106 protein-coding genes, 2 tRNA genes and 5 pseudogenes (1 of these 113 only partly in view) are annotated in these 114,134 nt (G+C 61.7%); 54 read left to right on the plus strand and 59 right to left on the minus strand.

Features of this window, described 5'->3' with window-relative positions:
* The 8 genes from PW947_RS13165 to PW947_RS13200 form a co-directional block, all read left to right on the plus strand.
* Positions 1-1,171: the end of a PAS domain-containing sensor histidine kinase gene (locus PW947_RS13165; RefSeq protein WP_299632570.1), read on the plus strand. 1,256 nt of this gene lie to the left of the window's left edge; the window shows 1,171 of its 2,427 coding nt (coding positions 1,257-2,427); its start codon lies off the left edge, out of view; its stop codon occupies positions 1,169-1,171.
* Positions 1,172-1,864, plus strand: coding sequence for a response regulator transcription factor EsaR (esaR, locus tag PW947_RS13170; protein WP_299632571.1), 693 nt, complete (start codon positions 1,172-1,174; stop codon positions 1,862-1,864).
* 94 nt (positions 1,865-1,958) lie between these two features.
* Positions 1,959-2,034: transfer RNA gene (locus PW947_RS13175), tRNA-Phe, on the plus strand.
* Between the two features lie 414 nt (positions 2,035-2,448).
* Complete coding sequence (gene queC / locus PW947_RS13180; protein WP_299632573.1) at positions 2,449-3,180, plus strand: 7-cyano-7-deazaguanine synthase QueC; 732 nt, start codon at positions 2,449-2,451, stop codon at positions 3,178-3,180.
* A gap of 177 nt (positions 3,181-3,357) precedes the next feature.
* Entirely contained in the window at positions 3,358-3,990 is a 633-nt protein-coding gene (queE, locus tag PW947_RS13185; RefSeq protein WP_299632574.1) for a 7-carboxy-7-deazaguanine synthase, read from the plus strand.
* Between the two features lie 9 nt (positions 3,991-3,999).
* Positions 4,000-4,449, plus strand: a complete 450-nt coding sequence (queD, locus tag PW947_RS13190; RefSeq protein WP_299632941.1) for a 6-carboxytetrahydropterin synthase QueD — start codon at positions 4,000-4,002, stop codon at positions 4,447-4,449.
* 230 nt (positions 4,450-4,679) lie between these two features.
* The gene (locus tag PW947_RS13195) at positions 4,680-5,462 is read left to right on the plus strand and encodes an HpcH/HpaI aldolase/citrate lyase family protein (RefSeq protein ID WP_299632575.1); all 783 of its coding nucleotides are present in this window, start codon (positions 4,680-4,682) and stop codon (positions 5,460-5,462) included.
* Entirely contained in the window at positions 5,459-6,166 is a 708-nt protein-coding gene (locus PW947_RS13200; protein ID WP_299632577.1) for a tetratricopeptide repeat protein, read from the plus strand. Before PW947_RS13195 ends, PW947_RS13200 begins: the two co-directional genes overlap by 4 nt.
* A 75-nt stretch (positions 6,167-6,241) precedes the next feature.
* Here the strand turns inward: PW947_RS13200 and rodA are convergent, their stop codons facing one another.
* From rodA to PW947_RS13225, 5 genes are all read right to left on the minus strand, one after another.
* On the minus strand, positions 6,242-7,390 hold the full coding sequence (gene rodA, locus PW947_RS13205; protein ID WP_299632578.1) for a rod shape-determining protein RodA: 1,149 nt from the start codon (positions 7,388-7,390) through the stop codon (positions 6,242-6,244).
* Positions 7,391-7,400: 10 nt separating this feature from the next.
* Entirely contained in the window at positions 7,401-9,692 is a 2,292-nt protein-coding gene (gene mrdA, locus PW947_RS13210; protein ID WP_299632579.1) for a penicillin-binding protein 2, read from the minus strand.
* Positions 9,693-9,842: 150 nt separating this feature from the next.
* The gene (gene mreD, locus PW947_RS13215; protein WP_299632580.1) at positions 9,843-10,355 is read right to left on the minus strand and encodes a rod shape-determining protein MreD; all 513 of its coding nucleotides are present in this window, start codon (positions 10,353-10,355) and stop codon (positions 9,843-9,845) included.
* On the minus strand, positions 10,352-11,467 hold the full coding sequence (mreC, locus tag PW947_RS13220; protein ID WP_299632581.1) for a rod shape-determining protein MreC: 1,116 nt from the start codon (positions 11,465-11,467) through the stop codon (positions 10,352-10,354). Before mreC ends, mreD begins: the two co-directional genes overlap by 4 nt.
* A gap of 230 nt (positions 11,468-11,697) precedes the next feature.
* Positions 11,698-12,741 carry a rod shape-determining protein gene (locus tag PW947_RS13225; protein WP_004189550.1) on the minus strand — a complete coding sequence of 348 codons (1,044 nt, stop codon included), beginning with the start codon at positions 12,739-12,741 and terminating at the stop codon, positions 11,698-11,700.
* 389 nt (positions 12,742-13,130) lie between these two features.
* Between PW947_RS13225 and gatC the strand changes: the two genes are divergently transcribed.
* From gatC to PW947_RS13250, 5 genes are all read left to right on the plus strand, one after another.
* Complete coding sequence (gene gatC, locus PW947_RS13230; RefSeq protein ID WP_299632778.1) at positions 13,131-13,430, plus strand: Asp-tRNA(Asn)/Glu-tRNA(Gln) amidotransferase subunit GatC; 300 nt, start codon at positions 13,131-13,133, stop codon at positions 13,428-13,430.
* Positions 13,431-13,684: 254 nt separating this feature from the next.
* Complete coding sequence (gatA, locus tag PW947_RS13235) at positions 13,685-15,184, plus strand: Asp-tRNA(Asn)/Glu-tRNA(Gln) amidotransferase subunit GatA (protein WP_299632779.1); 1,500 nt, start codon at positions 13,685-13,687, stop codon at positions 15,182-15,184.
* Positions 15,185-15,186: 2 nt separating this feature from the next.
* Positions 15,187-16,662 (plus strand): Asp-tRNA(Asn)/Glu-tRNA(Gln) amidotransferase subunit GatB, encoded by a 1,476-nt coding sequence (gene gatB, locus PW947_RS13240; protein ID WP_299632780.1) that lies wholly within the window; start codon positions 15,187-15,189, stop codon positions 16,660-16,662.
* Positions 16,663-16,824: 162 nt separating this feature from the next.
* Entirely contained in the window at positions 16,825-17,664 is an 840-nt protein-coding gene (locus PW947_RS13245; RefSeq protein WP_299632781.1) for a PPK2 family polyphosphate kinase, read from the plus strand.
* A gap of 43 nt (positions 17,665-17,707) precedes the next feature.
* On the plus strand, positions 17,708-18,487 hold the full coding sequence (locus PW947_RS13250; RefSeq protein WP_299632782.1) for an exodeoxyribonuclease III: 780 nt from the start codon (positions 17,708-17,710) through the stop codon (positions 18,485-18,487).
* Between the two features lie 94 nt (positions 18,488-18,581).
* Here the strand turns inward: PW947_RS13250 and PW947_RS13255 are convergent, their stop codons facing one another.
* The 7 genes from PW947_RS13255 to argB form a co-directional block, all read right to left on the minus strand.
* Positions 18,582-19,724 carry a M48 family metallopeptidase gene (locus PW947_RS13255; protein ID WP_299632942.1) on the minus strand — a complete coding sequence of 381 codons (1,143 nt, stop codon included), beginning with the start codon at positions 19,722-19,724 and terminating at the stop codon, positions 18,582-18,584.
* Entirely contained in the window at positions 19,655-21,049 is a 1,395-nt protein-coding gene (locus PW947_RS13260; RefSeq protein ID WP_299632783.1) for an AmpG family muropeptide MFS transporter, read from the minus strand. Before PW947_RS13260 ends, PW947_RS13255 begins: the two co-directional genes overlap by 70 nt.
* Before the next feature lie 24 nt (positions 21,050-21,073).
* A complete protein-coding gene (gene metW / locus PW947_RS13265; protein WP_299632784.1) occupies positions 21,074-21,682 on the minus strand; it encodes a methionine biosynthesis protein MetW in 609 nt (202 codons plus the stop codon).
* Positions 21,679-22,824 (minus strand): homoserine O-acetyltransferase, encoded by a 1,146-nt coding sequence (locus PW947_RS13270; RefSeq protein WP_299632785.1) that lies wholly within the window; start codon positions 22,822-22,824, stop codon positions 21,679-21,681. The genes metW and PW947_RS13270 overlap by 4 nt, the downstream gene beginning before the upstream one ends.
* Positions 22,825-23,177: 353 nt before the next feature.
* Positions 23,178-23,861: a nucleoid occlusion factor SlmA gene (gene slmA / locus PW947_RS13275; RefSeq protein ID WP_299632786.1), complete on the minus strand. Its 684-nt coding sequence runs from the start codon at positions 23,859-23,861 to the stop codon at positions 23,178-23,180.
* The gene (locus PW947_RS13280; RefSeq protein WP_299632787.1) at positions 23,825-24,619 is read right to left on the minus strand and encodes a pyrimidine 5'-nucleotidase; all 795 of its coding nucleotides are present in this window, start codon (positions 24,617-24,619) and stop codon (positions 23,825-23,827) included. The genes slmA and PW947_RS13280 overlap by 37 nt, the downstream gene beginning before the upstream one ends.
* Positions 24,620-24,725: 106 nt before the next feature.
* Entirely contained in the window at positions 24,726-25,625 is a 900-nt protein-coding gene (gene argB, locus PW947_RS13285) for an acetylglutamate kinase (RefSeq protein WP_299632788.1), read from the minus strand.
* Between the two features lie 215 nt (positions 25,626-25,840).
* Between argB and PW947_RS13290 the strand changes: the two genes are divergently transcribed.
* Positions 25,841-26,128 carry a cysteine-rich CWC family protein gene (locus PW947_RS13290; RefSeq protein WP_299632789.1) on the plus strand — a complete coding sequence of 96 codons (288 nt, stop codon included), beginning with the start codon at positions 25,841-25,843 and terminating at the stop codon, positions 26,126-26,128.
* Between the two features lie 48 nt (positions 26,129-26,176).
* Here PW947_RS13290 and PW947_RS13295 read toward each other — a convergent pair whose 3' ends face one another.
* A complete protein-coding gene (locus PW947_RS13295) occupies positions 26,177-27,799 on the minus strand; it encodes a tetratricopeptide repeat-containing glycosyltransferase family protein (protein WP_299632790.1) in 1,623 nt (540 codons plus the stop codon).
* Between the two features lie 99 nt (positions 27,800-27,898).
* Between PW947_RS13295 and PW947_RS13300 the strand changes: the two genes are divergently transcribed.
* A complete protein-coding gene (locus PW947_RS13300; RefSeq protein WP_299632791.1) occupies positions 27,899-29,209 on the plus strand; it encodes an ATP-binding protein in 1,311 nt (436 codons plus the stop codon).
* The gene (locus tag PW947_RS13305) at positions 29,206-29,748 is read left to right on the plus strand and encodes a response regulator transcription factor (protein WP_299632792.1); all 543 of its coding nucleotides are present in this window, start codon (positions 29,206-29,208) and stop codon (positions 29,746-29,748) included. The genes PW947_RS13300 and PW947_RS13305 overlap by 4 nt, the downstream gene beginning before the upstream one ends.
* A gap of 98 nt (positions 29,749-29,846) precedes the next feature.
* On the opposite strand, the gene hslU is transcribed toward PW947_RS13305, so the two are convergent.
* The 9 genes and pseudogenes from hslU to PW947_RS13350 all read right to left on the minus strand — a co-directional run bounded on the left by hslU (position 29,847) and on the right by PW947_RS13350 (position 39,374).
* The gene (hslU, locus tag PW947_RS13310; protein WP_299632793.1) at positions 29,847-31,193 is read right to left on the minus strand and encodes an ATP-dependent protease ATPase subunit HslU; all 1,347 of its coding nucleotides are present in this window, start codon (positions 31,191-31,193) and stop codon (positions 29,847-29,849) included.
* A gap of 15 nt (positions 31,194-31,208) precedes the next feature.
* Positions 31,209-31,745, minus strand: a complete 537-nt coding sequence (gene hslV, locus PW947_RS13315; RefSeq protein ID WP_299632794.1) for an ATP-dependent protease subunit HslV — start codon at positions 31,743-31,745, stop codon at positions 31,209-31,211.
* A gap of 325 nt (positions 31,746-32,070) precedes the next feature.
* Positions 32,071-32,490, minus strand: coding sequence for an RNA polymerase-binding protein DksA (gene dksA / locus PW947_RS13320; RefSeq protein ID WP_299632795.1), 420 nt, complete (start codon positions 32,488-32,490; stop codon positions 32,071-32,073).
* Between the two features lie 643 nt (positions 32,491-33,133).
* Positions 33,134-34,234: a GTP-binding protein gene (locus PW947_RS13325; RefSeq protein ID WP_299632796.1), complete on the minus strand. Its 1,101-nt coding sequence runs from the start codon at positions 34,232-34,234 to the stop codon at positions 33,134-33,136.
* A gap of 222 nt (positions 34,235-34,456) precedes the next feature.
* Positions 34,457-35,660, minus strand: a pseudogene (locus PW947_RS13330) (class I SAM-dependent rRNA methyltransferase).
* Positions 35,661-35,841: 181 nt separating this feature from the next.
* Complete coding sequence (xerC, locus tag PW947_RS13335; RefSeq protein ID WP_299632797.1) at positions 35,842-36,768, minus strand: tyrosine recombinase XerC; 927 nt, start codon at positions 36,766-36,768, stop codon at positions 35,842-35,844.
* 27 nt (positions 36,769-36,795) lie between these two features.
* Complete coding sequence (locus tag PW947_RS13340; RefSeq protein WP_299632798.1) at positions 36,796-37,512, minus strand: DUF484 family protein; 717 nt, start codon at positions 37,510-37,512, stop codon at positions 36,796-36,798.
* A gap of 61 nt (positions 37,513-37,573) precedes the next feature.
* The gene (gene dapF / locus PW947_RS13345) at positions 37,574-38,434 is read right to left on the minus strand and encodes a diaminopimelate epimerase (protein WP_299632799.1); all 861 of its coding nucleotides are present in this window, start codon (positions 38,432-38,434) and stop codon (positions 37,574-37,576) included.
* 55 nt (positions 38,435-38,489) lie between these two features.
* On the minus strand, positions 38,490-39,374 hold the full coding sequence (locus PW947_RS13350; RefSeq protein ID WP_299632800.1) for a lipid A biosynthesis lauroyl acyltransferase: 885 nt from the start codon (positions 39,372-39,374) through the stop codon (positions 38,490-38,492).
* Between the two features lie 266 nt (positions 39,375-39,640).
* Between PW947_RS13350 and metK the strand changes: the two genes are divergently transcribed.
* A complete protein-coding gene (gene metK, locus PW947_RS13355; RefSeq protein ID WP_299632801.1) occupies positions 39,641-40,828 on the plus strand; it encodes a methionine adenosyltransferase in 1,188 nt (395 codons plus the stop codon).
* A 144-nt stretch (positions 40,829-40,972) separates the two neighbouring features.
* On the opposite strand, the gene PW947_RS13360 is transcribed toward metK, so the two are convergent.
* Complete coding sequence (locus tag PW947_RS13360; RefSeq protein ID WP_299632802.1) at positions 40,973-41,326, minus strand: hypothetical protein; 354 nt, start codon at positions 41,324-41,326, stop codon at positions 40,973-40,975.
* A gap of 440 nt (positions 41,327-41,766) precedes the next feature.
* On the opposite strand from PW947_RS13360, the gene PW947_RS13365 reads away from it, so the two are divergent.
* Positions 41,767-42,528, plus strand: coding sequence for a phytanoyl-CoA dioxygenase family protein (locus PW947_RS13365; protein WP_299632803.1), 762 nt, complete (start codon positions 41,767-41,769; stop codon positions 42,526-42,528).
* Positions 42,529-42,589: 61 nt separating this feature from the next.
* Here PW947_RS13365 and PW947_RS13370 read toward each other — a convergent pair whose 3' ends face one another.
* Positions 42,590-42,793: a DUF3185 family protein gene (locus PW947_RS13370; protein WP_299632804.1), complete on the minus strand. Its 204-nt coding sequence runs from the start codon at positions 42,791-42,793 to the stop codon at positions 42,590-42,592.
* Positions 42,794-43,090: 297 nt separating this feature from the next.
* On the opposite strand from PW947_RS13370, the gene mgrA reads away from it, so the two are divergent.
* The gene (mgrA, locus tag PW947_RS13375) at positions 43,091-44,137 is read left to right on the plus strand and encodes an L-glyceraldehyde 3-phosphate reductase (protein WP_299632805.1); all 1,047 of its coding nucleotides are present in this window, start codon (positions 43,091-43,093) and stop codon (positions 44,135-44,137) included.
* Between the two features lie 81 nt (positions 44,138-44,218).
* Here mgrA and PW947_RS13380 read toward each other — a convergent pair whose 3' ends face one another.
* Both PW947_RS13380 and PW947_RS13385 read right to left on the minus strand, forming a co-directional pair.
* The gene (locus tag PW947_RS13380; protein WP_299632806.1) at positions 44,219-44,404 is read right to left on the minus strand and encodes a hypothetical protein; all 186 of its coding nucleotides are present in this window, start codon (positions 44,402-44,404) and stop codon (positions 44,219-44,221) included.
* A 299-nt stretch (positions 44,405-44,703) separates the two neighbouring features.
* Positions 44,704-45,972 carry an MFS transporter gene (locus tag PW947_RS13385; protein ID WP_299632807.1) on the minus strand — a complete coding sequence of 423 codons (1,269 nt, stop codon included), beginning with the start codon at positions 45,970-45,972 and terminating at the stop codon, positions 44,704-44,706.
* A gap of 398 nt (positions 45,973-46,370) precedes the next feature.
* Here PW947_RS13385 and PW947_RS13390 point away from each other — a divergent pair, with 398 nt between their 5' ends.
* Together PW947_RS13390 and PW947_RS13395 are read left to right on the plus strand one after the other, a co-directional pair.
* Positions 46,371-46,583 carry a hypothetical protein gene (locus PW947_RS13390; RefSeq protein ID WP_299632808.1) on the plus strand — a complete coding sequence of 71 codons (213 nt, stop codon included), beginning with the start codon at positions 46,371-46,373 and terminating at the stop codon, positions 46,581-46,583.
* A 107-nt stretch (positions 46,584-46,690) separates the two neighbouring features.
* Positions 46,691-47,716: a serine/threonine protein kinase gene (locus PW947_RS13395; RefSeq protein ID WP_299632809.1), complete on the plus strand. Its 1,026-nt coding sequence runs from the start codon at positions 46,691-46,693 to the stop codon at positions 47,714-47,716.
* Positions 47,717-47,758: 42 nt separating this feature from the next.
* On the opposite strand, the gene PW947_RS13400 is transcribed toward PW947_RS13395, so the two are convergent.
* Complete coding sequence (locus PW947_RS13400; RefSeq protein WP_299632810.1) at positions 47,759-49,654, minus strand: DUF3857 and transglutaminase domain-containing protein; 1,896 nt, start codon at positions 49,652-49,654, stop codon at positions 47,759-47,761.
* A gap of 480 nt (positions 49,655-50,134) precedes the next feature.
* Between PW947_RS13400 and PW947_RS13405 the strand changes: the two genes are divergently transcribed.
* Positions 50,135-50,884: a PepSY-associated TM helix domain-containing protein gene (locus PW947_RS13405; protein WP_299632811.1), complete on the plus strand. Its 750-nt coding sequence runs from the start codon at positions 50,135-50,137 to the stop codon at positions 50,882-50,884.
* Between the two features lie 37 nt (positions 50,885-50,921).
* On the opposite strand, the gene PW947_RS13410 is transcribed toward PW947_RS13405, so the two are convergent.
* From PW947_RS13410 to PW947_RS13475, 14 genes and pseudogenes are all read right to left on the minus strand, one after another.
* On the minus strand, positions 50,922-51,944 hold the full coding sequence (locus tag PW947_RS13410; RefSeq protein ID WP_299632812.1) for an XdhC family protein: 1,023 nt from the start codon (positions 51,942-51,944) through the stop codon (positions 50,922-50,924).
* A 68-nt stretch (positions 51,945-52,012) separates the two neighbouring features.
* A pseudogene (locus PW947_RS13415) lies at positions 52,013-52,435 on the minus strand (carbon monoxide dehydrogenase subunit G); the annotation flags it as partial.
* Positions 52,426-53,715 carry a VWA domain-containing protein gene (locus PW947_RS13420; RefSeq protein WP_299632943.1) on the minus strand — a complete coding sequence of 430 codons (1,290 nt, stop codon included), beginning with the start codon at positions 53,713-53,715 and terminating at the stop codon, positions 52,426-52,428. The gene PW947_RS13420 and the pseudogene PW947_RS13415, both read right to left, overlap by 10 nt.
* Before the next feature lie 5 nt (positions 53,716-53,720).
* Positions 53,721-54,608 carry a MoxR family ATPase gene (locus PW947_RS13425; protein ID WP_299632813.1) on the minus strand — a complete coding sequence of 296 codons (888 nt, stop codon included), beginning with the start codon at positions 54,606-54,608 and terminating at the stop codon, positions 53,721-53,723.
* A 48-nt stretch (positions 54,609-54,656) separates the two neighbouring features.
* A pseudogene (locus PW947_RS13430) lies at positions 54,657-55,452 on the minus strand (xanthine dehydrogenase family protein subunit M).
* A gap of 15 nt (positions 55,453-55,467) precedes the next feature.
* The gene (locus PW947_RS13435; protein ID WP_299632814.1) at positions 55,468-57,858 is read right to left on the minus strand and encodes a xanthine dehydrogenase family protein molybdopterin-binding subunit; all 2,391 of its coding nucleotides are present in this window, start codon (positions 57,856-57,858) and stop codon (positions 55,468-55,470) included.
* A 10-nt stretch (positions 57,859-57,868) separates the two neighbouring features.
* Entirely contained in the window at positions 57,869-58,390 is a 522-nt protein-coding gene (locus PW947_RS13440) for a (2Fe-2S)-binding protein (protein ID WP_299632815.1), read from the minus strand.
* A gap of 268 nt (positions 58,391-58,658) precedes the next feature.
* A complete protein-coding gene (locus PW947_RS13445; RefSeq protein WP_299632816.1) occupies positions 58,659-60,050 on the minus strand; it encodes an amino acid permease in 1,392 nt (463 codons plus the stop codon).
* Positions 60,051-60,399: 349 nt separating this feature from the next.
* On the minus strand, positions 60,400-61,056 hold the full coding sequence (gene rqpR, locus PW947_RS13450; protein WP_299632817.1) for a response regulator transcription factor RqpR: 657 nt from the start codon (positions 61,054-61,056) through the stop codon (positions 60,400-60,402).
* Between the two features lie 10 nt (positions 61,057-61,066).
* Entirely contained in the window at positions 61,067-62,050 is a 984-nt protein-coding gene (locus PW947_RS13455) for an ATP-binding protein (protein WP_299632818.1), read from the minus strand.
* Positions 62,051-62,532: 482 nt separating this feature from the next.
* The gene (locus PW947_RS13460; protein ID WP_299632819.1) at positions 62,533-63,303 is read right to left on the minus strand and encodes a ferredoxin--NADP reductase; all 771 of its coding nucleotides are present in this window, start codon (positions 63,301-63,303) and stop codon (positions 62,533-62,535) included.
* Between the two features lie 509 nt (positions 63,304-63,812).
* On the minus strand, positions 63,813-64,451 hold the full coding sequence (locus PW947_RS13465) for a LysE family translocator (RefSeq protein WP_299632820.1): 639 nt from the start codon (positions 64,449-64,451) through the stop codon (positions 63,813-63,815).
* 76 nt (positions 64,452-64,527) lie between these two features.
* Positions 64,528-65,337 carry an endonuclease/exonuclease/phosphatase family protein gene (locus tag PW947_RS13470; protein WP_299632821.1) on the minus strand — a complete coding sequence of 270 codons (810 nt, stop codon included), beginning with the start codon at positions 65,335-65,337 and terminating at the stop codon, positions 64,528-64,530.
* Positions 65,338-65,365: 28 nt separating this feature from the next.
* On the minus strand, positions 65,366-65,878 hold the full coding sequence (locus PW947_RS13475; protein WP_299632822.1) for a hypothetical protein: 513 nt from the start codon (positions 65,876-65,878) through the stop codon (positions 65,366-65,368).
* A gap of 314 nt (positions 65,879-66,192) precedes the next feature.
* Here PW947_RS13475 and PW947_RS13480 point away from each other — a divergent pair, with 314 nt between their 5' ends.
* From PW947_RS13480 to PW947_RS13500, 5 genes and pseudogenes are all read left to right on the plus strand, one after another.
* Positions 66,193-67,170: an AAA family ATPase gene (locus PW947_RS13480; RefSeq protein WP_299632823.1), complete on the plus strand. Its 978-nt coding sequence runs from the start codon at positions 66,193-66,195 to the stop codon at positions 67,168-67,170.
* 247 nt (positions 67,171-67,417) lie between these two features.
* Positions 67,418-67,771, plus strand: a complete 354-nt coding sequence (locus PW947_RS13485) for a DUF4148 domain-containing protein (RefSeq protein WP_299632824.1) — start codon at positions 67,418-67,420, stop codon at positions 67,769-67,771.
* A 350-nt stretch (positions 67,772-68,121) separates the two neighbouring features.
* Positions 68,122-69,228, plus strand: a complete 1,107-nt coding sequence (locus PW947_RS13490; RefSeq protein WP_299632825.1) for an NAD(P)/FAD-dependent oxidoreductase — start codon at positions 68,122-68,124, stop codon at positions 69,226-69,228.
* Between the two features lie 175 nt (positions 69,229-69,403).
* Entirely contained in the window at positions 69,404-69,715 is a 312-nt protein-coding gene (locus tag PW947_RS13495; protein WP_299632826.1) for a high-potential iron-sulfur protein, read from the plus strand.
* A gap of 290 nt (positions 69,716-70,005) precedes the next feature.
* Positions 70,006-71,299, plus strand: a pseudogene (locus tag PW947_RS13500) (MFS transporter).
* 38 nt (positions 71,300-71,337) lie between these two features.
* Here the strand turns inward: PW947_RS13500 and PW947_RS13505 are convergent.
* Both PW947_RS13505 and PW947_RS13510 read right to left on the minus strand, forming a co-directional pair.
* The gene (locus tag PW947_RS13505; protein ID WP_299632827.1) at positions 71,338-72,813 is read right to left on the minus strand and encodes an amidase; all 1,476 of its coding nucleotides are present in this window, start codon (positions 72,811-72,813) and stop codon (positions 71,338-71,340) included.
* Between the two features lie 217 nt (positions 72,814-73,030).
* Positions 73,031-73,729: a dienelactone hydrolase family protein gene (locus PW947_RS13510; protein WP_299632828.1), complete on the minus strand. Its 699-nt coding sequence runs from the start codon at positions 73,727-73,729 to the stop codon at positions 73,031-73,033.
* Positions 73,730-74,010: 281 nt separating this feature from the next.
* Between PW947_RS13510 and PW947_RS13515 the strand changes: the two genes are divergently transcribed.
* The 3 genes from PW947_RS13515 to PW947_RS13525 all read left to right on the plus strand — a co-directional run bounded on the left by PW947_RS13515 (position 74,011) and on the right by PW947_RS13525 (position 77,935).
* Positions 74,011-75,153, plus strand: coding sequence for a nitronate monooxygenase (locus PW947_RS13515; protein WP_299632829.1), 1,143 nt, complete (start codon positions 74,011-74,013; stop codon positions 75,151-75,153).
* Between the two features lie 413 nt (positions 75,154-75,566).
* Positions 75,567-76,712 (plus strand): branched-chain amino acid ABC transporter substrate-binding protein, encoded by a 1,146-nt coding sequence (locus PW947_RS13520; protein ID WP_299632830.1) that lies wholly within the window; start codon positions 75,567-75,569, stop codon positions 76,710-76,712.
* A gap of 149 nt (positions 76,713-76,861) precedes the next feature.
* Positions 76,862-77,935, plus strand: coding sequence for a cupin-like domain-containing protein (locus PW947_RS13525; RefSeq protein ID WP_299632831.1), 1,074 nt, complete (start codon positions 76,862-76,864; stop codon positions 77,933-77,935).
* Between the two features lie 291 nt (positions 77,936-78,226).
* Here the strand turns inward: PW947_RS13525 and PW947_RS13530 are convergent.
* Positions 78,227-79,819, minus strand: a pseudogene (locus PW947_RS13530) (collagen-like triple helix repeat-containing protein); the annotation flags it as partial.
* Between the two features lie 244 nt (positions 79,820-80,063).
* A complete protein-coding gene (locus PW947_RS13535; RefSeq protein WP_299632832.1) occupies positions 80,064-81,275 on the minus strand; it encodes an MFS transporter in 1,212 nt (403 codons plus the stop codon).
* A gap of 339 nt (positions 81,276-81,614) precedes the next feature.
* Here PW947_RS13535 and PW947_RS13540 point away from each other — a divergent pair, with 339 nt between their 5' ends.
* The 3 genes from PW947_RS13540 (at position 81,615) to PW947_RS13550 (ending at position 84,488) form a co-directional block, all read left to right on the plus strand.
* Positions 81,615-82,274 (plus strand): pyridoxamine 5'-phosphate oxidase family protein, encoded by a 660-nt coding sequence (locus PW947_RS13540; RefSeq protein ID WP_299632833.1) that lies wholly within the window; start codon positions 81,615-81,617, stop codon positions 82,272-82,274.
* A 388-nt stretch (positions 82,275-82,662) separates the two neighbouring features.
* Complete coding sequence (locus PW947_RS13545; RefSeq protein WP_299632834.1) at positions 82,663-82,962, plus strand: H-NS histone family protein; 300 nt, start codon at positions 82,663-82,665, stop codon at positions 82,960-82,962.
* A gap of 263 nt (positions 82,963-83,225) precedes the next feature.
* On the plus strand, positions 83,226-84,488 hold the full coding sequence (locus tag PW947_RS13550; RefSeq protein WP_299632835.1) for a cation diffusion facilitator family transporter: 1,263 nt from the start codon (positions 83,226-83,228) through the stop codon (positions 84,486-84,488).
* Here the strand turns inward: PW947_RS13550 and PW947_RS13555 are convergent.
* The 3 genes from PW947_RS13555 to PW947_RS13565 all read right to left on the minus strand — a co-directional run bounded on the left by PW947_RS13555 (position 84,460) and on the right by PW947_RS13565 (position 86,303).
* Complete coding sequence (locus PW947_RS13555) at positions 84,460-84,918, minus strand: Lrp/AsnC family transcriptional regulator (protein ID WP_008352298.1); 459 nt, start codon at positions 84,916-84,918, stop codon at positions 84,460-84,462. The genes PW947_RS13550 and PW947_RS13555 overlap by 29 nt on opposite strands.
* 102 nt (positions 84,919-85,020) lie before the next feature.
* Positions 85,021-85,662: an exonuclease gene (locus PW947_RS13560; RefSeq protein ID WP_299632836.1), complete on the minus strand. Its 642-nt coding sequence runs from the start codon at positions 85,660-85,662 to the stop codon at positions 85,021-85,023.
* Complete coding sequence (locus PW947_RS13565) at positions 85,659-86,303, minus strand: MBL fold metallo-hydrolase (protein WP_299632837.1); 645 nt, start codon at positions 86,301-86,303, stop codon at positions 85,659-85,661. The genes PW947_RS13560 and PW947_RS13565 overlap by 4 nt, the downstream gene beginning before the upstream one ends.
* 655 nt (positions 86,304-86,958) lie before the next feature.
* On the opposite strand from PW947_RS13565, the gene PW947_RS13570 reads away from it, so the two are divergent.
* Positions 86,959-87,543: a septal ring lytic transglycosylase RlpA family protein gene (locus PW947_RS13570; RefSeq protein ID WP_299632838.1), complete on the plus strand. Its 585-nt coding sequence runs from the start codon at positions 86,959-86,961 to the stop codon at positions 87,541-87,543.
* Positions 87,544-87,673: 130 nt separating this feature from the next.
* Here the strand turns inward: PW947_RS13570 and rsmI are convergent, their stop codons facing one another.
* Positions 87,674-88,546 (minus strand): 16S rRNA (cytidine(1402)-2'-O)-methyltransferase, encoded by an 873-nt coding sequence (gene rsmI / locus PW947_RS13575; RefSeq protein WP_299632839.1) that lies wholly within the window; start codon positions 88,544-88,546, stop codon positions 87,674-87,676.
* Between rsmI and PW947_RS13580 the strand changes: the two genes are divergently transcribed.
* The 6 genes from PW947_RS13580 to trfA all read left to right on the plus strand — a co-directional run bounded on the left by PW947_RS13580 (position 88,545) and on the right by trfA (position 92,730).
* A complete protein-coding gene (locus PW947_RS13580) occupies positions 88,545-89,075 on the plus strand; it encodes a YraN family protein (RefSeq protein WP_299632840.1) in 531 nt (176 codons plus the stop codon). The two genes, rsmI and PW947_RS13580, sit on opposite strands and share 2 nt — an antisense overlap.
* Before the next feature lie 202 nt (positions 89,076-89,277).
* Positions 89,278-89,865 (plus strand): phosphoheptose isomerase, encoded by a 588-nt coding sequence (locus PW947_RS13585; protein ID WP_299632841.1) that lies wholly within the window; start codon positions 89,278-89,280, stop codon positions 89,863-89,865.
* A 20-nt stretch (positions 89,866-89,885) separates the two neighbouring features.
* Positions 89,886-90,674, plus strand: a complete 789-nt coding sequence (locus PW947_RS13590; RefSeq protein WP_299632842.1) for a BON domain-containing protein — start codon at positions 89,886-89,888, stop codon at positions 90,672-90,674.
* Between the two features lie 17 nt (positions 90,675-90,691).
* Positions 90,692-91,036 (plus strand): c-type cytochrome, encoded by a 345-nt coding sequence (locus PW947_RS13595; RefSeq protein ID WP_299632944.1) that lies wholly within the window; start codon positions 90,692-90,694, stop codon positions 91,034-91,036.
* Between the two features lie 66 nt (positions 91,037-91,102).
* Positions 91,103-91,178, plus strand: a tRNA-Ala gene (locus PW947_RS13600).
* Positions 91,179-91,731: 553 nt separating this feature from the next.
* On the plus strand, positions 91,732-92,730 hold the full coding sequence (gene trfA / locus PW947_RS13605) for a plasmid replication initiator TrfA (RefSeq protein ID WP_299632843.1): 999 nt from the start codon (positions 91,732-91,734) through the stop codon (positions 92,728-92,730).
* A gap of 914 nt (positions 92,731-93,644) precedes the next feature.
* Here the strand turns inward: trfA and PW947_RS13610 are convergent.
* Positions 93,645-95,189 (minus strand): hypothetical protein, encoded by a 1,545-nt coding sequence (locus PW947_RS13610; RefSeq protein ID WP_299632844.1) that lies wholly within the window; start codon positions 95,187-95,189, stop codon positions 93,645-93,647.
* 569 nt (positions 95,190-95,758) lie between these two features.
* Between PW947_RS13610 and PW947_RS13615 the strand changes: the two genes are divergently transcribed.
* Both PW947_RS13615 and PW947_RS13620 read left to right on the plus strand, forming a co-directional pair.
* Positions 95,759-96,985, plus strand: coding sequence for a hypothetical protein (locus tag PW947_RS13615; protein ID WP_299632845.1), 1,227 nt, complete (start codon positions 95,759-95,761; stop codon positions 96,983-96,985).
* Positions 96,982-97,461 carry a hypothetical protein gene (locus PW947_RS13620; RefSeq protein WP_299632846.1) on the plus strand — a complete coding sequence of 160 codons (480 nt, stop codon included), beginning with the start codon at positions 96,982-96,984 and terminating at the stop codon, positions 97,459-97,461. Before PW947_RS13615 ends, PW947_RS13620 begins: the two co-directional genes overlap by 4 nt.
* A gap of 118 nt (positions 97,462-97,579) precedes the next feature.
* Here PW947_RS13620 and PW947_RS13625 read toward each other — a convergent pair whose 3' ends face one another.
* The 3 genes from PW947_RS13625 to PW947_RS13635 form a co-directional block, all read right to left on the minus strand.
* Positions 97,580-98,410 carry a hypothetical protein gene (locus PW947_RS13625; protein WP_299632847.1) on the minus strand — a complete coding sequence of 277 codons (831 nt, stop codon included), beginning with the start codon at positions 98,408-98,410 and terminating at the stop codon, positions 97,580-97,582.
* Positions 98,411-100,073: 1,663 nt separating this feature from the next.
* Positions 100,074-100,961, minus strand: coding sequence for a hypothetical protein (locus tag PW947_RS13630; RefSeq protein WP_299632848.1), 888 nt, complete (start codon positions 100,959-100,961; stop codon positions 100,074-100,076).
* Positions 100,958-101,368, minus strand: coding sequence for a hypothetical protein (locus PW947_RS13635; RefSeq protein ID WP_299632849.1), 411 nt, complete (start codon positions 101,366-101,368; stop codon positions 100,958-100,960). Before PW947_RS13635 ends, PW947_RS13630 begins: the two co-directional genes overlap by 4 nt.
* Before the next feature lie 250 nt (positions 101,369-101,618).
* Here PW947_RS13635 and PW947_RS13640 point away from each other — a divergent pair, with 250 nt between their 5' ends.
* The 5 genes from PW947_RS13640 to PW947_RS13660 are packed head-to-tail and all read left to right on the plus strand — an operon-like array spanning position 101,619 to position 103,302.
* A complete protein-coding gene (locus PW947_RS13640; protein ID WP_299632850.1) occupies positions 101,619-102,074 on the plus strand; it encodes a hypothetical protein in 456 nt (151 codons plus the stop codon).
* A 59-nt stretch (positions 102,075-102,133) separates the two neighbouring features.
* Positions 102,134-102,511: a HigA family addiction module antitoxin gene (locus PW947_RS13645; RefSeq protein ID WP_299632851.1), complete on the plus strand. Its 378-nt coding sequence runs from the start codon at positions 102,134-102,136 to the stop codon at positions 102,509-102,511.
* A gap of 55 nt (positions 102,512-102,566) precedes the next feature.
* Positions 102,567-102,770 carry a hypothetical protein gene (locus PW947_RS13650; RefSeq protein WP_299632852.1) on the plus strand — a complete coding sequence of 68 codons (204 nt, stop codon included), beginning with the start codon at positions 102,567-102,569 and terminating at the stop codon, positions 102,768-102,770.
* A 24-nt stretch (positions 102,771-102,794) separates the two neighbouring features.
* On the plus strand, positions 102,795-102,986 hold the full coding sequence (locus tag PW947_RS13655; RefSeq protein WP_299632853.1) for a hypothetical protein: 192 nt from the start codon (positions 102,795-102,797) through the stop codon (positions 102,984-102,986).
* 4 nt (positions 102,987-102,990) lie between these two features.
* Positions 102,991-103,302: a hypothetical protein gene (locus PW947_RS13660; RefSeq protein ID WP_299632854.1), complete on the plus strand. Its 312-nt coding sequence runs from the start codon at positions 102,991-102,993 to the stop codon at positions 103,300-103,302.
* Positions 103,303-103,715: 413 nt separating this feature from the next.
* Here the strand turns inward: PW947_RS13660 and PW947_RS13665 are convergent, their stop codons facing one another.
* The gene (locus PW947_RS13665; protein WP_299632855.1) at positions 103,716-104,063 is read right to left on the minus strand and encodes a hypothetical protein; all 348 of its coding nucleotides are present in this window, start codon (positions 104,061-104,063) and stop codon (positions 103,716-103,718) included.
* Positions 104,064-104,160: 97 nt separating this feature from the next.
* Here PW947_RS13665 and PW947_RS13670 point away from each other — a divergent pair, with 97 nt between their 5' ends.
* From PW947_RS13670 to PW947_RS13685, 4 genes are all read left to right on the plus strand, one after another.
* On the plus strand, positions 104,161-105,729 hold the full coding sequence (locus tag PW947_RS13670; protein ID WP_299632856.1) for a recombinase family protein: 1,569 nt from the start codon (positions 104,161-104,163) through the stop codon (positions 105,727-105,729).
* Positions 105,722-106,639: a plasmid partitioning protein RepB C-terminal domain-containing protein gene (locus PW947_RS13675; RefSeq protein ID WP_299632857.1), complete on the plus strand. Its 918-nt coding sequence runs from the start codon at positions 105,722-105,724 to the stop codon at positions 106,637-106,639. The genes PW947_RS13670 and PW947_RS13675 overlap by 8 nt, the downstream gene beginning before the upstream one ends.
* Entirely contained in the window at positions 106,636-107,535 is a 900-nt protein-coding gene (locus tag PW947_RS13680) for a plasmid partitioning protein RepB C-terminal domain-containing protein (RefSeq protein ID WP_299632858.1), read from the plus strand. The genes PW947_RS13675 and PW947_RS13680 overlap by 4 nt, the downstream gene beginning before the upstream one ends.
* Before the next feature lie 392 nt (positions 107,536-107,927).
* Positions 107,928-108,290: a helix-turn-helix domain-containing protein gene (locus tag PW947_RS13685; RefSeq protein ID WP_299632859.1), complete on the plus strand. Its 363-nt coding sequence runs from the start codon at positions 107,928-107,930 to the stop codon at positions 108,288-108,290.
* A 230-nt stretch (positions 108,291-108,520) separates the two neighbouring features.
* Here the strand turns inward: PW947_RS13685 and PW947_RS13690 are convergent, their stop codons facing one another.
* Positions 108,521-109,129, minus strand: a complete 609-nt coding sequence (locus PW947_RS13690) for a hypothetical protein (RefSeq protein ID WP_299632860.1) — start codon at positions 109,127-109,129, stop codon at positions 108,521-108,523.
* A gap of 187 nt (positions 109,130-109,316) precedes the next feature.
* Between PW947_RS13690 and PW947_RS13695 the strand changes: the two genes are divergently transcribed.
* The 3 genes from PW947_RS13695 to PW947_RS13705 are packed head-to-tail and all read left to right on the plus strand — an operon-like array spanning position 109,317 to position 111,607.
* The gene (locus PW947_RS13695) at positions 109,317-109,718 is read left to right on the plus strand and encodes a hypothetical protein (protein ID WP_299632861.1); all 402 of its coding nucleotides are present in this window, start codon (positions 109,317-109,319) and stop codon (positions 109,716-109,718) included.
* Entirely contained in the window at positions 109,715-110,707 is a 993-nt protein-coding gene (locus PW947_RS13700) for a tyrosine-type recombinase/integrase (protein WP_299632862.1), read from the plus strand. Before PW947_RS13695 ends, PW947_RS13700 begins: the two co-directional genes overlap by 4 nt.
* A gap of 45 nt (positions 110,708-110,752) precedes the next feature.
* Positions 110,753-111,607, plus strand: a complete 855-nt coding sequence (locus tag PW947_RS13705) for a nucleotide-binding protein (protein WP_299632863.1) — start codon at positions 110,753-110,755, stop codon at positions 111,605-111,607.
* A 305-nt stretch (positions 111,608-111,912) separates the two neighbouring features.
* Here PW947_RS13705 and PW947_RS13710 read toward each other — a convergent pair whose 3' ends face one another.
* The 4 genes from PW947_RS13710 to PW947_RS13725 form a co-directional block, all read right to left on the minus strand.
* Positions 111,913-112,143: a hypothetical protein gene (locus tag PW947_RS13710; protein WP_299632864.1), complete on the minus strand. Its 231-nt coding sequence runs from the start codon at positions 112,141-112,143 to the stop codon at positions 111,913-111,915.
* Positions 112,144-112,251: 108 nt separating this feature from the next.
* Positions 112,252-112,608: a hypothetical protein gene (locus PW947_RS13715; RefSeq protein WP_299632865.1), complete on the minus strand. Its 357-nt coding sequence runs from the start codon at positions 112,606-112,608 to the stop codon at positions 112,252-112,254.
* Positions 112,598-112,864 carry a hypothetical protein gene (locus PW947_RS13720; RefSeq protein ID WP_299632866.1) on the minus strand — a complete coding sequence of 89 codons (267 nt, stop codon included), beginning with the start codon at positions 112,862-112,864 and terminating at the stop codon, positions 112,598-112,600. Before PW947_RS13720 ends, PW947_RS13715 begins: the two co-directional genes overlap by 11 nt.
* A gap of 411 nt (positions 112,865-113,275) precedes the next feature.
* Entirely contained in the window at positions 113,276-114,001 is a 726-nt protein-coding gene (locus PW947_RS13725) for a hypothetical protein (protein WP_299632867.1), read from the minus strand.
* Positions 114,002-114,134 lie beyond the last annotated feature (133 nt).

The following is a 114,134-nucleotide window of genomic DNA, read 5'->3' on the forward strand; positions in this document are numbered from 1 at the left end:
ATTCGACCGGCAATTCCGTCTGACCACGGCCAATCGCGGCGCGGAACGGATTTTCCGTCAGCAGTTTCAGGCGGCGCTCGGTTCGGCGCTCGACCGGATCGGCGTGCTGAGCGAGTTCGGCGGCATGGTGCGCAAGGCGTTCGCCGATCGTGAGGCGGCGAGCGGCGATGGCCACGACGATCGCGGTCACTGGCAGCAGCAGTTCTCGGTGCAGGTCGCGGGCGAAACCGAGCCGCTGACGTTGCTCGTGCGTGGCGCGCGCCTCGTGTCCGCGACGGATCGCGACGCGCAGGATATGCAGACGTCCGGCTACGTCGTCGTGTTCGACGATATTTCCGACGTGATTTCCGCGCAGCGCTCGGTGGCGTGGGGTGAAGTCGCGCGGCGTCTCGCGCACGAAATCAAGAATCCGCTGACGCCGATTCAATTGTCGGCGGAACGTCTGCAAATGAAGCTCGCAGACAAGCTCGCGCCGTCGGACGCCGACGTGCTGAAGCGCGGCGCGACGACCATCGTCAATCAGGTCGCGGCGATGAAGCAGATGGTCGATAATTTCCGCGATTACGCGCGTACGCCGCCGGCGGTGCTCGCGAAATTGCAACTGAACGAGCTGGTCAGCGAAGTGCTGACGCTGTACGGCATCGAAGAAGGCAAGAGCACGATTGCGGTGGAACTCGGCGAACGCTTGCCGGTGATCCTCGGCGATGCGACGCAATTGCGTCAGGTTATCCACAATCTGCTGCAAAACGCGCAGGATGCGGTGTCCGAGGCCACACAACCCCGTGTGCTGCTGGAGACGAGAACAGTAGAATATGGCGATCCCGACGCGGAGGGCAAAGCACGCATCGCGGTGCGGCTGACCGTGTCCGATAACGGACCGGGCTTTCCCGCGCGTATCCTGACGCGTGCGTTCGAACCTTACGTGACGACCAAGGCCAAAGGGACGGGTCTCGGTCTTGCGATGGTCAAGAAGATCGTCGACGAACACGGCGCGCGGATCGACATTCGTAATCGCATGAAAGCGGGCGATGTCATCGAAGGCGCACAGATTTCGATCCTCTTTCTACAACTGGCAGACGATGCCGCGGCATCCGGTTCCGGGCCGCAGGCGGCGCACGGTAGCGCGCCGCAGGGAACGACAAAAGCAACAGTGCAGACAAGGGCAGCTTAAATGGCAACCATCCTGGTGGTAGACGACGAAATGGGTATCCGGGAATTGCTCTCGGAGATCCTCAGCGACGAGGGGCATGTCGTGGAAGCGGCGGAAAACGCGCAGGAGGCGCGCGATTTCCGGCTGCGTCAGGCGCCTGATCTGGTGCTGCTCGACATCTGGATGCCCGACACCGACGGCGTGACCCTGTTGAAAGAATGGGCCGCGCAAGGGCAACTGACGATGCCGGTGATCATGATGTCGGGTCACGCAACTATCGACACGGCAGTCGAAGCGACCAAGATCGGCGCGCTGAACTTCCTCGAAAAGCCGATCGCGCTGCAGAAACTGCTGAAGGCGGTCGAGCAAGGTCTTGCGCGCGGCAATGCGGCGCCGGCGCCTGGCGGCGCGGCGGCGGTGAAGCCGGTCGCGACGGCGAGTTCGTCGACGGTGGCATCGGCGGCGGCGTTGCCGATGCTGTCCAGCGACGGCTTGTCGAGCGGCGCGCTGGCGGCGCAAACGGCGTCGATTTCGTTCGACATCCCGCTGCGCGACGCACGCGACGCGTTCGAGCGCGCTTACTTCGAATATCACCTCGCGCGCGAAAACGGCAGCATGACGCGCGTCGCGGAGAAGACCGGACTGGAGCGCACGCACTTGTATCGCAAGCTCAAACAACTCGGCGTCGATCTCGGTAAAAACAAGAGCGAGTGAAACTCGCTCGTGCGAGCCCAATTCGAAACTGCAATATTTTTTCGAGAAGGGCTTGAACGGCAGCGTTACCTTTGCTATATTCTTCTTCTTCGTTGGCCCGGTAGCTCAGTTGGTAGAGCAGCGGATTGAAAATCCGCGTGTCGTTGGTTCGATTCCGACCCAGGCCACCAGGATTTAAGCCCTAGGAAATCGCAAGTTTCCTGGGGCTTTTCCTTTTCTGGATGCCTGGCGCATCGTCGTCGCGCGGTGGTTTTTGCCGCGCCCAGTGTCCGGCGGTGTCGCGCGGTGCATGATAAAATCGCGCCAAGTCAAATACTTAGCGTGAATCGGCGGCGCGATAGCAGCGGCTGCCAGCGGTCGGATCGATACGCGGCAATCGGGCCATGCGGCCAGGTCATCAGCCTATATCCGGCGATCGGCGGTATAAGTGCGGCGCGCCTGGCGCGTTTCAGGCGCCGCCTATACTGCCTGAGCGCCATTGGGCGCGGCGGCGAGTCCGTCATCCATCGCGTCGCCCTGTTTGCAGCGCGCCACTGGCGCCGTGCACGGCACGCTGAAGCCCTCTTCATTCACGGAGTTTCACGGTGATCCGCAAAGACGCTAAGCGTAGCGCTCTGGTGCTGTTTTCCGGCGGCCAGGATTCCGCCACGTGCCTTGCCTGGGCACTCGAACGTTACGAAACGGTCGAGACGCTCGGCTTCGATTACGGTCAGCGGCACCGTGTCGAACTCGAATGCCGCGAAGGATTTCGCAGCGCCGTCGCGCGCGACTTCCCGCAGTGGGCCGGCCGGCTCGGCGAAGACCACATGATCGACCTATCGGTGCTCGGCTCGATCAGCGATACCGCGATGACCCGCGAAATCGAAATCGTCGCCACCGCCAACGGTCTGCCGAATACCTTCGTGCCCGGCCGCAATCTGATGTTCATGACGGTCGCGGCGGCGATTGCATACCGGCGAGGCCTGCAGGTGCTGGTCGGCGGCATGTGCGAGACGGATTTCTCCGGCTATCCGGATTGCCGCGACGACACGATGAAAGCGCTGCAAGTCGCGCTGAACCTCGGCATGGACAGCCGCTTCCTGCTCGAAACGCCGCTGATGTGGCTCGACAAGGCCGACACGTGGCGCCTCGCGCATGAATTGGGCGGCGATCCGCTGGTCGAACTGGTGCGCGTCGAAACGCACACGTGTTACGTCGGCGAGCGCGCGGAGTTGCATGCATGGGGTTTCGGCTGCGGTGAATGCCCGGCGTGCCATCTGCGCAAGCGCGGCTACGAGGCGTATCTGGCGGGCGAGAAAGTCACGGAACCGGTATAACGCAGTACCTGACGCGGCATCGGATGCTGCGTCGGCGCATCGAGCTCTTACCGCATCATCCGGCGCGCGTCGCCGGTTTCACGATTCGATTCACGCCGTCGGGCCACGCGCAGTCCGGTCACAACGGCGATATTCGCAGCCGCGCAGCATCGGCTGACAGCACAGGCAGAAAGCAGCATGACTTACGCGGTCAAGGAAATCTTCTACACGTTGCAGGGCGAAGGCGCGAACGCCGGTCGTCCGGCTGTGTTCTGCCGGTTCGCCGGCTGCAATCTGTGGTCGGGCCGCGAGGAAGATCGCGCGGATGCCGTGTGCCGCTTCTGCGATACCGATTTCGTCGGCACCGACGGTGAGAACGGCGGTAAATTTCGCACCGCCGAAGAACTCGTCGCGAAGATCGCGTCGTTGTGGCCTGAAGGCGAGGGCGAACGCTTCGTCGTGTGTACCGGCGGCGAACCGATGCTGCAGATCGATCAGCCGTTCGTCGATGCGTTGCACGCGGCCGGTTTCGAAATCGCCATCGAAACCAACGGCTCGCTGCCGGTGCTGGAAACGATCGACTGGATCTGCGTGAGCCCGAAGGCCGACGCGCCGCTGGTCGTCACGAAAGGCAACGAACTGAAGGTCGTGATTCCGCAAGATAATCAGCGCCTCGCCGATTACGCGAAGCTCGACTTCGAGTATTTCCTCGTCCAGCCGATGGACGGCCCGTCGCGCGATATCAATACCCGGCTCGCGATCGACTGGTGCAAACGCCATCCGCAATGGCGCCTGTCGATGCAGACCCACAAGTACCTGAACATTCCCTGATTTGCCGTGCTGACGATTACCCGAAAACTCGAATTCGACGCGGGCCACCGCATCCCCGATCACCGCAGCCAGTGCCGTAATCTGCACGGGCATCGCTACGTCCTCGAAATCACGCTGCAAGGCGATCTCGTCGAAACCGAAGGCGCGCCCGATCGCGGCATGGTGATGGATTTCGCCGACGTGAAGTCGCTCGCCAACGAACATCTGGTCAACGTGTGGGATCACGCGTTTCTGGTCTTCGAAGGCGACACGCAGGTGCGCGCTTTCCTCGAAACCATGCCCGGCCACAAGACGGTCGTGCTCGACCGCATTCCCACCGTGGAAAACCTGGCGGCCGTCGCGTTCGACATCCTCGCCAACGTCTACGATGCGCATTACGGCGTGAATCTGCGTCTTCATCAAGTGCGGTTGTACGAGACGCCGAACTGCTGGGCCGACGTGGTTCGCGACCCGGCCTGACGCGGCCTGATCCAAACGTTATTGGCACGGTATGATCGCTTCGATACACACACGGAGCGAGACATGCCGGTTATTGCGTCGCCGCAAATCGCGCGCGCCGGGCGGCGGGTTGTTTCCGGCGCACACGATGACAACCGCGCCTGCCGCGCGGCTCGCGTCATCCACGACACGCACGCACATCTGATATCCCGCGCTCCGGCCCACGTATCTCCACGGCTGGGAGCACGGCGATGAGCACCTTCACCAATCCCCTGAAGCAACGTCTTGCGCAGACCGAACCGCTGTTCGGCCTGTGGCTTTCGCTCGGCAGCGACGCCGCCGCCGAAGCGCTCGCGCACGCCGGTTTCGACTGGCTGCTGATCGACATGGAGCACGCGCCCAACGACAGCGTCGATGTCGCGTCGCAATTGCGCGCGATCGCCGCCGCGCATCTGCCTTCGGAGCCGGTCGTGCGTCTGCCGTCGCACGATCCGTGGATCGTCAAGCGCGTGATGGATGCGGGCGCGCGCACGCTGATGTTTCCGAATGTCGAAACTGCGGAACAAACCGCACAGATTGTGTGTTCTACCCGTTATCCGGACGTCGATTCGCCGGACGGCACGCGCGGCGTCGCGGGCATGGTGCGCGCGGCCGCCTACGGCATGCGGCGCGACTACGTGCAAAGCGCCAACGCGCAGATCGCGACCATCGTGCAGATCGAATCGAAGCGTGCGGTCGATGAGATCGACGAGATCGCGGCCACGCCGGGTGTCGATTGCCTGTTCGTCGGACCGGCGGATCTTGCTGCGAGCCTCGGTCATCTGGGCGATGCAAAGCATCCGGAAGTCCAGGAAGCCATCGCGCATGTCGCGGCGGCCGGCAACAAGGCAGGAATCGCGACAGGAATTTTTACGTTGGATGCGGCCGGCGCGCGGCAGTCACGCGAAGCCGGGTTTCGTTTCATCGCGCTCGGCGCGGATGTCGTGTGGCTGCTGCGCTCGACCCGTCAGGCGTTGCAGGAGGTGAGGTCATGAAGGGTGGTAAGCAGTTCCTGATGAGCGTCGCGGCATGCGCCGCGTTCGCAGCCAGCGCCGTCGTTTCGGCGCAAACCATGATGCCGAAGGCAAGCGATCCGGAGACGCAAAACGCCGTCGCCGATTACAACGCGGGCAATCTGACGGCGGCGCTCGCCGAGTTTCGCAAGGCGGCGCAGCACGGCAGCCGGCTCGCCGAATTCAATTACGCGATGATGTTGCTGAACGGCGAAGGCACGACGCCGGATGTCGATGAAGGCAAGAAGTGGCTGCGCAAGGCCGCCGACGCGAACATGTCGCACGCGCAATATGTGTACGGCAAGATGTACGACGATGGCGAGTTCGTCGGGCGCGATCCGGCCGAGGCGCATCGGTGGTTTCTGAAGGCGGCGCAGCAAGGTCACGTGCTGGCGGAACTTGCGCTGGCTAATCAGTTTCTCGACGGACGCGGCACGGATCGCGACAACCGGCAGGCGTTCGTCTGGTACAAGAAAGCCGCCGAAGGCGGCGATATGACCGCGCAATACGTGACCGGCTCGTTCTACGAGCGCGGCGGCGACGGCGTGGACCGTAACATCAACGTGGCGCGTGCATACTACGCAGCGGCGGCCGCGCAGGGCGATCCGGCGGCGCGCCTGAAGTATCAGCAACTGACCGCGCAATTGCAGCAATCGCAGCAGCCGAAGGACGCGAAGCCGCAATGATGTTCCGACGGTCGCAGACATGAAAAAAGGGCGCTCGTTCGAGCGCCCTTTTTTTCGGCAACGCGATACGCGCCGTCAGCTCTGCATCAGCCGCTTCTGTCGCGCGACGCTCATGATCAAACCGACCGCAACGCCGAGCGTCGTCAGCGCCGTGCCGCCGTAACTCATGAACGGCAACGGCACGCCGACCACCGGCAGAATGCCGCTGACCATCCCGATGTTGACGAACGCGTAGGTGAAGAACGCCATGGTCAGGGAGCCGGCCAGTAATCGCGCGAACAGCGTTGCCCCGTTCGCCGCGATATACAAGCCACGCACGATCAGCAACATGTAGAGCGTCAACAGCACGAGACCGCCCGCCAGCCCGAACTCCTCGGAGAACACCGCGAAGATGAAGTCGGTGTGCTTTTCAGGGATGAATTCCAGGTGAGCCTGCGTGCCCTTCAGCCAGCCCTTGCCGAAGGTGCCGCCCGAGCCGATCGCGATGACCGCCTGGATGGTGTGGAAACCCTTGCCGAGCGGGTCGGACGTCGGGTCGAGCAGCGTGCAGATGCGGTGCTTCTGATAGTCGTGCATCAACGGCCATTGCACCTCGGGCTGACAGATCTTGTCCTGAAATGCCGCAATCGATCCCACCGCGATCACGCCTGCGATCAGCACCGGCACGATCAGCTTGAAGCTCAAGCCCGCGAAATAGATGACGAACAAACCCGCCGCGAACACCAGCACCGCCGTGCCGAGGTCGGGCTGTTTCGCGATCAGTCCGACCGGCACCATCAGGATGATCAGCCCAACCAGATAGTCGTACCAGCGCATCACGCCTTCGCGCCGCTGGTAGTACCACGCGAGCATCAGCGGCGTGGCGATCTTCAGGATTTCGGACGGCTGGATCACCACGCCGACGTTGATCCAGCGCTTGGCGCCTTTGCGCGTCAGCCCGAACATCGCCACCGCGACCAGTAACGCGACGCCGAAGGTGTACAGCGGCACCGCGAAACGCATCAGCGTAGTGGGCGGCACGTTCGCGAGGCCCCACATCAGCACGAAGGTCAGCAAGATGTTGCGCAGCTGGTCTTCGACGCGGCCAGGCATATCGAGCGTCGCGCTATACAGCGTGACGATGCCGACGCACAGCAGCAGAAAAACGATCAGTGCGAGCGGGCGGTCGAAGCCCACGAACATGCTCTTGATGCGATCGAGCCAGGCGCGCTTGTCGAATTGCATGCCTTTCTCCTTATTCGTCGATGCCGCCGGTGGCCGGGCGCGGCGGCGCGGGTTGCGCGCCGTTATCGCGCGACGGGGCCGCCGCGGTGGGCGTCGGCTCGCTGGCCGGACGTGGTTTATGAGGCGCTTTACGCGTTTTGGCTTTGGCTGCGGAGGCCGCCGCTGCCGCCGAGGCTTCCGATGCGGCTTCCGCCGCCGACGCCGCTTCGGCCGCCGATGCCGCAGCCGCCGCCGACGCCGCGCCCGGTTTGGGCGCGACCACCGGAATGGGCAGCGCGGTGAAACCGGCTGCGACGCTGGTGGGACGAGCCGTTTCGGATGCGGCGGCCGAATCGCCGATCACCGGCGCCGACGCGTCTTGCGTCGCCGACGCCGCATCGGCGACAGCGGCCGCTTCGGCACCCGGCTTCATCCGGTCGACGAGGTAATAGTCGAGCACGCGACGCGCGATCGGACCGGCCGCCTGCGCGCCCCAACCGCCGTTCTCGACGATCAGCGCGACCGCGATTTTCGGATGATCGGCCGGCGCGAACGCGATAAACAGCGCGTGGTCGCGCAGATGCTCGGCCAGCGCGTGACCGTGATACTTCGCGCCTTGCAGCGAGAAAACCTGCGCCGTACCGGTTTTGCCCGCAGCCAGATACGGCGCATTGCGGAACACCTGATACGCGGTGCCCGACGGATTCGACGTGACGTTTTCCATGCCGCGTTTGATCACGTCGATGTCGGATTGCGCGACGTTGATGCGTCCATCGTCCTTTGCAACCGTCAGACGCGTGTCGTGCGAGATCGGATTTTCGACCTCTTTCACGAGGTGAGGCTTCATCAGCACGCCGTTGTTCGCGAGCGTGGCCGTGGCGTGCGCGAGTTGCAGGATCGTGTACGAGTTATAGCCCTGGCCGATCCCGAGACTGATGGTTTCGCCTTCGTACCAGCGCTGCTGTTCGGGCTTGTGATACGCCTTGCGCTTCCATTCGGTGGACGGCAGGATGCCGCGCGCCTCGCCGGAAATATCGATGCCGGTGATCTGGCCGAAGCCCCACGGCTTCATGAAATTGGCGATCGCGTTGACGCCGAGATCGTGCGCGAGCATGTAGAAATACGTGTCGTTCGACACCATGATCGCGCGGTTCATATCGATCCAGCCCTGACCTTGCGGCACGTCGTTACGGAACGTGTGGCCACCGAACGTGTACGAGCCCGGATCCTGGAAACCCCAGCCCGGCGTGCGCTTATGCAGCGTCAATGCGGCGAGCGCCATGAACGGCTTGTACGTGGAGCCGGGCGGATACGTGCCGTGCAGCGGACGATTCAGCAGCGGGTGATCGGGCGAGTTGTTCAGGTCGTCCCAGGTTTGCTGATCGATGCCATCGACGAACGAATTCGGATCGAAGCTCGGCGCGGACACGAACGCGAGCACGTCGCCGGTGGCGGGCTCGATTGCGACCAGCGCGCCGCGTCGTCCGGCGAACGCCTGCTCCGCGACCTGCTGCAAACCGATGTCCAGCGACAGCACGAGGTTGTTGCCCGGCGTGGCCTGCGTGCGCGATAGCGTGCGCACCGGACGTCCGCCTGCCGTGACTTCGACTTCCTCGAAGCCGGTCAGCCCGTGCAGTTCGGTTTCATAGCTCTGCTCGACGCCGATCTTGCCGATGTAGTCGGTGCCTTTGTAGTTGTTCGCGTCGAGGCGGGCATCGTAATGCTCGGGATCGCTGTCGTTCTGGTCGCTGGCGTCGTCGATACGGTCCTGGTCGCGCTGCGAAATACGCCCGATATAACCGATCACGTGCGCAGCCGTCGGGCCGAGCGGATATTGGCGGAACAGACGCGCGCGCACTTCGACGCCCGGAAAACGGAAGCGTTGCGCGGTAAAGCGCGCCACTTCGTCGTCGCTGAGGCGGGTGCGGATCGGCAGGCTTTCGAAGTTCTTCGAGTCTTCCTGGAGCTTCTTGAAACGGCGGCGGTCGCGCGCGTCGATGGTAATGACGGTGGCGAGATTGTCGATCACGTTGTCGAGCGAATCGTTCAGCTTCGACGGCGTGATTTCGAGCGTGTAGGCCGAGTAGTTTTTGGCCAGCACGACGCCGTTGCGGTCGGTGATGATGCCGCGATTCGGCACGATCGGCGCGACGGAAATGCGGTTTTCGTCCGCTTGCAGCGAGTATTTGCTGTAGTGCCAGACTTGCAGGAACAGGAAGCGGAACGCGATCAGCCCGAAGCAGACGAACACGAACAGACCCGCCGCTGTGACGCGCAGGCGGAACTTCGAAAGCTGCTGCTGGGTGTCCTTGAATTCGGTCATGCGTCTGGTTCACGCGGCCGCGAGGCGGCCTTCAATGGATTGCGGGTTTGCTGCACGCCGGTCGCGCCGTGTGCGGTGCGGTTGCCGGCGGCGCGGAGCGGGACGGACGCGGTTGCGCGTTCATGGCCGGTCCCGATGCGCGCGCCGCGCTTAAATGGGGCGGGTGTCGTCGGGGTCGGCCGGACGGCGTTGCGGCATCAACAGCAAAATGCTCGTGATAGGCCACAATACCGCTTCGACGAAGCCGTCGATCAGATAACCCCACCCTGGAAATGCGGCGCCCGTCAGCAGACGGATCACGAACGGCACGAGTTGCGCGACCACCAGCAACGGCATCACGGCGAACATCTGCACGCCGATCGACATCCACAGCACGCGGCGGTGAATCGTGATTGCACCGTACGACAGCAGCGTGTACGCGAGCGCATGTTCGCCGAGCAGACTGGCGTTGTGCACGTCCATCAGCAAACCGAGAAAGAACGCGATGCCCATGCCGACTTTGCGCGGCTGGTGCACGTTCCAGAACAGCAGCACGAGCGCGACAAAATCGGGCACGCCGAGTAGACGTCCCCACGGCATCAGGTTCAACAGGAACGCGGCGGCGAGACTGAACGCGATGAAGTACGGGTTGACCGGTTGCAGGATGTATTGCGGGCGGTTCATGGCTTCGCCCCCTGCGCGGCCTTCGCGGTGTTCTTTTCAGCGTTTTTTTCAGCAGCGGCGGATTTGCCGGCCGGCTTTTTCTCCGGCGCGGCCGGTTTGGCGGCGGGTTTTGCCGCCGTCGCCGTCGCGGCCGTAGCCGCGGAAGCCGCAGCAGGCGCTGCGCCCGACGTGGGCTGCGCGGCGCCTGCTTTGGCGTTCTTGTCCGCGCCTTTGGCTGCCGCCTTCTTCGACTTCGCCACGGTGGCGGCGTCGGGTTCGTCGGCGGGGCGCGGCGGTACGTCGTTCTGGAAGTGCAGCACCAGCAACTGACGCGCGCCACGCACAGCGGCAACCGGCAGACAGATCACGCGTGCAAACGCGGTATCGGCCTGTTTGTCCACGCGCACGACTTTCGCAACCGGCAAACCGGGCGGATACACGCCGTCGAGTCCGCTCGTCACGAGTTCGTCACCCGCGACGACGTCGGCGCTGATCGGCACGAAACGCAGATCGAGGGTGTCGCCCTTCGGCGTACCGTAGATCACGCTGCGCAAGCCAGTGCGTACGATCTGCACGGGCACGGCCTGATCCTTGTCGGTCAGCAGCGTGACTTCGGCTTGCATCGGAAACACGCGGGTGATTTGACCGATCACGCCGTCTTCGTTGACGACCGGTGAACCGTTGCTGATGCCTTGTTGCCCGCCACGTCCGATCACGACTTTCTGCGTGAACGGGTCGCGCGTGTCGTACTGGATTTCGGCCGGAATGGTTTGCGTGGCGATGCGTTGCGACAACTGCAACAACGCGCGCAGATGTGCGTTTTCAGCGGAGACTTCGGCAGCGGTATTGGCCTGCACGGACAGTTGCAGATCTTTGGCGCGCAGCTTGTCGTTTTCGCCACGCAGGGTGGCGCTGGTCACGGCGAGATCGGCCGCGCCCATGAAGATGTCGCGCGGCACGAGCGCCGCGCGTTGCAGCGGATAAAGGCCCGCGCCAAGCACGCCGCGCACGATTTCGAGCGTACGGAAGCGGGCATCGGAGATCAGCAGGACGAGCGCAACCAGCACGAGAACGATAAGCCGTGCGAGCGCGGAGGGGCCTTGCTTGAACAGGGGCGGCGGACTGTATTCCATGGTCGGCGCCGGGGGCGTGAGCGGTTGGGTGAGACAGCGGCGCGGCGGGGCGCGCTCAGTGCGCGGCGGCTGGTCCGGCCAGCCAGACGGAAACAGACCCGCGAAGGGTCTGCGTGACTGACGCCGGTCCTGAAGCCAGTCCGGCGGCCATCTGGATTGCCGACCCGCAAGGGGTCCGCCCAGAAGCGGCCTGCCGTCCGATCCGCGCTACTGACATGAAGACGGCTCGCTTACTCGTACGAGAAGATGCTGCCGAGCTTGTCCATGCGTTCGAGCGCCATGCCCGAGCCGCGGACGACGCACGTCAGCGGGTCTTCGGCGACGAGCACCGGCAGACCGGTTTCTTCTGCGAGCAGACGGTCGAGGTCGCGCAGCAATGCGCCGCCGCCCGTCAGCATCATGCCGCGTTCGGCGATGTCGGCGCCGAGTTCCGGCGGAGTCTGTTCGAGCGCGATCTTCACCGACGACACGATCTGGTTCAGCGGATCGGTCAGCGCTTCGAGGATTTCGTTGCTGGAAATCGTGAAGCTGCGCGGGATGCCTTCCGACAGGTTGCGGCCCTTCACTTCCATTTCCTTGACTTCGGAGCCGGGGAAAGCCGAACCGATTTCCTTCTTGATTGCTTCAGCGGTTTGTTCGCCGATCAGCATGCCGTAGTTGCGGCGGATGTAGTTGACGATAGCCTCGTCGAACTTGTCGCCGCCCACGCGCACCGAACCTTTGTACACGATGCCGCCGAGCGAGATCACGCCGACTTCCGTCGTGCCGCCGCCGATATCGACGACCATCGAGCCGGTTGCTTCCGACACCGGCAAGCCCGCGCCGATCGCAGCGGCCATCGGCTCTTCGATCAGGTAGACCTGCGATGCGCCCGCACCGTGAGCCGCTTCCTTGATGGCGCGACGCTCGACCTGCGTGGAACCGCACGGCACGCAAATGATGATGCGCGGCGACGGCGAGAACATGCGCGATTCGTGAGCGGTCTTGATGAACTGCTTGATCATCTGCTCGGTGACCGTGAAGTCGGCGATCACGCCGTCTTTCATGGGGCGAATCGCCTCGATGTTGCCCGGCACCTTGCCAAGCATCTGCTTGGCTTCTTTACCTACGGCCTGAATGGTCTTCTTGCCATTCGGACCACCTTCCTGACGGATGGAAACGACCGACGGTTCGTCGAGGACGATACCTTTGCCGCGCATGTAGATAAGCGTGTTGGCGGTGCCGAGGTCAATCGCCAGGTCGTTGGAGAAGTAGCTGCGCAAAAAACCGAACATTCAAAATCCTGTCTCGCTTGGGGCCGGGGCCGCGCTAGTTTGCGCGGGGCGGCAGCGGAAAAAAATAACAGCTTCAGCCGGGATCCAACCGCGAGAATGCGGTGCCACAGCGGCTTGAAACTGCGAGGGAATTCACCGGAGGCCGTGCAAGGCCGGATGTCTCATCTGAACGACCGGTGCGAAATGTTCAGAAAGGCCTTGGTAAGTCGGTCCGGGTTTGGGTCGAACGCGTAATGATACCTTATAATTTTGGATGATTTGAAGGAAACGGGTGGCAGTTTTTGCCACCGCTGGCCCCTTTTTCGAGGGCTCGCTTCCCCGTCGTAACTCGCTGTCGCAGCATTGTTTTTTTCCCGTTGCGGCAGTCCACCACTCTTTCCGGTGACTGCATGGCTCTGACCTTGACCGATGTGAAGCGCATCGCCCACCTCGCGCGGCTCGAACTGGCCGACGCCGACGCCGAACACACGCTTGTCCAGCTCAACGATTTCTTTGGGCTGGTCGAGCAGATGCAAGCAGTCGATACCACCGGCATCGCGCCGCTTGCCCATCCGATCGAACAGATCGAAGACGTCGCGCTGCGTCTGCGTGACGACGCCGTGACCGAAGCGGTAGAACGTGAAGCTTTCCAGCGCCCGGCACCCGCCGTGCAGGAAGGTTTGTATCTGGTGCCCAAGGTCATCGAATAGTCTTCGGTTCATGAATGATCGGCCTGTCGTTCAGCATGATTCACGATGGATGGGCAACGGCCCGAATAGCTGACCTCGGCGCGCGACAAACGTTCGCGCTGAATCGGTAACAAATTCGTCTCCGCGCCTTACCGGGCTGCCGACAGGCCCGCTTACGACGCATCCACGCCGCCGGGCACGGCTTGCCGGCGGGCAGTCCGGATGCCTCCACGACAGCGTCCTCGCACGCTGTCGCGCTCTTCAGGAAGAACGCAATGCATGAAAAAAGCTTGACCGAACTGCGTGCCGCGCTCGACGCGAAGCAATGCTCCGCAGTCGAACTGGCGCAGTCGTATCTGACGCGGATCGAAGCCGCGAAAACGCTGAACGCGTTCATTCACGTCGATCCCGAACTGACGCTCGCGCAGGCCAAAGCCGCCGACGCGTTGCTGCACAGCGGCCACGCCGGCCCGCTCGCCGGCCTGCCGGTCGCGCACAAGGACGTGTTCGTGACGAAGGGCTGGCGCGCGACCGCCGGCTCGAAAATGCTCGAAAACTACACCAGCCCGTTCGACGCAACGGTGGTCGAGCGCTTGCAGCGCGCGGGCATGGTCTGCGTCGGCAAGACCAATATGGACGAGTTCGCGATGGGCTCGTCGAATGAGAATTCGTACTTTGGTCCGGTGCAGAATCCGTGGGACGTGAAGGCCGTGCCTGGCGGTTCGTCGGGCGGTTCGGCGGCGGCCGTGGCCGCGCGCCTCGCGCCCGCCGCAACCGGCACCGATACCGGTGGCTCGATCCGTCAACCGGCGTCGTTTGCCGGCATCACGGGCATCAAGCCCACCTACGGCCGCGTGTCGCGCTACGGCATGATCGCGTTCGCATCGTCGCTGGATCAGGGCGGCCCGATGGCGCAGACCGCCGCGGATTGCGCCACGCTGCTCAACGCGATGGCCGGTTTCGACCGGCACGATTCGACCAGCCTCACGCGCGATGACGAAGACTTCACGCGCCACCTCGGCCAGCGCTGGAACGGCGACACCGGCGCGGCGACGGCGGGCAAGCCGCTCGCCGGTCTGCGTATCGGCTTGCCGAAGGAATACTTCGGCGACGGCCTCGCGGACGACGTTCGCGCGGCCATCCAGGCGGCGCTGAAGCAATACGAAGCGCTCGGCGCGACGCTGGTCGACGTGACGCTGCCCAAAACCGAACTGTCGATTCCCGTCTATTACGTGATCGCGCCGGCGGAAGCCTCGTCGAACCTGTCACGCTTCGACGGCGTGCGCTACGGCCATCGCGCTGCGGAATATCGCGATCTGCTCGACATGTACAAGAAGTCGCGCGCCGAAGGCTTTGGCCCGGAAGTGAAGCGACGCATTCTGGTCGGCACCTACGTGCTGTCGCACGGCTATTACGACGCGTACTACCTGCAAGCGCAAAAAATCCGACGCATCATCGCGCAGGATTTCCAGCAGGCGTTCGAGCAATGCGACGTGATCATGGGACCGGTCGCGCCGTCGGTGGCGTGGGATCTGGGCGCCAAGGGCGACGATCCAATGCAGATGTACCTCGCGGACATCTACACGCTGTCGGTGAGCCTCGCCGGTTTGCCGGGCATGAGCGTGCCGTGCGGCTTCGGCGCAGGCGCGAATGCACAGCGTCCGGTCGGTCTGCAGATCATCGGCAACTATTTCAATGAAGCCCGGATGCTGCAAGTCGCGGACGCGTTCCAGCGCGCGACCGACTGGCATCGCAAGGCACCGGCAGGAGTGTGAACATGACCAAACAATGGGAAGTCGTGATCGGTCTTGAGACGCACGCGCAACTGTCGACCGTCTCGAAGATTTTCTCCGGCGCCGCCACGCAGTTCGGCGCCGAACCCAACACCCAGGCATGCCCGGTCGATCTGGCGTTGCCCGGCTCGCTGCCGGTGATGAACCGCGGCGCCGTCGAACGCGCGATCCGCTTCGGCCTCGCAATCGGCTCGACGATCGCGCCGCGCAGCATCTTCGCGCGCAAGAACTATTTCTATCCGGATCTTCCGAAGGGCTATCAGATCAGCCAGTACGAGATTCCGGTGGTGCAGGGCGGGACGGTCACCATCCAGGTTCCGGCCAATGAAAAGACCGGCAAGGATGCGTACGAAAAGACCATCAACCTGACGCGCGCCCACCTCGAAGAAGACGCGGGCAAGTCGTTGCACGAAGACTTCGCGGGCATGACGGGCATCGACCTGAACCGCGCCGGCACGCCGCTGCTCGAAATCGTCACGGAACCGGAAATGCGCAGCGCGGCGGAAGCCGTGGCCTACGCGAAGTCGCTGCACACGCTGGTGATGTGGCTCGGCATCTGCGACGGCAACATGCAGGAAGGCTCGTTCCGCTGCGATGCGAACGTGTCCGTGCGGCCGGTCGGTCAGGCCGAATTCGGCACGCGCGCGGAGATCAAGAACCTGAACTCGTTCCGCTTCCTCGAAGAAGCGATTCAATACGAAGTGCGTCGTCAGATCGAGCTGATCGAAGACGGCGGCACGGTGGTTCAGGAAACGCGTCTGTACGATCCGGACAAGCGTGAAACGCGCTCGATGCGCAGCAAGGAAGACGCGCACGATTACCGCTATTTCCCCGATCCCGACCTGATGCCGCTGATGATCGACGCTGCATGGATCGAGCGCGTGAAGGGCGAGATGCCGGAACTGCCGGAAGCGATCCAGCAGCGTTTCGTGTCGCAATACGGTCTGACGCCGTACGACGCGAACGTGTTGACGTCGAGCAAGGCGATGGCCGCGTATTACGAGGCAGTCGTCTCGAAGACCGGCGAAGCGCAGGCGAAGGTCGCGGCGAACTGGCTGATGGGCGAAGTGTCGTCGCTGTCGAATCGCGACGGTCTCGATATCGCGGACAGCCCGGTTTCCGCGACGCAACTCTCGCTGTTGCTGCAACGTATCGCCGACGGCACGATCTCGAACAAGATCGCGAAGGAAATTTTCGTCGCCATCTGGGAAGAGAAAGCCACCGACGACGCCGCTGCGGACCGCATTATCGAAGCGAAGGGTTTGAAGCAGATTTCGGACACCGGCGAACTCGAAGCGATCATCGACGACGTGCTGGCGGCCAATCCGAAGTCGGTCGAAGAATTCCGCGCGGGCAAGGAGAAGGCGTTCAATGCGCTGATCGGCCAGGCGATGAAAGCGACCCGGGGCAAGGCCAATCCGCAACAGGTCAATGAGCTGCTGAAGAAGAAATTGTCCTGAACGATGTAATGCAGGTGACGGCGCGCGGTCTGAACGCGCGCCGCTCGAACGGGCCGTTGCCGGAAGTGTGAGCGTGGCAACGGCCCGTTTCATTTGGCGTCGCCGTTTGCGTGCGATCCGCGCGATCGCACGCAAACGCCGCCGCAGAACCCGGAGAGCAGCATGGCGAAGATCCCCGATCTCGACGATTTCCGTGTGCCCTTCTTCAACGAAGGCAAGAAGAACGACGCGTTCTCGCTCGACGATTTCGATCCGTCGGTGAAGCCGTTTTCCACCGGCTCGAAAGACAGCGATCGCGCGCGTCTGTCGGAGATCGGCGACAAGCTCGACGGACTGCAGGAGCGGCTGCACGCGCAGCGCGTGCGTCGCGTGTTGCTGGTGTTGCAGGGCATGGACACGAGCGGCAAGGACGGCACGATCCGCGCAGTGTTTCACGAAGTCGATCCGCTCGGTTTGCGTATCGTGCCGTTCAAGGCGCCAACGCCGGTCGAGGCCGCGCACGATTTCCTGTGGCGTGTGCATTCGCAGGCGCCTGCCGCGGGCGAGCTGACCATCTTCAACCGCAGCCATTACGAAGACCTGCTGGTGCCGCGCGTGCTCGGTCAACTCGACGCCGACGCATTCGGCGAGCGTTGTCTGCATATCCGCAACTTCGAGAAGCTACTCGTGGACAGCGGCACCACGATTGTCAAATGCATGCTGCATATTTCCAAAGACGAGCAACGCTCGCGCCTTCAGGCGCGTATCGACGATCCGTCCAAGCACTGGAAATTCGACGTGTCCGATCTCGACGCGCGCAAGCTGTGGTCGAAATATCAGGACGCGTATCGCGACGCACTGGCCGCGACGTCCACCAGTTTCGCGCCGTGGTACGTGATCCCGGCAGATTCGAAGACGCATCGCAACGTGATGATCGCCGAATTGCTGTTGCGCACGTTCGAGGGAATGAAGCTCGAATTTCCGCCCGCCAAAGAATCGCTGAAAGGAGTCGTGGTCGAGTGACCGCCTTTCGCAAGAATCATCAGTCAACGATAAAAGGAACGACATGTTGCGTGTGATTACCGCAAATCTGAACGGTATCCGGTCAGCTTCGAAAAAGGGTTTTTTCGAATGGTTCGGCGAGCAGAACGCCGACGTGCTGTGCGTGCAGGAAATCAAATGCTCGCAAGACGACATGACGCCTGAGTTCATGGCGCCGCACGATTTCACCGGCTATTTTCAACACGCGGTGAAAAAAGGCTACAGCGGCGCGGGCGTGTACACGCGTCATGAGCCGGACGAAGTCGTGATCGGTTTCGGCAGCGAGGAGTTCGACGCCGAAGGCCGTTATGTGGAATTGCGCTTCGGCAAGCTGTCGGTGATTTCTGTGTATGTGCCGTCGGGGTCGAGCGGCGACGAGCGTCAGCAGGCCAAATACCGGTTCATGGACGTGTTCATGCCGCATCTGACCGAACTGGCGAAAGAGCGCGAAGTGATCGTCTGCGGCGACGTGAATATCGTTCACAAAGAGATCGACATCAAGAACTGGAAAAGCAACCAGAAGAACTCCGGTTGCCTGCCCGAAGAACGCGCGTGGCTGACGAAGCTGTTCGATGAAGTGGGTTATGTGGACGTGTTCCGCACGCTCGATCAGCGGCCCGAGCAATACACGTGGTGGAGCAATCGCGGTCAGGCGTATGCGAAGAACGTCGGGTGGCGGATCGATTATCAGATCGCGACGGCGGGTATTGCCGGCACCGCGAAGCGCACCGACGTGTTCCGCGATATCAAGTTCAGCGACCACGCGCCGCTGACGATGGACTACGACTACGCGCTGAAGAAGTAATCGCGCAAAAGCAAAACGCGCCGCGTCGCCGTTGATCGGCGGCGCGGCGCGTTTTCATTTGGATGGCCGGATGTTGCGACGCGATGCGCGTCGCTCAGTTTCCCAACGCAGACTTGCGACGCGGACGACCGATTCCCGCGTAATCCGGCAAGCTGTCCACCGACCGGCCCAACGCCTTCGCGTACAGCGGCAACATGTCGGGTAGACGCTTCATGATGTCCTGCCGACGTGCCGGCGAATACGGATGCACGTAGATATAGCCGCGGTCGCGGTCGGCGCGGGTGGTCGCCGCGAGCTTGTCCCACAGCGTGATCGCGGCGCGCGGATCGTAACCCGCGCGCGACGCGATATCGCTGCCGATCACGTCCGCTTCGGTTTCGTCGGTGCCTTCGTATTTCATCTCCAGCAACTGCGAGCCGATGCCGAGCACCGGCGCGCCGAGATCGGCGAGGCCGAACAGTTGCGGAATCGCGCCGGGCGACGACAGCGAACCCGGTTGCGCCGCGACCTGCTGCTCGCCGAGGCGCTCGCGCGCATGTTCGCGCAGCGCGTGCGCGATCTCGTGACCGAGCAACATCCCAAGCTCGTTGTCGTTCAGTTTCACCCGATCGAGCAGACCGCTATACACGACGATCTTGCCGCCCGGCAAACAGTACATGCGGATATCCGATGAACGGATCACCGCGATATCCCATTTCCACACCTTCGTGCGGTCGTTCCATTTCAGCGAATACGGGATCAGCTTGTCGGTGATCTCGCGCACGCGCTGTACACGCGCGTCGCTGGCCGGAAAGAGGCGGTCCTGATGCTCGGCGCCGCGTTTGATTTCGGCGAACTCGTCATAAGACTGCGCTTCCATCAACGGTGACGGAATCAGGTTGCGGAATACCGTGTAGTTGCCGAAGTGAAACGGGTTGTTCTGGCTGTACGACGGCGGATTCGTGAAAGCAGGCGCGCTTCCGGCATTACTTCCACCAGGCGCGCTCGCGCCGCTGCCTACGTTCGGATTCGCCGCCGATGTCGCGTTCGGCGTGGCCGCGCTGCCGGATGTCGTGACAGGCGTCGCGGCCGACGATGAAACCGGCGCGGAGGTCGCGGCCGCGCCCCAGGTGTCGAACGCGGCAAACGCGAGGCTGACGCCGGTGAGCGTCAAGACGGTCTGAAGCTTCACGGCTGCGCCCTCCACGGAGCGATGCGCAATAACAGCAGCATGCCGGGCAACGCGAGTGCGGTACAGACGATGAAGTAATCGAACCAGCCGATCTGTGCGACGACGAAGCCGCTCGCCGCCGACGCCAGCGTGCGCGGCACCGACGCGAGGCTCGTGAATAGCGCGAATTGCGTCGCGGTATAACGCGGGTCGGTGGTGCTGGCGATATACGCGGTGAACGCCGACAGCGTCAGCCCGGTCGCGAAGGTTTCGAAGCCGTACACCAGCGCAAGCGCGACCAATTTCGGATCGAGTTCGACCGACCAGTTCACGCCGATCAGCGACAGCAGCCACGTCGTGCCGTGACTGATCCCGACTGCGATGTCGAAGATCGCCGTCAGGCCCGGCGAGTTCGGGCCGAGATGCGCGAGCCATGCGAAGCCGAGCGTCGACACCATCTGCAGACCGCCGAAAATCCACAAGCCGCGCCCGATGCCGATCTTCATCAGCCAGATACCGCCGATAATGCCGCCCGCGAGACTCGCGCCGAACGCGGTGGTTTTCGCGATCACGCCGATCTGCGTGCGCGAAAAGCCGATATCGAGAAAGAACGACGTGGACAGCGTGGTCGCCATCGTGTCGCCGAGCTTGTACAGGAAGATGAAGCCGAGCACGAACAGCGCGCCGCGCCAGCCGTCGCGCAGAATGAATTCGCGGAATGGTTCGGTGATCGCTTCACGCAGATTCTTCGGCGGCACGCCCCGCACTTCCGGTTCCTTGACGAGCAAGGTCATCACCATGCCGGGAACCATGAAGGCGGCCGTCACGATAAACACCGTGGACCACGGCAGATGGTCGGACAGGATCAATGCGAGCGAGCCGGGCACCAGCGCCGCGATCTTGTACGCGTTCACATGAACCGCGTTGCCGAGACCTTGCTGCGTATCGGTCAGCAGTTCGCGACGGTACGCGTCGATCACGATGTCCTGGCTTGCACCGAAAAATGCGACCAGCGCGGTCAGCGCGGCGACGCTCCAGATCGCGTCACGCGGCGACACGAATCCCAACGATGCAATCGCGCCGGCCACCAGAACCTGCGTGACCAGCATCCAGCCGCGCCGTCGGCCGGGACGCCATCCGGGGAAGCGCGGCATGTAGCGGTCCATCAGCGGCGCCCACACGAACTTCCACGTATACGGAAACTGGATCAGCGCAAACAGGCCGATCTCTTTCAGATTGACGCCTTCCGAGCGCAGCCACGCTTGCACCAGATAGACGAGCGTGAAAAGCGGCAACCCCGACGTAAAGCCGAGGAAGACGCAGATCAGCATGTGTTTATTCAGAAACGCACGCCAGCCGGGATGCTCTTCGTGAGCGTTAAGAGCGGGCGCCTCGTGCGGCGGGTTCGACATGTGGTTGCTTCGTGTGTGCTGGAGTTAGCTTTTCTTGACGCGATAGACCGCAAGACTACCACGCCAGTTCTCGCCCCAACGCACCACCTGACCGCCATGCAGCACGACCCGGTCGAGAATCTCGATGCCGACTTCCGGCGCGAGCGCCTCGAAGTCCTTGATGGTCAGCACCCGCACGTTCGGCGTGTTGTGCCATTGATAAGGCAACGATTTCGACACCGGCATGCGGCCCTGCAACACCGCAAGACGATGCGACCAGTAGCCGAAATTCGGAAACGACACGATGCATTCCTTGCCCACCCGAACCGTCTCGCGCAGGATCGCGGCGGTTTGATGAATGGTTTGCAACGTTTGTGACAGGATCGCGAAATCGAAGCTGCCGTCTTCGAACAGGCGCAGGCCGTCTTCCAGATTTTGCTGGATGACGTTGACGCCTTTTCGCGTGGAGGCGAGCACGCCCGCGTCGTTGATTTCGATGCCGTAGCCGGCGACGTCCAGTTCTTCGGTCAGCAACGACAGCAGCGAGCCGTCGCCGCAACCGAGATCGAGCACGGTCGCGCGCGGTTCCACCCAGCGGGCGATCGCGCGGAAGTCCGGGCGCATCGCCAGATAATCGAGAGCGCGCTGGTTCATGCGTTGACCTCGTCGGCAATTCGTTCGTAATAGGCGCGCATCAGGTTGTGATAGCGCGCGTCGTCGAGCAGGAACGCGTCATGCCCGTGTGGTGCGTCGATTTCCGCGTACGTGACCTGGCGCTTGTGATTCAGCAACGCTTTCACGAGTTCGCGCGAGCGCGCGGGCGCAAAGCGCCAGTCGGTCGAAAAGCTGGCGACCAGATACTTCGCTTTGGTGTGCGCGAGCGCGGTGGTCAGATCGCCGTCGAACGCTTTGGCGGGATCGAAGTAATCGAGCGCGCGGGTGATCAGCAGATAGGTGTTTGCGTCGAAGTAGTCGGCGAACTTGTCGCCCTGATAGCGCAGATACGATTCCACTTCGAATTCGACGTCGAAGTTGAAGTTGTATGCGTCGACCGCGCCTTCCGCGCGACGCAGCGCGCGGCCGAATTTCTCGGCCATGTCGTCGTCGGACAGATACGTGATGTGGCCGATCATGCGCGCGACCCGCAAGCCGCGTTTCGGCTTCACGTCGTGCGCGTAGTAGTCGCCACCGTGGAAGTCCGGGTCCGACAGGATCGCCGAGCGCGCGACTTCGTTGAATGCAATGTTTTGCGCGGACAGCTTCGGCGTGGACGCCACGACGATGCAATGGCCGACGCGATCCGGATACATCAGGCTCCACGCGAGCGCCTGCATGCCGCCCAGACTGCCGCCCATCACCGCTGCGAATTTTTCGATGCCGAAGGTATCGGCGAGACGCGCCTGCGCGTTGACCCAGTCTTCGACGGTGACGACGGGAAAGCTCGCGCCGTATGGCTTGCCGGTGGACGGATCGACGCTCATCGGGCCGGTCGAGCCGAAGCACGAGCCGAGGTTGTTCACACCGATCACGAAGAAGCGGTTGGTGTCGAGCGGTTTGCCCGGGCCGACCATGTTGTCCCACCAGCCGACGTTTTTCGGGTCGTCCGCATAGACGCCCGCGACGTGGTGCGACGCGTTGAGCGCGTGACAGACGAGCACGGCATTGCTACGCGCGGCGTTCAGCGTGCCGTAGGTTTCGACCATCAGGTCGTAGCCCGTCAGCAGGCTGCCGTTCTGCATGCGCAGCGGCTCGGGGAAATGCATTTTTTGTGGAGCGACGATACCGATCGATTCCATTCTTCCGCCATGTAACGACAACAACGAAGCGGCTAAGCTGGGTCTCGGCAAGGCACGGAGGAACGACGATGTGCGCGGCTGACGACCTCTTTAGCCGCATTTATAGTGAACCGCCGACCAATAGGTCCGGCAGGTTCGCGCGCCCGCAATCGAGTCAGCAAATCGGCGCGTCAATGAGTAAATCTGGGGTACGGCATGCGTACAGCGCGATGCAGCAGGCTGCATCCGGTACGTCGATGAGCGTCAAAGTATAGCGGAAAATCTGTCGCGGCTGCGTCGGGGCGACGCGCGATGCGGGCGCCAAACCCACCGAATGCAGCGACTTTTAGCGGCTTATGGCGAGTTATGGCGGGCTATTGCAGGATAAGTCGCAATTGCGCATCGGCGTGTTCGGACGGCTGGCGGGTGAAGCCGCTGCGCGCATACCGGTGCCATCGGCCGATCACGTAGCTCATCAACAGACTCGCGCGCAACGCCGGATCGTAGTCGGGCGGCAGCGGCACGACATGCTCGGGTTGCGGCTGCGCCTTTGCGTCCATCAATGCGACACGCAGACATTGCTTCAACGAAGCTTCGACCCGTTCGAGCATCTGGTTGACGCGTTCGGTGAGCCGTTCGTGTTCGCCGACCAGCGCTTCGCAGGTCAGCACGCGCGTCATGCCGGGATTTTTCGCGGGGAAGTTGAGCAGCATCAGCGTGATCGAACGCGCTTGCAGCACGCCGTTCGGTTCGCTCGCGGCGATCTGGTTGATCAGCCCGAAAATGGTTTTTTCGATGAACTCGATCAGGCCTTCGAACATCTGCGCCTTGCTGGCGAAATGGCGGTACAGCGCCGCTTCCGATACGCCGATCCGCGCGGCGAGCGCCGCCGTGGTGATCTTTTCGCTCTTCGGCGTTTCGAGCATCGACGCAAGCGTCTGAAGGATATGCACGCGGCGTTCGCCCGGCTTCAGGCGCGGCGTGCGCGGTGCGGCGGCGCGCGCCGCGTGCGGGTCTTCTGCTACGGCCTCGTCGTCGTGCTTGTCGATCGGCTGCATGTGTGTCGTCCCTTCAGGCGCACCGAGCGGGTGCCCAGTCTTAGCGATTTTAACGAACGAATGCGTTGATCGACATAGTGCGGCCGCCCGGTGCCGGGCAGGCGCGTCGGAATGCCGTCGGCGTGCGCCTTGCGCGGCAGGTGTCCGACGATCCACACCGTGCGGATGCCGAGCTTCTTGTAGTGTTTCAGATGGCTTCGCGTGTCCTCGACCAGTATCGCGTCGGACAACGGCGCACGCGCCTCGCGCATCGCGCGCCGCAGCATCAGCGGATCGGGTTTTGCGCGCCACGCGCGCCGGTCGCGCATGTGCTCGATCGCGATCACGCGCTCGAACAGCCGCTCGATGCCCAGTTCCGCCATCACCGCGCGCGCATAGACTTCGGGCGCGTTGGTCAGCACGATCTTGCGGCCCGGCAACGACGCGATCAGCCGCGCGAGACCGCGTTCGCTACGCAGCATCGCGGGCAGATCGGGGAATGTGTGGACAACCTTGAGGAAGTCGTGCGGATCGATCGGATGATGCCGCGCGAGGCCCAGCAAGGCCGCGCCGTAACGCTGCGTGTAGCCGGTTCGCAGACGGTTGGCTTCGTCGCGCTCCACTTGCAGCGAGTCGATGATGTATTGCGTCATCGCCTGATTGATCGCCGGGAAAATGGCGTGCGATGCATGGTGCAGCGTGTTGTCGAGATCGAACAGCCACACTGGACTGCCGCCCGCGAAATGCGGCCGGCGACGTTTGGACAAAGGCGTGCGCATGGAAGACCGGATGGGAGTGTGGTCGTCGCATTTGCGAAAACGGCGCACGCAGCTGGTTGCCGCGTGCGCCATTCCGGATCTGCAACGGATGCGAGACCCGCGCCGCTCAGTGGGAGCGGATCATCGTGCCGAACGGCTGGTCGGTGAGAATTTCGAGCAGCACCGAATGTTCGATCCGGCCGTCGATGATGTGCACCGAACGCACGCCGCTCTTGGCCGCGTCGAGCGCCGACGAGATTTTCGGCAGCATGCCGCCGGAGATCGTGCCGTCTTCGAACAGGCCGTCGATTTCGCGCGCGGACAGGTCGGTCAGCAGCGTGCCGGACTTGTCCATCACGCCGGGAATATTGGTCATCATCACGAGCTTTTCGGCGTTCAGCACGACCGCCAGCTTGCCCGCGACCAGATCCGCGTTGATGTTGTACGACAGACCGTCTTCGCCGAAACCGATCGGCGAAATGACCGGAATGAACGCGTCGTCCTGCAACGCCTTGACGACCGCCGGGTTGATGGCTTCGACTTCGCCGACCTGGCCGATATCGACGTACTGGCCGGGATTGTCGCGATCCGGCATCAGCATCTTGCGAGCGTGGATCAGGCCGCCGTCCTTGCCGGTCAAGCCGACCGCCTGGCCGCCGAAGTGGTTGATCAGCGTGACGATGTCTTGCTGCACTTCGCCGCCCAGCACCCATTCGACGACTTCCATCGTCTCTTCGTCGGTGACGCGCATGCCCTGGATAAAGGTGCCTTGCTTGCCGATCTTCTTCAGCGCCTGGTCGATTTGCGGACCGCCGCCGTGGACGATGACCGGATTGATACCGACCAGCTTCAGCAGGATGACGTCGCGCGCGAAGCCTTGCTTCAGACGCTCTTCGGTCATTGCATTGCCGCCGTATTTGATCACGACGGTTTTACCGTGATATTGGCGAATGTAGGGCAGCGCCTCGGCCAGAATTTCAGCCTTCAGGGTGGGCGCAATCTGCGAAAGGTCGGGAAGCTCGGACATGGCGGCAGGCTCTGCACTGGACAAAGAAAACACGGCGAATTGTACACGGCTGGCGCGGCGCAACAGGGTTTTTGCCGAGGCGAAACGCGTCGCCGCGAACGTGGCTTTCGTGAGGCCCGCCGAGGCCCGCCGCCGCTCCAACCGGTAGTGAAATGTAAGGCGCGGCAAGTCGTGGCATCATTTCCGCTACGCCACAGCATCGCGGAGTCGCTTCGATGAACCCGACCGATGTTTCTCCCGTTCCCTCCCAGTCCGCCTGCTCCGGCAATACCGCCGCTTGCGCCGACGCCGCGTCGAGCGCGCGCTGTCCGCAATGCCGCGCGGTGTTCGACTGCGGGATGCGCACGCAGCCGTCGGCGTGCTGGTGCCAGTCGATGCCCGCGTTGCCTACCGAACGGCTCGCGGCAGGCGGCAGCTGTCTGTGTCCGGAATGCCTGGCCGGCGAAATCGCGCGAGCCAAGGCGGCGGGCGGCGCGAGTGCGCCGCCGGGTGGGAAAGGCTGAAACGGGCCGCAGGTCGTGGCGCCGGCGTTCGTCGGCGGGCGGCCACGCCTACCCGGCGTGTTTCGCGTCGGCGAGAACCCTCAGATCCCGCGCGACATCCGCCAGCACGCGCGTCCAGTCGGCGAATCGGGCCTGCCGGTAGAGCGTCGCGGACGGATACCACGGGCTGTCGGCCCGATCGAGCAACCAGGTCCAGTGCGGGTTGGTGTCCAGCAATACCCACGTTCGACACCCGAGCGCCCCGCTCAGATGCGCGACCGACGTACACACGGTAATCACCAGATCGAGCGACTCGACGAACGCGGCGGTGTCGTCGAGACTGTGAAATTCGCCCGTGAAATCGACGATCGGCAAGCCGGCGCGTTCGCCCGGTTGCAGCGAATAGAACGCCACGTTGCCGATGCCGCGAAACGCGTCCGCATACCGCTCCCAGCCGACGCGCCGAAACGGATTGCGCTGATGGTCACGGCTGCCGGTCCAGGTCAGCCCGACTTTCAGCCGTGTTTCGTCGTGGAGACGTGTACGCCACGCGGCGACCGCGTCACTATCCGCCTGAAGATAGCGCGGCTGGGCGGCAAGCGTATCGACCCGGACGCCGAGCACCATCGGCACACTCATCAGCGGGATCTGGTAGTCGCACGGCGGTGCGGTTTTGATGCTCGACGCGGTCGAATAGCCATCGATGCAACCGCCGAAGCAGCGCGTGAGCAACGCGCCCATCTGTGGAAACGACGTCCACACGAGTTTGCCGCCCTGGCGATGCACGATGTCCGCGAGCGCGGGCACAAAGCGGCAAAATTGCAGGACGTCGCCGATCCCCTGTTCGCCCCACAACAGCAAGGTCTTGCCGGCGAGCGATTCGCCGTGCCAGCTCGGCGCAGCGAACGCCGGCCGTTTGCCGCCCAGCTCCGACGATCCCTGCCAGCGCGCCTCGTGCTCGGACCAGCCGCGTGCATAGTCGCCGCGAACCAGATGCAACACCGCGCGGTTCATGTGCATGGCGGGATCGGCGGGCGAGACGTCGAGCGCGTGTTGCGCGACGCGCTCGGCGTCGTCCCAGCGCTGCGCTTCCTTCAGCGCGAGCGCGTAGTTATTCAGCGCGAGCGGATTGTCCGGCGCGAGCGACACCGCGCGTTCACCCGCGTCGAGCGCGCCGTCCAGATCCATCGCGAAGCGGCATGCACCGGTGAGATTGGTCAACGCATCGATGTCGAGCGGATCGTCGGCGAGCGCCTGTCGTAGCAGGTCGACCTGTTCGGCCGGATCGATCCGGCAGATTCCGAGCGCGGCGGCGAGGCGTGCGCGCAGCGACGGCACCGACGGATCGAGCGCCATCGCCCGCCGGAACGGCGCGATCGATTCGTCATGCCGATCCGACGTCTGCAACGCGTAGCCGAGCCGGAAGCTGGCGAACGCGCGTTCCGGTTCGAGCGTTTCGAGCGCGGCGGCAAGCGCGATCGCATCGTCGCAGCGGCGCGCGATCAGCAGATCGAGCATGTGCTGCCCGATCGACGCATCATCGAGTGGAAAAATGGCGGCCGCCGAGTCGAGAAACCGGGCCGAAGCCTGCGCGTCGTCACGGCTTTTTGCCTGCGCCGCATGCTGTAAAAACGCGAGAAACTCAGGCCAGCCGGGCGTGCCGGCAGGGGAGGCGGAAGCGGAAAAAGCCATGTAACGATCCCGGCGATTGTGTCCAATAGGAGACGGAAGATGCTACCGGCGCTGTTCGTCAGAGTACTTCGGATAAGTCTGAACAGGTAAACTGGCGCCATGCATCGGATAACCACTACCGGCCGGGTCAATCTCGGTCATCTGTTCTGGCTGCGCAGCCTGGCGATCATCGGCCAGCTGGTGACGATCGCGTGCGTCCAGATCTTCTTCGGCGTGCACTTGCCGCTGCCCGCGATGTTGCTCGTGATCGGGCTTGAAGCCGCGTTCAATGCGATGACGTGGTTGCGCGTGTTGCGTCAGCGGCCCGAGTCGAATCTCGAATTGTTCGGGCAATTGTGGGTCGATCTGGGCTCGCTGTCGGCGCTGCTGTTTTTGTCGGGCGGCACGACCAATCCGTTCGTGTCGCTGTATCTGCCGTCGCTGGCGATCGCCGCCGCCGTGTTGCCGTGGCAATACATGGTGTGGCTCGCGGCGTTCGCGGTCGCGTGTTACGCGGTGCTCGGCTCCGAATCCGTGCCGCTGAATCTCGACAATCCCGCCAATCTGTTCGATTACTATCGCGCGGGCATGTACGTGAACTTCATGGTCAGCGTCGGCCTGATCGCATGGTTCGTCGCGCGGATGTCGGGCGCATTGCGGCAACGCGATGCCGCGCTCGGCTACGCGCAACAGCGTTTGCTGCGCGACGAACGCGCGGTTGCGCTCGGCGTGCAGGCCGCGACGGTCGCGCATGAGATCGGCACACCGCTGTCGACGATTGCGATGCTGGCGGAGGAGTTGCGCGACGCCGCGCGCAGCGACAGGAATCTCGCGGCGTACGCGGCGGATTTCGATCTGCTCGAACAGCAGATGGGCTTGTGCAAGTCGGCGCTGGCGCGATTGCGCATCCGCGCGTCGACGGAAGTGATGCGCGAAACCGTCGACGAATGGCTCGAATCGTTCGCGGAACAATGGCGATTGCGTCATCCGCACGTGAAGTTCGAGCTGATCGGTACGCCGCCCGATGGTGTGGTCCTCGACGACACGGTGGCGGTCAGCCAGATCCTGACGATCCTGCTCGATAACGCTGCACGCGCGAGCCGCGATCACGTGACGCTCGCCGCGCGGATTTCCGCGCAAACGGATTTTTTCGAGTTTGAAGTGTGCGACGCCGGGCCGGGCATTCCGCCGTCGTTGCGCAGCACGCTCGGGTCGATGCCGGTCGACAGCACTCAAGGCGGTCATGGCGTCGGCTTGTATCTCGCATTTTCTGCGGCGGCGCGGCTGCACGGCTCGATCGAACTGACGGACGTCAGCGATATCCTGCCGCGCGGCACGCGCGCGCTGCTGCGGTTGCCGATCGCGGCCCGCGAATCTTCAGGCGCGGCCACAAGCGGCGCCGCATCATCCAATACGGAGAAACAGGCATGAGCGACATGAATTTTCTGGTGATCGACGACGACGATGTGTTCTCCGGAATTCTTGCGCGCGGTTTGACGCGTCGCGGATACACCGTGGCGGAGGCGCATAACGCTGAGCAGGCGATCAAGCTCGCCAATCAGCAGAAGTTTGGGCAGATCACGGTGGATCTGCATCTGGGGAACGACTCCGGCTTGAATCTGGTGGCGCCGCTGCGGGAATTGCAGCCGGATGCACGGATGCTGGTGCTGACGGGTTACGCGAGTATCGCGACGGCTGTGCAGGCGGTGAAGGACGGCGCGGACAACTATCTGGCCAAGCCGGCGAACGTCGAAACCATTCTTGCCGCGTTGCAGACCGAGGCCAGCGCGTTGCAGGCCGACGAGGCGATCGAGCATCCGACGCCGCTGTCGGTCGCGCGTCTGGAGTGGGAACATATTCAGCGCGTGCTCGCCGAGCATCAGGGGAATATTTCCGCGACTGCGCGTGCGCTCAACATGCACCGCCGGACCTTGCAGCGGAAGCTGGCGAAGCGGCCGGTCAAGCAATAAGGCTTCAGTGGTGTGCCGCGTCAGCGGTCCGCCGATGCAAAACGGGCGATCTCTTGCGAGATCGCCCGTTTTTGTTTGCAGCGATGTTCTGCGGCTTTTTACAGCACGTAGCGCGACAGATCTTCGTCGTCCGCGACTTCGTTGAGCGCCTTGTTCACGTACGCCGCGTCGATCGTGACCGGCGTGCCGGCGTGATTACCCGCCGAGAACGAGATATCTTCGAGCAGCTTTTCGATCACGGTGTACAGACGACGTGCACCGATGTTCTCCGTCTTTTCGTTCACCGAGTACGCAATCTCGGCCAGACGACGAATGCCGTCTTCGGCGAAATCCAGATGCACGTCTTCCGTTGCGAGGAGCGCCTGGTATTGCTTGACGAGGCTCGCGTCGGTCGAGACCAGGATCGACTCGAAATCTTTCACCGACAGTGAATCCAGTTCGACGCGAATCGGGAATCGGCCTTGCAGTTCCGGGATCAGGTCGCTCGGCTTGGCCAGATGAAACGCGCCGCTCGCGATAAACAGAATGTGATCGGTCTTGATCATGCCGTACTTGGTGTTGATCGTCGTACCTTCCACCAGCGGCAACAGATCGCGCTGCACGCCCTGACGCGACACTTCACCGCCGCCCGCTTCGCTGCGCGACGCGATCTTGTCGATTTCGTCGAGAAACACGATGCCGTTCTGCTCGACGTTCTGAACGGCTTTCGTTTTCACTTCCTCGTCGTTCAGCATCTTCGCGGCTTCTTCGTCGGTCAGCAGCTTCAACGCTTCTTTCACCTTCACCTTGCGACGCGCCTTCTTGCCGCCGCCCAGGTTGGCGAACATCGAACGGATCTGCTCGGTCATGTCTTCCATGCCCGGCGGCCCCATGATGTCCATGCCCGCTTGCGGCATTTCCACGTCGAGTTCGATCTCGCGATCGTCCAGCAAGCCTTCGCGCAGGCGCTTGCGGAACGTCTGACGCGTGGTGCTGCCTTCGTCGGCGGTGTCGGTCGTGCTGTTGCTCGCACCGAAACCCACCGGGCGCGCGGTCGGCAACAGGATGTCGAGAATCCGGTCTTCGGCCTGATCTTCCGCTTTGGTGCGGACTTTGCGCATCTCCGTTTCACGCGTCTGCTTGACCGAAATTTCGATCAGGTCGCGCACGATGCTATCTACGTCGCGGCCCACGTAACCCACTTCGGTGAACTTGGTCGCTTCGATCTTGATGAACGGCGCGTCGGCCAGCTTCGCGAGCCGGCGCGCAATTTCCGTCTTGCCGACGCCCGTCGGTCCGATCATCAGGATGTTCTTCGGCGTGATTTCCTGACGCAACGGATCGCCGACCTGCTGGCGACGCCACCGGTTGCGCAGCGCGACCGCAACCGCCTTCTTCGCGCGATTCTGGCCAATGATGTGTTTGTCGAGTTCCGAGACGATCTCGGCAGGGGTCATGGTGCTCATCGTGGGTCCTTGTCCTTACTCGATCGTCTCGATGACGCGGTTGTGGTTCGTGTAGATGCACATGTCGCCGGCAATCTGCAGCGCCTTTTCGACGATGGTGCGCGGATCGAGTTCCGTGTTGTCCGCGAGCGCCGTGGCCGCCGCTTGCGCATAGGCGCCGCCCGAACCGATCGCGCAGATGCCGCCTTCCGGATCGAGCACGTCGCCATTGCCGGTGATGACCAGCGTGGTGTGCGCGTCGGCGGTGATCAGCATGGCTTCCAGCCGGCGCAACATGCGGTCGGTGCGCCAGTCTTTCGCCAGTTCCACGGCGGCGCGGGTCAGATTGCCTTGATGCTTTTCGAGTTTCGCTTCGAAACGGTCGAGCAGCGAGAACGCGTCTGCCGTGCCGCCCGCAAAGCCGACCAGCACCTTGCCGTTATAAATGCGCCGGACTTTTTTCGCGCCGCCTTTCATCACGATGTTGCCCAACGTGACCTGACCGTCGCCGCCGAGGGCGACCTTGTCGCCGCGTCGCACGGAGACGATCGTCGTGCCGTGAAATTGCTCCATATGCGTTCCTTTTGCAAAACGGGTAGGACGCGGCCGCGCCGGAACGTGGCCGCCGGAATCCTGATTAGCGGACGGCGCGCGACGGACATTGGACATCACCGTCGGCCGCGCGCACGTGCAACGCATGTCCGATTTATTTTAGGGCGTGCGCGGGCATATCAAGAGCCCGGTGACCGGACGCGCGCAAAAACGCGTCCGACGGGGTGTCGGGATCAACAGGTGGCAGACGAAAAACGCGATGATGCAAAAGAAAAAAGGCGCACGAGTTACCGTGCGCCTCTTCAACGAAGCAGCGTGATGGGGCGCGCGGAGCGCCGCAGATCGATCAGTCGCCGAACAGCTTCTGGCGCAACTCGCGACGTTCCTGCGCTTCCAGCGACAGCGTCGCCGTGGGGCGCGCGAGCATACGCGGAACGCCGATCGGCTCGCCGGTTTCTTCGCACCAGCCGTAGTCGCCTGCATCGATGCGTGCCAGCGATTGCTGAACCTTCTTCAGCAGCTTGCGCTCGCGGTCGCGCGTGCGCAGTTCCAGCGCATGCTCTTCCTCGATGGTTGCGCGGTCGGCCGGATCCGGCACGATCACGGTTTCACGGAGGTTTTCGGTCGTCTGGCCTGCATTGCGGAGAATTTCCGCTTGCAGCTGTTCGAGCCGGTTCTTGAAGAAAGCGAGCTGATCCTCGTTCATGTAATCCTTGTCGCTCATCTTCAGGATTTCGGCTTCAGTCAAGAGTCGTTTCGTCGTCATCTGGCTTGCTTCTTCAATGTGAGGCAAAACTGTGCCCGCACTTTCGTGTTGCCCGCAAAGACATGTGGAAGGCGCTCAAAGAGCGCTGGCGAACACGGACGGTGGGCTGTCGTGACGCTGACGCGCGGGGCGCCCAGACGCCAATGCGGGGCCGAACTCCTCTGGAAACCAGCTTCGAATGTTCCGAGGCATTGCTTACCGGCGGCGCGCCTGTCGAGGCGATCTGCCAACCAGCTTGTCGGCGTGCTTTCCGGACAAGATTTTCCGGCGCCTGTCAGGCCCGGCGCGGGCTACGCGCTAAACGGGCAATTCGTTGTCATTCTCCAGTGGGCACGTATTGTAACTGAATCACAATCCGGCACTGCAACTCGAAATATTCACCGAGGCGGCACGCCAATATCCCGAAAATATAACGCGCGCACGGCTAAAAAGCGATGGTCGTACACGGTTTAATGCAACAGGGTTTTCACGCGTTTTTCATCGAAGTGGGGGTTAGCGCGCATTTCGCGCTAATTTGGCGGGAAATGCGCACTGACCCGCTTCGGCGCGCGGCCTTGTAAAGCCCGGCGGGCGGCCGTCGCAATGGAAAACGGCCGACGCTGTCGCGTCGGCCGTCCGGTTTGCCGCCGAGGATCAAAAACGCTTAGGCGAGGCAGGCGTTCAAACCGTCGGTAATCAGGTCTTGCGGCAATTCGATGCCGATAAACACCATCTTGCTGTTTTTCTTTTCGACAGGTTGCCATTTTGCGGCGAGGTCGCTGCCCATCATCTGATGGACGCCCTGAAACACGACCTTGCGATCGACGCCCTTCATGTACAGCACGCCCTTATAGCGCAGCAGGCGTTCGCCGTAGATCTGCAGGATGCCGCCGAGGAAATCTTCCAGCTTGTTCGGATCGAACGGACGGTCGCTGCGGAACACGAACGACTTGATCTTGTCGTCGTGATGCGCGTGATGGTGATCGTGCGAGTGATCGTGACCTTCATGCGCGCACTCGCCGTGATCGTGGTCGCAATCCGCGTGGTCGTGCGTGTTGCCGTGCTCGTCGTGCGCATGCGCGTGGCTGTGCGCGTGCGCATGGCCGTGGTCGTCTTCGGCGAGGAAATCCGGATCGATTTCGAGCTTCGAATTCAGGTTGAAGCCACGCAGATCGAAGATTTCCTTGATGTCCGCTTCGCCGAAATTGACGACCTTGATCGCTGCGCGCGGGTTCATGTGCAGCAAACGATGACGCAGATCGCCGAGCGTCTTTTCGTCGATCAGATCGGACTTCGTGACGAACAGGCGATCGGCGAAACCGACCTGACGCTGCACCACTTCGTGTTCGTCGAGCTGGTGGTTCGCATGCTTCGCGTCGACCAGCGTGATGATCGCGTCCAGCAGGAACTGGTCGGCGATTTCGTTATCCATGAAGAAGGTTTGCGCGACCGGGCCCGGATTCGCGAGACCGGTCGTCTCGATCACCACGCGGTCGAAATCCAGTTCGCCCGAGGTCTTTTTCGCGGCCAGATCGCCGAGCACGCGGGCGAGATCGCCGCGAATCGTGCAGCAGATGCAGCCGTTGCTCATCTGGATGATCTGTTCGTCGGCGTCCTGCACGAGAATTTCGTTGTCGATGTTTTCTTCGCCGAACTCGTTCTCGATCACGGCGATCTTCATGCCGTGCTTTTCGTTCAGGATGCGCTTGAGCAGCGTGGTTTTACCGCTGCCGAGAAAGCCGGTCAGGATGGTGACTGGGATCATTTTGGTCGCCTGTGTTTGCATGGATCGAATGCTGGAAATCGGGTCGTGAACGGGTCGCAATACGTATAGCCACGTTGCGTCGGGGCGCGCATGACGGGTCGAAACGCACCGGAATGCGGGCTTCGCGCGACGCGTGCAATCAGTTATTGAAACATATCTGTCAAGCGGTTGCAGGCGCGCATTGCGCGCGCCGTCCGCAATCACCGGTGAAACTATGGGCGATTACGCGATTTGCAACAACAATCCCTTCAGGTATTCGCCTTCCGGGAATGCGGTCAGAAGCGGGTGATCGACGCCCGCGCCGAGCCGCTTCAGGATTCGCGCATCGACCTTCGCATCCGACGCCGCGCCCGCGACGATCTTCTGGAACAGGTCGGCGTCGATGGCGCCGGAGCACGAGTACGTGAACAGCAGGCCGCCCGGACGCAGCAACTTGAGCCCGGTCAGATTGATGTCCTTGTAAGCGCGCGCCGCGCGGTCCACGTGTTCGCGCGACGGCGCGAATTTCGGCGGATCGAGCACGATCAGGTCGAAGCGCTGACCTTCGTCGTGCAGACGGCGCAGCGTCTTGAACGCGTCGGCGTCGAGCCATTCGGCGCGGCTCGCGTCGAAGCCGTTCGCGGCGACGTTTTGCTGCGCGATCGCCAGCGCGTCGCCCGACGAATCGATCGACACGACCCGCTTCGCGCCACCCTTGAGCGCCGCCAGCGAGAATCCGCCGGTGTAGCAGAAGCAGTTCAGGACCTCGCGGTCTTGCGCGACCTGCTGGACCAGCAGGCGGTTGTCGCGCTGATCGACGTAGAAACCGGTCTTGTGGCCGTAGCGCACATCGACGTGGTACCGGACGCCGTTTTCGCTGGAAATCAATGTTTCCGGTGGTGCTTCCCCGGCCAGCACGCCGGTGATCTGTTCGAGCCCTTCCTTGTCGCGAATCGAGACGTCCGAGCGCTCGAACACATTCGGGCAGCCGGTCGCGCCGACCAGCGCGGCAACGATCGCCTCTTTCCACGCTTCGACGCCCGCCGCCATGAACTGGCAGACCAGCTGGCCGCGCTTCGTTTCGTCGTCCGCGATGTAGTAATCGACGATCAGACCCGGCAAGCCGTCCGCTTCGCCGAAGATCAACCGCACGGCGCCCGGTATCGTGAACCATCGCCTGACGATGGGCGAGCGCGCGTTGGACGCGGCGTTTGAAGAATGCGTGATCGATCGGTTCGGCTTCGTCGAAACTCCAGATCCGCGCGCGGATCTGCGAATGCGGGCTGTACGCGGCGCGACCGAGAAACCGGCCGTCGTGCGCGCGAACCAGCACGGTCGCGCCTTGTGCCGGCTTGCCGTCCACGCGGTCGATCGCGTTTGCGTAGACCCAGGGATGGCGGCGCAGCAGCGATTTTTCTTTAGACGGTTTGAGCGTAACGGTATTCATGGCAATGACAGTGGGTGCAGCAAAAAAGAGAGGACGCGCGAGCGTGGAATAGCGTGTTTTGAAAGCGTTGGCGCACGGTTGCGTTGACGACGAAAGACGATGAGAAAGACCGCGTACGGCGACGATTCACGTTTCGCGAATCGGGCGTCGATTGCAACGCGCTTCACACGGCGAGCGGTGGCTAATCCCGCTTCTTCGCGCGAGGATGCGCCTGATCGTAGACGCTCGCCAGATGCTGGAAATCGAGCGCGGTGTACACCTGCGTCGCGGAAATGCTCGCGTGGCCGAGCAGTTCCTGAACCGCGCGCAAATCGCCGCTGGATTGCAGCACGTGCGTGGCGAACGAATGCCGCAACACGTGCGGATGCACGTTGGCGGGAATGCCGGCCGCCATGGCCGCGCGCTTCACGCGATCGCGCACGACGCCCGGCGCCATCCGGTTGCCGCGCGACGACACGAACAAAGGATGCGGATCGTTTTTCACCAGTTGATCGCGCACCGACAACCACGCGCGCAACGCGTCGAGCGCCTTGCTGCCGACCGGCACGATCCGCCGACGGCCGCCTTTGCCGAGCACTTCGACTTCGGCGGATTCGAGATTGAGCCAGCCCGCCGACCGGTAGCCGTCGGCGTCGGCGAAGCGCGCGTCGAGGCCGATCAGTTCCGCGAGCCGCAAGCCGGACGAATAGAACAGTTCGAGCATCGCGTGATCGCGCAGACCTTCCGCCGACGCCGCAGCCGGCGCTTCCATCAGCGTATGCGCATCGTCCACCGACAGCGCCTTGGGCAAGGTCTTCGGGCGTTTCGGCGCGCGGACGGTCGCGACCGGATTCGCGGGCATCTCGACATGCCCGGCCAGCCATCGATAAAACGCGCGCCACACCGACAACCGATGCGCGATCGATCGCGCCGACAAACCGCCTCCATGCGCGCGCGACACTGCGCCGCGGATATCGATGGCCGTCAGCGAGTCGAGCGGGCGGCCTTTCGCGAGCAGGGTCAGTTCGCCGAGTTCGTATGTGTAACCGCGCAGCGTGTGCTCCGACAGCCGTCGCTCATGTTTGAGCAAGGACAGATAGCGGGCGATCGGATCGGCGGAGTCGGTCACGTGGGCGGTGTCGGCGTGGGAGCGCGTTCAGCGCGGCAACAGACGGCTTAGCGCCGCGCTCGCCAGCGCGCCGATCTGCGTGAGGAAATCGGTGGCCATGCCGTCGTGGAAACGGCGAGCATCGGCCGATCCCATCACCAGCAGACCGAACGCGGCCGCGTCGTCTTTCGCTTCGGGGTCGCGCAGCGCGATCAGCGCGATGGATTCGGTTGCGTGCCCGCCGTCCTGCGATGCGTCGCCGGACGCACCGGACACCGCCGACACCGCCGGAATCAGCCATTGCGCGGCTTCGAAGCCGGTATTCGCGCCGCAATACGGCGTGCTCAGACTGTTCGCGAAAATGCGAACTTCCTCGCCGACTTGCCGTGCGAAATCCGCGTGGTTGTACGGCTCGGCGATATCCCACACGCGCAGCGCGGCTTGCGGCACGTCGAACACGTCGCGCAGACCGCCAGAAATTGTGCGCGGCAACGCGTACGGATCGCGCTCGGCCATCACGCGGGTGGTCCAGCGGTTGAATTTCGAAGCGATGCTGTCGTTTTCATGGCCGTAGCGCAGCAATTCCGCGAGACGGCGTTCGAGCAGCTTGTTCTTCTCGCGCAGCATGTCCATCTGCCGCTCCTGCAACGACACCGCGGCTTTGCCGTGCGGGTTCGCGAGGCGGATGGTCGCAAGCATTTCCGCGTGTTCGGCGAAAAATTCGGGGTTGGCCAGCAGGTATTCGGCGACTTCGCGATCGTTCATGGTTTCGGCTTGCGGCTACGCTTTTTATAGATTGTCGTGCTTGAGTCGGTCGGACAGCGGATCAGTCGGCCAGTTCGATTTCGCCTTCGAAGACGGTCGCGGCGGGCCCGGCCATCAGCAGCGGTGCATCGGCGTTGCCGTCCCACGTGATTGTCAGGGCGCCGCCGTGCGTGTGCACCTTGACCGGCGAGTCGAGCAGGCCGCGCCGGATGCCGGCGGCGGCCGCCGCACAGGCGCCGGTGCCGCACGCGAGGGTTTCGCCCGCGCCGCGTTCGAAAACACGCAGCCGGACTTCGTGACGGTCGACGATCTGCATGAAGCCTGCGTTCACGCGCTTCGGAAAGCGCGCGTGATGTTCGATGACGGGCCCGTCGATCAGCACCGGAAACGCTTCGACGTCGTCCACCACCTGCACCGCGTGCGGATTGCCCACCGACACCACCGAGATCCAGCGCGTCGCGCCGTTGATGTCGAGCGGATACAGCGTATCCGCCGATTCCGGGCGACCGTCGAGGCCGTTCGCATCGAACGGCACGCGCGGCGGATCGAACACGGGCGCACCCATATCGACGACCACGTCGCCGTTATCCAGCATGGTCAGCGTGATCACGCCCTGCTGCACCTGGACGCGCACCGTGCGCTTGTCGGTCAGCCGCGTGTCGCGAACGAACTTGACGAAGCAGCGCGCGCCATTGCCGCAATGCTCGACTTCGCCGCCGTCGCAATTGAAGATCCGATATCTGAAATCGACGCCGTCGACGGTCGGTTTTTCGACCAGCAGCAACTGGTCGGCGCCGACGCCGAAATGCCGGTCGGCCAGCGCGCGCACCTGTTCGGGCGTCAGATGGACCGGTTGCGAATAGCCGTCGAGCACGACGAAGTCGTTGCCCGCGCCGTGCATTTTGGTGAATTTCAGTTTCATCGCTCTATTGTAAGTGACGCGTGGGCCGGCGGCCGGGATCGCCCGGCCGAACGTCTCAGTACACGCCCGGTTCGCCGGGCGGACGCGTCTTGAAGCGCTTGTGCACCCAGTAATACTGCTCGGGCATTAGCGGAATCTGCTCTTCGAGAAACGCGTTCATCCGGCGCGCGTCGGCGTCGTCGTCGCCGGTCGGATAGTTGTCCCACGGCTTGAACACCCGCAGCCGATACCCTTTGTAGTTCGGCAGCACTTCGCCGATAAACGGCACGACCTGCGCATGGCCGACCTTCGCGAGCCGGCCGACGGCGGTCAGCGTGCAGGCCGGCACGCCGAAGAACGGTACGAAGGTGGAGTTGCGCGCGCCGTAATCCATGTCCGCGCCGAGCATCACCGGCTTGCGGTCGCGCAGCCAGCGCAGCACGATCCGCGCGCTGTCGGCGCGGCTGGCCATATCCGCGCCGAAACGGGCGCGTTGCTCCTTCGCGATTTCCTCGAGCTGCGGATTCGACATTGGCTGATACAGCGAGCCGCACTGGCGCTTCAGCGAGTAATTCAGAAAGATCGACCCGGCTTCGATCCCGACGAAATGAAAGCCGAGAAACAGCGTGGGCGGCAGGTTCGGATCGGTGAGATCGATCTCGCTGTCGAGCTCGATCAGCTTTTCGAGTTTTTCCGCCGAGCCGAACCATTGCACGCTGCGTTCGAGATAGCTGCGGATCGCGTGACGAAAATGCTTTTGCGCGACGTCTTCGCGCTTTTCGTCGGACCACTCGGGGAAGCACAGTTTCAGATTCGTATGAACGATGCCCTTGCGACGGCTCGGAATCTGATACAGCAGCCAGCCGAGACCGTCGCCGATTCGCGCGGTCAGTCCGTAGGGCAGCAACGCGAACAGCTTGAGCAGCGCAACGGCGAATTTGACGCCCAGACGACTCAGCATGGGATCGCTCCGTTGCCGCCTCGCACGGTCGAAAGGTTCAGGAAAGCGCGGAAATGGTCGATATACAGCACGCGTCGTTCTCTGTGACAAATTGAGGAAGTCGCTATAATAAGGGCTTCGCCGAGTTAACAGACAACTTGCGGGGCGAAGCCGGACAGACCGTACGCGGTCTTACGGACAGCAATTCCGCTAAAGCGTCGCCACTTCTGTTTCCGAAGCTGGCTACGTGAAGACCAACCGTAACCACATCAAAGGAAATCTGCATCGTGGCAAACGACTATCTTTTCACCTCCGAATCCGTCTCCGAAGGTCATCCCGACAAAGTCGCGGACCAGATCTCCGACGCGATTCTCGATGCGATCCTAACGCAAGACAAATACTCGCGCGTAGCAGCGGAAACGCTGTGCAACACGGGTCTGGTCGTGCTCGCCGGTGAAATCACCACGACCGCGAACGTCGATTACATCCAGGTTGCGCGTGAAACCATCAAGCGCATCGGCTACGACAACACCGACTACGGCATCGACTACCGCGGCTGCGCGGTGCTGGTCGCATACGACAAGCAATCGCCGGACATCGCACAAGGTGTTGATCGCGCGCATGACAACAATCTCGATCAAGGCGCGGGCGACCAGGGCCTGATGTTCGGTTACGCGTGCGAAGAGACGCCGGAACTGATGCCGCTGCCGATCCACCTGTCGCACCGTCTGGTGGAGCGTCAGGCCAATCTGCGCCGTGACGGCCGTCTGCCATGGCTGCGTCCGGATGCGAAGTCGCAAGTGACGGTTCGTTACGTCGACGGCAAGCCGCATTCGATCGACACCGTCGTGCTGTCCACGCAGCATTCGCCGGACATCGACCTCGAAACGCTGCGCGAAGCGGTGATCGAAGAAGTGATCAAGCCGACGTTGCCGGCCGAACTGATCAAGGGCGAGATCAAGTTCCTGGTCAATCCTACCGGCCGTTTCGTGATCGGTGGTCCGCAAGGCGACTGCGGTCTGACCGGGCGCAAGATCATCGTCGATACGTACGGCGGCGCAGCACCGCACGGCGGCGGCGCATTCTCGGGCAAAGACCCGTCGAAGGTCGACCGTTCGGCGGCTTACGCCGGCCGTTACGTCGCGAAGAACATCGTCGCGGCCGGTCTGGCCGAGCGCTGCCTGATCCAGGTGTCGTACGCGATCGGCGTGGCGCAACCTACGTCGGTGATGGTCAACACGTTCGGCACGGGCCGCGTGTCCGACGCGACGATCACGCGTCTGGTTCAGGAACACTTCGACCTGCGTCCGAAGGGCATCATCCAGATGCTCGATCTGCTGCGCCCGATCTATGAAAAGAGCGCGGCATATGGTCACTTCGGTCGCGAAGAGCCGGAATTCACGTGGGAAGCCACCGACAAGGCTCTGGCACTCGCCGAAGCCGCCGGCACGGAACCGGTCATCGCGCTGGCGTAATGCCGCGATAAACCGGTGAGCGGCAGATCGCTCATTGCCGACACAAGAAAAAGCCCCGCCGGTGCGAACCGTGCGGGGCTTTTTCATGGCTGCGTGGCAAGCGAACCGAAGCACGCCGCTGGACGCCTTGGCTCGCCGCTTACGTCATCGGCTGGCGAAGGCGAACCAGCCAGTGCTCGTCACCGACATGCGGCGCGGACGCCGGCTCGCATGCACGGGCGCCGGTGCCGGACGCGAGGTCAGCGCGCGTTGCGGCGTCGGTTTGCGCAACAGCGTGCGCAACGACAGACGACGCATGCCCGCGCGAGCACGCAGCGCCGGAAAGAAGTTTTGCAGCCAGCTGCGGATGCTGTCGACCGGCTTTACACCGCGCCATTGTTCGGCAAGTGCGCGACTACGGGCGGTATGGTGACGCAGCGCGCGCACGACCTGGCGGCGCGCCGGACGCGCGGCTTTCAACGCGGCGCGGGTGAGACGGGTGCTCAAAAGAGTGTGCATAGCTCGAAGTCAGGGATTGCGCTCACACAGCGAAGCGGCTGCGACGTGCTGCTTCACGAGCACCCTCTGTGCCAATGAGCGCGACGCGCGTGACGCCGGATTGAGCGGGAAAGCACCGCAACGGCTGAAACGGCCGTGCGTGGCTGAAGGGCAAAGGAAAGACAGCGTGGCGGAACGACATGGCGTGGAGCCTACGCCCGATTCGTGACGCTTCAAAGTCGGTATTACCCCGTCTGGGGCACGCGTGCGGCACGAACTTACCGCGTCGCTCATGCCCTTTGCGACCGCATGACGTGCATCGTCGCACGTATCGCGTGCACTGCGCCCCGGAAAGATCAAATGCTGGCCGTTCGGTAGATGGTCAGCGCGTTCGTGCCCGTTTTACAATCGTGCATTAGCTGGCGCACTGTCTCCGCTGGCGCACTGTCACGGAATACGTCATGTCGATCCATTCGAAGAAGGAACAGATTCACGAGTTGCAGCAAAAAGGCTTTGTCGTCGTGCCGGGGCTGGTGTCGCCCGAGCGCTGCGCCGAGCTGAAGCAACTCGCGCAGCAGCAACTGGTCGAGGCGGCTGCGCCGATCGAGTTCGAAGCGGATCTGCGCTATCCCGGCGCACCGGAATCGAAGCACGCGCCGGGCGGCCACACGGTGCGTCGTCTGCTGAGCGCGTATTCACGCAGTCCGCAGTTCTCGCAATGGGCGACCGCGCCGGAAATTCGCGGCTGGATGGAGTTGTACTTCGGCGAAGAGCCGCGTCTGTCGCTCGCGCATCACAACTGCATGATGACCAAGCATCCGGCGTACGGCAGTCTCACCGGCTGGCATCGCGATGTGCGTTACTGGTCGTTCGAGCGGGACGATCTGGTGTCGGTGTGGCTGGCGCTCGGATCGGAGACGGTGGATAACGGCGCGCTCTGGTTCGTGCCCGGTTCGCACAGCGCGCATTTCACGTCGGAGCGTTTCGACGAAGCGAAGTTTTTCCGTTCGGATCTGCCCGAGAATCAGGCCATGATCCAGACGGCGGTATCGCCGGAACTGAAGACCGGCGACGTGGTGTTTTTCCATTGCAACACGCTGCATTCGGCGGGCAAGAACCTGAGCGACGACGTGAAATTCTCACTCGTCTACACGTATCACGGCGCGAGCAACGTTCCGTTGCCGGGATCGCGTTCGGCATCGAAGCCGGAAGTCGCGTTCTGATCTGCGATTCGATGCGCGTCGATCCGTGTCGACGTGCATCGGGTTTCATGACGCATTGGCGTCAGCGTTTGCTGCCGAACGCGAGACCGGTAATGCCGGCCAGCGTTGCCACGACCCCGGCTACGATCAGCGTGATCGCCTTGTTGCTGGGGGAACCGGTAATCACGCGCGAGACGTCGCTGCTGAGCGAGTGAAACGCCTGACCGCCGAAGTACAGCAAGATCACACCACCGACGATCAATGCCAGCGAAATCGCTCTAACCATGAAGCATCTCCGTTGAGAATGTTGAAGGTTTTAACTGTTTCGCGGGCAGTGTAGGGGAGCGTTGCGCCGACGTCCATTCCGGCGCCGTGCAAATACAGGGATGCCGCGACGTCGTCACCGTGGCACGAAAGTGACGCTCTGCAGGCAACGCGCCGATTGGCTAACATAGCGCGTTCGTCGTAAGGCAATGAAACGAAACTCTCCGTGGCACGCTGCGATCTGTCGTCGGTCGTCTGAACGACGGGCGGCCGTGACGTGCGTTTTCCGTGCATCCCAAGACTCAACAGGACTCAGGCAATGGCTTACGAAGCAGCATCAGAGCGCTACTCGTCGGATATGCAGTACCGCGTATGCGGCAAGTCGGGTCTCAAACTGCCGGCGCTCTCGCTCGGCTTGTGGCACAACTTCGGCGACACCACGCCGATCTCCACGCAGCGCGACATTCTGCGCACGGCGTTCGATCTCGGTATCACCCACTTCGATCTCGCGAACAACTACGGGCCGCCGTACGGCAGCGCGGAAACCAACTTCGGCCGTCTGTTCAAGGACGACTTCAAGCCGTATCGCGATGAACTGCTGATCTCGTCGAAGGCGGGTTGGGACATGTGGCCGGGTCCGTACGGACAGGGCGGCGGTTCGCGCAAGTACGTGCTCGCGAGTCTCGATCAAAGTTTGCAGCGGATGGGTCTCGACTACGTCGATATCTTCTATTCGCATCGCTTCGATGCCGACACGCCGCTCGAAGAAACCGCAGGCGCACTGGCCACCGCCGTTCAGCAAGGCAAGGCGCTGTATATCGGCATCTCGTCGTATTCGTCGGCGAAGACGCTCGAAATGGCGAAGTTGCTGGCCGAATACAAGGTGCCGCTGCTGATCCATCAACCGGCGTACAACCTGTTGAATCGCTGGGTCGAACACGATCTGCTCGACACGCTCGATCAGGTCGGCGCGGGCAGCATCGCGTTTACGCCGCTCGCGCAGGGTTTGCTGACGGACAAGTATCTGAACGGCGTGCCGCAGGATGCACGCGTCAACAAGCCGGGCGGCGGTTCGCTGAAGCAGGAGCATCTGAACCCGCAAAATATCGAGCACGTTCGCAAGCTGAACGAGATCGCGAAACGTCGCGGGCAAAGCCTCGCGCAGATGGCGCTGGCGTGGGTGTTGCGCGGTGAACGCGTGACGTCGGTGCTGATCGGCGCGAGCAAGGCCGAGCAGGTGCGCGAGAACGTCGGCGCGCTGAAGAACCTCGCGTTCTCGGCGAACGAACTCGCGGAAATCGATCGCTATGCGACCGAAGGCGGCATCAATCTGTGGGAAAAGCCGTCCACCGACCAGTCGATCTGATCGGTCCCGGGCTGCGCCCCATCGCGCCGCGTAAAGCAGAAAGCCGCCAGGTGATAAGCCGGGCGGCTTTTTCTTTTTGCGCTAGACGAGGGCGGGCAGGCCTTCCACGAGTACGACCGCGACCATTACACCCAGCATGGCGCCGAGCACGCGCAGCACGTTATGTCTGAACTCGGTCCGGCATGGGCACGCGCCGAGAAACAGCGCGCCGGCGAGCGCCATAGGAATCACCAGGATGAAATCACCGATCGTGAAGTAGGTTGCCATGATGCGTGTCTCCCTCTGTAATACTCGCAGTGGCAGGGCTGTCATATCGACGTCAGTCTGCTGCCACGTTTGATTCGAGTATAGGCGACGCATCACGCGAAAGTGCGTCGTACACGGCACGCGTGACGCGTATCGCCGTTCTCGGGAAGTCAGGCGGGATAAGGCGCAGCGGGGGGGCGAAGCGAATCGCAGAGCTTATTTTCGAGTGAAGCGTTCGCTTACACCCGGCTTTCTGACGCGCTGCGAGATGCCCAAAATTCGAGGGTTAACCACGTCGATTTTCGCGATGCTTCAGCACCTCACGCCGCGCCGATCCGTTCGCGCCATCGCAACCACGACGACGCGGCCACGCCGACCAGCAACAGCACGCCGACCAGTCCCGCGACACCGTTCCAGCCGAACGCTGTCCAGAAGTGCCCGCCATACGAGCCGACCACGCTTGATCCGATGTAATACGCGAGCAGATACAACGCGGCCGCCTGGCCTTTCGCTTCTTTCGCGAGCCGTCCGACCCAGCCGCTTGCGACCGCGTGTCCCGCGAAAAAACCGAACGTCACGCACGCGATACCGCCGGCGATGGCCGCGATCGGATGCAGCATCGTCAGCGCAAGGCCGATCAGCATGATCGCGATGCTGCCGGTCAGCACGCGTCCGCGCCCGAACGTATCGGCCATCTTGCCGGACCACGGCGACGCGACCACGCCCGTCAGATAGACGACGAAAATCCCGCCGATCGCGGTCTGGCTCAACTGATACGGCGGCGCGAGCAGGCGATAGCCGATGTAGTTGTACAGCGTGACGAAGCTGCCCATCAGCACGAATGCCATCAGGAACAGCACCGGCAATTCCGGGCGCTTCAGATGCCGCGCGAATGCGCTGCGATGATGCGAAAAACTCAAGCCGCGTCGCGGTACGAAACGGCGCGACGGCGGCAACAGCGCGCGGAACGCGAGCATCGACAGAATGCCGAGCACACCGATCGTGCCGATCGCGATACGCCAGCCGAACAGATCCGCGACGACGCCGGTGATTACCCGTCCCGCCATCCCGCCGATCGCCGTGCCGCCGACGTACAGGCCCATCGCAAGGCCGAGCCCGTCCGGATGCATTTCCTCCGCGAGATAAGCCATCGCGACCGCCGGAACGCCACCGAGCGCGAGCCCTTCGAGCGCGCGCAGCAACAGCAACTCGTGCCAGTGCGGCGCACACGCGACGCCGATGGTCAGCAGCGCGGACAGCGTCAACGACGCCGTCATCAGCCGGTGACGGCTCCATGCTTCGGACACGAAACCTGCGATAAACACCGCGATCGCGAGCGCGGCCGTCGTTAGCGACAGCGCGAGACTGCTGGTGGCCGGACTGACGCCGAAGCTCGCGCTGAACGCGGGCAGTAACGGTTGGACGCAATAGAGCAGCGAGAAGGTGGCGTAGCCGGCGAACAGCAGCGCGACGCTGGCGCGCCAGTAGGCGGGTGTGCCGCGTTCGAGATACGGACGCTCGGCCGGAGCGTCGGTGTGGGTGTCGGTGGACGACGGAGCGGGAGCGGGCGCAGGCGAGGTGCTGGACATGAGACGCACAAAGACCTCGACGATACCGCGATCGGGCCTGCAACGTCCGCGAGCCGGGCACTTGGTGGCCTCGCGATCCGTGCGAAACGATTGCACGAGAAGCGTGCGCCAGCGCGCCCTTGCGTCGATACCGCATTGCCCGAAGGTTTATGATGGTTATCGACGCACGCGCGATCGACAGTGAAACGTAAGCGGCATCGATCGAACCGGACGGTATTTCGCCATTACTTTCTGCTTTCCCTGCGCGCGCAAACCGGCAACAATGAGATCGACCTTTCCGGCCACGGGCGCAGGTCAGATCAGGTGCGTGCGCAACGGGGTCCACGTTGCGGCGCTTTTATCACCACATTGACCGGCAAGTCGTCACAAAGCCGGCTATGGGAGAACGGGGAAATATCATGCAAATCGGTTCGATTGTCCGGTCCGTGCATATCGCGGTGCCGCAAGGCGCGCGCGGGATCGTCATGCGCATTCTCGGCGACATGGCAATGGTGGCGTGGTATGCCGGCGAACCCGGCGCTTCGGAGCATCTCAATACGGAACCTTTTTTCCTCGAAGACCTGATAGACACAGGTGAACTCGTACGGCCGTCCAGCGCGCAGATGCACTGATGCCGTTCGCGCGCCGCTTCGTGCCGGCGTTCGTCTGAGCCGTATCGCGCGCGGCGTCCATACCGCGCGCGCTCGTCTTTGCGCGCCGCGCGGCGCACAATGCGGGCATGAACGACACTCCTGATCTTCAGGACGGCAGCCAGCCTGCCGTGCCTTTCGCCCGGCTCACGCCGGAATGCGTGCTCGACGCGATCGATAGCGTGCTGGCCACCGGCGGCGTGCGTACCGACGGCCGCATGCTGCCGCTCAACAGCTACGAGAATCGCGTTTATCAGATCGGCGTCGAAGACGGTCCGCCCGTCGTCGCGAAGTTCTATCGCCCGGAACGCTGGACCGATACGGCAATCCTCGAAGAGCATGCATTCGTGACCGAGCTGGCGACGCGCGAAATTCCGGTCGTGGCGGCGCGCAGTTTCGACGGTCGCACACTCCATTCGTTCGACGGGTTCCGCTTCTCGATCTTCGAGCGGCGCGGCGGTCGCGCGCCCGATCTCGACCGGCGCGACACGCTCGAATGGCTCGGGCGATTCATCGGCCGGATTCATGCGGTCGGTCAGACGCAACCGTATATCGAACGGCCTACGCTCGACATCCAGACGTTCGGCTACGAGCCGCGCGACTTCCTGCTGTCGCACGATTTCATCCCCGACAACCTGCGAACCGCGTGGGAAACCGTCGTCAATCTCGCGCTGGAAGGCGTGGCGGCCGCGTTCGACCGGGCGGGCGATATTCGCGCGTTGCGCTTGCACGGCGACTGTCATCCGAGCAACGTGCTTTGGACCGACGGCGGCCCGCACTTCGTCGATTTCGACGATAGCCGCATGGGTCCGGCGGTTCAGGATCTGTGGCTGTTGTTGCCCGGCGATCGCGTCGAGGCATCGAGCGCGCTGGCCGATCTGCTGGCCGGCTACGAAGATTTTTGCGAGTTCGAACCGCGCGAGCTTTACCTGGTCGAGGCGTTGCGGACCTTGCGGCTGATCCATTATCAGGCGTGGCTGGCGCGTCGCTGGAACGATCCGGCGTTTCCGGCGGCGTTTCCGTGGTTCAACACGCAACGCTATTGGGAAGATCGCATTCTCGAATTGCGCGAGCAACTCGGCGCGATGCAGGAAGGGCCGCTCTGGCCGGTGTGAGCCGCGCCGTTTGCGCGATGTCCGGAAACGCCCGGCGTGTGTTCAGGGCGTTTCCGATGCAACGTTCGATTGCTCGACGAGCGTCGAACGCACGATGACTTCCGCGCGCGCGTCGCGCCCGATCGCTTCCATCCCCGGCCGCATCAACGCGAACTCTTCCGGCGTGCAGACTTCGCTGTCGAAATGCGTGCTGCCGTCGCGTGTCAACGTGAGCACGTTGCTCTTCGCGTCGAACGCGTATTGCGAGCGGAAATCCAGATAGCGCGTTTGCGTCTGCGCCGATTCCGGCATGTCGAGCACGCGGAAATTCGACGGCAACGCGATCCGCGCGCGTTCATGCAATTCCAGATTGCGACACACGAAGGGCTGCGTGCGTTTGCGTTCGCCTAGCCAGTAACGCGCGTCCGCATCGAAGCCACCCGCAAAGCTGGTCAGCGCCGGAATCGACGCCGCAGTGCCCGGCACGACCAGACTTTCTATCTCGCCCTTCATCAGGATGATCAGCGGACCGTCGGTCGCGGCGAGATCGTTGGTGATCAGCGTGGCCGAGCCGCGCAGATTCGCGTTGCGCAATTCCGCCTGGATCGAATCTTCGCGCTGCGACGGCGTCTGCGTTCGCAGCATCGCGCGACCTTGTTCGGCGGACCAGCCGGTCGCGTCGATCCGGTACGTGAAGCTCGCGGAACCGTCGGGCGTGACGTTGATCGTCAGGTCCGTGCGACGCGTCATCGATGCGGTAGCGGGCGTGTGCGCGAGCGTGCCGGAATTGACCAGCAGCGTCGGACGGTTCATATCGGTCGACGGCAAAAAGCCGAACTCGACATTCGACGCCGTCGAATCCGCGTAAGTCTGCAAGTCGGGCAACCACGTGATGATGTGATTGATCACGCCGTAGCCGGGCACGTCCGGCAGCGTGTAGACGGTGCCGTTGCTGATCAATGCCGGTTCGTTGCGAATGCCGGCGGCATCGAGCAGCGCGCCGTAGAGCGCCACATGATCCTTACAATCGCCATAGCGATCCGACAGGATCGACGTGACCCGATGCGGAACCACCGCGCCGCGTCCGACATTGATCGCGACATAACGGACGCTGCGGCGCACCCAGTCATACAAGGTTTTCGCTTTTGCGCGGGGCGTGCTGTCATGCGCGGTCAGCGACTTCGCGAGTCGAATCACGGCGGGATCTTTCGCGGTCGGGTCGATGGCGGAGTCGCGATAGCTTGCCGCGAACGCCGCGTAGTCCGGAAACGTGGACACCATCAGCCGGTCGCCATACGAAACATACGACACCGAGCCACGCTCGATACGCGCGAAATGCGCCTTGTCGTAGGTGTACTCGTAGCGCGTGCGGCCATTTTTCGTGACCGGCGGCAGCACCGTGAAACCGCGCGCGTCGGCGTAGAGCGGCTTGTCGACGGGCAGGTCGTAGATCAGGTGGAAATTGCGCGTGGGCGCGAGATCGGGCGGCGTGAAATCGGTGAATGCGTTCGGCACGATCGGCACGCGTTGCGTCTTCCGGTACGACAGATGCACGCGCGCGCCCGGTTCGACGGCCGGAAACACGATCACCTTTTCCTGAATGTCCTGAAACGTCGGCGCTTCGAACGAACGCGCTTCCTGCACGTCGCGAATCTGGTCCGGCTGCACGTCGTGGCGAACGCCGTCGGCGCCCATCGTGTACGCCTCCAGAATCTCGATGTCCGCCATCTCGCGATTGAACCAGATGTACTGCTGCGCAACCCGGGACACCCCGGCTTCGTTGTTGACGCGCAAGGTCATCGTGTCGGTTTTCGTGAACGAGCCGTCGGAATTGACGACGAACGTCTGAGTTTCGCCTTCGTTCGTGTAGGGATCGTCGAGCTTGCTGGCCGCATCGGCGAACGGTGCCATGGCCAGCCAGGCGACGATCGCGAGACAGACGAACGAGAAAAAGCGCATGGCGGGTCGGCCGTCCAGGCAGGAAGTGTTGACGAATTGTTTGTCTGGTTAGAGTCGTGTCGCGCGATGCGCTTGTCAAGCGGACGCCGCGCGTTGCGTTCGCGTTGTCGGGCCGGCTTGTGCCGTTATGTTGGACAGCATCCGGACGCGCATTCGCCACGCCGCGTCCACACCAATTTCGCGCACGATCCGCACCATTTCGCGCTGCGTCGTAACACGCCGCCATCAACCCGCTGCGCGCGAATATTGAGCAAATTATGCAAGTATGTAATGATAGTCGTTCTCAATTGAAAGGCATCGCCAGCGGTTTGTCATATTGTTGACCGATTGCCCTGAGCGCGCTTTTCGTAGACGCCTTGCCGGCCTGTATCTGCCCGGCATTTCGGCGACTTATCCGATTCATCGAAGTCCCGCCGGCCGGCCCTGCGCCCCGTCAGCGAGGATTCGCCCTGATTGACCCCGCTGTGCCTGGAGCCTGATGTGAACGCGCCCGAATCGATTGAACTGGCCCCCGCCGACCCTGCTGTCACCGTTGTCCCCGCTGGCGGTGCTCGCCCCGCGAAACCCGCGCGACCGATGGACGACGCGGAACGCGCGATGCGCCGCCAACGTTCGCGTCGCGCGAACTTCATCAAGTGGCTGCGCAAGGTGCACGGTTGGGTGGGCTTGTGGGGCGCGGTAATCGGGCTGCTGTTCGGCACGACCGGCTTTTTGCTGAACCACCGCGCGGCCGGTCCGCTGAAGGTGTCGAGCGGCGAGCCGCAAGTCGAACAGATGCAGGTCGCGTTGCCCGCGGACAAGCTGAAGTCGCCGGTCGAGATGGCGCATTGGCTGCAACGCGAACTGAAGCTCGACGGCCGGGTGGGCCGGCCGCGCCGCGAGCCCGCGCATCCGGTCGCATGGGGCGATCGCAGCACGATGCAGCCGGAATTCTGGCAGGTCAGCATCATGGGACCGTCGAAGAACGTGCAGGCCGAATACTGGGTCGGCAACGGTTTCGTCTCGGTCAAGGTGTCGCACAACGCGTTTCTGGCGACGCTGAACAACCTGCACAAAGGCGTCGGCTTGAGCCTCGGCTGGGTGCTGTTCGTCGATGCATTCGCCGGCAGTCTGATCCTGCTGTCGCTGACGGGCGTGCTGCTGTGGACCGAGTTGAACAAGCGCCGCACCATCGGTGTCGTGCTGGTGTTGGGTTCGATCGGTGCGGCTGTCGTGTGCGGGATGATGTGACGTGAAACGGCGCCGGGCGCTCAGCCCGGCGTGATGGTCAGACGCTGCAGGCCGTGCCGCCGCTCGCCGCGATTTCGCGGGCGGCTTTTGCGCCTTCGACCTGCAACAAGGTCGGCAACGACACGCCGTTCTTCGCCGCCGTCACTTCGGCGAGAATCGACACGGCGATTTCCGGCGGCGTCCTGCTGCCGATATAAATTCCGACCGGCCCGTGCAATCGCGCCAGCTCCGCGTCGTTCAGATCGAATTCCTTGAGCCGCTCGCGTCGCGCCGCGTTATTGCGCCGCGACCCCAGCGCGCCGACGTAAAACGCCGGCGTCTTCAGCGCCTCCATCAACGCGAGATCGTCGAGTTTCGGATCGTGCGTCAGCGCAATTACCGCGCACCGCTCATCGAGCTTCATGGCCAGGACGGTATCGTCGGGCATGGTTCGAACGATCGTCGTGCCGGGAATATCCCATTCGTCCGTGTACTCCTCGCGCGGATCGCACACGGTCACCTGGTAGTCGAGCCCGACCGCGATATGGCACAGGTAACGCGACAATTGCCCCGCGCCGATCACCAGCATCCGGTAGCGTGGACCGTGAATCGTCAGCAGCCGCACCTCGTCGAAATCGACGCCGTCGGTGGCTTGCGCGGGCATCAGACGGACCATGCCGGTCGCCATTTCGACATGCCGCGCGACCAGGCTCCCGGCTTCGACCGCTTCGCACAATTGCGCAATGCCGCTCGCGCTGTTCAACGGTTCGAGCACCAGCTGGATCGTGCCGCCGCACGGCAAGCCGAAGCGGTGCGCTTCTTCGGCGGTGATGCCGTATTTGACCGCTTCCGGCCGCGTCTGCTCGATGCCCTGATGCCGGACCCGATCGATCAGATCGTCTTCGATGCAGCCGCCCGAGACCGAGCCGACCACGAGCCCGTCATCGCGAATCGCGAGCATCGCGCCTTCGGGACGCGGCGACGATCCCCACGTCTTCACCACCGTCACCAGCAGCGCGCGGTGTCCCTGTTCGAGCCAGCGTGCGCTCGATTTCAGGACCTGTAGATCCACGCTGTCCATAGTTGTGTCCTTTGCCTGTGTCTTCAGGGTTGTACATCGGTTTCGATTCCGCCGCTCACCAGGCCCTCGAATCGCTTGAAAAACTCACCGGCGATTTTTTTCGCCGCGCCGTCGACCAGTCTCGACCCGATTTGCGCGAGCTTTCCACCGACTTGTGCGCTAGCGGTGTACGTCAGGGTGGTCGCGTCGTCGCCGTCCGGTTCGAGCGTCACGCGCGCGTTGCCGTTGCCGAACCCCGCCGCGCCGCCCTGGCCCTCGAACACGATCGTGTAAGTGCGCGGCGCGTCGATATCGGTGAGTCGCATGCGGCCCTTGAAGCGCGCCTTGACCGGCCCCACCGATGCGCTCATCGACAGCGCGTATTCGTTGTCGCCGTCGGCCTCGATGCTGTCGCAACCGGGTATCGACGCGCGCAAAATCTCGGTGTCGTTCAGCGCTTCCCACGCGCGTTGCTGCGAGACGGGCAGCCTGTAACTTTCGCTCAGTTCCATGACGTCGCTCCTCCGGGTATCGAGAACTTCGTGGTCGGCACGCCGCGCGGCGCGCTCGCGGTGCGTTCCGGTGCGCGCAGCGCGCCGCCCTGCGCGAAATCGCGTGCGAAAGCCGTCAGGCTGTCGAGGTTATGAACCGGCCGGTGCGCATCGACATACGGCAGGATCGCCTGAATCCCGCGTGCTTTCGGCGAAAAGCCGCTGAAGCGCAGCAACGGATTCAGCCACACGATCCGATGCGCGAAACGGCGTAGCCTCGCCATCTCGGCGTCGAGCACGTCGATCGCTTCGTGATCGAGGCCATCGGTGACGAACAGCACGGTCGCACGTCCGCTCAGCACGCGGCGCGCCCATCGCCGGTTGAACTCGCCGAGCGCCGCGCCGATTCGCGTACCGCCCGACCAGTCCACGACCTGATCGGCGAGCGCGGCAATCGCGACATCCGGATCGCGTTCGCGCAACGCGCGGGTCGCGTTGGTGAGTCGCGTGCCGAACAGAAATACCTGAAGTCGTTCGCGCGATTGCAATAAAGCGTGGCAAAAGTAGAGCACCGCGCGCGAGTAGCTGCTCATCGAGCCGGAGATATCGAGCAACAGCACGAGCGGCGGTTTGCGTTCCACCACCGCGCGATATTTCCACACGGTCCAGTCGCCGCCTGCCCGCACGGCGTGCCGCGCGCTCGCGCGCAGGTCCGCGTGTGTACCGCGCGACGACGCTTTCAGGCGGCGGGTCCGTTCCGTGGCGAGCGGCACGCGGCGTCCGCGGATCAGATGACGCAGCGTGCGCCATTCGTCGGCGGAGAGCGTGTCGAAATCGCGATGCGTGAGCCGCTCTTCGGCGCTGAACGTGACGTGCGCGCGCAACTCGCGGATGTCGGTAGCCGGCGGCGGATGAGGATGCGGCGACGGCGGCGGGCGAATCGCGAGCGCGTCCGCGAGGCGGTTATTGCGCCTGGGCGGCGGTATCCCGTTGCGTACTTTCGGCAGCAGCAGCGCGCGCAATTTGCCCGCCCAATCCGGGTCGCGCCAGAACAGGTCGAACGCCGCATCGAACAGTTCGCGCTGGTCGGGCGCGGAAATCAGCACGGTCGCAAGCGCCGCGCGCACGTCGTCGCGCCGGGCGGGATCGATCCAGTGCAAGGCCGCGAGTGCATCGACCGAGTGCGCGGGCGACATCGGCAAACCCGCGCCGCGCAGCACGCGCACGAAGTGGACGACATTGCGCGCGAGCGTCGGCGCGGTGGTGTCGCCGGGATCGTCGGAAAGTGTCGGCAACGCCATCGGCGTTACTCCGCGATGGCCAGACATTGCGCGATCCGTTCGGCGTCGAGTTGCGCTAGGTCGTCCTGATACTTGAGTAGTACGCCCAGCGTGTTCTGCACCGATTGCGGATCGAGTTCGGTCACGCTCAGCGCCGACAACGCGCGGCACCAGTCGATCGTTTCCGCGATGCCCGGCGACTTGAACAGGTCCATGCCGCGTAACCGGTACACGAAATCCACGGCGCGCCGCTGCAATTCCGCCGACGTGTCCGGCGCACGCGCCGCGACGATCGCCAGTTCACGCTCGCGTTCCGGATAGCCGATCCACTGATACAGACAGCGCCGCTTCAGCGCATCGTGCACTTCGCGCGTGCGGTTCGACGTCATGATCACGAGCGGCGGCTGCGTCGCGCGCACGGTGCCGTACTCGGGAATCGACACCTGAAAATCGGACAGCAGTTCGAGCAGAAACGCTTCGAACGGCTCGTCCGCGCGATCGATCTCGTCGATCAGCAACACGCGTCGTGCGCCGGGATGCTGGTCGTCGGGCAGCAGCGCCTGCAGCAACGGGCGCTTCAGCAGAAACTCGCTGCGGTACAGCGTGTCGTTATCCGGCCGCTCACCTGCCGATTCCGCCAGCCGCAGCGCCATGATCTGACGCGGATAGTCCCACTCGTACAACGCGCTCGCCGTGTCGAGACCTTCATAGCATTGCAGTCGCAACATCGTCGTGCCGAGCAGACCCGCCGCCGCTTTCGCGAGTTCGGTCTTGCCGACGCCCGGCTCGCCTTCGACGAACAGCGGCCGCTCCATTTTCAGCGCGAGAAACAACGCCGTCGCGAGTTCGCGGCTGGCGAAGTATTGCTGCGCGGCGAGCCGCGCAATCGTGTCGTCGATCGAGTCGGGTTGCATGGCGGAGCGCGGAGGTGTCGGTGAGCGATGGGCGCGCGAACGGCGCCGCTAACCGTTCGCCGTCGCAACCGCGCGACCGGCCAGCACCGGAATCAGATGCGCGCGATAGTCGGCGCTCGCGTGCATATCCGTGTTCAGCGTTGCCGCCGATACCGTGACGGCGCGCGCCGCGGTCTGCGAGAAATCGGCCGACAGCGCCGCCTCCAGCTCCGCGCAACGAAACACCGACGACGCCGCGCCGGTCACCGCGACCCGCACGCCGTCCGCGAACTTCGCGACGTAGATGCCGACCAGCGCGAAGTGCGACGCCGGATTGCGAAACTTCTCGTACGCGCTGCGCTCGGGCACCGGAAACTCGATTGCGGTAATCAGTTCGTCCGGCGCCAGCGCCGTCTCGTACATGCCGACGAAGAAATCCCCCGCCGCGATGCGCCGCCGATCCGTCACGACCGTGCCGCCGAGTGCGAGCACGGCCGCCGGATAGCAGGCGGCGGGATCGTCGTTGGCGAGCGAGCCGCCGATCGTGCCCAGCGCGCGCACCTGCCGGTCGCCGATATGCGCGGCGAGGCCACTCAGGCCGGGGATCGCCCGAGCCAGGTCCGCGTGTTGCGCGACGTCGGCGTGACAGACGGCGGCGCCGATCGTCACGATGCCCGCATCGACGCGGATCGTTTTCATCGCCGCGATACGCGTGACGTCGATCAATGCGGACGGTTGCGCGAGCCGCAGACGCATCGTCGGCAGCAGACTTTGGCCACCGGCGGTATTTCGCTTCGTCGTCGGCGGCGCGCGCGGTCACCGCGCTTTGCGGATCGGCGGCGCGCTGGTAGTCGAATGCATACATGTCGTATCTCCTGCGTCAGGCGTGCTGGGCGGCGCGAATCGCGGACCACACGCGATGCGGCGTCGCGGGCATATGCAGATCGGTCACGCCGAGCGGCGCGAGCGCGTCGAGGATTGCGTTGATCACGGCGGGTGGCGAGCCGATGGCGCCCGCTTCGCCGCAGCCTTTGACGCCGAGCGGATTGTGCGTACACGGCGTGCCTTTCGACGTTTCCACCGTGAAATCGCACAGATCGGACGCGCGCGGCATCGCGTAATCCATATACGAGCCGGACAGCAACTGGCCGCTGTCGTTGTCGTACACACAGCGCTCCAGCATCGCCTGACCGATTCCCTGCCCGATCCCGCCATGCACCTGACCTTCGACGATCATCGGATTGATCACGTTGCCGAAATCGTCGACGGCGGTGAACTGCTGGATCCGGCACTCGCCCGTGTCCACATCGACTTCGACCTCGCAAATGTACGCGCCGGACGGATAGGTGAAATTGGTCGGGTCGTAGAACGCGCTTTCGTCGAGGCCCGGTTCGAGCTTGTCGAGCGGATAGTTGTGCGGCACGTACGCGGCGAGCGAGATATCGGCGAATGCTTTGGTGCGATCGGTTCCGGCGACGCGAAATACGCCGTCCTTGAACTCGATATCGTCCGCCGACGCTTCGAGCAGATGCGCGGCGATTTTCTTCGCTTTCGATTCGATCTTGTCGAGCGCCTTCATGATCGCCGAGCCGCCGACCGCGATCGACCGCGAACCGTACGTGCCCATTCCGAACGGAATCCGGCCGGTGTCGCCATGCACGATTTCGACGTTGTCGAGCGGAATCCCGAGCCGGTCCGCAACCACCTGCGCGAAGGTGGTTTCGTGACCCTGGCCATGACTGTGCGAGCCGGTGAATACGGTCACGGAACCGGTCGGATGCACGCGGATCTCGCCGACTTCGAACAGACCCGCACGCGCGCCGAGCGCGCCCGCGATATTCGACGGCGCGAGGCCGCATGCTTCGATGTAGCACGAATACCCGAGCCCGCGTCGCTTGCCGCGTTGCTCGGAGACCTGTCTGCGCGCGGCAAAACCGGCGACGTCGGCGAGTTCGAGCGCACGGTCGAGAATCGTGTCGTAGTCGCCGGTGTCGTAGGTCAGGCCGACCGGCGTCGCATACGGAAACGAGCGGATGAAATTGCGGCGGCGGAGTTCCGCCGGATCGATCTTCAGCTCGCGGGCCGCCGTTTCGACCAGACGCTCGACCACGAAGGTCGCTTCCGGACGCCCGGCGCCGCGATAGGCATCGACCGGCACCGTGTTCGTGAAGACCGCCTTGACCTCGGCGTAGATCGCGGGCGTCGTGTACTGACCGGCGAGCAGCGTCGCGTACAGGATGGTCGGCACGCTCGACGCGAACGTGGACAGATATGCGCCCATATTGGCGATCGTGTGAACGCGCATGGCCAGGAATTTTCCGTCGGCGTCGATTGCGAGTTCAGCGGTCGTCACATGATCGCGGCCATGCGCATCTGACAGAAAGGCTTCCGACCGTTCCGCCGTCCACTTCACCGGCCGTCGGATTTTCTTCGACGCCCATGTCAGCGCGACATCTTCCGCATACAGAAAAATCTTCGAGCCGAAGCCGCCGCCGACATCGGGCGCGATGATTCTCAGCTTCGATTCCGGCAGGCCGAGCACGAAGGCCGCCATCAGCAGACGCTCGACATGCGGATTCTGGTTCGCGACGTAGACGGTGTAGCTGTCGTCCTGCGGCGAATAACTGGCGTTCACCGCGCGCGGCTCGATCGCGTTCGGGATCAGTCGCTGGTTGACGATGTCGAGCGTCGTGACGTGCGCGGCGTTCGCGAACGCGGCGTCGGTGGCGGCTTTGTCGCCGTGACCCCAGGTGTAGCAGACGTTGCCGGGCACCTCGTCGTGAACCGGCGGCTGGCCCGGATCGGCTGCGTGCGCGGTATCGACGACGGCTTTCAGCACGTCGTAATCGACGTCGATCAGTTCGGCGGCGTCCTTCGCGGCGTTGACCGATTCCGCGATGACCAGCGCCACCTGATCGCCGACATGTCGAACCTTGTCATGCGCGATGACGGGATGCGGCGGCTCGTTCATCGGTTTTCCATCGACGCTATGGATCAACCATCCGCACGGCAATCCACCGACTTTCTCGCCGGCCAGATCCGCGCCCGTGAAGATCGCGATCACGCCGGGCGACTGTTTCGCGGCGGCGGTGTCGATGCTGCGGATGCGCGCATGTGCATGAGGCGAGCGCAGAAACACGGCATGGCTTTGATGCGGCAGAACGATGTCGTCGGTGTACTGGCCGTTGCCGGTGAGAAAACGTTGGTCTTCCTTGCGCATCACGGACGCGCCAATCAACCGATGGGTATCGGGCGTTTCGGGGGCGTTCATCGTCGGCTCCTCAGGCGGTCGCGTTGGCGGTTTCGGCGGGCGCGGCGGCTGCGCCGGGCTGGCCGGCGGTCATGGCGGCCGCACCTTCGAGGACGGCTTTGACGATGTTGTGATACCCCGTACATCGGCACAGATTGCCGTCGAGCTGACGGCGCACCTCATCGGCATCGAGCGTCGGACACTGCGCGACGAGCGCGGTCGCACTCATCACCATGCCGGGCGTACAGAAGCCGCACTGCAGACCGTGGCATTGACGGAACGCGGCTTGCATCGGATGCAACTCGCCGTTTTGCGCGAGTCCTTCGATGGTGGTGATGTGCGCGCCGTCGGCCTGAACCGCGAGTATGTTGCACGATTTGATCGCGCGGCCTTCGAGATGAACCGTGCACGCGCCGCACTGCGCGGTGTCGCAACCGATGTGCGTGCCGGTCAGCCGGAGCTGTTCGCGCAGGAATTGAACCAGCAGGATATGGGGATCGACTGACGCGGTCACGGGCGTGCCGTTCACCGTCAGACTGATGCTGATCGTCATGAAGTTGTCTCCTATGGGGATGGAGACCGGCCTGACCCATTCACTACCTATCGCCTGCCTGTGGGCGGGACCGGTTCAGTGCTTTCTGGTGCCTTTCTTGTTACTTTTTTATCGTTCTGGCGAAAAGTAAAGCACAGATTTGGAGGGAGCCCAATAGGGGTTTGTTGTTCGCGCGAGGCGGGCGACGGCGCCCAGGTCGGGGCCGTGCGACGAAACACCAGACCGGCGGCGCGTGAGCCGCGCCGCCGGCGAAGTTGCAACCGCGAGCTTACTTCGCGAGCAGCGAGCGCTTTCGCGAGTAGCCGAAATAGATGGCGAGGCCGATCAACAACCAGACGACGAATGCCATCCACGTGACCGACGACAGGTTCACCATCAGGAACACGCAGGCGGCCACGGCCAGCAGCGGCACGACCGGCACGCCCGGGCAACGGAATGCGCGCGGCAAATCCGGATGGGTGCGACGCAGCACGAGCACCGCGATCGACACCATCGAGAACGCGGCCAGCGTGCCGATATTGATCAGTTCGGCCAGCACGTTCAACGGCACCAGCGCGCCGATCAGACCGAAGAAGATCCCGACCATCCAGGTCGTCAGGTAAGGCGTCGAATACTTCGGGTGGACGCGCGACAACGCGGCGGGCAGCAGGCCGTCACGCGACATCGCGAAGATCACGCGGGTCTGGCCGTACGCCATCACCAGAATCACGGTCAACATGCCCAGCACGGCGCCGAGATCGATAAAGCCGGCGACCCACGTCTGACCGACGACCTGCAACGCGTACGAAACCGGATGCGAGATGTTCGCGAATTGCGCCGACGGCACGATGCCCGTCACTACCGCCGCCACGGCGACATACAGCACCGCGCACACGCCCAGCGACGCGATGATGCCGATTGGCAGATCGCGCTTCGGATTCTTCACTTCTTCCGATGCCGACGACACCGCGTCGAAACCGATAAACGCGAAGAACATCACCGCAGCCGCGCCGAACACGCCGTTCCAGCCGTTCGGCATGAACGGATGCCAGTTCGCGGGCTTCACATGGAACACGCCGACCACGATCACCAGCAGCACCACGGTCACCTTGATCCCGACCATCAGGTTGTTGATCTTCGCGGACTCCCGCACGCCACGCGACAGCAGCCACGTGATCGCCATCATCACCAGGAAGGCGGGGAGATTGAACAGCGTCGCGTGACCGGGCAATGCGCCCGGCGCGGCTGTCAGCGCGACCGGCAGCGAAATGCCGAAGCCCGACAGCAAGGATTGCAGATAACCCGACCAGCCGACCGAGACCGCGGAGGTCGCGAGGCCGTATTCGAGCATCAGGTCCCAGCCGATGATCCACGCGGCCAGCTCGCCGAGCGTCGCGTACGAGTACGTGTAGATCGAACCGGCGATGGGAATCGTCGAGGCGAATTCCGCGTACGCGAGCGCCGCGAAGCCGCACGCGATGGCCGCAATCAGGAACGACAGCATCAGTGCCGGTCCGGCCTGAACCGCACCGGTGCCGGTCAGCACGAAGATGCCGGTGCCGATAATCGCGCCGACGCCGAGGAAGGTCAGATCCAGCGCACCGAGCGCCCGCTTCAGCCCGGTGTTCTGCGCTCGGGCGACGAGCATCTGCTCGATATTTTTCTTACGAAACAAAGACATTGCTTAATACTCCGGTCGGCGCAGGCGGCCCGCGCCGGGTCAATCAGGAAAACCGACAATTTTAACGGATACGAGCCCGGCAGCCGCTGGGGATTGCAGGTCGGAAATGCGCGGCAATGATGGGCGTCAGCGCCGGCGTGTCGCGCGGCGCAACGTCGGGCGTGGAAAACGTGAAAACCCGTGAACGGCGCGCACGGATGGCGCGCGGGTGGGAACAGTGCGATGTCGAAGTCTGACGAAAGAGAGCCGGGCGGCCCGCTTTGGCGGTGAGGCGGGTAGAGCGGGTAGAGCTGGTAACGCGGGTAAAGCGGGTAAAGCGGGTAAAGCGGGTAAAGCGGAAGCGCCGCGCCTAACCGGCCATGCCGGGGTTCAGGTCGACCAGACGGTTGCTCATCACGTAGAACGTCAACTCGGCGTTATTGCTCAGCTTCATCTTTTCGAGCAGACGCGTGCGGTACACGCTGACCGTTTTCACCGACAACGACAGCGCGTTCGCGATGTCGGTGAGTCGCTTGCCGGATGCGAGCATGCACATGGTCTGGTATTCGCGGTCGGACAGTTTCTCGTGCGGCATCTGATCGCCATCGACCGACACGTAGTCAGCAAGCGCTTCGGCCATCGCCGGGCTCACGTACTTGCGACCGGCCGCGACCATCTGGATCGCGCCGATCATCTGCGCGGCATCGACCGTCTTCGACAGATAACCGGATGCGCCGGCCTTCAGCGCGCGCACCGCGTATTGATCCTCGCGATACATCGAGAACATCAGCACCGGCACGCGTGGCGCCTTGCGCTTGAGCCGCTTCAGCACTTCGACGCCGTTCATGTCGGGCAGCGAGATATCGAGCAGCACCGCGTCGAACGGATGACTGGCGACCCGCGCGAGCGCTTCGGCGCCGGTTTCGGCTTCGCTGACTTCGCGGGCGATCTGACGGTCGATCAGCAACTGGCGGACGCCTTGCCGGACGACGGCGTGGTCGTCGGCGAGCAGGATGCGAAGACTCATGACGATGTCCTCACGAAGCGGTCGAGCGACGGCGCGATTGCGCCGCGCGCTGTTCGGCGCGTTGTTCGGCGACGCAGCGCGCGTCGGCCAGCAGTGCGTCCCACGCGAAACGCGCGCGAACCGTGGTGCCGCGTGCATGCGACGGTGTGTCGCGGCGTCGCGTGCTGATGCGCATCGTGCCATCGAATGCCGCGCAGCGCGCGCGAATGCCGGCGAGGCCGAAGTGACCGCGCCGTGTGCGGGCGCCCGGCGCGAGGCCGACGCCGTCGTCGGCGATCACGATGGTCAGATGACGACGGCTGGTTTCGAGGCGGATGTCGGCGCCGGTCGCACGTGCGTGGCGCGCGACGTTGTTCAGGGCTTCCTGCGCGACGCGAAACAGTGCGAGCGCGGCGTCGGCGGGCAGGCGCGTCAGGCGGACGTCGGCGGCGCAGACGAAGCTGGTGCGCAGACGCGTACGGTCGGCGAAGTCGCCGCTCCATTGCGCCAGCGCACCGACGATTCCCGCATCCAGCGACGGCCCGTGCAATTCGGCCACGGCCTGGCGATTCGCTTCGCAGACGGCGTCGAGTGAGCGGTTTGCCACTTCGAGCGCGGCCGCGCATTGCGGCGGCGCGTCGCCGGGCAACCAGGTTTCGACGCCCGCGAGCGCGAAACGCGTCGCCGTCAGTTCCGCGCCGACGCCGTCGTGCAACTCACGCGCGACATGGCGCCGCGCCGCTTCCTGCGCGTGTACGAGTTCGCTCGAAAGATCGCGGATACGGGCGCGCAATCGCGTGACTTCGCGTTCGGCGGGATGGTCGGCGGGCTGGTTCGCGCTGGGGACTTCGGCGGCGATCACGCTCGCCGTGCAATGGACCGACGAGCTCGTGCCGCTGGACGTGAGGTCAGCGGATAAAGCGAGCGTGGCAGGAGATGCGCCCGGATCGTGGGCAAGGGTAGCAACGGCGGCAACGGCGTGTGCGTTGATCGGGACGACTATCGACGTATCCATGACTCACCTTTTCAGGATGCGGCCCGGACATGGGCCCGGGCGTGTGTCGACGGCGTGAAGCCAGAGAAGTGCAGCCTGATCTCCAACTTTGACACCCGACCGTGCGACATCGCGTGACGGACTTTTGCTACGGCGTAGCGTAACGATATTTACATTCGGTAACAAACAGCAGGAACCCTGGTAAGCTTTGTTGCGCGATGTGAATTGCCGCGAATCATAGCGCAAAAAAATCAAAAATGCAGTGAAGACAAGGCTAAGCGAGGGATTATTCGCGCACAGGATGAAGGAATCCGGTTCCAATATGTAGGAAAAACGCCTACATCCAAAGTGCGTCGCGCTGACGCAATTTGTAACCGCGACGCACTGTCGCAAGCGGCCAAAACGGCGTGTACGGATCGCCGTCGAGATTGCGCGGACGAAAAAAAACCGGAGCGCGAAGCTCCGGTTTTTGCAGGCGACAGCGCAATGCGCTGGATCGGCGATCAGCCGACGAATGCCTTCTCGACGACGTAATGACCCGGCTCGTTGTTGCTGCCTTCCTTGAAGCCGAGGCTGTCGAGCAGCGCGCGCGTGTCACGCAGCATGTGCGGGCTGCCGCACAGCATGACGCGGTCGTTTTCCAGCGAGAAGCCCGGCACGCCGAGGTCGGCGAACAGCTTTTCGGTTTCGATCAGCTCGGTGATGCGGCCGCGGTTCTGGAACGCTTCGCGCGTGACCGTCGGGTAATACACCAGCTTTTCCTGAACCAGTTCGCCGAGATGCTCGTGCTGCGGCAGGTGGTCGGTGATGTATTCCTTGTACGCCAGTTCGTCGACGAAACGGCAGGTATGCGTCAGCACGACCTTGTCGTAGCGGTCGTAAATGTCCGGATCTTTGATGATGGACATGAACGGCGCGAGGCCCGTGCCCGTGGACAGCAGCCACAGCGTTTTGCCCGGCAGCAGGTTGTCGGCCATCAGCGTGCCGACCGGCTTCTTGCCGATCAGGACCTGATCGCCCACCTTCAGATGCTGCAGGCGCGACGTCAGCGGACCGTCCTGCACCTTGATGCTCAGGAATTCGAGGTGTTCTTCGTAGTTCGCGCTGGCGAGACTGTAAGCGCGGATCAGCGGCTTGCCTTCGACTTCGAGGCCGACCATCGTGAACTGGCCGTTTTCGAAACGGAACGACGGGTCGCGCGTGCAGGTGAAGCTAAAAAGCGTATCGGTCCAGTGATGGACGCTCAGGACGGTTTGTGGATTCAGGTTGCTCATGGCTTCTTGGATGGTGCGAAAACAAAGGCGGCCAGACGAATAGCCGGCCGGCACGGCAAGGGCGATGCGGCGCCAACCCGTTGCTGGGACTGATGCGCAATCTGCTATTTTACCGCGCTTGCTGCCGGCGGGTGGCGGCGCGGGGGTTGTGCAGGGTCAAGCGGAGCCTGACCTTCGCAGCGGCGTCGCGATGTACACCACGCCGGATGTCGCGAGGACGTCGGCGGGACCGCAGGGATACGGCGGGCGTTCAGCCGCGTTTCGGCTGCGGCCAAGTCATCCGGCGCGGCCGGCGATCGGGGATGCAGACGCGGGCGACGGGCCATCAATTGATCGCACGACAGGGTAGCGTGCGCGTTTGACGACGTTTGACACAATATTGCGATGATACCGAAACGCGTCGCGCGCTGCAGCATTGACCCTGCCGGCAAGGCTGGAAAGTCCGCTGGACGGGGTCGGCGGTGATAGCGGCGAGGTTCGACGCCCGCCCGCCCGCGCGACGCGCCGCTTCAGCGGTCGGCCGCCAGTTTTGCGCCGAGGCCGACCAGCAGCGCGCCGCACAGCCCGTCGATCGGGCGGCGCAGCCGGCGATAGCTGCGTTGCGTGCGCTCGGTGGCGAACATCAGCGCGACGCTGCCGTACCAGCCCGCCGACATGCAGCCGATCATCGTCAGCACGACGCCGTAAAACCACAGCGGCGGATGGGCCGGAAACATCGCGGCGAACACGCTGGTCCAGAACACGCAGGATTTCGGATTGGTCAGGCAGGTCAGCAGGCCGCTGCGGTACGCGCGAAAGTGCGCGGCGGCGTCGTTGGCGGGCGGCGGCGTGATGGGCGCGGCGGCCGACGTATCGCGCTTGCGGCTCGCGATCACCAGCTTGATACCGAAATAGACGAGATAGATGGCGCCGAAGATGCGCACGCCGTTGTACAGCCAGTCGATTTTCTGCAGCACGGCGGCGAGGCCGAGCATCGCGAGCGCGGCCCAGATCGTCGAGCCGGTGCCGACGCCCAGCGCCGACGAAGCGCCGAGCCCGCGCCGTCCAGCCAGAGACAATTGCGTAACCATGAAGAAGTTCGGACCGGGCGTCGCGACCGCGATGAAGTAGACGGCGGCGATTTGCAGCAGGGCGGGCAGATAGTGCATGACGTGAACGGAGAAGGGCGTGCGGCGGGAGCGACGATTTTACGCGCAACCGTGTTCCGGCAAGCCGCGCCCTGCATCAATCCACGCGCAGCCGCGCGATATACGGCAAGTGATCCGATAGCCACGCCGTTTCCTGTGCGGGCTGAATCCATTCGACCGGCTTCATGTCGCGCACGAACATCTTGTCGAGCGCGAGCGCGGGTGAGAACGCCGGAAAGGTGCGTCCGGACTCGCCGAGCAAGGTGGCGACTTCATGGAGCCCGTGCTCGCCGAACAGCGGCACCGAATCGTTGCGCCAGTCGTTGAAATCGCCGGCCAGCACGAGCGGACCTTCGGGCGCTTCCTGGGAGATCCAGTTCGCGATCCAGTTCATCTGCCGAAGCCGCGCCGACCGCGTCAGCGCCAGATGCGCGCACAGCAGCGTCACAGATTTGCCTGCAAAAGTGGCACGCGCGACCAGCAAGCCGCGCTTTTCGAACCGATGCGCGGAAATATCCCAGCGGCCGCCCGGATCGAGCGGATGCGGCGACAGAATGGCATTGCCGTGACGCCACGACGGCTTGAACACGTTCGGCCCCAGCGCGATTTTCAGTTCGAGCGCCCGGGCGATTTCAGTGGCCTGGCAATGCCAGACGTCGTCGAAGGAATCGGCCAGCGGCTCACCGAAACCGCCCGACAGCATCGGACCGGGCATGCGCCGCGCCATCGCCTCCTGCAAAAAATACGCGTCGGCGTGTGTAGATTGCACCCACCGTTGCATCGCCTGCCACGCCTGGAAACCGAGCGGCGAGCGACCCTTGTGCAGGTTCCAGCTCACCGCGATGAAGTCCTTCGACTGCACCTTCGGCTGCGCGACGTCGCGGATCAGTTCTTCGGGATTGCGCATGCCGGTCGGTCCACGTTTTGAGTTGTCTTCATGGGGTGCTCGGGCCGGTCGCAATCGCGGCATGCACCCGGTACACCAGGCTCGGGTTCTTGTCGACGATCTGCCAGGTGGCCCACTGACCGGCCGCGACCCGTAAACCGGGATGACTCGCGGCCACCTTGCGCGGCTGCGGCGGCGACTTGCAGCCGGTGTCGGTCTGACGTGCGTCGGTATCTTCGAGGGTTTCCTGCGCATCGATCTGCAGCGTGACGGCGTCGGGATCGGCCTGGGTGGGCGACACCGTCAGCGTGCGCGACAGGTCGATGCTGCCGGCCGGTTGATCCTTGCATCCCACATTGTGTTGCGTGACGTGATGATGCGTGTCGGTGCGTGCCTGACCGACGGTGGTCGTGCCGTCGAACGCGTCGATCTGCTGGCCGTCCTGGATCACCTGAACCTGCCATTGCACGACTTGCGTGCGGGTCTGCGCGTGCGCCACGAGCGGTGCGCCGGCCGTCGCGGCGGACACGGCGAGTACGGCGGCGAGACTGGTCTTCCACATAAATGAGGGTCTCCGGTGGCTGGATCCCGCGGGACCAGGCGCTCATCTTACGCCTGATGCCCGCAACGTTTTTCTGACACCGTAGACGGGGTCAGGTTCAGCAACAGTGCATTTCGCGTGCCGCATCAGTGGCTTGCGAAAAATCAAACAGACCACGCAGATGGGGACGTCGCGAGTCGCTTCAACCGTTGCAATGTGCGTTAGCAGCAAACCGTCGAGACTGCTGGCTTGCATAGGGAAATTGCATCGGGAACACTGAAATCGGAGCGGCGCTGGACAGCGCCGTCAGCACGACCAGCACGACGGGGTGAGCGATGACGACAGCAATGGTCAGACAGGAAATCGCGGTGGCGTCTTTCAGCAAGGTCTACGATCTCGATCAGGTCGAAGGCGCGCTGAACGAGTTAGGCGAGGGCGCGAACGAAGCGCTGCGCGTCACCTACGAGAAGATGCTCAAACACGGCGCGTTGCGCTTCTGCGTGAAGCCGAACCGGATGCCGTCGATCGACGATCTGATCGGCGCGTTGCCGAACTTCGCCGAACCGCTCGACGACGTGCGCAAGCAGGTCGCGCTCTGTCTCGAAACCGACGACCGTCTCGAACTGATGCCGATCCTGTTGCTCGGCGATCCCGGCATCGGCAAGACGCACTTCGCGAAGCACCTCGCGCGGCTGCTCGGCACGTCGTATCACTATGTCGCGATGAGTTCGCTGACGGCCGGATGGATCCTGTCGGGCGCGTCGTCGCAATGGAAGAACGCGAAGCCGGGCAAGGTCTTCGATGCGCTGGTGCACGGCACGTACGCGAATCCCGTGATCGCCGTCGATGAAATCGACAAGGCCACCGGCGATTCGCAATACGATCCGCTCGGCGCGCTGTACGCATTGCTCGAGCACGACACGGCGCAAACCTTTATCGACGAATTTGCCGAGATACCGATCAACGCGGGTCACGTGATCTGGATCGCGACGGCGAACGACGCGCGCTCGATTCCCGAGCCGATCCTGAACCGGATGAACGTCTATGAAATTCCGCCGCCCGACCGCGACGGCACGCGCCGCATCGCGCAGGCGATCTACGACGAGATCCGCTCCGCGCATAGCTGGGGGCTGCGATTCCCGCCGACGCTCGGCGAGCCCGCACTCGACGCGATGAAGAGCGCGTCGCCGCGCGAGATGCGTCGCGCGATCCTGAACGGATTCGGTTCCGCGCGGATCGACGGCCGCGATCAGATCGGCGCGGCGGACATCCGGCTCGATAACGGCGCGCGTCGCAAGCCGATCGGGTTTTAGGCGTTCGCGATCCAACGCGAGTCGCGCGAGGCCGCCTTCGGGCGGCCTTTTGCTTTGTGGGTGCAACGATCGGTGCCCCGATCGCGTCAGCAAACGCGGATCGGCCTCGATTGTGTGGAAAACGACAACAGTGAATTCAATTAATCGGGACGATTTTTCGATAGTACGGGTTTACACTCGGTTCAACGAAATGCAAGACAGCATTTCAGCGACGAACAACGAAACCTGACGACATCGAGAATCCACCATGAAAAAGATCGCCCTTGCCGCTGTGCTCCTTTCCGCTGTGGTTGCTGCGCCCGCCTTCGCGAGCGGCTACGGTCCGGCGCCGTTCTATCACCCGCAAGCCACCGCTAGCGTCGATACGCCGGCAACTGCAGGCAACGGTCCGAAGACGCGCGCCGAAGTCAAAGCCGAACTGGTCGAAGCGCGCGCCAATGGCGAGCTGAGTCTGAACCCGAACGCGCCGGCGTATCCGCAACAGTTCGCGACCGGCGGTTACGCGGTGCCGCGTGCGCAGGAAACCCATCAAGGCCATTTCGGTCAGTGGATTGCGGCGAAGCGCGAAGCGTTCACGCATGCGGTCAGCGTCGAAAACTAAGCATCCCGTTTTACCGGCTTGAATGACGGCGAGCGCACGCGCGGGGCTCACAAAGCATCACGCGACCCATTACGACGGCGTACACTAAACCCGTCCAGCGCTCCCGCCTGAAAGAGAATGCCCGCAGTTGCCAAGACTGCGGGCATTTGCGTCTGTGAGGCGCGAAAGCGTCCAGCGGGGTCGCGGGCACGTTCGACCACGGACGGCACGCACCGGCCACGCTCATGTCCACGTGAATGCTCACGCGCAAGAGCCGTCGCTGTTTCCAGACGCGAGCTGCCGCCGTGTGTCGTTGTGGTCTCCACGGATGAACGAGGCAGAACGCGGTGCACAAAGCCGCGTCAACGGATATGGACCAGATCGAATGTGTGGTGATCGGCGCTGGCGTAATTGGGCTTGCCGTCGCACGGGCGCTGGCGGCACGTGGACACGAAGTGCTCGTGCTCGAAGCCGCGGGCGCGATCGGTGAAGGCACGAGTTCGCGTAACAGCGAAGTGATTCACGCCGGGCTCTACTATCCGCGCGGTTCGCTGAAAGCGGCGCTGTGCGTGCGCGGTCGCGAGATGCTCTACGACTACTGCGCGAGCCACAACGTCCCGCATTCGCGCTGCGGCAAACTGCTGGTCGCGACCTCGCGCAACCAGATTCCCCAACTCGAAAGCATTCTCGCGAAGAGCCGTGAAAACGGCGTGCTCGATCTGATGCGGATCGGCGGTACGGAAGCGCAGGCGCTCGAACCGGCGCTCGAATGCGTCGAGGCGGTGTTCTCGCCGCAAACCGGCATCGTCGATAGTCATCAGTTCATGCTCGCGTTGCAAGGCGACGCCGAACGCGACGGCGCCGTGTGCGCGTTTCACGCTCCGGTCGAAGGGATCGAAGCGAGCAACGGACGCTTCGTCGTGACGGTCGGCGGCGACGCACCCACCCGGCTCACCGCGTCATGCGTGATCAATAGCGCCGGCCTGCATGCGAATGCGCTCGCCCGACGCATCCGCGGTCTCGACGCGCGACACGTGCCGCCGCTGTATCTCGCGCGCGGCAATTACTTCAGCATGTCCGGTCGCGCGCCGTTCAGCCGGTTGATCTATCCGATGCCGAACGAAGCCGGACTTGGCGTGCATCTGACGATCGATCTCGGTGGTCAGGCGCGCTTCGGTCCGGACGTCGAATGGGTCGATGCGATCAACTACGACGTCGATCCGCGTCGTGCCGAATCGTTCTACGCCGCGATTCGCGCGTACTGGCCCGCGCTTCCCGACGACGCATTGCAACCGGCCTACGCGGGCATCCGTCCAAAGCTGTCGGGCCCCGGCGAACCCGCCGCCGACTTCGTGATTCAAGGACCGTCCGCGCATGGCGTGCGCGGCCTCGTGAACCTGTTCGGCATCGAATCGCCGGGATTGACGGCGTCACTGGCGATTGCGCAACGCGTCTGCGAAATCAGCGGACGCGTGTAGCGTTGAATGCTTTCGCCAGCGTGCCGAATGCGCACGTCACGCGTGGACGGGACGCCGCCCGGCGCCCTAGCGAATCGCTTATCTCTACCATTTGACCGCTCACGCAGCGGGGCTTCGTTGCTATGCTTGGGCACCGCCGTCGAAGAACGGTGAGTCCTAAAACACGGAGTTCCCCATGAAAACTTCCCGCCGTACGTTTCTGATTTCAAGCCTGGGTGTCGCGTCGACGCTCGCGTTGTCCCGCCAGGCGTTTGCCGATGCACCGAAAGTGGCCGAAAACGATCCGACCGCGCAAGCACTCGGTTACAAGGCCGACGCATCCAAAGTCGACAAAGCGAAGTACGCAAAATTCGTCGCCGGCCAGGACTGCGGAAATTGCAGCTTCTACCAAGGCAAAGCCAGCGATCCGTGGGCCGTCTGCCCGATGTTCGCGGGCAAGCAGGTTGCAGGCAAAGGATGGTGCAGCGCGTATAACAAGAAGGCCTGACACGCATCGTCCGGTCTGCGCGACACGCTTCACCCGCGCGTCGCGTCATACCGCATCGCAGCAATCCCGCTGATCTGCGCGTGACCTGTCACGGCACCGCCCGCCTTGCGCGAGCGGTGCCGTTTTACATCTTGAAATCGCGCACTGCGCTCTCTACACTCGCTGTGCGTCCGCGATGCTGAAAATGCAACGAGCGTCGACGGATCGCGTCTAACAATGAGTCGTTGCGGTTCCCCAGGTTGTCCGTCGGGTTCGTCGTATCCGTTGGTCTTTTCGAGGCTGGGATTCTGATGTCATCCGCGTCAAAGAGTCTGAATACCCGCGCGGTCGTGGCGGCCGTGATCGGCAACGCGCTCGAGTGGTACGACTTCACTGTCTACGGTTTTCTGACGGTGGTGATTGCGCAACTCTTCTTCCCGACCAGCAACGATTACACGTCGTTGTTGCTGACCACCGCGACCTTCGGCGTCGCGTTCGTGATGCGGCCCATCGGCGCCGTCGTGCTTGGCTTATATGCGGATCGCGCCGGACGTCAGGCGGCGTTGTCGCTCGTGATCGCGATCATGACGCTCGGCATTCTGCTGATCGCGCTGGCGCCACCGTATTCGGCGATCGGTATCGGCGCGCCGTTGCTGATCGTGATCGGCCGGTCGGTTGCAGGGCTTTTCTGCGGGCGGCGAGTTCGGCAGCGCGACGGCCTTGCTGATCGAAGCCGCACCGTTCTCGAAACGCGGACTCTACGGCAGTTTCCAGATGGCGAGCCAGGCGGCGGCGTTGTTGCTCGGTGCGCTGGTCGGCGCTGCGATCACGCACGGTTTGTCGCCGGATGCGTTGAGCGCGTGGGGCTGGCGCGTGCCATTTATTCTCGGTCTGGTGATCGGGCCGATCGGTTTTTATATTCGCCGGCATCTCGCGGATTCCGAAGCATTCCTGCATGCACAGACAACCGCACGTCGCGCGACACTCCGCGAAGTCTTCACCGCACACGGCCGCGAAGTGTTGTGCGGACTCGGCGCGGTGATCGCGCTGACGGTGACGATCTACGTGCTCATCAGCTATCTGCCGACTTTCGCGGTGAGAGAACTGAAGCTGCCGTTCGGCCAGTCGTTTTACGCGGTGATCGTCGGCAATACGTTGCTGATGATGTTGTCGCCGCTCGCGGGGGCGTGGTCGGACCGGATCGGGCGCAAAGGCTTGTCGCTGTGGTCGCTGAGTATCACGCTGGTGGCGATTTATCCGCTGTTTTCATGGCTCGAAGCGGAGCCGACGGTATCGAAGCTGATCGTCGTGCAGTCGGTGCTGTCTATTTCGATGGCGGGCTACTTCGGGCCATTCGGCGCGTTGATCGCGGAGCTGTTTCCGGCCAATGTGCGCTCGACGGGTTTGTCGATTGCGTACAACCTGGCGGTGATGGTGTTCGGCGGCTTCGGGCCGTTTATCGTGACGTGGCTGATCGGTGTGACGGGCTCGTCGCTGGCGCCGACCTATTACGTGATGGCCGGACTCGCGCTGTCGATCATCGCGATCGCGTGCATTCCGGGTCAGCGCCACGCCGATCTCGACGCCCGACGAAAACCAGCTTAACGCCTGCGTTCAACGGCGTGTGAAACGCCGTTCACGCGTTAGCGCGCATGCCGCAACGGCGGTCGCCGATCAAACCACGGACGCGCGGCTTCGAGTTGCGCGGCGAGTCGCAGCAACGTCGCTTCGCCGCCGTCGCGCGTCGCGAACTGCACGCCCACCGGCAATCCGCGCGCATTCCAGTACAGCGGCACCGACATCGCCGGTTGTCCGCTCAGATTGAAAAGCTCGGTGCATCCGGCCCACGCAAACGCCTTGTTCGACGCTTCCGCTAGCGTCTTTTTCATCAGCGCTTCGAATGGAAAGGCGGTGACGGCGCGCATCTGCAAGCGCTCGAAATCGGTCGGCACCATTTCACCGATCTTGATCGGCGCGGCGGCCAGCGTCGCGCACAAGACCACGTCGTAACGCGACAGCAGATCGGTCAGACGCGCGGTCACCCGGCGCTGTTCTTCGAGCGCCGCCGGCAAGCCGCGTTCGCCGAGTTTGCGTCCGACATGCGCCATCGTCCAGGTCGGTAATTCGAATTCGTGACGCGCGGGTTTGCGGCCGGTGATGCGGTCCGCGTGCAACACGAGTGCTTCCGCCGTGACCGACCACAACGTCAAAAACGCATGACGTACCGCGTTGAAATCGATGCCGAGCGACACCGGCTCGATGTGATGCCCCAGCGACGCCGCGAGTTGCGCGGCGTCGTCGAGTGCGGCGCGGGCGTCGCCGGACAAGCTCGGCGCGAGCATCGATTCGGTCACATAAGCGATATGCAGCGGCTTGCACGGCTCGCGCGTGACGTTCAGGAACGAGCCCGGCGCGGCGCTGTCGGCGTTCGAAAACAGATCGAGCATCAACGCGCTGTCGCGGACGCTGCGCGACACCACGTGATCGACGCCGAGTTCTCCAACCGACGGCGCGCCCGCATGGGGCGTGCGTCCGCGTGACGGCTTCAATCCGAACAGGCCGCAACACGACGCGGGAATCCGGATCGAGCCGCCGCCGTCCGATGCATGCGCGACCGGCACGATGCCCGCCGCGACCGCCGCCGCCGATCCACCGCTCGATCCGCCCGGCGTGTGATCGAGACTCCACGGATTGCGGCACGCGCCGAACAGTTCGGGCTCCGTATAAGGCATCTGCCCGAGTTCGGACGTGCTGGTCTTGGCGAACAGATTGAGTCCGGCCGCTTTCGCGCGCGTGACGACCGGCGCGTCGATACCGGGAATGAAATGGCGATAGTGACGGCTGCCCATTGTCATCGGCAGACCGGCGACCGGTGTGCCGAGATCCTTGATCAGAAACGGCACGCCCGCCAGCGGACCGTCGCCGAGCATTCGCCCTTCGTCGCGTGACGCGCGGATACGAGCCGTGTCGTAGTCTTTCAGCACGAGTGCGTTGATGGCCGGATTCACGGCTTCCGCGCGCGAAATCGCAGCGTCGATCAACTCGCGACGGCTGACTTCGCGACGTCGAACGAGGTCGGCAAGACCGATGGCGTCATGCGCGAGATAGTCAGATTCCACGACGAAAGCGCCCTCGCTTGAAGAAGGTTGCACGACACACAGATGAGGCAGACGGATTCGCACGATGCGCCGCGCGTGCGGCGTATCGTGCGTGCAGGCTAAAGCATGCAGACTGCTGACAGATTACGCGAAGCGCGCGGTGTGCGGCGCGCTTCGGCAATCAGCGGGAAGCAAAGACAAGCAAAGCGAAACAAAGAGAAACAGCGTGACGCGTGACTTACAGGCGTTCGCCGATGAAAGTCAGCGTGCGGCCGTGCGCGAGCGCAGCGGCGTGCTGGTTGTACGACGCGCGATCCGGACAGTTGAAGCCGTGGTCGGCTTGCGGATAGACGTGCACTTCGGCGTTGTCGCGGCCGGCGAAACGTTCCTTCACTTCGCCCACCGCCGACAGCGGAATATGCGCGTCGAGTTCGCCGTAGTGGAACTGGATCGGCACCGTGATTTTCGCGGCCTGATCCAGTTGCGTCTGGATGCCGCCGCCGTAGTAGGCGATGGCTGCATCGACGCTGCCCGCTGCTGCGGCCAGATAGGCGAGGCGTCCGCCGAAGCAGTAACCGATCGCCGCGATCTTGCCGGTCACTTCCGGCATTGCGCGCAACGCGGTTGCCGCTGCGCCGATGTCGGCGACGGTCTGGTTCACGTCGGTCTTTTGCAGCAGTTCGATGCCCTTGTCACGATCCGCGCCGTCGTACGTCAGTTCGACGCGCGGCTGCGTGCGCCAGAACACGTCCGGTGCGAACGCGACGTAACCGTCTTGCGCGTACTGATCCGCAACCGAGCGGATATGGCTGTTCACGCCGAAGATTTCCTGCAGGATGATGACCGCCGGGCCCTTGCCGCTTTTCGGCAGCGCCAGATAACCCGAATAGCTGTCGTTGCCAGTCGGGATGTCGATCCATCGGGAATTCACACTCACGTCACTCTCCTATGAAGCGGTTGCCAGTTGTGCTGGATGCTTCCGGCACAGCGCCGGAAGCGGTGGAGGGAGTGTGCCATCAAAAGAATCGACGTGCAGTCGCGTCGTGCACGGGCTGACAGGCGGCTCGCGACGCGATCGTTCACGTAAGGCGATTGAAACATTCTCGATTATTCATTTCCCGGTCGCATGCCGCTCCGATAGAGTCGGACGGTGTCCATGCGTGGCTTTTCGCGTCGCGATCCGTGATGTGCAGCACGTCTTTCGAAGGAGTCAGCATCATGCAAAAGCAAGCCGCCGGTTCATCGTCCGTTGCGTCGTCTGCCGGTCGATATGTGTCGTTGTTTACCGAACGTTTCGCGATGCGCGTGCCGGTCGTTCAGGCACCGATGGCGGGTGGCGCGACACCGCCCGCGATGGTCGCGGCCGTGTCGAATGCGGGCGGTCTCGGCTTCCTCGCCGCCGCGCCGTTCGATGCGGAAAAACTTGGCAGCGAAGTCGCCGCGATTCGCGCGCTGACCGACCGGCCGTTCGGCGTGAATCTGTTTATCCTCGAACCCGCATCGCCGGACGACGCCACCGTGCGTCGCGCGCTCGATTCGATCGACCCGCTTCGCGCGCTGCTCGGTCTGCCGCCCGGCACGCCGCTCGATCGTTACGCGCCCGACTTCCGCACGCAACTCGACGCGCTGATCGCGTTGCGCGTGCCGGTCGTCAGCTTCACGTTCGGTGTGCTGTCTAAAGAAGACGTGACGCGTTTGCAGCAAGCGGGCAGTTATGTGATCGGCACCGCGACGCATGTTGCCGAAGGCCTCGCATGGCGCGACGCGGGCGCCGACGCGATCGTCGCGCAAGGCGCCGAAGCGGGCGCGCATCGCGGCACGTTTATCGGTCGCGCGGAAGATGCGTTGGTGGGCACGCTCGCGCTCGTCCCGCAACTCGTCGATGCCACCGGTCTGCCGGTGCTCGCGGCCGGCGGCATCATGGACGGACGCGGCATTGCCGCCGCGTTGATGCTCGGTGCGCAAGCCGTGCAGATGGGCACCGCATTCCTGACCTGCGCGGAAAGCGCGATCCCTGCTATATGGAAGTCGCGCGTGTTGTCGGCGGCGGATAACGCGACCGAAGTCACGCGTGTCATCACCGGCCGTCATGCGCGCGGAATCCGCAATCCGTTGATGCAACAGCTTGGCGAGCATCCCGAACGGATCGCGCCGTATCCGGTGCAAAACGCGCTGACGCAGGGATTGCGTCAGAGCGCGAGTCGCGCGGAAAACGGCGACTATCTGTCGCTGTGGTCGGGGCAAGGCGCGCCGCTCGCGAGAAAGCGTCCCGACGGCATCGGCGCGGCCGCATTAGTGGCATTACTCGATCGCGAATGGCGCGACGTCGTGAGCGCGTCGAACGGTCTTTTGAACGACTGAAAACGTTTGCGCGAAGATGTTTAGCGACGTCATCGAAATGACTCGCAAATGTCTAAAGCCGTCAGGTTGCCTACGCTTAAGCGCTATTAAGACGAAATCCGGGCGCTTGACGAACAGCCGCGCCGGCTGGGGCTCTCCGGGCAACGTGCCGGCGCGATGGCTTGCCTTGGCGTCGGTATAAACGCCATTGGTAGTGTTACCAGTTACCCAAAAAACCCGCACAATTTAATTTGATACGCATAAACTTGCGCGCTAGTACGGGGGGTGCTCTGCCACAAACAGTTTGACCTGCCCGTGCTTGCCAAGTGCATGACGATGCAACCGGCGTGATCGTCCACGGGACTGAGCGACACAGCAGGAAGCGGGGAGCACAGGCGATTACGTTGTTACTGGGACCGAAACTGGAGACTTACATGAACATCAAGATTCAAAAGCTGTTGCCGATTAGCGCTGCGGCGATGCTCTTCGCAACGCTGGCAACGGGTGCGGTGGCCGATGAGGTCGTCAAGATCGGCCACGTTGCGCCGCTGACGGGCGGTATTGCTCACCTGGGTAAGGACAACGAAAACGGCGCGCGTCTCGCAGTCGAAGAAATCAACGCGAAGGGCCTGACGATCGGCGGCCAGAAGATCACGCTGCAACTGGATGCACAAGACGACGCGGCTGACCCGCGTACGGCTACGCAGGTTGCGCAGAAGCTGGTCGACGACAAGGTCGTCGCAGTGGTGGGCCACTTGAACTCGGGCACGTCGATCCCGGCTTCGAAGATCTATAGCGATGCAGGCATCGTTCAGATCTCGCCGTCGGCAACGAACCCGGCTTACACGCAACAAGGTTTCAAGACGACGTACCGCGTCGTCGCGACCGATGCGCAACAAGGTCCGGCACTGGCTAACTACGCTGCCAAGGGCATGAAAGTGAAGAGCGTCGCAATCGTCGACGACTCGACCGCTTACGGCCAGGGTCTGGCAAACGAATTCGAAAAGATGGCCAAGTCGCTGGGCCTGAACGTGATGTCGCATGACGCGACGAACGACAAGGCTGTCGACTTCCGCGCGATTCTGACGAAGATCAAGGGCGAAAACCCGGACGCGATCATGTACGGCGGTATGGATGCAACCGGCGGCCCGTTCGCCAAGCAAGCGAAGCAACTCGGCCTGCGTGCCAAGGTGCTGGCAGGCGACGGCGTGTGTACCGACAAGCTGTCGGACCTGGCTGGCGACGCAACCGACAACATCGTCTGCTCGGAAGCCGGTATGGCGCTCGAGAAGATGGCTGGCGGCCCGGCGTTCCTCGCCAAGTACCAAAAGCGTTTCGGTCAGCCGATCCAGATCTACGCTCCGTTCACGTATGACGCTGTGTACATCATCGTCGACGCTATGAAGCGTGCTAACTCGACCGATCCGGCGAAGATCCTGGCAGCAATGCCGAGCACCGACTACAAGGGTGTGATCGGCGAAACCACGTTCGACTCGAAGGGCGACCTTCAGCACGGCGTGATCTCGCTGTACAACTACAAGGCAGGCAAGAAGACGCTGCTCGACGTGGTGAAGATGTAAGACCGGCTGCACGATGCACGACGGGTTCGTCCCCGTGCATCGCGTAGTGTGTGTCGAAAAAAGGCACGCGCGCCTCACGGCTCGCGTGCCTTTTCTTTTGCGCGCGCGCATGAGACGCTAACGCGATAAAAACGATCTGGGAGACTGTGATGAACACTGCATCGAATGTCAGCCGGGAGGCTGCAACGAGCGAGTCAGTGGCACCGGCGATCGACGACGCGTGGCGGCGCTGGATCGCGGAAAACCTGCTGCTCGACGCATCGCCGGACGCATTGCACGCGGTGCTGGTCCAGCATGGTTTCGCCGCGCACGATGCATCGCGCGAAGTCGATGCGGCGCTCGCGAGTCCGTATTTTCAGGGCGGTGCGCGCTTGCGCAATCGCGTGCGCAAACGGGACTGGGCGTTGTCGGTGTATAGCGCGCTCGGCCGGATGCGCGACGGCACGACCGGCACCGACGGCAACGTGGTGATCGAACGCCGCGATCGTCTGCCGCGCGACGTGTTTTTTAACGAGTACTACTGCCAGAACCGGCCGGTCGTGATCACCGGCGCATTCGATGCGTGGCCCGCGCGCACGCAGTGGAATTTCGATTATTTCCGCGCCCGTTGCGGCGATTGCGAAGTGGAAGTGCAGTTCGGTCGCGATGCCGATGCGAACTACGAAGTGAATCAGCCGCAACTCAAACGGACCATGCGCTTTGGCGATTACATCGATCTGATCGAAAGCAGCGGCCCGACCAACGATTTCTATATGACGGCGAACAACACGTCGAAGAATCGTGCGTCGCTGGCGGCGCTATGGGCCGATGCGCCACCGATCGTCGAGTATCTCGACGGCGAGTCGCTCGATAGCGGTTTCTTCTGGTTTGGACCGGCCGGCACGAAGACGCCGCTGCATCACGATCTGACCAACAACTTCATGGCGCAAGTGATCGGCCGCAAGCGCGTCACGTTGATTCCGATGTCCGACACGCCGCATGTGTACAACCATCTGCATTGCTATTCGCAGGTCGATGCGAGCGCCGTGGACAACGCGCAGTTCCCGGCGATGCAGCAGGCGCAGCGGATCGAATGCACGCTCGAACCGGGTGAGTTGCTGTTTCTGCCGGTCGGGTGGTGGCATTACGTCGAAGGACTCGACGCATCGGTGACGATGACCTTTATCAACTTCCTGAAACCGAACGATTTCACGCGGACGTACAGCACGTATCACGAGTTGTGATTCACGTTAAAGCGGGGGACGTGACGGGTAAGCGGACTGCGTCTGCGCATAAAAAACGGCGGGCCGGTTGCCCGGCCCGCCGTCCTCCCTGACGCTTGTCCTGCCGTCTTATTTCTTCGTCACGACGATCCCGATCCCGCCGAGAATCCCCACCAACCCACCGCCGGTTCCCGTTGCCGGTGTACCGACCAGCGCGCCGGTCAACGACGTCAGCAAACCGGTGACGGGTGCGAGCGGATTCGCGGTGCTGCCCGAGCCTGAACCGCTACCCGAACCCGAGCCGCTTCCCGAGCCGCTGCCTGAACCCGAACCCGAGCCGCCCGCAGCCGAACCGAGTGCGCCTGTCACCGTCGTGACGATGGTCGTGACCGACGCTAACGGATTGGCGCCGCTGCCCGATCCGCCCGCGATGCCGCCCAGCGAGCCGGTCACGGTCGAGAGAATTCCGGTGACGGGCGCCAGCGGGTTGGTCGTGCCGCCGCCTGCGCCGCCCAATCCGCCGAGCGAACTCGTGACGGAGGTCAATACGCCGGTGATCGGCGCGAGGGGATTCGTCGTGCCGCCGCTTCCCCCTATTCCTCCTATTCCCCCAATCCCGCCGAGCGATCCTGTGACGGAGGTCAGCACGCCCGTCAGCGGTGCCAGCGGATTACTGCTGCCGCCCAATCCGCCGAGTCCGCCCAAACCACCGGTCAACGTCGAGGGCAATGACGTCAGCAGGTTCGTGATCGGTGCGAGCGGATTGCCCGACGATCCACCGGTGCCGCCACCCGGATTCAGGATGCCGCCGAGCGGGCTGCCGCTGCTCGCCGCGCCAGCGGTCAGCAGGCCGCCGGCGGAAGTCACTGTGTCGCCGAGTCGGGTCACGACATTGCCGAGGTTCTGACCGATCGGGTTGCCGGTTGCGCCGCTGACTTGCGCGCCCGCAGCGTCGAGGCCGTGACCGAGCGTCGCCAGTAAACCGTTGAGCGGCGAGCCGAGACCCGTCGTATCGCCGACGGTTTGCGTGGTTTGCGCGACCGTCGATGTGATCGGCGTGATCGCGGTGGACAGCGATTCGGTGACTTGCTGGATCGGACCGTTGGTCAGCGCCGAGCCGAGTTGTGTGCCGAGACCGCTGACGGCGTTTCCGACCGTGGACACGGTGCTGCCGAGCGGCGTCGTCAACGGCGCGAGCGGTGCGGTCGGACCTGTGCCGAGGCTCGACACCAGTTGTCCGGCGCTGTTGACGGCCCGGCCTGCGTCGTAGACGAGATTGCCGCTGCTGGCGAGCGTCGTGCCGAGCGGATCGGTCGAGTTGCCGAGTTGGCCGAGGCCATTCGCCGCGCCGATTCCAACCGCTGTCACGCCGTTGCCGAGGTTCGACACGACATTGCCGAGCGCGGTCGTGGTCGTGCCGTTACCGAGCGGCGTTTGGGTGAGGCCGATCTGGCCGCCCGTCGCCGACACGGTTTGCCCCGTCGCGGTGACGATGTTGGCGACGTTTTGCACGACTACGCCGAGCGGGTTGGCGCTGGTTGGGGTTGGCGTGGGTGTCGGGGTTGGAGTCGGTGTGGGTGTTGGCGTTGGTGTCGGTGTAGGTGTAGGTGTAGGTGTAGGTGTAGGTGTAGGAGTCGGCGTTGGTGTAGGAGTCGGCGTCGGTGTGGGTGTCGGCGTAGGAGTAGGCGTCGGAGTAGGCGTGCTACCGCCGCCAGAACCCGAGCCCGTGCCGCTGCCCGATCCGCTGCCGGACCCGGAACCGCCCGCGCCGCTACCCGTGCCGATGGTGCCGCCTGCGCTGCCGCTCGCGGAGCCAGGAACGTGAACGGTCGAGCCGCAGCCGGTCAATGCAATCAACGACGAAACGCACAATGCGATTGCCGTTTTTTTGAATGGTTGATTCATGTCTGCCCCCTCGAAACCTGGAATGGTTGAGAGAGCTATCTGCAAGGCCTATGCCATTTTTATCGGTGCGTCCGCCGAGCGAAGAAACGTATTCGAATCAACGATATACAAAGCGCTGAAGTCACCGGCGAGTCCGTTTTCGCGCGATGTGTCGAAGAACAGCGCCAGTGTGCGGCCCGCACGTAACGTAACGTAAGTCGCGTGACGACAATGTCCCCGACGCATCCCGAACACGCCGCGCCGGTCAGATCCTGAAGCGCCGCAGCACGCGCGGACCGCCGTAAGCGATCGCGCCCGCGCACAGCGCCACCACCGACAAACCGATCGGCAGATTCGTCACCTGCGCGACGCCGCCGATCAGCACCGGGCCGAGCAACATCCCGAAGTACGCCAGCCCCGCCACGTGCGCGAGTCCTTCGGCGGCGTGGATGCCCGGCACGCGCGCGGCGGCCGCGAACAGCACCGGCATCATGTTCGCGAGACCGAGACCCATCAGCAGAAAGCCGATCAGCGCGGTCGCGGAAAACGGCAGCAGCAGCGCGGCAACCATCCCGAAACACGCCAGCGACGCACTCGCCATAATCAGTTGCGGCGCGCCGAAACGCGCGCGCACCGCGTCGCCGGCAAACCGGGCGGCCGCCATTCCGCCCGAAAACGCAGCGTAGGCCGCGCTCGCCAACGCCGGCGTCGCCAGTACGACGTCGCGCATATAGACGGTTGCCCAGTCGTACATCGCACCTTCCGCGATCAGCGAAACCAGCGCCGTCACGCCGAGCGCCCACAGCGCGGGCGAGCGCCAGCGGCTCATGCGCGGCTCCGACGAATCCGGACGATCGCTATGCGACACGTGCGGCAGCACGGCAGGACACGCAACCAGCAATACGCCGACGCTCAACACCGACGTCACCGCCAGATGAACGGCCGGCGGCATCCCGTGCGCGAGCACCAGACCGCCCGCCGCCGCGCCCGCCATCCCGCCCAGACTGAACATCCCATGCAGCGACGACATGATCGGCTTGCCGATCGCCTCTTCGACGTCGCTGGCTTCCGCGTTCATCGCGACGTCGAGCGTGGCCATGCCGCCGCCGAACACCGCGAGCACGACGATCAGCAACCAGTAGGTCGGCACGACCAGGATGAGCGCGCCGGACGCCGCCATCACGCAGCCGCCGGTGAAACACGCGCGCCGCGTGCCGACGCGCGCGATCCACGCGCCGATGGTCGTCATCGCGACGATCGATCCGCCCGCCAGCGCGAGCAGCGCGAACGACAGCAACGCCGGGTTCAAATGGAAACGGTCGCGCACGGTCGGCACGTGAACGCCCCACGACGCGTACATCACCCCCGCGATGAAGAACAGGGCCATCGTGGCGAGCCGCGCGCGATTACGCGCCGCGACGGGGAGAGTGCGGTGCGCGGTATTCGGCGTCGCGAAATTCGAGGAGCGGTCGGACACGTGGAACTCGTTGTCGGGGCGTTGTCTGATAAGAGAGCGGCGGCGCGGACTGCGCTCGATGGCAGTAAGCGCGCTGAAAGTGAAGCACCGATTCTAGCGAAGCGGCGCCGTTCGCGCCCGTGAGTGTCGGCTTGAGTCTGTTTGTTTCGGCGATGCGCGGTCCGGGCGTGCGGCGTGCTGTCGATGACGTTCACACGCTCGATGCTGGCGGCTAACGTCGCCGTTTACCCGTGCTGGCTGCACTACCATGCAATTCTTGTCCAGCCGGGTCGCATCGCGGACCGCAACCCGCTGGCCGGCCCGTTTATCCGCCGACACGCCCAACCAAGAGGACGCGCCTTGAATATCGATGCCCACGCCCCGCTTCATTTATTGCATCAAACGGCAGTCGGCACGCTCGCGACGCATGCGCGTCAACCGCACGGCTATCCGTATCCGTCGTTGTTGCCGTTTGCGCCCGACGCGCAGCATCGTCCGACGATCCTCATCAGCCGCCTGGCCGAACACACGCACAACCTGCACGCCGATCCGCGCGCCGGTTTTCTGGTCGCGCATGCGCCGGACGGCGATGTGCTCAATGGACCGCGCGCCACCTTGCTCGGCGCGTTCGAGCAGGTCGCGCCCGAACCGGCGGTGGTGCAACGCTATCTGCGCTACCACCCGGACGCGGAACGCTATCTGGTGCTCGGCGATTTCACGTTCTGGGTGATGACGCTCGAGCGGCTGCGTTATATCGGTGGATTCGGCACGATGGGCTGGCTCGACGCGGACGACCTCGATCCGCTCGACCCGCTCGATTTCGACGAAGAGTGCGAACTGATCGGTCGCTTCGGACGCAATCCGCGACGCGGCGCGCTGGAACTGCTCGGTATCGACCGCTACGGGATGGATCTGAAACGCGACAATGCGCGCGAGCGCTATATGTTCGAGTCGGCGCAGCTCGACATCGAATCGCTCGGCGCATCGCTCGACGATTGCATCGAGCGTCATTGGCAATAGAACGTTTGTTTAAAATTGTTAGTAACGTGTGGGCCCGCACATCACACAGTCTTGCTCGGCCAAAACATGCATTTCATGCAAAGTTCTCATTCCGTGAAATGTTCGGCCTGATCTTGCTTATTAATTTTCATAATCCGACAATTAATGACGCTTTTTATCAGACGGATTTGCCGATTTTCGATCGGCATGACGATTCGAATAAATGAAAGACTTCAGGTATGTCGCAAGTCGTTGAAATTTTTGGAAACGAAGCATAATTAATTTCCCAAATCGGCTTTTCTCCGCTTTCTATTTTGTGTTAATCTCGCCAGCAAATTCCGAGGCATGATACTTTCAATGTCAAGCTGGCTTAAGAACAGCGGTCATTCACTAAACCACAAGGGAATCTATGTCTTCCTACAAGGAACTTCTCGCACAGCGAGAAAAGCTGGAACAACAGATCGAAGAAGCAAAGTCGCGGGAATACGCGGAAGTGTTGAATGAGATCAAGCAAAAGATGGCCGACTATGGCATTACGCTCGCCGAACTCGGCACCGGTCGCGGTAAGGGCGTGAAAGTCGCAGCGCGTCCGCGCGCAGGCGTTGCACCGAAGTTCCGTGATCCGGATAGCGGCAGCACGTGGTCGGGCCGTGGCAAACCGCCGCGCTGGATCGCTGGTCAGGATCGTGAAAAGTTTCTGATCAAGTAATCACTGCATTAGACAGACATGCTCTTTTAAGCATGTCTTGAAATAAACCGCGCGATAGTCAGAGCGCGGTTTTTTTTCGTCTGTTTCATTGCGACTTCTTTCCGGTCGCTTTGCGAACGCATAGCCGGTATGTGCTGACATAAAGCGCATTGCACACCGCTTGCGGCGGGAAACACGAATACTTCCTGTTTAGATAAGCTTATGATTCGAAAGGGTATTTGTGCGGTTTGACGCGGCTCTCCGGCCTTGCCGGAGTAGAATGGATGGCAATCAATAAGCGCTCTTACCGGATACCCGTGACACTCGCCGCCCAATCCTCGGAAAAACACCAGGTCGCACGCAAAACCACTGTTGTGAGTATTGTGTTGAATCTGGTGTTGATGACGTTGCAAATTGTCATTGGCGTGTTTGCGCATTCACAGGCACTGGTTGCCGACGGTGTGCATTCGCTCGCAGATCTGATATCCGACTTTGTGGTGCTGTTCGCAAACCGGCATAGCGGCGCCGAACCCGACGCGGATCACAATTACGGTCATAGCCGCTATGAGACAGTGGCGTCGCTATTTCTCGGCGCACTGCTGATTGCAGTCGGCGTCGGGATGTTATGGCGCGCGGGTACGCGCATCGCGGATTTACAGCACATTCCCGCTGTCCATATCAGCGCGCTTGCGGTCGCGGCGCTGGTATTGATCTGTAAGGAATCGTTGTTTCATTACATGCTTCGTGAAGCGCAGCGCGTGCGATCCGCAATGTTGATTGCCAATGCATGGCATGCGCGTTCAGATGCAGCGTCGTCGCTGGTGGTGGCGCTTGGGATTATTGCGAGTCTTGCCGGTGTGCGATGGCTCGATCCAATTGCGGCGGCCATCGTTGGTTTTATGGTCGCGAGAATGGGCTGGATGTTCGGTTGGGATGCATTGCAGGACCTTTCCGATCGCGCACTCGATGAATCCGCCGCCGCCGATCTTCGGGCATTGTTACTTGCCACGCCCGGCGTGCGCGATGTCCATGAATTACGCACACGTAAAACCGGCGACCTTGCATTAGTCGATGCGCATATTCTGGTCGATCCGTTCATTTCGGTTTCGGAAGGGCATTACATTGCCGAAACCGCGCGACTCAAGGTGTTAAGCGATTCGCGCGTGCTCGATGCATTGATTCACGTCGATCCGGAAAACGACGCGTTGGCGCGGCCGCCCGTCAACCTGCCGTCGCGCGAGACGGTGCTGGCCGCGGTGGAGAACGCGTTGGCGCAGCACGGCGTGCGGGCGGTGTCGGTGAATCTGCATTATCTGAGTCGCGGGCTCGATATCGAGCTGGTGATGCCCGCGCGTGACGACGCGTCGGCGGACGACGTCGATCTGGCGCGCGCCGATCTCGACGCACTTCAGCGCCAGCTCGGCGCACGAAAAATCAGTGTGGTCCGTCAGATCGCAAGCGCAGGGATCCCGTTCCCGCCGGCCGACAGCGCCGGCTCGGCAACGGAAGCGCCTGACGTCAAAGCGGCAGTTGCGTATCGAACTTGATTTCGCGCAGCACGACGCTGGTACGAACCTGCGCGACCGCGGGAATCTTGAAGATGCGGTCGTGGAGGAACGCGTCGTAGGCTTTGATATCCGGCGCGACGATCTTGAGGATGTAGTCGGACTCGCCGGTCGTGCTGTAGCACTCGGTGACTTCCGGGCACGTGGCGATCTCGCGTTCGAACTGCTCGACGCCGCCTTCGGTGTGCCGCGTCAAATGAATATGCGCGAGCGCGCACACGTGCAGCCCGAGTTTTTCGCGATCGAGCAGCGCCGTATAGCGCTGGATCACGCCGGATTGCTCCATGTCCTTGATGCGCCGCCAGCAGGGCGTGCTGGACAGGCCGACCTGGTCGGAAATCTCCTGAACCGAACGGCGAGCGTCGAGCTGTAGCAGGCGCAGGATCTTTTGCGAGAACGTATCGAGTGTCAACTGCGCCTCCGTTGTGCGTCGCCGATCCCTGCATGGTAGAGGCCACGAAAACGAAACGCAATGCAAACCGGCTGCGGCGAGACGGATTATCTAATTTGCCGGTTACTCAGCGGCTTTTTGTTCTGTGCCGTCCCTATCTTGCGCACCCGGCGGCGCTGCAGCCGTCACCGAAGTTCCCGAAATGGACGGCGAAGCGCGCAGTTCGGCGAGCATGTTGCAAAAGAGCGCGCCTTGCTCGATTGCGTCGTCGAGCGCGACGTGGGTGTGCGGGTGATCGTCGAACCAGCGTTGCGGCAGACGCGGCTTGATGCATTTGCGGTACGGCAGGCCGGTCATCGCGAACGCAAGCGTCTTGATATCGAGCGCCGACCACGAAAACGGGCAGCGTCCGGTGAATCGCATCATGTACCAGAACATGAAGGTGAAATCGAAGCCGGCCGGCATCGCGACGAACACCGGTTTGCCCGGCAACGCTTCGACCCATTCGACATAGGCGATCAACGCGGCCTCGGGCTTCTGCAGGTCGAGGCGGCATGCGGCCCATGCTTCGGGCTGGGTTTTCCACCACGCCGCCTGAACCGGATGCGGCGCGGCGCCGTCGAGCGTTTCGAGATTGGCCGAGAACGTGGCGATCAGCTTTTTGTCTTCTGTGTAGGCTGCGGACGCAAAACTGAGCATCGAGTGCGGGCCGGGAATCGGGCCGTCGGCTTCGACGTCGGTGCTCACATAGATTTCAGCGCTCATGCATTGGCTCCATCGGCGACATACGGATTGCTGCGACGCTCGGCGCCGAAGGTGGATGTGGGGCCGTGACCCGGCACGAAGGTGACGTCGTCGCCGAGCGGCCACAGTTTTTCGCGGATCGCGCGGATCAGGTCGGCGTGATTGCCGCGCGGAAAATCGGTGCGGCCGATCGACCCGGCGAACAACACGTCGCCGACCAGCGCCAACCGATGCGCACGGCTAAAAAAGATCACGTGACCGGGCGTGTGGCCGGGGCAGTGATAGACCTCGAGCGTTTCGTTGCCGAACTGCACGGTGTCGCCATCGTGCAACCAGCGGTCGGGCTCGAACGCTTCCGCTGCCGGAAAACCGAACCGCGTGCTTTGCGCGGGCAACTGATCAATCCAGAAACGCTCGTCGGGATGCGGGCCGTCGATCGGCACGCCGTATTGGGTGGCGAGCGTTTTCGCGCCGGCGCAGTGATCGATGTGGCCGTGCGTCAGGAAAACTTTTTCGAGCGTCACGTTCTGACGTGCGATCTCTTCCTGAATGATGTCGAGATCGCCGCCCGGATCGACGACGGCGGCGTGACCGGTCGCCTCGCAAACGAGCAGCGAGCAGTTCTGCTGAAACGGAGTGACGGGGATCAAAGTGACTTTCATGTCGGGCGCGCGGCAGCAAAAACACTGATTGTACCGGCCTGAACTCGCCATCGTCCGACCGTCTCCGGGCTGTCGCAGAACCATCTCAAAACGGTCATTCTTACGGCTTTCGTTAAGATTCGTGATTCCTTTCAATGGCTTGCCAACACTGAATTAACTTTTGGGTATAATAGCGTCTAGTTGCTCGGGTGACCGAGCTGTCACAAGGCGATGTGTAGCTCACCAGAAAAGGGGGCACGCAGGCGCCGTCAAGTGAATGGGTGGTGTGTTTAAAGCACCGCGCCATCGCAAATCCAGCATCGGATACGTCCGGTGCGCACGTCTTGTCCAGCCAGGTGCCACGCGCCTGCAACGGCCTAGCTGCCGTGACGCTGGATGGGGCCTACGCCGCCGTTCCTGCGCGCCTTTTTGAAGTTTCGCGCGCAAGAACGTGTTTGCCACGTTCGATGGCGGCATGTGGGGTCTGGTCAGGCTGCCGGGGACAGGTTGCGCCAGACGTGAAAATTAACCGTGCGGTAGCGGCAGCGTCATTGCCGCATCCGGGCTTCTGCAGCCTGCGCATTCCTGCGCGGCACGCGGTCGTCCCGACCCGCCGGAGTCGCAGGCAACATGCGCTCGACGCGTGAAGCGGCTCGACAATTTGATGTCACGTCTTATGAAAACTCGGGTTTTCCCAAGTGTAGGGAGTCTTTTTGCCGTTTTTGTCCTCGCCGGTTGCGCAATGCCGCCGAGTGCACAGAATCAGGCCGGCGGCCAGCCGTTGAGCACCACCGCCGCGCAGGGCACAGCCCTCGCACCGCAACACTTCGACTCGGCTTCCAGCACCGATCCGAAGAGCAAACTGGACAGCGCGAAGGCGCTGACGGAAAGCGACGCAACGCAGGAATTCGAGCAAACCGGCCGCGCTTCGTGGTACGGCCGCTTCTTCCACGGCCGCCGCACCGCGAATGGCGAGCGTTACAACATGAACGCCATGACCGCTGCGCATCGCACGTTGCCGCTCGGTTCGTACGTTCGCGTGACGAATCCGTCGACGCAGCGCTCGGTGGTGGTTCGCATCAACGATCGCGGGCCGTATGTGCGCAATCGCGTGATCGATCTGTCGATGGCGGCTGCCAGCGCGCTGGACATGCAGCATTCCGGTACCGCGCGCGTGACGATCGAGCGCATTTCGGCGGAAGAAGCGAAGCAGGCCCAACGGGACATGCTCGCCGCGAACAGCGACAACAACGTGAAGTGATCCGACGCGCCGCTCGCCGGTGCGTGGATGACAGACTCGCGCATGGATCGTCGAACGTCGTCGTGACGTGATCCAACGCGCAAAAAAGGGCCGCTCGAAGCGGCCCTTTTTTATTGCATCGATTTTTTTCTTACTCTTTCTTAAGCGCAAGCGCCCGCGTGTACAACGCATTGCGCGATGCGCCGGTGATGGACGCCGCCACTTTGGCCGCGCTGCTCACCGTCAATTCTTCCAGCAGGATTTCCAGCAGCGCGTCGTGATCGTGCTCGCCGGCGGTTTCCTGCGGCGCGCCTTCCACCACCAGCACGAATTCACCGCGCTGACGGTTCGGATCGGCGGCGAGCCAAGTTGGCCCTTCGGCCAGGGTGCCGCAATGCACCGCCTCGTGTAACTTGGTCAACTCACGCGCGATCAGCAACCGGCGCGCACCGCCGAACGCATCGGCGAGTGCCTGCACGGTCTCGACGATCCGGTGCGGCGCTTCGTAAAACACCATCGCGTGCGGATGCGTGGCGAGCGGTTGGAGCGTGGACGCACGCTGCTTCGATTTAGGCGGCAGAAAGCCGAGAAACGAGAACGTCGCGACCCAGTTGCCCGCCGCGCTCAACGCAGTTGCGAGCGCGCTCGCGCCCGGCAGCGGAATCACCGGAAAACCGGCTTCGCGCACGGCGTCCACGAGGATCGCGCCGGGGTCCGAGATGCCGGGCGTGCCCGCGTCGGACACATAGGCCACGCGTTCGCCAGCTTGCAGATGCTCGACGATTCGCAGCGCGGCGGCGCGTTCGTTGTGCTGATGCACGGCGAGCAGCGGCTTCGAGATGCCGTAGCGCGACAGCAGTTGTCCGGTGTTGCGGGTGTCTTCGGCGGCAATGCGATCGACGAGGCCGAGCACATGCAGCGCGCGCAACGTGATGTCCGCGACGTTGCCGATCGGCGTGGCCACCACGTAAAGCGCGGCGGTCGGGTATTGCTGCCCTTGCGCGAGTTCGGAGAGAGGAGTCATGAGGCAGAAGTCGCAGAAGGACGGAACGAGGCCGACATTGTGCCACGCGGATTTGCGCGGGCAGGGCGGCGGCGCGTCGATGGATGTGCATCGCGGTAAACCGGACGAGGCCGCGTCGCGAGCGACGGCGAGTGCCGCGCGCGCCTGCGCGCCGAACAACTTTTCAGACGCGCCCCGGTCCAAAGACGTCGGGGCGGCATTCGAGGCGCACGCGCTCGATTTCCTGCGTCGTCAGCGGCTGCGGCTCGTCGCGCGCAACGTGTCATGTCGTGGCGGCGAGATCGATCTCGTGATGCGCGAGCGCGACGACTCGCTGGTGTTCGTCGAAGTGCGGGCGCGCGCGCAACGTCGATATGGCGGCGCAGCCGCGAGCGTCGACTGGCGCAAGCGGCGGCGAATCGTGTGCGCCGCGCAGTACTTTCTGGCGTCGCGTGACGGCGCCACGCCCGCCTGCCGTTTCGACGTGGTCGCGTTCGAAGGCGGGCGGCTCGTGTGGCTGCGCGATGCATTTCGTCTCGACGAGTGCTGAAGCGCGGCGAACCCGCTTGAGTGCGATAAACTTGCGCTCGCGTGCGGGCGCCGAAACGACGGCGCAAGTCGCCACGCAAAGTGCAACGCGTGCCTCGCGCGGCGCGGATTGCGAAGTCGATCTGCACTGCCGGCACTGTCTTCACAACTTGGCCGCAAGCCACGGCCACTACGCGGTAAAGCGCGGTATCAGAAGAGACTTGATGTCAGTCGAACGCATTCAACAACACTTCCGCGATAGTGCGGCGGTCAAACTCGAAGCCCTGGAAATTCTGTCGATGCCGATCGCCGCCGCGATCGACACGATGTTTGGCGCGCTTGCCAACGGCAATCGCATTCTCGCGTGCGGCAATGGCGGCTCGGCTGCCGATGCGCAGCGTTTCGCCTCGCAACTGATTCACCGTTTCGAGCGCGAGCGACCGGGTCTGCCCGCTGTCGCGTTGTCGACCGACACATCGGTGATGACCGCCATCGCCGACGACGAATCGTTCGAGCAGATTTACGCAAAGCAGGTGCGCGCGCTCGGTCAACCGGGCGACGTGTTGCTCGCGATCACCGCGTCGGGCGAATCGCCGAACGTACTGGCCGCGATCGACGCCGCGCACGAGCGCGAGATGGTGGTGATCGCGTTGACCGGCAACGGCGGCGGCCGCACCCAGGACGTGCTGAGCGACACCGATATCCAGATCTGCGTGCCATCCGACCGATTGGCGCGCATCCAGGAAGTACATTTGCTGACCATCCATTGTCTGTGCGACGGCATCGATGCCATGTTGCTGGGCGAAGACTGAAACTGAAGGAGAGCTAGTTGATGAGTGGATTTCGCGTCAAGAAGACACTGGTGAGAACCACCCTGGTGGTGGCGTTTGCGGCGGGCCTAGCGTCGACGCTGCAAGGCTGCTTCCTTGCCGTTGCCGGCGCGGCTGGCGGCGGCGCGCTCGTCGCCACCGATCGTCGCACGCTAGGCGCGCAGACGGAAGACCGCGAAATTCAGGTGAAGGCGATATCGCAGATCAGCCAGAACCTGCCCGACGCCGCGCATGTGAACGTGGCCGTGTTCAACCGTCGTGTGTTGCTGACGGGCGAAGTGCCGGGCGACGTGTCGAAGGCGCGTGCCGAACAGGTTGTGCGTGGGCTCAACAACGTCAACGCGATCATCAACGAACTGACGATCGGACCGGCGAGCACGTTCTCGTCGCGCACTAACGACTCGTATCTCGAAACCCGTGTGAAGACGGCGTTGATCGCGGAGAAGAACATCTCGGCGAACTATTTCAAGGTCGTGAGCGAGAACGGCTCGGTGTATCTGATGGGTCTCGTCACGATGGACGAGGGCGCGCGCGGCGCCGATGTAGCGAGTCGCGTGCCGGGCGTGACCCGGGTCGTTAAGGTGTTCCAGTACATTCAACCGCAGGATGCCGCCGCGGCCAATGCGGCGAGTGCGCCGGCGGCTTCGCAGCCTGCGCCGTCGGATGCGGACGCAACGGTTGGCGCGGTGCCGGATTCGTCGGTGAGTGCGCGGCCGCTGGATCAGCAATCGCCGGCGCCGGTGTCGAACTCGACGTCGGTGCATCCGGGTAACCCGAAGGCGACGCCGTGATGGCTGGGCGTGGATTGATGGCGGGGGCTTTCGCTGCTGCGATGGCGTTGACGTCGGTGGTGATGACGATGTTGCCGGGTGTTGCGCATGCGGACGATACGCCGCGCGGTCTGTCGATCGCGCGTGCGAATGCGTGCATGGGATGTCACGCGGTGGATCGCAAGCTGGTCGGTCCGGCGTTCAAGGATATCGCGGCGCGCTACAAGGGCAACGCGCAGGCGCAGACGCTGCTCGCACGCAAAGTGAAGGACGGCGGCGCGGGCGTGTGGGGCGCGATTCCGATGCCTTCGCATCCATCGATGAGCGATGCGGATATCCGGGTTGTGGTGGATTGGGTGCTGGCTGGAGCGCCGTCGAAATGAGGGTTTTTGGTGGGGGTTGGGGTTGGTTTAGGTGAAAAACCTTGTGCTAGAATAATTTGCACATGTGGGGGGGTAGCTCAGCTGGGAGAGCGTCGCGTTCGCAATGCGAAGGTCGGGAGTTCGATCCTCCTCCTCTCCACCAAAAGTTTCAATAAAAACAACGCACTACGTCTTGCGATGTAGTGCGTTGTTTTGCATTCCGGCGCAGGGTTTTGCACACGAGGTGTGGCAAATTTGTGGCGCCGCGCTGGAGTTCGAGATCGCGCAGCTCATTGGTAGAAAACACTTCGTATCTCTACCGAGATTGCAGCGGCACGAAGAGTCAACCTTGCATACATCAGCTAACAAAAGCCGCTGTGTGCACAAATGTGACATGGCGCAAATAAGGGCCAATGTCCATGCAAGCGTTACTCACCGTCGATCAGCTCGCTGAGCATCTACAGAAATCTGTCGCCAGCATCCGTAGCGATGCGACGCGCAACCCTCAGTCCCTTCCGCCGATCTGCCGCCTTCCGAACACGAAGCGCCTTCTTTGGCGGGCTGAAGATGTCGAGAGATGGATTGGCCTTCACGTCGCCGGCGCCGACTCTGTCAGCGTGACGGCACTGGCGTCACCTGAAAAGCGTCGGCGGGGCCGCCCAACCAAAGCCGAATCGGTAGCAAAGCGCGCGCATAGCGACGTCAAGTGCTGAGTCATGTCGCTTGACGATTCGAGAGGCAGCGTTGTGCGCGCACCTGTGCTTGGGCGAGCCACAACAGGCGCAGGCGGCGAGTCGGAGCGCCACTCAGTTGATGCACTGGTCGCACGCATCGCGGCATTGCAGAAGAAGCACCGAGAGCGGGTCGCCCGTGAAGAATGCAACAAGCTGCCCGGCGCCCCGCTTACGCGAGACGTGGTTCAGTTGCCGCATTGGCCGGACTCTGTGCGGGGTGTACCCAACGGCTTCCTGCGGTCAGCACTGTTCGGCGCTATCGCCAAGGGAGAGCGCCGCTATATGTCGCGCGAGCGGGTGACGACGCTCGACGGCCTGACAATTCTTTACACTGGCGAACGCCTTGACCAAGGCGACCTCGATGTGTGGGAAAGCGTTCTACACGTCGTGCGCATTCAAGCGCTAGGGGTGACGTGCCGTATGACGTCCTACGCGCTGCTAAAGCTTATGGGCAACACTGACACCGGCAAGAACCGTAGGGTGCTGCACACGCGCATCACCCGTTTAAGAGCCAACGCAGTAGAGATCGAGCAGGATGGGGAGCCATATATCGGCGGCCTTATAGATGTGGCCTACAAGGACAGCAAAACCAAGGAATGGGTGATCGTGGTCAACCCTAGGCTGCACACCTTGTTCGCAGCGGACCAATTCACGCAAATCGACTGGAATGTCCGTCGCGCGCTGGTCGGAAAGTCGCTTGCTCAATGGCTGCACGGCTTCTACGCCAGTCATGCAAGGCCTTACCCGATGCGCATGGACACACTGCTGAAGCTTGCCGGTAGCGAGGACGAGAGTTCGAGCAGCGGGAGACAGACTCTGCGCAAGGCCCTTGACGCCTTGGCCGAGGCGAGCGAGGCCCACCGTCAGCCGTTAAGCTACGACATTCGAGGCGATCTGGTACACATCGATAAGAAGCCCAGCGGCTCGCAACGCCGACACCTGGCCAAGAAGGCGGGTGGAGAAAGGAAACGGTGCCTCTGATGCCGTTCTTGCGCCTACTAGGATGCCGTTCCAGCACCTACGATATGCCGTTCTTTCACCTACGCTCTGCCGTTCCGGCACCTAGCGCTTACCGTTCCAGCGCCTACGCTGTCCACAAGGCAAACGCCTCACAAACTCAACAGCGGCGCGGCGTTGCGGCATTCGACTCGCAACGCCTAATCTTGTTTTAATCTTTATCTAATCATGCCGCGGCGAATTGCATCCCTAGCATGCGCACGGCTGTTGCGCCGCGCGGTACGGGTGACGGATGCGGCGTTGAGCTCGTCACACGTCCGATCATGGGGGGCGATTACGGCTCACGTCGTTCCTCTCGACGCGCTCGCCGAGCGAAGGGAGAAGGTTTTGCAGGAAATACGACGGCCAGTGTTTTCGCTGCTGTGAAAATGACCTCTTGCGGAAAGCTACACCTACGTCTCGTACGATGGGTTGCGCGAACTGGTCTCGCAGAAACACCTCACTTACTTTTTTGACTCGGTGCTCGACGAGTACGCAGAGGGCGGCGAGGAGTAGTTGTGAGGAAGGCGTTCTGTGTGGGCGCATATCGTGGCGCAGGTAACGAGTGAGAGTACCGTGGTTCGGAGGCGTCGAGTATCTTGTCGCCGCTGTCACGGCTCCTTTCAAGGCAACGGCGGTTGGTATTTTATGGACTCGGCTGTGGGTCACCTTGTAAGAGTTAGCCGTACGGTCGTCGCTGAACAAGTCAACTAGCTTCGTTCGTTCCTCCGGGCGTGCGCCGCCTCCGGCGGTGCATGGCACGGAAGTGCTGAACATCATGCAGGATAACAAGGCCACCGATGTTTCATCGCTACGCAAAACGGGATGAGACTCAGCAAATCTCGCGAGTTTCCCGTATTAGTCGGCTATTCGCTGTTCGTTCGTCTTGCCCGGCTGGCTCATAGTGGGCGACGGGCCGAGTCGACCGCAGATCTAGATGCCAAGGGGGCCTTGACCGCATGACGCATCTCCCCACCGCCGATGTCAAGCATCGGAGCATAGCTTTGAGCTTCCAGCAATGGACCGAACGAGATGTCAATAATGCTGCGCCCGATCATCCGCCCCACGGCAGCGTCAATGATATCGACTGAGCAGTTGTGAGAGGGGCGGTTGCGGAATAGGTCTACGTTCTGCTCCGTAAGATGCGCGACGTGCCCCAATTGTTCGCTTACGAGTTCTCCAAAGTGATTGCAATAATTCCGGACGAAGCGAACCGCTTCCTTTCGCAGACGCGAGCCGCCCGCGTCGTTATGGTCAGACGATGCCCTAGGTGGGAAGCACTTTTGCAGGATCCTGAGAAGCTCACCAAGCGTCAGGGTGCGCCATCCCTCGGATTCAGCAAGCCGATTGACAAACACGGCTTCACGCTTACGGACACGCTCCGTCAGGTTCCGCCGGTCCCATTCGATCCAGTCCGGATGCGACTGAAAAAGCGAGCAAAGCTCCTTGGCAAGAGAGCGCTTGAGAATAGATTCGATCAACCGCCACCATTGCGCCAGCGCCATCGAGAAATCAGCAGTCGGGGTGTTGAACATGGCCCATTCCCCATTGCGAAGCAGGAACTGCTCCTCCGGTTCGAGCGCGTCGTGCCAGAAGTACCGCAGTTTGAGTACCACCGGATCGAACCACAAGGAACTGACGGCATTTGTACGGGCAGCGATGCCGGACGGCGTGAAGCGGTGCTGCAATATTTGCGAGAGTTGGGGGTGTCCGAGCGCGGGTGCCAGACGCATCAGGATCGCGTGCAGTTCAGAAGGAGCAATGGCGAGCGTGCGCTTCAGCACCGATTCTGAGGCGGCATCCTCACCAAGCGCCCAGTGAATGGCGATCTTCGCTCCGAGAGCCTTTTTCAAGAATCCGGCGCGGTGCGTGCTTAGCCTAATGTGACGCAGCAAGATGTTGGCCCAGTCCACCCAAAGGGTAGGCGGTGCGTTAAGCCCGGCGAGCAGGCGTGCGAGCCGGTCGACGTCGCTCAACACGACATACACGTTGGGATAGCCCAATGCAATATTCACGAGTTTCAGCGAAGTCACTTCATCTTTAAGTTGGCTCAAGGCGAACTCTGCCAACTCTAGAGCCGCGGTAGGGTGCCACATCCGCAAACCGGCTTTGGTGCTCGCTGAAGTCAAGAGTAGGTTGATCCCTTCAGCAACCTCTTGGGTTCTGCCGGCACTTATTTCAAGCACGAGACGCTCTGCCAGATATTCCTTGTTGGAAAAGAGCGCGATCGGAATCGCGTCGCGCGTCGCGGCAATGGCCCTTTTGCGATGCAGCCCACCGAGATAGACGCGCGACAGCCATGCGATATGCCGAACCCGAGTCGGACTCTCGCGATACGCGCCTTCCAGGGTCTCGCAATAGCGCAAGCAGCCTTCGAAATAGCCCCATTGGAAACAAGTCACCGCGTTGTCGATCAGCTTGCTAGTTTTCGAATGGATTTGCATGGGGGCTGCCCTTCACATGAGTTCGGCTCATGGAGCCAATTCTTAGCATGGGCGGAAGTTACACGCCTCCGCCCCGACAAACTGTGCTTTCCGCCACGGTATCCCGGTGACTATGAGGAAAACAGCCTGTCGGTGACGCCCTTCGTTACGGATTGCAGCATGCAAATGAAGGAACTGGCTTGAAACGTATATGGAGGAATGGGAACAGACCGAAACGCGCCCGAAAGGTGCGCTACCGTATATACGCCGGTTGCCTTTTGTCAGCACCATTGGATCGAACAGAAGGGGACATGGTCTACCGGTACGGCTTCGTTTCGGCAATTGACCACCCAACGTGGAACGTGACCCGCCGGCGCGCGACCATACCAATCAGCGACAACAAATCCGTCGTTGTACGTCGATTGGCTCATAGCTTGAACTCAGTGCTTCTTACTTCGGCTCACTTACGATGGACCGCTCACGAGCCGAGATAACGGCTGACCTTTCCATCGGACATCCCCAGCGTGCTTGGGTACCGCGCCATAGCCTAGGTACAGGGCAGGCAGGACAGTTCTTATGGGCATATAGACATGTCGAACGACGCGGGCCCGGAGGTGTTTGACACCAAAGCCGGCGAATACCAACTTGGTTTGTCTGCAAATCGCTTCGATGAAAGGCAACGCAGGGAACGGATCTGTTTGCCCGAATCCGCTACCTGTTGGGACTACGCGGCGCTCATCGACGTAATCCGGAAAGATCCCGGATCTGGACAATATCGCTACACCGGAAAGACGACCGCCCAGTGGATAGCCGACCTTCGTAGTCGGCACGCCCCGGAATACGATCATTTCCGTGAGCGCTACGAATACGTCGTGGGTCGTCAACTTGGTGTTCTAGCGCGAAGGCCTCGGGTGCCGGATAACCACTACTGCATCGAACTGGCTGTCCCTCCGCTAAAAGCCAAGTTGCCCCGGATGATTCGGGCGACGGGCCTAAGACGGGCGAGTGTCGCGCAATGGACGACAACCATCACGGCGCTCACCGGCAAGGGGCTCAAAAAAGAAGAACTTGAAACGTCTGGAATTTTGGCGCGTCTACAGAAGATGACGGAGGTCCAATCGCCTGCGCTGGATCAGGTCTTGAATATGATCGACCTGTCGCATGTTGTACCGAAATTTGCGTCCGAATCGCGCTTTGGATTTGTTCCGAAATCTGGCTGGAAGGAAGAGTGCGTCCGTATTCCGGAGAAGGAATTCCAGCGTCGACGACTTCTCGGAGGGTACGGATATGGTGCCCGGCATCTAATTCGATACCGGCATCGCTCGCTCGGTTGGGCTGTTGTGTGTACGCGATATCGCGATCTCGTGACTGAAGCCTCGGAATGGTGGTCGGTGCTGGATGAGCGTGGGCGCATGATCCAGCAATCCGTGCCTGGATTTTGCAGCGCCGAGGATGCAATGGCGTTTGCAGAGCTTCAAATGAGCGTCAAATTTGCCGCGTGGGGCAAGGACCAGCGAATGTCGCAGTGGGAAAGATTTTCGCTGCTGGGCGGGAAAGACTACCAGGAGATTTTGCTTCAATGTGACGACTGGCCATACACCTACCGGCCGCGTCACTACCGCACGCGTAATGTCCTCGTCCACGTTCGTACCAGTGTGCGCTGCACTACAAATGGTCGCCGGCTACTTTCCTCGACGAAATACAAAGTGACTGGCACTCCGACCTGCACGCCGAGGCACGCTCTGCGGCGCAGGGATGTCGCCGGATGCCTACACCTCATGCTCCGTTTCGCAAGGAATGGTCGCTATTGTCAATGAAGCTGATGATTTGGTGGGCGCAGCGTCTTGGTGTTGACGGGCTGGCTTGGAGCAGCGCTGAACTGCAGGACGCTCGCTGGGGTGCTTTCGCTGTGCCTGAGATTCTCTATCGCAAGTTCCTTCCCGACGCTGCACGAGCGTTGGCGGCGACGCTATCGTGTGTCTTTGACAGTACGCTAATTCCCGTACGGAGGAACAGCCGCCGCGTCACGCTTGGCAACCACGGATGGGAAGTGCAGAACCAGCGCGGCACCCCAATCACCAAGCCGTTTCGATCACGAGCGCAGGCAGAGCGCTTCGCCGACCTCACCGGTGAATTCTCCAGTCTGGTTTTGCCTGTACTCTGGATTGATCGTTTGCGCCTGATTGACTCAATTCCTCTCTACGGAAGCGGAGAAGCTCAGGAGTGGTTCACCCGTTGTGAGCGACGATTCGAAATCAATGAAACGAAAGTACCGAGCGCCAACAGCGACTGAACATGCCTTGGCAAGCTCCTTCGTGGCAGAAACGGGCAGCGGTTTGCCGCCCCTTGCCTCGAAAACGCCTTGGACCTAGTCTGACTGTGACTGTCACATCGAGTCCTGACCGTTACAGCTAAATTAATTCGTCGAGGCCCAAGGCCTTCCATCGGGCTTCATTGTCAATAAACTGAAGTGGGTTTCGTGCATACTCCAGCACCTCGTGCCTCTCTATGCCTACGGACGCTAAGTAAAGTTGCTCGGTTGTGAGGCGATCGTACTCGAGCGCCTCTAGTTCGCTGCGCACGAAGTCATACGCGCCGTAATCCCTCAATTTGGACGATATCTCGTTGTCCTCTAAGCAACAAACGACACAACGGTACGCACCGACGCCGTCGACGTCGGATACGGCGAGGTGGTTTAAAGCCCGATGCAACCGATATAGGGCGACTGCCTCGGTCAAATGTCTTAACGTTAGCTCTACGCCGGATGGCGATTCGATTGCACAGAGTAAATCCACTTCGAAATCGAAAAGAGTTTGGCGAAACGTTTTTTCCTTTGTTGATTTGGCTTCGATATATCTCCATGAAAAATCGTCTGTCCAATTGCTGTCGCGTTCGATGCGGGTGCGACAAAGTTTCCATAGAATATTTGAGTCTCGCGCGTCGCCCCAAAGTGCCCGCCAAAGATTTGCAGGACCGTCATGGTAGTATTTTTCCGCGCGCCCAAAAAGCTGTTCGAGCATACGCACTACCCCAACCGGAGGCCTTTTTATTTTTCCATCAAAGAGTTGATACCACTTATTGGAGTACTGTGTATCCGGCCAGCCCAGTCGCTCGGACCGTGCGTTCACCCATGCACCGAATTGGTTGACATTAGCGCATCTGAGAAATTGCATTAGCATCACAAGCATCGTTCTCGTGCGAACTTTTGCGATTTCAGTATCTTTGAAGGATCGGTAGTCCATTCGACATCGCTTTCGTTTTTAGTGATGAAACAGATTTTATATTTATCTTTTAAAGATATGCAAGCCTGAGTGACGGGTCGACTGTCCTATTTGGAATGTCACGTAAAAATCTGCGATTAAGATTTTTGTTTTTACAGTCGACGATTGTGACGTCCGAATTTTCACTGTGAAATTTGCGCCAGTTGATGGCCGCGGAAGCTTGTTGTCAAAGTTGGCAGCTCGAGCGTCAGATTGCGCTTGAGCACCGAATTTTCACTGGTGAAAATCAGATCTGAGCCAAGACTGAGAAGCGAGCATTGGGCTTTTCGCAGCCCGTGGTAGGCAGCTTGAGGCGGCCCGGGCGTCGTTCATGGGCGGAGCTGCAGCTGGATTGGACTGACCCGCCTTTTAGGCGATGTCCCGCTTGGCGATGCGTCGGATTTTCACTGGTGAAAATGAATCGGTCGGCATCGAAGGTCGTGGCGCTTCGATTTTCACTGGGTGAAAATGAAGCCAGCTCAGGACCGGAAGCTGTCGAGTTAGCCGCCGGGATTTTTCAAGAATGGTGACCGAGAGCGCTCGGCGCTGCGCCACAAATCTTGAAAAATCCCTTACAAAACGAAGTGATGATTTGCACGAAATGTGACACGGAACAGAGGCGGGGAAAGGAATTTTCGCTGCCCGTACTCGTCGGTTTGAGGCGGTCGGCTTGGTTCATGCGTCGAGTTGTGGCTGGATTAGACCTACCAGCCTTTTTGTCGACACCCGCTCGGCGATGCGTCGGATTTTCACGGGTGAAAAATCGAGTCGACTCAGGCCGGCAAACCTAGAGTCCGTGCAAGTCAGCTTAAGTCGCCGCACATTGTTCATGGACCGAGCTGTGGCGCGGTTGGATCGCGCAGACTTTTCGTCATCCTGCCGGGCGATGCCTCGAATTTTCACTGGTGAAAATGAATCGGTCGGCTTCGAACGCCCTCCACGATGTGCACGCGGGCCACGTCCGTATAGCGTATGGGGACCGGATATGGCGTGATGTTAGGCCCACGGTTTCGTCAAAACAACATCTCGTTGACAACGTACCTAGTTTCGTCCCCCGGACAGGTTATGTCCTAGGCTTTTGCGTCGCCGGGGCACGTAACTCTCGCGCACAAAGCAAAACGGCCAATCAAGCGCCGTTTCTGCTGAGTGCAACGTTGCAGTTTGATTCTGGTCGAGCGGGTGGGATCTGATTCATCCATCGGTGCAAAGAAAAAGCCCCACCACGAGACACAACACGAGGCGGGGCAGCACGATCCGTGGACGTGGAGGGCAAGAGCGTGATTGCTGCGTTGCAAAAGATGATCCCAACATCCCGATCGGAGTACGCAATCGAACGATTTCGTACGGTAGGGGATCCCAAGAGAAAGGTCAGTACTTTTGGGGCTTGATGGTCAGAGATTTGGTAGACCTCCACGAATATTCTGCAACTCTTTGAAACTATGCAAGAAATGCGTGACGGTCGAGACCAAAAAGGTCAAACCTTTTGGGGAATAGGTCAGCATTTTTGGGGAAAGGCTGTCTTGCTGAGCGCAGGCCGCGAACGCGCAGAGGATATGCCTCCTATCGGTAGCCGGGGAATCTGTTTCTGGAGAACCCCCACGCCCGGCTTTGACGGGACTATCAACGGCGCGTTTTCGCCGCGCCGTTAGCTCTTTCTGCGTCGTCCAATGATTGTCGCATCGAGTTCAACGAAGTCACCGCTTGTCCGACCAACGGACGTTGGGACGGCAGCCTTCCATTCCTTGCGGTTCATCATCTCCGTCCCCTTCTCAAGGCATTGCGTCCCGGCTACGTTGATGTACTCAAGCCGCCCAACGAACAGCCGCTGGCTTCTTGTAAGCAGCAATCCGGAAATTGCAGGATGCTCGAGCACAGCATCCGAAAGCACCTCGGGGGGTAAGTCGCCGCTGATTTCAATCTGGGTTTCTGACGGCTTTGTGAGGCAATGTGCCGACCCTGGCACACCAGTCGCCGCAGGCGGTTGGGGCGCGCCCGACACCAGCGGTGATTTATGCGACGGAATTAGCGTCGTCGCCACTACATTGGCTTCCGGTGGCGTGAAACTCGGACTGATCAAGGCTTCTGGCGCATTAGCCCCCGCAAAGGTATTGATAGCTGCCGCGGCCCGTTTCTCCGCTTCCGTTGCCGCAGCTGAGCGCATCGCCCCCTTTGCGGCTCGAAGCTTTTCTGTGCGGTCAACGTCCGTGGACTTTTGCCCGCCTTCGATGACCTGATCCAGTTTCCTGAGGTACTTCTGGCATTCGTCAAGCATGCCGGGAAGGCATTGGCTGTAGTAGGTCCGCACAGTCGCCAGTGCGACTGGAAAACCCGTCTGATTAAGAAGCCGGTGGATCTGCGGGAAAGACATGCCCCGCTTCCGCATGACATACAGCTTCGGCATCACCTCCCTGAACACCGCGCGGTAACTGTATTCATCTGGATCAACTGCAACAGCGGCTACTTCGAGGCCGAGGCCGATCGCGTACCTGTCGACGAGGCCAATTTTCTTTGCGGGCTTTGCCATGGCCGTCATGGCGTTTCCCGCGGCAAGCTGCCGGGTTCCGCGGTTGAACTGGCTTCTACCCTAAGCCGGTCGAAGTTAACACGCAGATCGGTGAGGCTGATATTGACGCCACCTTGCGTGAAGATCCGCTGGATCTTCATAAAGGCCATTCCCTTCCGTCGCATTGCCTCAAGCTGCGGCATGACGGCCCGAACTGCGGCTTCGGTGGCTGCCTGCTCCGCATCATTTTTTTCGGTCTGAATCTCTGCTACTGAGGGTCCCCGCAGTTTGGTGATCTTCAGTTTCTCGTCGGCGCTGATCGTCGTCGTTGCCGGTTTGCCTTCGGTTTTTCGTTGCTGGGCATTCATCGAATGACAGTTCATTTGAATCGATGGTTTTGCAAGGGGGCGGCAGTTTGAAATGTTGACCGAAAACATATCATTTACTCTTGGGATTGTCCTAAAAATAACGGTAAATGGTGTATGAAACGTCTCAATCGCGCGACACTTTTATGAAACGGCGTAGTGTTGTGATTCGAATTCGATTCGTCCGTAACTGCCCGTTGCGGATTCGACGTTATGATGACATTTCGCCGCCGAGCACCTTCATGCCACTTTCAAACCATCTCCTTCAAACCGCAATCAAAGCATATCGATATTTTTGATGAACTCACGGACAGGATGCCAGGTGTGGCCACAAACTGAAGTTTGCAGCCTCACCGGTGCAGCAGCTAGGTCGCTTCGCGCCCGTCTCCGCCGCACCTCCTGGGGATTCTCAGGGCTTCGCCCCGAGACCCGTAACCAAAGAAAAACCGGGACTGGAACTGCTATGGGATTCAGAAAAGTCACCAACCCAAAAACATCACTTTTAAAATTCAGGGTGACCCCTCAGGAAGAAGCAGAGATATTGCATAACGTGCATATGTGTTGCACAACTATTTCGGATTATCTGCGTAAATGTGCATTGAAAAAGAGTATCGAGTCGCGATTTGATCATTACGTTATTGGTGAATTAAGCGCGATTGCTCAAAATCTGGGCGAGTTGCGAAATGCCGTGCGCGACCGGCCGGATCTGGAATGTGAGGAAGAAATTTTTCGCCAGGCCTGCGCGGAGATAATCCGGGCTATGGAACGCCTGATCTAGCGACCCGCTCATGTAAGGGTCGCCAGTTCGCGATCGAGCTGCGCGAGCAGCTCCCTGACATGGCCCGCAAGTCTTCTGATAAGTGTAACGTGTCACTTGTCAAGTTTGCGGATCTGACTTATCGTGTGCTGATGGCCGATTCCGATTTTTACCATCCTGGCGAACTGGTTCGCCACCAGTGTCTGGAGCGCTTCGAGCTGAGCGTGACAGATGGTGCACGCGTGCTGGGTGTCAGCCGGCAGGCGCTGACGAACCTGATCACTGGCAAGGCCGGCATTTCACCGGAAATGGCGCTACGGCTCGATCTGGCATTCGGTGGCGGTGCAGAAACCTGGCTTCAGCGGCAACTGCTGCATGACCTCGCGCAGGCGCGCAGGCGGCTTGCCGAACTGAATGTTGTGCCGGTTGCATCGGAGCGGCAACCGGCTCTTTTCTAGCCTTTCTCTCATGAAGAGGGAAGGTGAGTTCGATTCAAAAATTTAGGAGCTCTACATGACATTGCCGCCAAGACTGACCCATGACCACGTGAACGGGCTGTTTGACGCCGGCCGGAAACCGGAGGACGTGGTGATGCCCTGCGAGCAGTGCGGGGCGATGCCGGCAGTCAGGGTGAACCTGACCGGCGAGGTCAAACGGCTCTGCGCAGCGTGTAACCGCCGCTACTATGCGAGCAACTGGGAGATCTGGGCGAGCTGAAGGGCGCCTGCATACGGAACGCACATGGACAAAATGACGACCGCAGCGGCATTGGTCAGGAGGCAGGGACCACGTAGTCCGTGGAAAACCCGCTACTTCCTTGATACCGAGTTCACGGATTTCAATGCCTTCCAGCTCATCAGCGTGGCGATTGTGGGCGAGGACGGGCGCGAGTTCTACGGCGAATCCCGGACTTTGAACGCCCCTATGCAGTGATTTTGTGCGCGAGGTCGTGCTGCCCCAGCTCGGCCAGTTTCCGGGCCGCTCGATGCCGCTCGAACAACTGCGCGACGAACTGTGGGCGTGGCTGCTGGCCGTGCCGGTAAAGCCCAAGCCCGTGCTGTGCTACGACTTTCAGGGCGATTTCGAACTTGTCAGCCACCTGCTTGACGGTCCGCTGCCGCGCGGGTGGAGGGATGAAAACGTGGCTCAAAGGATCGATGCTGAACGCGTCACCGAGTACATAGCAGAGCACGGCGGAGAACATCACGCGCTGCATGACGCCCGCGCGAATGCCTTCGCTTATCGCTAGCCATGCAGCTGTTTCTGGATAACGGATACGCCGCCGTCGGCCAGACGCAATCCAGACACGTTAGCCGCGCCCGTGGGAGAAAGCCGGCTGGCGTCTGGCCGGAACGGTTTCGCTCTTGTCCGCGGTACGCCTTCCTATGTGGGGCAGGCGCGCGCAGGGGTCTCGGGGCGCAGCCCTGAGTCATCCCGTTATGGATGGGCAAACTTCAGTTTGTACGTACATCACGCATCCTGCCCTGCCCTGCATCTTCATCAAAAGCTTCGCATGCTTTGAGATAGTTTGAGGACGGCGTCGAGGCGCGATAGCGACGGAACGCCGTTCTAACGGAGTTGCGACAACCATTGAGTTGCAGACCCAGGTTTCATGTCACGACGTCGTGCTGGATTTGGAAGAGGCACTGAGCGACTGCACTTTCAGTTATTCCCAGACAACAACGCCATGGCCTCTCGAATCAGTTTCATTGCGGTGTCAATATCGCGTCCCGTCGTGTCCGCTCGCCCAGCCAACACCAGGTAGGCGAAATGGACCGACGGCGAGTGCTTGGCAAGCGCGACCAGGTGCGGACCGCTAGGACCGCGAACCGCTGAAAGCCAATTTTGCACCGTTCGTCCGCTCGCGCCAGTCCACCTTTCCAGACTTTTTATCGTACGCCGCGAAGACCCAAAGTCTTTTTTGAGTGCTATGGCGATGGCGAGCGGATATTCAGCGCCGGCTTTGCCCGGTTGTTCGTCATGCAGATTCTTGCTTGTTTCTGGCAACATTTTTCGACCCTCCAAACCTATATTTGCTGGAAGCACGAAGAAAGCGCGTCGCGCGCTATGGGCGCGGTTCGCCAATCGGTGATCCATGGGGGGTAGGATGGGCCGGCCGACAAGGAAAAACGATTCGCAATCAACCGATGCGCGGCCGCGAGCCGCCGCATACGTGCGAATGTCGACGGAGCACCAACAATATTCCACCGAAAATCAGCGGGACGTTATCGTCGCTTTCGCGGAATCCCGAAACTACGAAGTCGTGCGCACATACGCGGACGAGGGGAAGAGCGGACTTCGGCTCGAAGGGCGCAATTCCCTCCAGGCTTTACTGCGAGACGTCGAATCGGGTGTGGCTGATTTTTCGATTGTTCTGGTCTACGACGTCAGCCGCTGGGGGCGATTTCAAGATCCCGACGAAAGCGCCAGCTACGAGATTCGCTGCAAGCACGCCGGCGTTCGGGTGCTCTACTGCGCGGAGCAGTTCGAGAACGACGGCAGCCCGGTGTCCAGCATCATCAAAAGCGTCAAGCGGACAATGGCCGGGGAATACAGCCGGGAGCTCAGCGTGAAGGTGCACGCCGGACAATGCCGGCAAATCCGCAACGGGTTTCGCCAAGGCGGACCGGCCGGTTATGGCCTGCGCCGGATGCGTGTCGAACAGGATGGCAGGAAACACGAATTGAAGCGCGGTCAACACAAGGCAATCCAAACGGATCGCGTCATTCTTGTTCCCGGGCCGCCAGAAGAAACAGCGATCGTGCGAGACATCTATCGCTGGTTCGTTGGGGAGGGACGCTCCGAGTCTGAAATTGCCGCCGTGTTGAACGGGAAGGGCGTCCTCACCGACCGAGGCGTCGCGTGGACTCGTGGAACGGTTCACCAAATCCTGATCAACGACAAATACGTCGGCGACAACGTCTGGAACCGCGAGTCATTCAAGCTTAAACAGGAGCGCGTCCGCAATCCGCCGGCTTCGTGGATTCGCGCGGACAATGCGTTCGAGCCGGTCGTCGACCGGATCTTTTTCGAGGCCGCGCGCCAAATGATTCTGGCGCGCTCTTATCGCCTGAGCAACGACCAAATGCTCGACGCGCTTCGGAGGCTGCTTCTGCGCAACGGTTACCTGTCAGGGATTGTCATCGACGAGGCGCCGGCCTGCCCGTCCAGCAGCGCATACGCGAGCCGTTTTGGGAGCCTGTTGCGCACATACGACCTGATCGGCTATACGCCGGACAGGGATTATCGCTACGTCCAGATCAATCGGCGGTTGCGAGAAATGCATCCCGAGGTGGTCGGCCAGGCGGTTCGGGCCATGGTGGAAACCGGCGCCCGTGTGGAGCGTGACGAAGCAAGCGGTCTTCTATGGGTGAACGAGGAGTTCCGCGTCTCGCTCGCGCTTTCTCGATGCCGACCGACGGCGGCCGGGACAAACCGTTGGGTGGTCCGTTTCGACAATGCGTTGCGGCCGGACATAACGATCGCCGTGCGAATGGAGTTCGACGCACTCTCGATTCGCGACTATTTCCTGCTGCCTTCTATCGACGTCCGATCGGAGGTGGTTCGGCTTGGCGACTACAACGACCACGGATTCGAAGCCTATCGTTTCGAGGACCTCTCCATGCTTGCCCATCTGGCGCGCAGGGTCCCATTGAAGGGAGTCGCGTATGAATGACCGAATCGACAAGCTCGCCGCGACGCTTGCGCGAAGCGACAAGGTGACCCTCATTGCCGTAGCCCGATTGCGCGTCCTGAATCCGCGAACACGCAATCCACAGCTATTCGCACAGCTGGTGGAGAATATTGCCACGATAGGCCTCAAACGGCCAATCACCGTCGCCTATGGCGGTCACGACGAGGCCGGTGACTGGCACGAGGTGTTGTGCGGCCAGGGGCGTCTTGAAGCGCTGAAAGCGCTGGGCGAAGATCTGATTCCGTGTTGCGTCGTCGAAGCAGATCAGATTGAGCGCTTCCTTATCACGCTGGCGGAAAACATCGCGAGACGGAGACACACTACGGAGGAGTTGTTGAGTGGCCTTCAGGTGTTGAGATCGAAGGGATACACGACGGAGCAGATCGCCCGCAAAACCAACCTGGATGTGAGCTACATCAACGGAATCCTGCATCTCCTCGACAACGGAGAGCAGCGACTGCTTCGGGCCGTTGAAAAGAAAGTCGTTCCGATGTGGTTGGCGATCGACATCGCCCGATCGTCAAGCGAGGAGGTGCAAGTGGCGATGGTCTCCGCCTACGAACAAGGCACCTTGAGGGGTGAGCAACTTATGCGCGTTCGAAAGCTCATCAGCAGGCGTGAAGCTGTCGGGAAAGCATTTCATTCAAAAAAACCGCAGCCCAAAGACAAGCCGACTCCCCAAAAATTACTGAGAACCTATCAAACGGAAGTCCGCCGTCGAAAAATGGTGGTCCAGAACGCAAGGATCCAAGAACAGCGGCTGCTGATCATAACCTCCGCGTTCAGAAAATTCCTGGCAGACGAGCATTTCCGCACCCTGTTGCGGGCTGAAAATATTCGAGACATTCCAGAGGCGGTCGCGAGCCGCATTCCCCCGGAGCTTTTGCCATGACGAACGTCAAACACGGCTTCGAGCCGCAAATCATCGAAGTCCCGATTGTGCTCATCAAGCCTGGCGCGCCCTTGGCCTCGACGACTCTCTCTACGCCGAAATACCGGACCATTCTGAGTTCAATCGGCAAGTTGGGCATAATCGAGCCGCTCGCCGTTTTCCCCTCAAATCGGCGGGAGGGCGAATACGACTTGCTGGACGGACGCCTGCGACTTGAAGCCTTGAGGCAACTCGGAAAGGACACGGCACCGTGCATGGTGTCGACCGACGACGAGGGATTTACGTACAACCGGCAGGTAAGCCGGACAACCGCCGTGCAGGAGCACCGAATGATCCGCGCGACGCTTGCGAAAGGAGCCTCCGAGCAGCGAATTGCGGAAGTGCTGGAATTGAATGTGCGCCGCATTCGCGAGCGCGCCCACTTGCTCGATGGCATCGCCCCGGAGGCGGCGGCTTTGCTGAAAGACCGGCAAATGTCGCCGACAGTGTTCTCGACATTGAGAAAGATGAGACCGTTTAGACAGATCGAGGCTGCGGAAATGATGATCGCCGCGAACCGGATCACCGTTACTTACGCGGAGATGATCTTGGCTACGACGCGGTCGGAGGGCCTGTCTGAGCACGCGCAGCCTAAAAAGAAAGTGGATGTTTCGCCAGAGGAACTCGCCCGCATGGAGGCCGAGATGGAGCATCTCCGGCAAGACTGTCAAACCGTTGAGGACACGGCCGGGGACACGATGCTATCTCTGGTCGTCACCAACGGGTTCATTGCCCGGCTGCTGCGGAACGAAAACATACACGGGCACTTGAAACGCCATCACAAAGATTCGCTCGCCAGCGTCGTCTCAACAATGGAGGCGATTGCCGCTGACAATCGGATGGCGAATCAAGGGTGATCAAACTTTATGTCAAAGCGGGTACCTCTGTGCCACTCGCACCAGACCAGTTGGCGAGCATGCCGCAAAGCCGGCAGGACTAACGGGCGGTGGGTGGTCGTGACGGCAGCTTCGAAGGAATCTAGGCCTTCGCAGAACTCGAATATCGACGACCGGACTACGTACGCTGCTTCTCCTGCCCTAAGGCTTAGCGCCATCGCCACACGACGCACAGAATTACGAGTACGGCCACGAAGAAGCGAGCGCCGCAGGGATAGTGTTTCAGCAAATCGTCGTTGATGGGCTTTGCCACGGCGCGCTTGACGAAGAAAATTCGGGTCCGTATGATCTCGCTCGCGGCATCATAATTTAATTCATTAATAGCAATTTACCAATTTTGGCGGGGATGGCACATGGCAACCAATATTGTTCGAAAGCCGGCTCTCGACCTCGAGGGCATAGTCAACCGGCTGAAGGAAAATCCGGACGTGGCGAAATTCAGCGTGGAGGTCGACAAGCGCCATGGGGGCGTCGTTCGCGTCTCGGCCAGTCAGACGGACGGCTTCGTGAAGACGCAGACCCTATTAGGGAAAGGGCTCAAGCAACTTTCGGTGTTCGACCCGTCCGCTGTCACGAAGCAGGAGCGTCGCGAACTGATCGGTACGCTCCACGACAGCGGTAAGGGCATGACACAAAACGAGATCGCCACGACGCTCGGTGTTTCTCAGTCGCTCGTATCTCTCGAGCTCCGTAAATTGAAGTCTCAGATCGACTAATGTGGAACGGCGACGCATCCGACAGGCACCCTGGAGCGCGATGGTATTGAGGGAAGACACTGAGAACCTTCTGGATGGTACGGCGACCGAGTTGCACCTCATGAAGAGGCGCGGTCAATGATCCCTGAAGTACTGCTATGGCAGCAAAAGTAAAGGCCTCCAGATGGAGGCCTTTACTTTTGCTGCCATAGCTTAGCCACGCCTGCTAAACATAAGCTAGCGGGCTCAAACTACTTCGCATTGATCCTGTCCAGAATCTTCTGCCCGTCGGGTGCGCCCGACATCGTCCTCAGAAAAACCACGTTGCGGCCGAGAATCTTCCGGATCTCTGCCGCCGGCAGCGGTGACTCCAGCCGCACAAAGTCTGAGAGCTGCTGGTAATGGCACTCATCAACGTTGCCCTGATGGTCGGTCTTGAGCGTCTTTCCCGTTCCCATGCCGAACGCGACGATGCCCTTGCCATTTTCGTAAAGGAACACGACGTCGTTCTTCTGGATACGGTCGATGTTGAACTTCCACGGAGCATAGAACGCGGCGGCGACGCCTTCCTTGAGCATGCGATCGTGATCCTCGATGTGGTGGCGCTTGTTGGTGTTGAGGATGTGAAAGTGGCTCGCGCCCTCGGCGCCAGGCTCATCTGCGTCTAGCTTCATCAGACCTATGGCTTCACTGATCCCTGCCTTGATCAGTTGCTGCATCAGATCTTGCCGGGTGACAGCAAGCTGTTCAGCCAGTTCTTCGATGAATGAATGCTCCTCGGGGGCGAGGCGCACCGTGCTCGCAATCATTTCTTTTTTTGCGGTCTGGGCCCGCTGGATCATGCCTGCCAGTTCGCTCATGGTTTTCTTCTCCTGTTGTTGATGTGCAGCCATTCTGCAGGAGAATCACACAAGATGCAACAGAGCATCAAAAAATAATCTCTTCAGATTTTCCGTAAATTTAAAATTGACGCATCACTGACGTTCGTGGAGTACCAATTTCTTATATGTATGATAAGGCCCTTTATCACATATAGCGGAGTACGAGATGGGTGCTCAATGGGACGCAGTTCAGGAAGCTGGTAGCGCAGCTAAAGAAGCTCGCAACGCGATGGAGGATGCACAGAAACGACTTGCATCTGGCTTTGGCGGGTTCAAAGCCGCTGACGGGGAGCTTGAAAAGATCGCGGACGCGGCGTTTGGGCCATCCGTCGACCGTGCGTACGCCGCCGGCCGAGGCGATGACATTGCTACGGACATCGATACGTCGGCTCGCGGCAAAGCGGTGGCAGACGTCGTTGTCGCAGTGACCGATAAGGAAACCCCACTGATTGGCCGGGAGCCGTGGGATGCGATTGAGCGGCGCATGGCTGATGTCGTCAGAGACCATCTACAAGCCGCGTACGAGAGGGGCAAAAAGGACGGCCTTACGAGCGCACAAGCAAAATGAGCCGGCTAGCGGTTCCGGCGGGAAGATCGACGGTCCCTGCGCTGGTGGCTGAGGCGGGCGAGCGCGCCGGAATCCGCTTTCTCGAATTCTTCGCCTCCAACGTTCGTAACTGGAACACGCGCCGAGCCTATGCGCATGCTGTGAGCGAGTTTCTCACCTGGTGCGCCCAGGCGGGCGTGCCGTCGATCACCGCGGTGCAGCCGCTGCACGTGGCCGCCTGGATCGAGCTGCAGACCCAGACTCACTCTGCACCGACCGTCAAGCAGCACCTGGCCGCGATCCGCCACCTGTTCGACTGGCTCGTCATAGGTCACGTCGTACCGCACAACCCGGCCGCATCGGTGCGCGGGCCAAGCCACGCTGCGAAAAAGGGCAAGACGCCAGTGCTCGATGCGACCGAGGCGCGGCAGCTGCTCGACAGCATCGACGTGAGCACGCCGGCAGGCCTGCGCGACCGCGCGCTTATCGCGCTGATGGTGTTTTCGTTCGCGCGGATCGGGGCGGCGCTCGCGATGCGCGTTGACGACGTCTATGTGCAACACCGGCGGTCGTGGGTGCGCCTGCGCGAGAAAGGCGGCAAGCGGCATGAGATGCCGTGTCACCACACGCTCGAAGCCTACCTGCATGCGTACCTCGAGGGCACCGACATCGGCGGTGATCCGAAGGGAGCGCTGTTCCGCACGGTCCGGCGCGGCACCGGGCAGCTTAGCGAGACGCCGCTGCCGCAGGCGAACGCCTACGCGATGGTACGGCGTCGCGCGATCGCAGCCGGCATCGGCACGAAGATCGGTAATCACACTTTCCGCGCGACCGGCATCACGGCGTATCTGAAAAACGGCGGCACGCTCGAGAATGCGGCCACGATGGCCAACCATGCGTCGACCCGAACCACCCAGCTATACGATCGGCGACACGACGACATCAGCTTGGACGAGGTGGAGCGGGATTCGGCTGTAATATTGGAGCCCGGTTTATCAGCCAATGACTAACTCCATGGCTTGTTCGTTCCTCGTATAGTGGTTTAGGAGTCAAATTTGATAACTACGCGCAAGCCCCAGGTTTTTATCGCGTCCTCGGTCGAGGGCCTGCCGGTTGCGGACGCCATTAACGCAAACCTGGATCACGACACGTATCCCACCTTGTGGCGGGCTGGAACATTCAAACTCGGATCCAATTCGCTTGACGATCTCGTGGAAAAGTCGTCGGCTGTTGACTTTGCGGTGTTCGTGTTCACACCCGATGATGTGGCAACTATCCGCGACGAGGCGACGCAGGTAGTACGCGACAACGTGCTGTTTGAGCTGGGCCTGTTTATTGGCTCCCTTGGGAAGGAGCGATGCTATGTGGTCCGACCTCGCGGCGTCGACATGCATCTGCCGTCTGATCTGATCGGGGTGACCACTGCAGATTACGCAACCGATCGGCCCGATGGTGATCTGGCTTCAGCTCTGAATACAGCTTGCAAGCTCATCAAGGACGAGATTGCGCGGCACGGGCCCATCTCAAAAGAGTCGTCACCACAAGTTGCAAACAATCAGCGGCACGTTGCCAATCCACCTAACTACGAACTGAACCACGTCGATCTGAGCTTTCTGGCCGAGTGCGTCGTAAGTCGCACATCCGACCCCCGCGGCCTGTCCTATAACTATGTGGTGTCAAGTCTCCAGCACAACGGTGTTGCTCTGCGCCTCAGCGCAATCAAGCTGACAAGACTCGGACTCGTTGAGCAGGCGGTCGAAGAAGATCACGATGGCGAGGCTTACTACGTGTATCTGATCACAGAAAGTGGCATCGACGTGCTGATGAAGAACGAACATCACTTTCAGAAACCCAGCCCAAGCGGAAAGCGAAGTGGTTTTGAAGAGATGGACGATTCGGTTCCGTTCTGAACAGTCGGCCACGTTTGTCAGAACGGGCCGACGCGTGAACCAGTAGATCGGCCATTTTTTTGGGGAGCGTACGGATGATCGTCGGAAGTCGACCCGAAGCTGATATTTGCGGTCAATCGTAGTATTTGGTGGCTTTCGCTCCGACTTGGGACCGCCGAGTGATACTGTGGTGAGGCCGGTACTACAGTCAGCAAACCCTCGTAAAACAGCTCATTCCTGCATCTTCGTACCGATGGCGCGGCGACGACCATTCTCGCGTAAGCGCACAGGCCGTGGTCAAAGAGGATCGCCGCCTTGACTGGGACTTAGGTCGGCGTTCTCTTGCGTTTATACGCCTCGAAGTTGGCTTCATCGAACAATTTCTCTCGATGAACCTCGGTATGGCTAGCTTGATTCAAATTTCTGCCCTTGCTCGGATTCAGCACATCCTCAGGATCAGTATGAATTTCTTTTGGATTCGCATGATGAAAGGCAAAGCCTCGTTCGAGCGGTTCGCCCGTTAATTCGTCCGTGCTGATGCCACGCGCATTTTTCATCTTTGGCAGTTCTCGAGCCGTGAATGCGTCGCATTGCCTTCGAAGGCCTTGTGCTTGAGGCGAGTCAGATATTGCTATCACGGTGTCTCTGGCATGTTGAAGAAGCGCCTACTTGTCGGCTTGCCGTACCTCCTGTGCCTTCTTATCGAGTAACCCCACGACAGCGGAGCTATGAGCATAACTTTCCCCACCGAAATTTCGCTTTTCTTTATCCGGGATCTGATTTTCGTAGATATACGCCGCTTTTGCCCTTGTAACTCGAAAAAGTGAAGTAAATGCTTTCTCGTTCACATATCCGACGCCATTCGTTCCAAGCTTAACAAGATTTTCTGCGCAATTTTCTATAGCGTTGTACTCTTCTGCCGGCACCAAACCATTTCGACGCGCTGGGCGGTCAAATTTTTTATCCACGTCCTTTAATACAACAGGTAACCGGCTTTTATTTTCTTCTTCATTACTCGGCATGGTAACCCATCCTCTCATAGATTGAGTTGAGTTTGGCCACGGCATCGGTAGCATTGGGATGAGAATGGTGATCCGGATGGAGCTTCTTTATAAGCTTTGCGCGCCATTTTTTCGCTTTTTTCTCTGATTCGTACAATTCTTCCGTGATGTCCAGCAATTTCTCGCGCAATTCCATATCGGTGTAAAGTAAGGCGAAAATCAGCATTGATTGTTCGTCACGGAAGAACCCAATCAGCTCGTCGGTGTTTTTTTTCATCGTATAAATATCGATTTGAAGTCCAGTATCCAGAGAATGGGCGATGGCTATTAACGCTTGCTGATCAGTGCCTACATTCCGCAAAATGATGTTGACATCTTGGTTAAGGAGTGTCGGTGGGGCGCAAGGACCTTGCAACGATCAGCGTAAATTCGGGCCCACGCAAAGACTATGCGCTGCGCGGCCACAGCCGCCGTTGCGCGGGCAAGTGTCTTACAAAGATACAGATGTCGCCGGATACCGAATCCCCTAGGTCGGCCACTGGCCGCTTACTGGGCGAGACGGAACGGACACTGCTCTACCTCTTGGAGACTGGGCACGATTTAGAGCCCCCAAAACCGAACGGCATCGATGCGCCAAAGTGAAGTTACGACATTACCACATGAGGAACGGAGGCCGAGGTTTTCTGAGTTATCGGGGGCAACTACAATCATCGTCGCGTCTCATACGGGATCTTTTCTCAAAAATCTGATCCACTTTCTTTGCGAACGTCCAATTGGCCAATTCGTTTTGCTTTTCTTCGAATTCGGTTAGGTGAGCCCAATAGTCTCTATGGTGAGCCTTATTCGGGGACTCGATAATGTCTTCCAGTATCGCCGCCAACTTCTCGAGTGCATGTTTTCGTCGGTAAAGTTCGACGATGGTGTGCGATTCGATTTCTTTAGTGATTTCTTGGTTTATCGCAGTATTTTCGCGATTCAATGCAACGCACCACTGTCCGTGTGCCAGTTTATTTCTCAAAACACTAGGATCGAAGATGTATCGCTCGATCATCATGCGAAGTTTTTGAGAAACATTTGCACCATGATTGCTTTTTGCGCCTTCAACGCGTTTGAGCGCGAGTTCAGCACACTTCACCCAACCCGCCGTAACTCCGTCAGCGTTGGCGGCACGCTTTACTTGCTCAATCTCATCAATCAACAACCCATGTGGCGTATGTATAAGCTTTGAAAAAAGCGATTCGGCAAGCGCACAGTAAATTAGTGCAAGCGTCTTGGTCATCACCTCGACCGATTTATCATTTTTCTGAAGAATGAGCGAATTGACTTGTCGATTTATATGTTTCCAAGCCCGCTCAAGTTCTCGCACATTGGTCGTTTGAGCTTCGAACACGGAAACCCGTTGATGTTCATCCATTAGACGCTCTCAAGGTGGGCAAAGGACACTCAGTAGAAGTGTCCTTTGCCCACCCGGAATCGAACCGGGATCTCCCTTGCGGGAAGTCTTGCCAAATTAGACTGACAGGCCCGTGGAAATTAGATCATATTTG

This window comes from Paraburkholderia sp., assembly GCF_028283785.1.
Lineage (GTDB): Bacteria > Pseudomonadota > Gammaproteobacteria > Burkholderiales > Burkholderiaceae > Paraburkholderia.

What these genes read in the sequence shown, in the direction of transcription:
- esaR (WP_299632571.1), top strand. Translation starts at nt 1,172, where the DNA reads ATGGCAACCATCCTGGTGGTAGACGACGAAATGGGTATCCGGGAATTG.
- queE (WP_299632574.1), top strand. Translation starts at nt 3,358, where the DNA reads ATGACTTACGCGGTCAAGGAAATCTTCTACACGTTGCAGGGCGAAGGC.
- PW947_RS13195 (WP_299632575.1), top strand. Translation starts at nt 4,680, where the DNA reads ATGAGCACCTTCACCAATCCCCTGAAGCAACGTCTTGCGCAGACCGAA.
- PW947_RS13200 (WP_299632577.1), top strand. Translation starts at nt 5,459, where the DNA reads ATGAAGGGTGGTAAGCAGTTCCTGATGAGCGTCGCGGCATGCGCCGCG.
- rodA (WP_299632578.1), bottom strand. Translation starts at nt 7,390, where the DNA reads ATGCAATTCGACAAGCGCGCCTGGCTCGATCGCATCAAGAGCATGTTC.
- mrdA (WP_299632579.1), bottom strand. Translation starts at nt 9,692, where the DNA reads ATGACCGAATTCAAGGACACCCAGCAGCAGCTTTCGAAGTTCCGCCTG.
- mreD (WP_299632580.1), bottom strand. Translation starts at nt 10,355, where the DNA reads ATGAACCGCCCGCAATACATCCTGCAACCGGTCAACCCGTACTTCATC.
- mreC (WP_299632581.1), bottom strand. Translation starts at nt 11,467, where the DNA reads ATGGAATACAGTCCGCCGCCCCTGTTCAAGCAAGGCCCCTCCGCGCTC.
- PW947_RS13225 (WP_004189550.1), bottom strand. Translation starts at nt 12,741, where the DNA reads ATGTTCGGTTTTTTGCGCAGCTACTTCTCCAACGACCTGGCGATTGAC.
- gatC (WP_299632778.1), top strand. Translation starts at nt 13,131, where the DNA reads ATGGCTCTGACCTTGACCGATGTGAAGCGCATCGCCCACCTCGCGCGG.
- gatA (WP_299632779.1), top strand. Translation starts at nt 13,685, where the DNA reads ATGCATGAAAAAAGCTTGACCGAACTGCGTGCCGCGCTCGACGCGAAG.
- gatB (WP_299632780.1), top strand. Translation starts at nt 15,187, where the DNA reads ATGACCAAACAATGGGAAGTCGTGATCGGTCTTGAGACGCACGCGCAA.
- PW947_RS13245 (WP_299632781.1), top strand. Translation starts at nt 16,825, where the DNA reads ATGGCGAAGATCCCCGATCTCGACGATTTCCGTGTGCCCTTCTTCAAC.
- PW947_RS13250 (WP_299632782.1), top strand. Translation starts at nt 17,708, where the DNA reads ATGTTGCGTGTGATTACCGCAAATCTGAACGGTATCCGGTCAGCTTCG.
- PW947_RS13260 (WP_299632783.1), bottom strand. Translation starts at nt 21,049, where the DNA reads ATGTCGAACCCGCCGCACGAGGCGCCCGCTCTTAACGCTCACGAAGAG.
- metW (WP_299632784.1), bottom strand. Translation starts at nt 21,682, where the DNA reads ATGAACCAGCGCGCTCTCGATTATCTGGCGATGCGCCCGGACTTCCGC.
- PW947_RS13270 (WP_299632785.1), bottom strand. Translation starts at nt 22,824, where the DNA reads ATGGAATCGATCGGTATCGTCGCTCCACAAAAAATGCATTTCCCCGAG.
- slmA (WP_299632786.1), bottom strand. Translation starts at nt 23,861, where the DNA reads ATGCAGCCGATCGACAAGCACGACGACGAGGCCGTAGCAGAAGACCCG.
- PW947_RS13280 (WP_299632787.1), bottom strand. Translation starts at nt 24,619, where the DNA reads ATGCGCACGCCTTTGTCCAAACGTCGCCGGCCGCATTTCGCGGGCGGC.
- argB (WP_299632788.1), bottom strand. Translation starts at nt 25,625, where the DNA reads ATGTCCGAGCTTCCCGACCTTTCGCAGATTGCGCCCACCCTGAAGGCT.
- PW947_RS13290 (WP_299632789.1), top strand. Translation starts at nt 25,841, where the DNA reads ATGAACCCGACCGATGTTTCTCCCGTTCCCTCCCAGTCCGCCTGCTCC.
- PW947_RS13295 (WP_299632790.1), bottom strand. Translation starts at nt 27,799, where the DNA reads ATGGCTTTTTCCGCTTCCGCCTCCCCTGCCGGCACGCCCGGCTGGCCT.
- PW947_RS13300 (WP_299632791.1), top strand. Translation starts at nt 27,899, where the DNA reads ATGCATCGGATAACCACTACCGGCCGGGTCAATCTCGGTCATCTGTTC.
- PW947_RS13305 (WP_299632792.1), top strand. Translation starts at nt 29,206, where the DNA reads ATGAGCGACATGAATTTTCTGGTGATCGACGACGACGATGTGTTCTCC.
- hslU (WP_299632793.1), bottom strand. Translation starts at nt 31,193, where the DNA reads ATGAGCACCATGACCCCTGCCGAGATCGTCTCGGAACTCGACAAACAC.
- hslV (WP_299632794.1), bottom strand. Translation starts at nt 31,745, where the DNA reads ATGGAGCAATTTCACGGCACGACGATCGTCTCCGTGCGACGCGGCGAC.
- dksA (WP_299632795.1), bottom strand. Translation starts at nt 32,490, where the DNA reads ATGACGACGAAACGACTCTTGACTGAAGCCGAAATCCTGAAGATGAGC.
- PW947_RS13325 (WP_299632796.1), bottom strand. Translation starts at nt 34,234, where the DNA reads ATGATCCCAGTCACCATCCTGACCGGCTTTCTCGGCAGCGGTAAAACC.
- PW947_RS13340 (WP_299632798.1), bottom strand. Translation starts at nt 37,512, where the DNA reads ATGAACGATCGCGAAGTCGCCGAATACCTGCTGGCCAACCCCGAATTT.
- dapF (WP_299632799.1), bottom strand. Translation starts at nt 38,434, where the DNA reads ATGAAACTGAAATTCACCAAAATGCACGGCGCGGGCAACGACTTCGTC.
- PW947_RS13350 (WP_299632800.1), bottom strand. Translation starts at nt 39,374, where the DNA reads ATGCTGAGTCGTCTGGGCGTCAAATTCGCCGTTGCGCTGCTCAAGCTG.
- PW947_RS13360 (WP_299632802.1), bottom strand. Translation starts at nt 41,326, where the DNA reads ATGCACACTCTTTTGAGCACCCGTCTCACCCGCGCCGCGTTGAAAGCC.
- PW947_RS13365 (WP_299632803.1), top strand. Translation starts at nt 41,767, where the DNA reads ATGTCGATCCATTCGAAGAAGGAACAGATTCACGAGTTGCAGCAAAAA.
- PW947_RS13370 (WP_299632804.1), bottom strand. Translation starts at nt 42,793, where the DNA reads ATGGTTAGAGCGATTTCGCTGGCATTGATCGTCGGTGGTGTGATCTTG.
- mgrA (WP_299632805.1), top strand. Translation starts at nt 43,091, where the DNA reads ATGGCTTACGAAGCAGCATCAGAGCGCTACTCGTCGGATATGCAGTAC.
- PW947_RS13380 (WP_299632806.1), bottom strand. Translation starts at nt 44,404, where the DNA reads ATGGCAACCTACTTCACGATCGGTGATTTCATCCTGGTGATTCCTATG.
- PW947_RS13385 (WP_299632807.1), bottom strand. Translation starts at nt 45,972, where the DNA reads ATGTCCAGCACCTCGCCTGCGCCCGCTCCCGCTCCGTCGTCCACCGAC.
- PW947_RS13390 (WP_299632808.1), top strand. Translation starts at nt 46,371, where the DNA reads ATGCAAATCGGTTCGATTGTCCGGTCCGTGCATATCGCGGTGCCGCAA.
- PW947_RS13395 (WP_299632809.1), top strand. Translation starts at nt 46,691, where the DNA reads ATGAACGACACTCCTGATCTTCAGGACGGCAGCCAGCCTGCCGTGCCT.
- PW947_RS13400 (WP_299632810.1), bottom strand. Translation starts at nt 49,654, where the DNA reads ATGCGCTTTTTCTCGTTCGTCTGTCTCGCGATCGTCGCCTGGCTGGCC.
- PW947_RS13410 (WP_299632812.1), bottom strand. Translation starts at nt 51,944, where the DNA reads ATGGACAGCGTGGATCTACAGGTCCTGAAATCGAGCGCACGCTGGCTC.
- PW947_RS13420 (WP_299632943.1), bottom strand. Translation starts at nt 53,715, where the DNA reads ATGGCGTTGCCGACACTTTCCGACGATCCCGGCGACACCACCGCGCCG.
- PW947_RS13425 (WP_299632813.1), bottom strand. Translation starts at nt 54,608, where the DNA reads ATGCAACCCGACTCGATCGACGACACGATTGCGCGGCTCGCCGCGCAG.
- PW947_RS13435 (WP_299632814.1), bottom strand. Translation starts at nt 57,858, where the DNA reads ATGAACGCCCCCGAAACGCCCGATACCCATCGGTTGATTGGCGCGTCC.
- PW947_RS13440 (WP_299632815.1), bottom strand. Translation starts at nt 58,390, where the DNA reads ATGACGATCAGCATCAGTCTGACGGTGAACGGCACGCCCGTGACCGCG.
- PW947_RS13445 (WP_299632816.1), bottom strand. Translation starts at nt 60,050, where the DNA reads ATGTCTTTGTTTCGTAAGAAAAATATCGAGCAGATGCTCGTCGCCCGA.
- rqpR (WP_299632817.1), bottom strand. Translation starts at nt 61,056, where the DNA reads ATGAGTCTTCGCATCCTGCTCGCCGACGACCACGCCGTCGTCCGGCAA.
- PW947_RS13455 (WP_299632818.1), bottom strand. Translation starts at nt 62,050, where the DNA reads ATGGATACGTCGATAGTCGTCCCGATCAACGCACACGCCGTTGCCGCC.
- PW947_RS13460 (WP_299632819.1), bottom strand. Translation starts at nt 63,303, where the DNA reads ATGAGCAACCTGAATCCACAAACCGTCCTGAGCGTCCATCACTGGACC.
- PW947_RS13465 (WP_299632820.1), bottom strand. Translation starts at nt 64,451, where the DNA reads ATGCACTATCTGCCCGCCCTGCTGCAAATCGCCGCCGTCTACTTCATC.
- PW947_RS13470 (WP_299632821.1), bottom strand. Translation starts at nt 65,337, where the DNA reads ATGCGCAATCCCGAAGAACTGATCCGCGACGTCGCGCAGCCGAAGGTG.
- PW947_RS13475 (WP_299632822.1), bottom strand. Translation starts at nt 65,878, where the DNA reads ATGTGGAAGACCAGTCTCGCCGCCGTACTCGCCGTGTCCGCCGCGACG.
- PW947_RS13480 (WP_299632823.1), top strand. Translation starts at nt 66,193, where the DNA reads ATGACGACAGCAATGGTCAGACAGGAAATCGCGGTGGCGTCTTTCAGC.
- PW947_RS13485 (WP_299632824.1), top strand. Translation starts at nt 67,418, where the DNA reads ATGAAAAAGATCGCCCTTGCCGCTGTGCTCCTTTCCGCTGTGGTTGCT.
- PW947_RS13490 (WP_299632825.1), top strand. Translation starts at nt 68,122, where the DNA reads ATGGACCAGATCGAATGTGTGGTGATCGGCGCTGGCGTAATTGGGCTT.
- PW947_RS13495 (WP_299632826.1), top strand. Translation starts at nt 69,404, where the DNA reads ATGAAAACTTCCCGCCGTACGTTTCTGATTTCAAGCCTGGGTGTCGCG.
- PW947_RS13515 (WP_299632829.1), top strand. Translation starts at nt 74,011, where the DNA reads ATGCAAAAGCAAGCCGCCGGTTCATCGTCCGTTGCGTCGTCTGCCGGT.
- PW947_RS13520 (WP_299632830.1), top strand. Translation starts at nt 75,567, where the DNA reads ATGAACATCAAGATTCAAAAGCTGTTGCCGATTAGCGCTGCGGCGATG.
- PW947_RS13525 (WP_299632831.1), top strand. Translation starts at nt 76,862, where the DNA reads ATGAACACTGCATCGAATGTCAGCCGGGAGGCTGCAACGAGCGAGTCA.
- PW947_RS13545 (WP_299632834.1), top strand. Translation starts at nt 82,663, where the DNA reads ATGTCTTCCTACAAGGAACTTCTCGCACAGCGAGAAAAGCTGGAACAA.
- PW947_RS13550 (WP_299632835.1), top strand. Translation starts at nt 83,226, where the DNA reads ATGGCAATCAATAAGCGCTCTTACCGGATACCCGTGACACTCGCCGCC.
- PW947_RS13560 (WP_299632836.1), bottom strand. Translation starts at nt 85,662, where the DNA reads ATGAGCGCTGAAATCTATGTGAGCACCGACGTCGAAGCCGACGGCCCG.
- PW947_RS13565 (WP_299632837.1), bottom strand. Translation starts at nt 86,303, where the DNA reads ATGAAAGTCACTTTGATCCCCGTCACTCCGTTTCAGCAGAACTGCTCG.
- PW947_RS13570 (WP_299632838.1), top strand. Translation starts at nt 86,959, where the DNA reads ATGAAAACTCGGGTTTTCCCAAGTGTAGGGAGTCTTTTTGCCGTTTTT.
- PW947_RS13580 (WP_299632840.1), top strand. Translation starts at nt 88,545, where the DNA reads ATGAGGCAGAAGTCGCAGAAGGACGGAACGAGGCCGACATTGTGCCAC.
- rsmI (WP_299632839.1), bottom strand. Translation starts at nt 88,546, where the DNA reads ATGACTCCTCTCTCCGAACTCGCGCAAGGGCAGCAATACCCGACCGCC.
- PW947_RS13585 (WP_299632841.1), top strand. Translation starts at nt 89,278, where the DNA reads ATGTCAGTCGAACGCATTCAACAACACTTCCGCGATAGTGCGGCGGTC.
- PW947_RS13590 (WP_299632842.1), top strand. Translation starts at nt 89,886, where the DNA reads ATGAGTGGATTTCGCGTCAAGAAGACACTGGTGAGAACCACCCTGGTG.
- PW947_RS13595 (WP_299632944.1), top strand. Translation starts at nt 90,692, where the DNA reads ATGGCGGGGGCTTTCGCTGCTGCGATGGCGTTGACGTCGGTGGTGATG.
- trfA (WP_299632843.1), top strand. Translation starts at nt 91,732, where the DNA reads ATGTCGCTTGACGATTCGAGAGGCAGCGTTGTGCGCGCACCTGTGCTT.
- PW947_RS13610 (WP_299632844.1), bottom strand. Translation starts at nt 95,189, where the DNA reads ATGCAAATCCATTCGAAAACTAGCAAGCTGATCGACAACGCGGTGACT.
- PW947_RS13615 (WP_299632845.1), top strand. Translation starts at nt 95,759, where the DNA reads ATGTCGAACGACGCGGGCCCGGAGGTGTTTGACACCAAAGCCGGCGAA.
- PW947_RS13620 (WP_299632846.1), top strand. Translation starts at nt 96,982, where the DNA reads ATGAAGCTGATGATTTGGTGGGCGCAGCGTCTTGGTGTTGACGGGCTG.
- PW947_RS13625 (WP_299632847.1), bottom strand. Translation starts at nt 98,410, where the DNA reads ATGGACTACCGATCCTTCAAAGATACTGAAATCGCAAAAGTTCGCACG.
- PW947_RS13630 (WP_299632848.1), bottom strand. Translation starts at nt 100,961, where the DNA reads ATGACGGCCATGGCAAAGCCCGCAAAGAAAATTGGCCTCGTCGACAGG.
- PW947_RS13635 (WP_299632849.1), bottom strand. Translation starts at nt 101,368, where the DNA reads ATGTTTTCGGTCAACATTTCAAACTGCCGCCCCCTTGCAAAACCATCG.
- PW947_RS13645 (WP_299632851.1), top strand. Translation starts at nt 102,134, where the DNA reads ATGGCCCGCAAGTCTTCTGATAAGTGTAACGTGTCACTTGTCAAGTTT.
- PW947_RS13650 (WP_299632852.1), top strand. Translation starts at nt 102,567, where the DNA reads ATGACATTGCCGCCAAGACTGACCCATGACCACGTGAACGGGCTGTTT.
- PW947_RS13655 (WP_299632853.1), top strand. Translation starts at nt 102,795, where the DNA reads ATGGACAAAATGACGACCGCAGCGGCATTGGTCAGGAGGCAGGGACCA.
- PW947_RS13665 (WP_299632855.1), bottom strand. Translation starts at nt 104,063, where the DNA reads ATGTTGCCAGAAACAAGCAAGAATCTGCATGACGAACAACCGGGCAAA.
- PW947_RS13670 (WP_299632856.1), top strand. Translation starts at nt 104,161, where the DNA reads ATGGGCCGGCCGACAAGGAAAAACGATTCGCAATCAACCGATGCGCGG.
- PW947_RS13675 (WP_299632857.1), top strand. Translation starts at nt 105,722, where the DNA reads ATGAATGACCGAATCGACAAGCTCGCCGCGACGCTTGCGCGAAGCGAC.
- PW947_RS13680 (WP_299632858.1), top strand. Translation starts at nt 106,636, where the DNA reads ATGACGAACGTCAAACACGGCTTCGAGCCGCAAATCATCGAAGTCCCG.
- PW947_RS13685 (WP_299632859.1), top strand. Translation starts at nt 107,928, where the DNA reads ATGGCAACCAATATTGTTCGAAAGCCGGCTCTCGACCTCGAGGGCATA.
- PW947_RS13690 (WP_299632860.1), bottom strand. Translation starts at nt 109,129, where the DNA reads ATGAGCGAACTGGCAGGCATGATCCAGCGGGCCCAGACCGCAAAAAAA.
- PW947_RS13695 (WP_299632861.1), top strand. Translation starts at nt 109,317, where the DNA reads ATGGGTGCTCAATGGGACGCAGTTCAGGAAGCTGGTAGCGCAGCTAAA.
- PW947_RS13700 (WP_299632862.1), top strand. Translation starts at nt 109,715, where the DNA reads ATGAGCCGGCTAGCGGTTCCGGCGGGAAGATCGACGGTCCCTGCGCTG.
- PW947_RS13710 (WP_299632864.1), bottom strand. Translation starts at nt 112,143, where the DNA reads ATGAAAAATGCGCGTGGCATCAGCACGGACGAATTAACGGGCGAACCG.
- PW947_RS13715 (WP_299632865.1), bottom strand. Translation starts at nt 112,608, where the DNA reads ATGCCGAGTAATGAAGAAGAAAATAAAAGCCGGTTACCTGTTGTATTA.
- PW947_RS13720 (WP_299632866.1), bottom strand. Translation starts at nt 112,864, where the DNA reads ATGAAAAAAAACACCGACGAGCTGATTGGGTTCTTCCGTGACGAACAA.
- PW947_RS13725 (WP_299632867.1), bottom strand. Translation starts at nt 114,001, where the DNA reads ATGGATGAACATCAACGGGTTTCCGTGTTCGAAGCTCAAACGACCAAT.